Raw genomic sequence first — 84,473 nt, forward strand, 5'->3', positions numbered from 1 at the left:
GCCGCGCCGCAGCCGCGCATCGTGTCGGTCGGCCCCGGCGGCTTCCTGCGCCAGGGCCCCGGTGACCAGCAGGCACCGATCCCGCCGGCACCGCCGCGCCGTCTGGTGCCCGCCAAGCCGAGCGCCGAAATTGCCGGCAAGACCAGCCTGCTCGACCTGACCGAGCGGATCTGCAAGTGGCCGATGGGCCATCCGGGCGAGCCGGACTTCCATTTCTGCGGCGAAGCAGTGAACCCCGGCTTCCCCTATTGCGTGGAACATTGCGGCCGCGCCTATCAGGCACAGCTGCCGCGCGGCACGCGCCGCCCGCCCCCGCCGCTGCCCTTTGGCGGCCCGCGGGTTCGCTGAACAAACGAGACAAGGAAGGCCGCCCCACCGGGCGGCCTTTTCTTTTGCTCCTATTTGCCGACCAGTTGCGGATTTTCCGCCTTCCAGACCATCGCCGCATGGATGCGCCGTTCGACACTGGGATGGTCGTAGAACAGGATTTCCTCCAGCCGCGAGGGCGATGAGGCGCGATATTCGATCGTCTTGACCAGCGCCTTGGCAAGGCCATCGGGTTCATGCGCGACCTTGAGCGAGAAACGGTCGGCGGCATTCTCGTCATAGCGGCTGATGCTGTTCATCAGCGGCACCAGGAATACCCCGACCACCGCTGCGACCGCCCAGGCGACCGGCATATGCGCCGGATCGCTGATCGCGCTGCCCGCGCCGAACCAGCGCGCCGCGACCGGATAGAGCCGGTCGACCAGGAAGAAGAGCAGCATCGCCAGCAGGCTCATGCCGCCGGCCAGCCACAGCACATGATGTTCGGCATAATGGCCCATTTCATGGCCCACCACGCCCCGTACCTCGGCCAGGTCGGCGCCGCGCTTGAACATGGTGTCGCTCATCGCCACTCGCGCCGTGCCGAACAGGCCGGAGACATTGGCGGTATAGCGTTCCGACTGCTTCGACCCGTCATAAATATAAATTTTGTCGCCCGGCACGCCGGCACGATGGGCCAGTTCGACCACCGCATCGCGGGTCGGCCCGGCTGGCGCGGGGGTATATTTGTTGAACAGCGGTTCGATCGCCACCGGTGCGATGACGACCATCAGGATGATGCCCAGCACGACCACCAGCCCCGACCAGGCCCACCACCAGCGCGGCGTGCGGCGCATCAGCGCATAGATGGCGACCGCCAGCAGCGCCACCAACGGAATGCTGATCGCGCTCGACAATATATCCTCGCCCAGCCAGCCGCCGAAACCCTGGCTGGTCAGCCCATAGCTGCGCTCGCGTCCCCAATTGGCATAGACGGACCAGGGCAGTTCGATCGGCCAGTCGAGCAGGAAGAAGAGCAAGGCGGACAGGAACACCGCCAGATTGGGGCGCCGCACATGCACCCGCCGCCCCAGCCGCACCAGCAGGCCGCTGCGCCAGATCAGCGCCATGGCGACCAGTGTCACCAGCATGCCCCAAAGCAGCAGCCAATGCCCGCCCTGGGTATAGGCGATCGCCCGTTCATGCTGGGCCGGCGACAGCGTCGCGAGATAGGCGGCGGTCGCCGCATCGGGGTTGAAACCTGCCGGCATTTTCTCGACCTCCCGCCAAATCCTGTCGGCGGGAAGCTATGTCGGGCGCGGGATCAGGTAAAGATCACAAGAGGAAAGGGCCGGAGCATCGCCCCGGCCCTTTCATTGCGGCGGATCAGAAGCGGAAGCTGGCGGTCGCCATCAGGCTCTGATTGTCGAACTTGTCGCCACGGTTGATGCTGGTGCCGCCGGATGGCGTGATGATGAAGGGGTTGGTCGCGGGCGCGCTGCCCTGCCCCACATCGACGCGATAGTCGCCCGTGTTATAACGGGTCCAAAGATAGCGCGCGCCGATCGAGAAATTCTGCGCGACCTTGGCCTCGACACCGCCGCCCATGGTGTAGCCCCAGGCATCTTCCTTGCGATCATATTCGGTGAAGCTGTTGGCGGTGTTGCTGGTGTCGAAATGATTCTTCACCTTGGCATAGGCCAGACCGCCGGTGATATAGGGCATGACCCCGCCATCGGTGGTGTAGCCCAGCCGCGCGCGCAGATTGGCGTTCCAGCCGATCCGCCGGGTCATGGTATAGCTGGCGGGCGTGGTCGAATATTCGGTCACGCTGTCGCTGACATAGGCCTTGCCCGCTTCGCCCACGATGCCCGCCACGATATTGCCGAACTGCCGGTCATAGCCGACATGGCCCATCCAGCCGATCGCATCCTTGTCGCCATTGCAGCCGCTGGCCGACGTCGCGCCCCGTGCCGAACCGCCGCAGGTGCCGGGCGAAAAGGCATTGGCCCCGGCCGCCGTGGTGACGACATTGTCATAATTGCCGTCCCCGTCCGTGTCGAAGCGCAGATGCTCGCCGCCGTCACCCTTCGACCAGTTATAGCCGAAGGAGCCGCCGACATAGGGGCCGGTCCAGTCGACCTTACCGCTGTCCTGCTGCGCCAGCGCGGGGGTCGCCAGGGCGAGCGCCAGCGTGGCGCCGATCGGCGCAAAATGCTTGAATGTCATGAATTTCTCCAGCCTGACCTTGGGAATATACCCTGATGGAGGCAACGGCTCTGTCGGCCAATTTGTTGCAAAGCGCCTTGTAACAATTGATTGCTAGCGATCGCGTGCGCGCAGCGCTTGCGCCCGACGCCCGGCTGCCTATAGCTTGGCGGAATGTCCGAAGACCTGTTCGCCTCCGCCCAGTCCACCACCTCGCCGGGCTATGACGCCTCCACCATCGAAGTGCTCGAAGGGCTGGAGCCGGTCCGGCGCCGTCCGGGCATGTATATTGGCGGCATCGACGAGCGCGCCTTCCACCATCTCGCCTCCGAAGTGCTCGACAACAGCATGGACGAAGCCGTTGCCGGTCATGCCACCCGGATCGAGATCAGCCTGGAACCGGGCAACAAGCTGACCATCACCGACAATGGTCGCGGCATTCCGGTGGATGACCACCCGAAATTTCCCGGCAAGTCGGCGCTGGAAGTCATCCTCACCACGCTCCATTCGGGCGGCAAGTTCGAGGGCAAGGCCTATGCCACCTCGGGCGGCCTGCACGGCGTGGGCATCAGCGTCGTCAACGCCCTGTCGATCAGGACGGTGGTCGAGGTCGCGCGCAACAAGGAACTGTTCCGCCAGAGCTTCAGCCAGGGCCTGCCCACCAGCGGCCTGGAAAAGGTCGGCGCCGCCCCCAACCGGCGCGGCACGGCGGTCAGCTTCATCCCCGACAGCGAGATTTTCGGCGAGCAGAAGTTCAAGCCGGCCAAGCTCTATCGCCTCGCCCGGTCGAAGGCCTATCTGTTCGCCGGGGTCGAGATACGCTGGAAATGCGCGCCCGAACTGATCGGTGACGACACCCCGCCCGAAGCGGTATTCCAGTTCCCCGGCGGCCTGGCCGACCATCTGAAGGAGCAACTGGGCGACCGCGAATGCGCCACCACCCAATTCTTCTCGGGCAATCAGGATTTTCCGGGCGAAGCCGGCCGGGTCGAATGGGCGGTCGCCTGGCCGCTCTGGTCCGACGGCAGCTATAGCTGGTATTGCAACACCATCCCGACCCCCGATGGCGGCACCCATGAAAACGGCCTGCGCGCCGCGCTGGTGAAGGGCATCCGCGCCTTTGGCGAACTGGTGGGGCAGAAGAAGGCGAAGGACATCACCGCCGACGACATCATGACGTCATCGGAAATCATGCTGTCGGTCTTCATCCGCGATCCCCAGTTCCAGAGCCAGACCAAGGATCGCCTGACCAGCCCGGACGCCGCGCGCCTGGTCGAATATGCCGTGCGCGACCATTTCGACCATTTCCTGACCGACCATATGGACCGGGGCAAGGCGCTGCTCGCCTATGTCATCGACCGCATGGACGAGCGGCTGAAGCGCAAGCAGGAAAAGGAGGTCAAGCGCAAGACCGCCACCAGCGCGCGCAAGCTGCGCCTGCCCGGCAAGCTCACGGATTGTTCGAACGATGACCCGGAAGGTGCTGAAATCTTTCTGGTCGAAGGCGACTCGGCCGGCGGATCGGCCAAGCAGGCCCGCGACCGCAAGACGCAGGCGATCCTGCCCCTGCGCGGCAAGATCCTCAACGTCGCCTCAGCAAACACCGCCAAGATATTGGCAAACCAGGAAATTGCTGACATGATCCTGGCGCTGGGCTGCGGCACGCGCAAGGATTGCAACCCGGATAATCTGCGCTACGAACGCATCGTCATCATGACCGACGCCGATGTCGACGGCGCCCATATCGCCACCCTGCTGATGACCTTCTTCTTCCAGGAAATGCCCGAACTGGTGCGGCGCGGTCATCTCTATCTGGCGCAGCCGCCACTCTATCGCCTGACCGCCGGCGGCAAGAGCCTCTATGCGATGGACGATGCCCAGCGCGAGGCGATGCTGGCCAAGGAGTTCAAGGGCAAGAAGGTCGAGATCAGCCGCTTCAAGGGGCTGGGCGAAATGAACCCGATGCAGCTGCGCGAAACCACCATGGACCCCAAGACCCGCAGCCTGATCCGCATCACCCTGCCCGACGATATCGAGGACCGGCAGCAGGTACGCGATCTGGTAGAACGGCTGATGGGCACCAATCCGGCCCATCGCTTCGCCTTCATCCAGGAAAATGCGGCGGCGGTCGATGAGGAAGCGATTGACGCATGAGGCTGCTGGCGGCCGCGCTTGTCCTTATCGGGATGGCGCTGCTGCCGGGCCGCGCCATGGCTGATCCTGCCCCCGCTTTTCGCGCGCGCGCCACGCAACTGGTGACCATCCTCGCTGGCCCCGGCAACGAAGCCGACTTCTTCTCCCCCGTCTTCATCGACGCGATCCCGGTCGACCGCTGGCGCGCGCTCGCCGCCGACCTGCGCCGGCAGCATGGCCGTCCGATCGCGCTTGGCGCGCTCACCCAGCAAAGCGCAACCGCCGGGCAGATGGAGGTCCGCTACGAACGGGCGATCGTCGCCATCACGCTGGTGATCGCCCCCGACCCGCCCAACCGCGTCGTCGGCCTGCGCATCATCGGCAGCCGCCAGGCCGATGACAGCATGGCCGCGGTGCTGCGCGACATTGCTGCCCTGCCGGGTCGCAGCAGCTTCGCCATCGCCCGGCTAACCGATGCCGGTCCCGTCCTGCTCCAGTCGCACCATCCCGACCAGCCGCTGGCGACCGGCTCCTCCTTCAAGCTGACCGTGCTGGCCGAACTGGCGCGTGCGGTGCAGGCCGGCGAGCGGCGCTGGAGCGATGTCATCCCGCTCGGCCCGAAAAGCTTTTCCGGTCGGCTGATGGCATGGCCCGATCACGCGCCGATGACGCTGCACAGCCTGGCGACCGCGATGATCGCCGAAAGTGACAATAGCGCGTCGGACACGTTGCTGCTGGGCCTGGGCCGCGACAAGGTCGACGCCATGCGCCAGCGCTTCGGCATCACCGATCCCCGCAGCCTGCCGATGCTGACCACGGCCGAGGCCTTTGCCCTCAAGATGCCGGCCAATGCCGAATTGCGCCACCGCTATGAGGCCGGGACCATCGCCGATCGCCGCGCCCTGTTGCGGGATGCCGCCACCCGGCTGACCGCCGCTCATGTCGATGTCGGCACCGTGTCGGAAAATCCGGTGGCGATCGACACGCTCGAATGGTTCGCCAGCCCGCAGGAGGAAATCGCCCAGCTCGACTGGCTGCGCCGCACCGGTGGCGATGCCCTGTCGATCATGGCGGTCAATCCGGGCATCGCCCCCGCCAACGCGAAACGCTGGCGCTATTTCGGCTATAAGGGCGGCAGCGAACCCGGCGTCATTGCGATGAACTTCCTGGTGCAGGCGCAGGACGGCCAATATTACGCAGTCAGCGGCGCCTGGAATGATCCGGTCGCCCGCGTCGACGAAGGCCGCTTCGTCATGCTGATGACGCGCGCGCTCAACCTGCTCGCCGACTGATCCCCGGCCCGGCGCCTGTCCTACACGCGGCCGATCCTCTATACATGCCCGATAGGACATGAAAGGAGCGCGTAACAATCCATCACCAGTTGGACATTTAATGTCGAAATGTGCGGGAAATATGCGAAGTTAAGCGGACGAAATCCTATTTTCCCGGCCCCGCCGGGTCAGGTCGTGAGCGCCTCGACCAGCGCCTTGACCTTCTTCTGGCGCCATTGCGGCAACGGCGCGATCAGCCAGTAGCTGAGCATCGTCGGCAGGGCATCCCCCACCTTGCGCACCCGTCCATTCTCGATATCCGCCTGTGCCAGCAGCAGCGGCACGCTCGCCCGGCCAAAGCCGTTCGCCGCCGCCTCGATCGCCAGGCCCGCATCCGCGACCCGGATCGCGGCCGGCAGGTCGCCCGAGGGACAACCGGGCCACTCGATCCGCTGCTCCGGCCCACCCGCCGCCGCTTCCACGGTAACGAAGGCGGTTTCGCCGATCTTGATGCCCTCATGCTCGCCCGCGCCATCGGTCAGGCGCAGCGCCAGGTCCAGATTGGCCTCGGTAAAGTCCAGCGCCTCGTCGGCGGCGACCAATGAGAAGGTCAGGCCGGGCTGGCTCGCGGCATAGGCGGCCAGGCGCGGCTGCAGCCATTTGGCGGTGATGTCGCGCGGCGCCGCGATCGTCAGCGACGAACTGGACTGGCCCGCCTGCATCGCCCGCACCGCTTCCTCGAACTCCAGGAAACCGGCGCGTAGCGCTTCCAGCCCCGCCTCGGTCTCGGGCGTCAGTTCCAGCCCCTTGGGCGTGCGGCGGAACAGCACCACGCCCAGCATATCCTCCAGCGCGCGGATCTGCTGACCGACGGCCGCCGGCGTCACCGCCAGTTCGTCCGCCGCGCGGGTGAAGGACAGGTGACGCGCGGCGGCATCCAGCACGCGCAGGCCGTTGAGCGGCAAATGGGTCCGCTTCATTCGGCCACCGCCGGCGCGATCAGCGCGAAATGGGGAATGGTCACCTCGAACGTCTCGCCATCGGAACCGATCATCGTATAGGCGCCGCGCATCGACCCCGTCGCCGTGTTGAGCGGGCAGCCCGACACATAGTCATAGCTTTTGCCCGGTTGCACCACCGGCTGTTCCCCGATCACGCCTTCACCCTCCAATTCCTGCTGAATGCCCCGCCCATCGGTGATGATCCAGTGACGGCTCAGCAGTTGCACCGGCTGTTCGCCCTGATTTTCGATCCGGATATGATAGGCCCAGAACCAGCGCCCCCGGTCCGGCTCCGACTGTTCGGGCAGGAAAGTCACGGCGACATGGACGATGATGTCCCGCGTCGTCGCGTGCAGGGGGAACAATGCGTTCATATCTCCCGCATGCGCCTCCCTGCCCGGTTCCGTCAACGCCCTATCGTCTTGAGCGCCTGGTCGAAGTCCGCGATCACATCGTCGGGATCTTCCAGGCCGACGTTCAGCCGCAGCATATCCTCGGTGATGCCGACTTCCAGCCGCGCCTCTTCGGCCATGCCGAAATGGGTGGTCGATGCCGGATGGGTCATCAGCGAACGCGAATCGCCGATATTGTTGCTGATGTCGACCAGTTCCAGCGCGTTGAGCAGGCCATGCGCCTCAGCCCGGCCACCACCGGTGTAGATGGAAAAGATCGGCCCGGCCGCTTCCATCTGCCGCATCGCCAGCGCGTGCTGGGGATGGCTTTCCAGTCCCGGATAATTGACCTTGGGCAGGCGGGTTTCCAGGAACTGGGCTACCTTGAGCGCATTCTCGCTCTGGCGGCGAATGCGCAGGTCCAGCGTCTCCAGCCCCTTCAGCACCACCCAGGCATTGAACGCGCTGAGCGTCGGGCCGGTGTTGCGGTGGAAGGGCAGCAGCACATTGTCGATCCAGTCGCGGCTGCCGCAAATAGCGCCGGCCAGCACACGGCCCTGCCCGTCCATCATCTTGGTCGCGCTATAGGCGACGACATCGGCGCCGAACTCCATCGGCCGCTGCAGCGCGGGCGAGGCGAAGGCATTGTCGACAACGGTGGTGATGCCGCGTGCCTTGGCGATCGCGCAGACGGCGGCGATGTCGACCACGTCCATGGTCGGGTTGGCCGGCGTCTCGAAGAAGAAGACCTTGGTATTGGGCCGTGCCGCCGCTTCCCAGGCGGCAACGTCGCTGCCGTCGATCGTCGTCGTCACGATGCCGAACTTGGGCAGCAGCGTGTCGACCAGCCAGCGGCAGGAACCAAAGGCCGCCTTGGCCGCGACGACATGGTCGCCGGCCGACAGCTGGCACAGCAGGGCAGCGGTCATCGCCGCCATGCCGGTCGCGGTCGCGCGGCAGGCTTCGGCGCCTTCCAGCAGGGCGATGCGCTGCTCCAGCATCTCGACGGTCGGGTTCTGCAGCCGGCTATAGGTCATGCCCTGCTGTTCACCGGCGAAGCGCGCGGCGGCATCCTCGGCCCGGTCATAGCAATAGCCGCTGGACAGGAACAAGGCCTCGGACGTCTCGCCATATTCGGTGCGCGCGGTGCCGCCCCGGATGGCCAGCGTCGCCGGCTTCCAGTTCTTGGTGATCTCAGGGTTCTGACCGCTCTTCCGCTTCATATCGCCTTCCGCATATCCGTCGTGACGCGCGGCGTTTCGCCGCCCAATATCTGTGCCATCTGGCTCATGTCGCCATTACCGCCCGAGAGGATAACCGCAACCTTCTTGCCGCGCATCTGCTCCTTTTCCTGGATCAGCGCGGCCAGCGCCACCGCACCGGCGCCCTCGGCCAGATTATGGGTGTCCTGCCAGTAGATACGGATGGCATCCGCCACCTCGTCATCGGTGACGCCGACGAAGCGGTCGGCGCGCGGCCCGAAATAGTCGAGCGCGGCCTGGACCGGGGTGCAGACAGCAACGCCATCGGCAAAGGTATAGGCGGTCGGACTGGTCAATAGCTTGCCCGCCTCGAACGAGCGCTTGGCGGCATCGACATGGGCGGACACGACGCCGACGACCTTGGTCTTGAGGCCCAGCGCATCCCTTGCCGCAATCGTGGCGCACAGGCCCGATCCGCAACCGACGGGAACATAGACGGTGTCCAGGTCCGGCACAGCATCGAACAGTTCCAGCCCATAGCTGGCGACACCGCGCACCAGTTCCGCATGATAGGCCGGGACCATGAACAGCCCCTGCTCGGCGGCCAGGCGCACCGCCTCCGCCTTGGCACTGTCGAAATCATGGCCATGTTCGATCAGGGTGGCACCGAATGCCCGCATTGCGGCATTCTTCTCCAGCGCATTGCCATGGGGGACAACGATCGTCGCCTGGAGGCCGGCGGCGCGGGCCGCGCGCACCTGCGCCTGGCCATGATTGCCGCGGGTCGCGGTGATGATGCCCGTCACCTCGGGATGGGTGCGGCGCAACCAGTCGATATAGGTGATGGCCCCACGCACCTTGAAGGCGCCGGTCGGCGTGTGGTTCTCATGCTTGACCCAGGTTTCGACGCCGATCCGCCCGGCCAGCAACGGCCAGGCATATTGCGGGGTCGGCGGCACCTGGTCATGGACCATGGCGGCGGCGGCACGAAGGCTGGGCAGGGAAAAGTCGTCCATGCCGCTGCCTAGCTGGCGCGTGGAAGAGCCGACAGGACCGATATGCGCGAATTGGCCCCCTAGAGCCTGATCGTTTGAGGCGGAAGCGCCTTGCGCTTCCACCGATAGCGTGAATCAGGCTCTATTCTTGGATGCTAGACCTTGATTCACGCTTCAGGCAGATTCAGCCTGAAGCGATCAAGGTCTAGGCGGCCCTTCGCACCCTGCCCTCGATCAGTGGATGCAGATGCGCCTCTTCCCACTCCATATGGTCATAGAGGGAATCCTGCAGCGCCAGCGTCGCCCGCTTGTAATTGCCCCAGTCGGCCGCGATCTGGGCCGGGGTCCATTGCTTGATATGGTCGCTGTAACGCAGGAACAGGGCCACCATGGTACGGCCATGCTGATGCACGATCGGCTCGGCCTCCATCGCCAGCGGCCCCTGGCGCAAGCCCCGCGCCAGCATGTCCTCACGCCCCATATGGTCGCGGAACAACTGGGCGAAGCGGATGCGCCAGCGGGTCAGAAGTGCCATGTCGCGGACGTCATCGTCCATCATGCTGGCAAAATCCCGCATCATGCCCCGCAGGACATGATGGTCTTCAATCAGTTCAGTCGGCATTTGCGTCCCCATTCACCGCTCATATCGACCGGAAACGAAGAAACTTTACGTTCGCGTCATGCAAATGCGACGAACCGAAGCGGAATTAAAGCGCAGCGAGGACCGCGTCGCCCATCTCCACCGTGTTCATCGTGCCGCCCAGATCCGGCGAACGGGCGCCGTCGGCCAGCGCCTTGGCCACCGCCGCCTCGATCCGGTCGGCCGGCTCGGGCAGGTTCAGCGAGTAACGCAGCATCATCGCCGCCGACAGGATGGTCGCCAGCGGATTGGCCTTGCCCTGGCCGGCAATGTCGGGCGCAGACCCATGGATCGGTTCATAGAGGCCCTGGCCGCTGCCGTTGAGCGTCGCCGACGCCAGCATGCCGATCGAGCCCACGCACATGCTCGCCTGGTCCGACAGGATATCGCCGAACATGTTGCCGGTGACGATGACGTCGAACTGGCCGGGGTTGCGGACCAGCTGCATCGCGGCATTGTCGACATACATGTGGGTCAGGGCGACGTCGGGATATTCGGCCGACACCTCGATCACCACGTCGCGCCACAACTGGCTGGTTTCCAGCACATTGGCCTTGTCGACCGAGCAGAGCTTGCCACGACGCGCACGCGCCGCCTGGAAACCGGCATGGGCGATGCGGCGCACCTCGGCTTCATTGTACGACATGATGTCATAACCTTCGCGCAGGCCATCGGCGGTGGTGCGCATGCCCTTCTCGCCGAAATAGACGTCGCCATTGGTTTCGCGCACGATCAGCAGGTCGATCGAGCCGGCCACTTCGGGCTTCAGCGCGCTTTCATGCGCCAGTTCGGGGAAGACCTTGGCCGGGCGCAGGTTGGAGAAGAGGCCCAGCTCCTTGCGCAGGCCCAGGATCGCCTGTTCCGGACGCAGATGACGCTCCAGCGAGTCGCAGTCGGGATCACCGACCGCGCCGAACAGGATCGCGTCGGCGCGCTTGGCAATGTCCAGCGTCTCGGGCGGCAGCGGATGGCCGACCGCCTTATAGGCCGAACCGCCGACCAGACCCTCTTCATAGGTGAGTCCGTCGATCGCCAGCGCATCAAGCACGCGCTTCGCCTGCGCGACGATCTCGGGGCCGATACCATCTCCAGGGAACAGGGCGATCAACATGGGAAACCTCTTTCTAAATCTCTGCCGCCACGGTTCCGCGAAAGAAAATGGCCGCCGCTGCCCGACGGGCGAACGGAGAATGCGGAAACGGCGCGCCCGCCCTTGCAAAAACTGCGCGCGTTACGCAACCGCTCTTTTCAGCCGATCGACCAGTCTTTCGCGCGCGGCCAGCACATCGGCCCGCCTTTCGGTCAGCACGGACCGCTCCAGGAAGAAGCCGGTCAGGCGCAATCCATCCATGATCTGCGGCCAGTGGCCAGCCCCGCCTTGCAACAGGAAAGGCGGCAGCGGCAGCAGGCGCGCCTCATAGCCCTCCGCCCCCGCCCGGCTGACCGCCGCCGCGCTGCGCGGGCTGACAAAGGCCAGGTCGTCGGCGGTGCCGGTCGCGGCGCAGCGGCTCAGATCAAGGCCGAAGCCCAGTTCCGCCAGCAACAGCAATTCGTAGCGGACCAAAGCCGCCGCCCAGCCCCGCGCCGCCGGCGCCGCCTCGACCGCGCCAAGCACGCCGTCGAGCGCTTCATAAAGCGTCGGATAGGGCGTTCCTTCCGGCAGGGCCGCCGCCGTCAGCGCGCAGGCCCAGTCGATCGCTGCCGCCGGCAATGGCTCGCCCAGCAAGGGCGCGCGGCTATGCTCCAATTCGACGGTCAGGCTCGCGAGCTGATCTTCGGTACGGGCGCGGAACTCGGCCTTCACCGCATTGCCCGGCAGCAGCACCGGGCGTAGCGCCCGCGACCGCCCGCCGCGCACATAGCCCGCGACCAGCCCATGATCGGGCGTCAACAGCCGCGCGACCGCGCCATGTTCGCCATGGGCGCGCAGCGCGCAGACGATGCCGGATGTGATGAGGACGGGCATGGCGCCTTCCTATCGACGATCCGGCATCCGTGCCAAATCTAATGTTGCGGCTGCGCCTCGCCACGGGTGCGCCACAGCGACAGGCCGATGCCTGCACCCAATACCCCGGCCGTCACCAGCAGGGAAAAGGCCGGCGGGATCTTCTCCAGCCCCAGCGCATCGGCCAGGAAGATCTTGGCGCCGATGAAGATCAGCACCACCGACAGCGCATATTTGAGATAATGGAAGCGGTGAACCGCCGCCGCCAGCGCGAAATAGAGCGCACGCAGCCCCAGGATCGCGAAGATGTTGGAGGTATAGACCAGATAGGGATCGGTGGTGATGGCGAAGATCGCCGGCACGGAATCCACCGCGAAGATGACGTCGGCAATCTCGATCATCACCAGCGCCAGAAACAGCGGCGTCGCATGGAGCAGCGGCTTGCCGCCCGGTTCAGCCGGCTGGCGCACGAAGAAATGATCGCCCTCCACCCGGTCGGTCACGCGCATGTGACGGCGCAGGAAGCCGAGCAGCCGGTTCCCCTCCATCGTCTGTTCCTTGCCGACCGTCCACAACATGCGGATGCCGGTGAAGATCAGGATCGCCGCGAAGAAATAGAGCGCCCAGGAGACATTCTGGACCAGCGCCGCGCCCAGTCCGATCATGATCGCGCGCAGGACGATCACGCCGATGATGCCCCAGAACAGCACCTCATGCTGATAGCGGCGCGGCACATGGAAGAAGGAGAAGATCATCGCGATGACGAAGACATTGTCGAGCGCGAGCGATTTTTCGACGACGAAGCCGGTCAGATAGGCGACCGCCGCCTCCTGCCCCATCTGCCAGGTGATCCAACCGCCAAAGGCGAGGCCAATGGCGATGTAGAAGCCGGCCAGCTTCACGCTCTCGCGCACGCCGATCTCGCGCTGCTTGCGATGCAGCACGCCCAGATCCAGCGCCAGCAATGCGAGGATGATCGTCAGGAAGAGCGCCCACATCCAGATGGGCTTGTCGAGAAAGTCGGTCGTCAGGAAATCCATGATAGGTCCGTGCTGCGAATATGCAGGTCAAGCGGACGGCATGGCTCCCGGTTCCCTCAGCGGGAATATGTCGGAAAGCGGCAATCGAACAGCAATGATCAGTGGCCCGGCGCAGGTCAGGCTGCACCGGGCCATTGATGATCAGCCCGGCATCATCGTGCCGGTATCGATGAAGCGCTGGTGCCAGGCAAAGGCCTCGGCCGGCAGCATCGGCGACTGCAGGCCATAGCTGCCCTGCATCGCCCGCCTGAAATAATCCTTCAGCATCGGACGATAATCGGGATGGGCGCAATTGTTGATGATCAGTTCGGCCCGCTGGCGCGGCGCCAACCCGCGCAGGTCGGCCAACCCCTGCTCAGTGACGATCACCTGCACATCCTGGTTGATATGGTCGACATGGCTGGCATGCGGCACGATCGCCGAAATCTTGCCCTGCTTGGCGGTCGAGGGCGTCATGAAGATCGACAGATAGGCGTTGCGGGCAAAGTCGCCCGATCCACCGATGCCGTTCTGGATGCGCGATCCCATGACGTGGGTGGAGTTCACATTGCCGTAGATATCCGCCTCGATGAGGCCGTTCATGGCGATGCAGCCCAGGCGGCGAACCAGTTCGGGATGGTTGCTGATTTCCTGCGGGCGCAGGATCATCTTGTTGCGGAAGCGGGCCATGTCGGCATTGAGCCGCGCCGCCGCCTCGGGGCTGAGCGAGAAGGCGGTGGCGCTCGCCATGCGCAGCTTGCCGGATTCCAGCAGGTCGAGCATGCCGTCCTGAATGACCTCCGTATAGGAGACCATATTGTCGAACGGAGCGTCGATCAGGCCGGTCAGCACGGCATTGGCGATATTGCCGACGCCCGACTGGAGCGGCAGCAGCGACGCCGGGATGCGACCCATCTTCACTTCATGGCCGAGGAATTCGAGCAGATGGCCGGCAATCGCCCGCGCACTGTCATCGGGCGGGGTGAAGGGCGCGTTGCGATCGGGCGAGTCGGTTTCGACCACCGCCAGCACCTTGGCGGGATCGACCCGGCAATAGGGTTCGCCGATGCGATCGTCGGCGCGGGTCAGCGGGATCGGCACGCGGCTCGGCGGCAACGCCGTGCCGTAATAAATGTCGTGCATCCCTTCGAGCGCGGCATTCTGCCAGCTATTGACCTCCAGGATCACCCCCTTGGCGCGATCGAGCCAGGTCTTGTTGTTGCCGACCGAGGCGGACGGGATCAGCAGGCCGTCGGGAGTGATGCCGGTCACTTCGACCACGGCGACATCCAGTTCGCCCAAAAAGCCCTGCCACGCCATCGGGGCGACCTGGCTCAAATGCATGTCGAAATATTGCATCTCGCCGCGGTTGATCCGCTCGCGGGCGATCGGATCGCTATTATAGGGAAGACGAAATTCGACGCCGTCGGCCTTGGCGAGCGCACCGTCCAGTTCCGGCCCGGTCGACGCGCCGGTCCACACCTTCACCCGGAACGGATCACCAGCGGAATGGGCGGCGGTGATTCGATCGGCCAGCGCCAGAGGGACGGCCTTGGGATAACCCGAACCGGTGAAGCCGCTCATGCCCACGGTCATGCCGTCGGTAATCAGGGCAGCTGCGTCCTGCGCGCTGCGTCTTTTTGCCGCAAACCCTGCATGACCGATACGATCCGATGCCATCCTCTCGTCTCCATTAAATGTCTGACTGGCGTCCCTGCGCCGGCGCTTAGGTCTGGCTTTTCCGTTCTCCGCACAATAGGGATTCCCGGCACAATATCTGTGCAGGACATGTTCAAATGAGCGACCTGCTTCTTTCGATCCGCACCTTCATACGGCTATGCGAAAAGCCCAGTTTCACGCGCGTCGCTGCCGAGATGCATGCGAGCCACACCACCATAGCCCGCCGGCTCGATCAGGTGGAAGCCCATTTTGGTACCGTGCTGTTCCATCGCACCACGCGCCGGCTGGTCCCGACGCCGGAAGCCGACCAGTTGCTGGTCCATGCCCGCACTCTGGTCGACGCGCTGGAAGTGGCCGAACAGGAATTGCGCCCGGTCCAGGGCGATGTCAGCGGCACGGTGCGGATCGGCGTCACCACCGCGCTGGGCCTCTATTATCTGGGCCTGCTGAGCCTGTTGAGCGATCAGCATCCCGGCCTGCGGATCGACATGGCGATGACCGACTGGCAACGCGATCTGGTCCAGGACCGGCTCGATCTGGCGCTGCGCGTCGGCCCGGTCGGGGACGATATGCTGGTCGTGCATCGGCTCGGTGCCCTGCCCCGCATGTTGGTCGCCCATCCCGACTATGTCGCGCGCCATGGCCTGCCCGCCAGCGCGGACGATCTGCCGAGCCATCGCTGCATCGCCTATGGCTATGGCGACCTGCCGGCCAAATGGACCGTGGACGGCCGCGACCAGTTGATCAGCGGCCCGTTCCGCAGCGACAATAGCGAGGCGGTGCATCGCGCCGCGCTTGCCGGCCTCGGCATCGCGATGCTGCCCGCCGTGCGGGTGGCAGACGATCTGGAGGCGGGGCGCCTCATGCGCGTCCTCCCCGCCAGCCAGATCGACCCGATCGACATTTTGGCGGTGCATCCCGCGCTGAAACGCCTACCCGCCCGCGCCAGGCTGGTGCTCGATTTCCTGAAGGCGAATTTCCCCGGCGACCCGCCCCAGCGCTAAGCGGCGCGCAGTTCCTCCAGCACGTTACGCACCGTTTCCTGCAATTCCTGCGAACGACTGGACAAGGCCGTCGCCGCCGCGTCGGTTTCGCCCATGGCCGATTGCGCCTCCGCCAGCGCCAGGCTCAGCGCTTCGGCCTGGGACGCCGCTTCTGCGATATGGCGGGCCATCTCCTCGGTTGCCGCGGCGATCTCGCCGGTGGCGCGTATCTGTTCCGCCACATCATCGACGATGCCGGCGGTCGACCGGTCGATCGTGTCGGCCGATTGGGTCGCGACATCGATCGCGCCCGACACGCTGTCGGCCGCGCGCCGAATATCCTGCAGATAGATGTCGATCTGGCGGGTCGCCTCGGCCGTCTGCGCGGCCAGGCTCTTCATCTCCGACGCCACGACGGCAAAACCGCGCACCTCGCTGCCGCTACGCGCCGCCTCGATCCCGGCGTTAAGCGACAGAGTCCGGCTCTGCGCCGCGATCTGCGAAATCAGCGCGACGATCGAACTGGCAGAATCGACCGTCGCCGACAGCATGTCGACCTCCGGCGTCAGCGCACGGGTCGCCATGGCGCCGCGCAGCGCATTGTCGCGGGTGTGGCTGGCACTGCCGCCCACGCCATTGATCGAAATGGCCAGCTTTTCCGTGTCCTGCGCCACCGCGCGGACATCGCCATCGGCGCGGGCATGGGCCTTGCGCAATTCGGCCGAGCGCTGGGTGGTGCGATCGAGCAGATCGAACAGCCATTGCTTGCTGGCCGACAATTGCCCCGCCAGTTGGCCGAGGTCGCCGACCACCGCGCCCAGCCGCGCCTCCAGCGCATCGGCCACCAGCCGACGCCGCTCGCTTGCCTCTTCGGCCCGCCGCGCCGCCTCCTCGATCGCGCGCTGCCGGGTCGCAATCGTCTGCGCCCGTTCCAGTTCGGCCAGCGCGACCTCGGCCCGCTCCTTCGCCGCATCGGCTTCCTTGCGCAGCCCTTCGCTCCGCTGCCGCTCCTCGGTCTGCAGGCGGATGGTCTGGGTCAGCAGCGACACGATCCACCACAGCATCAGGGTCTGGATCACCACGATCAGCGCATGCACCAGCACCCGCGGCAGATCGCCCTCGCTGGCGAACACCCAGGCGGGATAGCTATAGTTGAGGGCCAGATGATGGAGCGCCGTCACGCCGGCCGCGAACAGCAACGCCCGCCGATCAAGCAGAACGATCTGCGCTGCCAGCGCCGCAAAGAAGCCCATATGCATGTCCATCTGCCAGCCATGGCCGCGCAGCAGGAAGACATAGAGCGCCGGGATCGCCACCGATGTCACCGCCAGCGTCATGCGCGCCGGCGCCGCAATGTCGCGCCGCCGCACCATGATGGTCGGAAGCAGCGCCAGCAGCGCAGCCGCCAGCGCGCCGACTTCCGCATCGGGTGCCTTCAGCCACCAGCCGATCAGCATCAGTGCCGGCACATTCAGCCAGAATAGCCACATCAGCATGCGCGCACCGGCCAAGCGGATGCTTTCCATCGGGCGTTCGACGTTCATGCCCGCCCTCCCTTGCTGGCGCAGAGAAAATCGGGCGCCGCCAGCAGCAACACGCCGCGCGCCAGCATCGGCCAGCCCAGCCGATCGCGATCGCCCCGCACCACCAATGCCCCATCGATCTGCCCCTGGCCGACCGGGATCGCGCCGACTGCAATCAACCCCGCCGCCAATCCATGGCCGCTCGCCGTTGTCAGGGGAATGGCGAGCATGTCGCCACGCGCCGGCGGCGCCAGAACACCCGCCATCATCAGAAAAGCGACTGTCGCCAATTGCGCAGCCGCAAGCCCCCACCTGTTCCCCACTCTTGTCTCCCCCGCCGATCGGCTGGGGAAACATCACCAACAATTGTTAACGCGATACTTATGAGCCAGCAAAAATCATTGCGTCATCGTCACATTTTTTCAGCCGTGGAAATAATCATAGACCTGCTGCGCCACCGCCTTCGACACGCCGGGTGCCCGTTGCAGATCCTCCAGCGCCGCATCGCGCACCGCCCGCGCCGTCCCGAAATGCATCAGAAGCGCCTTTTTCCGGGCCGGGCCGATGCCGGGCACCTCGTCGAGCGACGACACGGTGATCGCCTTGCTGCGCTTCGCCCGATGCGCGCCGATGGCAAAGCGATGCGCTTCATCGCGCAGGCGCTGCATGTAGAAGAGCAGCGGATGATTGATCGGGAAACTCACCTCCTGCCCATCCATCAGGTGGAAAACCTCGCGCCCGTCGCGGCCATGATGTGGCCCCTTGGCGATGCCGATCATGCAGACATCCTCGATGCCCATATCCTCCAGCATCGCCCGCGCCGCCGACAATTGCCCCTTGCCGCCGTCGATCAGCACAAGGTCCGGCCATTCGCCACCGTCGCGATCAGGGTCTTCGCGCGCCGCCCGGCCAAAGCGCCGCTCGAACATTTCGCGCATCATCGCGAAATCGTCGTTCGATATGTCCGGGTTCTTCATGTTGAACTTGCGATAGGCGTTCTTGCGGAAGCCCTCCGGCCCGGCGACCACCATCGCCCCCAGCGCATGGGCGCCCTGGATATGGCTGTTGTCGTAGATCTCGATCCGATCGGGCACGCCGTCCAACCCGAAAGCCTCGACCATCTCGTCCAATATCTTGGCCTGGGTCGTGGTCTCGGCCAGACGCCGGTCGAGCGCCTCCACCGCGTTGCGCTGCGCCTGCTTGATCAGCCGCGTGCGCTCGCCGCGCTGGGGCACCTCGATCCGAACCTTGCTGCCCAGCCTTTCGCTCAGCGCCAGCGCCATCAGCTCGCACTCGGCCGGTTCACGGTCAGTCAGGATCAGCTTGGGCGGCGGCACTTCCTCGTAGAATTGCGCCATGAAGCTTTCCAGCACCTCTTCGGTCGCCACATCATTGGTGTGGACCGGGAAGAAGCTGCGATGCCCCCAATTCTGGCCGCCGCGGATGAAGAAGGCCTGGATGCACATCGATCCGCCCTTCTCCGCCAATGCGAAGATGTCGGCGTCGCCCAGCCCTTCGGCGTTGATCGCCTGCGATCCCTGGATGAAGGTCAGCGCCTTCAGCCGGTCGCGGATCATCGCCGCCTGTTCGAAATCCAGCGCCTCGGCCGCTGCCTCCATCGCCGCGCCCAGCTTCTGCTGCACGGCGGTCGACTTGCCGCCCAGGAAATCCTGCGCATCCTGCACCAGTTCGGCATAGCCGGCCGTGTCGATGCGATCGACGCAGGGCGCCGAGCAGCGCTTGATCTGATACAGCAGGCAGGGCCGCGAGCGATTGGCGAAGAAGCTGTCGGTGCAGGACCGCAGCAGGAACAGCTTTTGCAGTGCGTTGATCGTCCGCGTCACCGATCCGGCGCTGGCGAAGGGGCCATAATAGCGCCCCTTATATTTGCGCGCGCCGCGATGCTTCTGCACGCGGGGAAAATCATGATCCTCGCGCAACAGGATGAAGGGGAAGCTTTTGTCGTCGCGCAGCAGGACATTATAGGGCGGGCGGTAGCGCTTGATGAGCTGCGCCTCCAGCAGCAGCGCTTCCGCTTCACTGTTGGTAGTGACGATGGTCATGCTGCGCGTCTGCGCCACCATGCGCCGCAGCCGGTTGGGCAGCCGGTCGACCTGGGTATAATTGGCGACCCGGTTCTTCAGCGCCCGCGCCTTGCCGACATAGAGGACATCGCCACGCGCATCCTGCATCCGGTAAACGCCGGGCCGGGTCGGCAAGGCCTTCAGCGTCGTGCGGATCGCCTCCACGCCCGCATCGATATCGGGCTGGCTGCCGGTGACGGTATAGGTCGCCTTGTCTTCGTTGAAACGGTCGGGGGATTGCGGCTGCGACATGGCCGCAGAGATAGCGGCACCGGCGCGGATCGCAATGGCGGTGTGGAACAAAGGGCGGCCAACACCGGCATTCATGATTGCCATTCATGGCTGTGTTGCCGAAAGCCGGCCTAATCAACAGCCTGTCGACTTCCTACATGGGACAGGCACAGGCCGTCCCACGGCCCGCGCCCATCCAAGAATAGCAGCGGAGGGGCATATGCCCTGCACACCGCGAACCTCAAGCAAAGGGACATCCCCATGGCCACTAAAGCCTATGGCGCCAACGCCGCCGACAAGCCGCTCGAAGCCCTCGACATCGAACGCCGCGCCGTCGGTCCGCATGATGTCGCGATCGATATCGCCTATTGCGGCGTCTGCCATTCGGACCTGCACCAGGTCCGGTCCGAATGGGACGGTACCCTCTATCCCTGCGTTCCCGGCCATGAGATCGTCGGGCATGTGACGGCCGTTGGTGATCATGTCAGCGCATTCAAGGTCGGCGACACGGTCGGCGTCGGCTGCATGGTCGACAGCTGTCAGGGCTGCGCCTCCTGCGACGAAGGGCTGGAGCAATATTGCGAGAACGGCTTTGTCGGCACCTATAATGGCAAGACCGATGATGCGCCGGGCCACACGCTGGGCGGCTATTCGCAGAATATCGTGGTGAAGGACAAGTTCGTCCTGAAGATCAGCCACCCGGCCGATCAGCTCGCTGCCGTGGCGCCGCTGCTGTGCGCGGGCATCACCACCTATTCGCCGCTGCGCCACTGGAAGGTCGGCCCCGGCCAGAAGGTCGGCATCGTCGGCATTGGCGGCCTGGGCCATATGGGCATCAAGCTGGCCCATGCCATGGGCGCCAAGGTGGTCGCCTTCACCACCTCGGAATCCAAGCGCCAGGACGCGCTGGACCTGGGCGCGGACGAAGTCGTCGTCTCGCGCAATGCCGAGGAAATGCAGGCCCATGCCAACAGCTTCGACTTCATCCTGAACACGGTCGCGGCCAGCCATAGCCTCGACGCCTTCACCACCCTGCTGAAGCGCGACGGGACGATGACGCTGGTCGGGGTGCCCGAGCATGCTCACCCCTCGCCCAATGTCGGCGCGCTGATCTTCAAGCGGCGTTCGATCGCCGGCTCGCTGATCGGCGGTATCGCCGAGACCCAGGAAATGCTCGATTTCTGCGCCGAAAAGGGCATCACTGCCGATATCGAGATGATCCGCATCCAGGATATCGAAGACGCCTATGCCCGCATGCAGAAGAGCGACGTCAAATATCGTTTCGTGATCGACAACGCCACGCTGGCCGCCTGATCGCCAGGCAAAGGGGCGAATGGCCAGGCGCCATTCGCCCCGACTGCGGGCCATGCCCGCCCCTTTCCGGGGGAAACCCCGATTGCTCCCGCTTTGCCGTCGCGGTCCAATCACCGGACGTTCAAGCGCCGAGGAGCCAGCCATGTCCGACCCCCTATCGTCCTGGAATGACGGACCTGCCAAGGCCGCAATCCTGGATTTCGTCGCCCGCGTGACAGGCTCGGGACCGGAGCATATCCCCGCCCCGCAGCGCATCGCCACCTTCGACAATGACGGCACGCTCTGGGCGGAACAGCCACTTCAGACCCAGTTCCTGTTCGGCCGCATGCTGCGCGCAAAGCTGATCGAACAGGAACCGGAACTCGCGCAGCAACAGCCTTTCAAGGCCTATGTCGAGCAGGACATGCCGGCCATGAAGGCGCTGGGGAAGCTAGGGCTGCTGGAGGTTGCCGCCCGTGAACATGCGGGTGCGACCGAAGAGGAATTTGACAGGATCGCACGCGACTGGCTCGCCACCGCACATCATCCCCTGCTCGACCGGCCCTTCACCCGGTGCGTCTATCGCCCGCAGATCGAATTGCTGGATTTCCTGCGCGCCCATGATTTCAAGACCTATATCGTCTCGGGCGGCGGGCTCGACCTGATGCGCGCCTTCGCCGAAGACGTCTATGGCATTCCGCCCGAACAGGTGATCGGCTCCAGCCTTCGCACCCGGTTCGAAATCGACGGTGATGGCGTCGCGCAACTTGTCAAGCTGCCCGAACTGTTTCGACGACCGCGAGGCGAAGGCGCAGAATATCGCCCTTCATATCGGCCGTCGCCCGATCCTGGCCTTCGGCAATTCGGACGGCGACCTCGCCATGCTCCGCTATGTGAAGACCGGATCAGGGCCACGGCTGGCGCTGCTGCTGCATCATGACGATGCCGCTCGGGAATTTGCCTATGATCGGGATTTCTTCCTGAGCCCCCTGGCCGAGGCGCTGGACAAGGCCCCGGATTATGGCCTGACCCTGGTCAGCATGAAGCAGGACTGGAACAGCATCTTCGTCTGATCCGCCGACCGCGCCACCTTGGAACAACCGGCCGTGGCACTCCGCACGCTGGCGCGCCTATGACCGCCTTATGGTCCATCTCCTTCCCTTCACCCCCGATCATTTCTCCACCCTGTCGGGCTGGTTTGGCAGCGACGCGGATGTCGTTCAGTGGGGTGGGCCTTTTGTCCATTTCCCGCTGTCCGGTGAGCAGATGACGGCAATGCTGGATGAAGGACGCAGCGATCCGCCCGCGCGCTTGTGCTGGATGGCCCAGGACGACGGTCAGCTTGTCGGCCATGTCCAGATCGCCTTCGACTGGCGCAACGGCAATGCCACGCTGGGCCGGGTCGCGATCGCGCCCGATGCGCGAGGCCGGGGTCTGGCGGTGCCGATGCTGCGCCTTGCGCTCGCCAGCGCCTTTGCCTTCGACGCCGTCGAGCGGCTGGAGCTCAATGTCTATGCCTGGAACCGGCCCGCCATCCGCAGCTATGAACGGCTCGGCTTCGTGACCGAAGGCGTCCGCCTGTCCTCCGTTCGGGTTGGCGATGCGCGATGGGATACCGCGATCATGCGAATGCTGCGATCCGAATGGACGCACAGCACGCCAGCCTGAACCCAAACAAAAAGGGCCGGCGCCTTTCGGTGCCGACCCTTTTGCTAATTCTGCCTGTTTTCGATCAGGCGACCGGGCCGAGACCCTTGATCGCATCATCGACCAGCGCCTTGTCCGCCTTGGCATCATGGCCTTCGGCAATCAGGGCGGCTGCAGCGCCGGTAGCGGCCTTCACCGCCTTGGCACGAATGTCTGCGAGAGCGCTGCGCTCAGCCGCACCGATCTTGTCTTCCGCCATCTTCTGGCGACGGGCGACCAGATCGGCAGCCTGCACCTTGGCATCGGACAGAAGCGTTTCGGCTTCATGCTCGGCCGACTTGCGCATGGCGTCGGCTTCACCAGCCGCAGCGGCCAGCTTGGCTTCATATTCGCCCTTGAGCGCTTCGGCTTCGGCACGAAGCTTCGATGCTTCGGCCAGCTGTTCCTTGATCTGGGCGATCCGGCCATCCAGCACACCGCCGATCAGGCTGGGCACCTTCTTGATCAGCAGGATGACGATGAACACCGCCATCGCCAGGCTGACCCAGGCGGTCGCGTCCATGCCGACCGCCTTGGGATCGGTATGCGGCGCGACGCCTTCATGCGCCACGGTGCCAACCGGCTCCATGCCTTCGGCGTGGATTGCCTGATTGAGGTGCGGGGCCTGCGCCTCGCTATGCTCTACTGCTGCCTCAGCCATGAGCCAGTGCCGCCTTTACTGCGTTGCGGGCCGCTTCGTCCGACGCTTCCACGCCGGAAATCCGGACGACCATGTCGCGCGCCGCATCGGCGGCGACGGTTTCAATCTGTGCCATGGCGGCATCCGTGGCGGTCTTGATCCGGGCTTCGGCAGCGCCGATCTTGTCCTGGATCTCCGCATCGGCGGCGGCCAGCTTCGCTTCTGAAGCCTTGGCGGCATCCGCCTTCGCCTTGGCCAGCGTCGCCTGGGCGGCGGTGCGGCTTTCGGCATCACGGACGCGATAGTCCGCTTCCGCTTCGTCGGCGCGGGCGAAGGCTGCCTTGGCAGCATCGAGATCACCCGAAATCTTCGCGTCGCGCGCGTCGGCCGTCGCCTGCACCTTGGGCACCATGCCGCGGCCGATGACGAAGAAGACGAAGCCGAACGTCAGCAGCAGCCAGAAGATCTGGGAAGCATAGGTATCGGCGATTTGCGCGATTTGAGGCATTTTTATCCGTCCGAAAAGGGGGCGGTCGTCAAGGGGCAGGCAGCCAGGCTGCCCGCCCCGTCGATCTTTAGGCCACGAAGACCAGGATCATGGCGATAACGAACGCCAGCAGACCCAGAAGTTCGGCGGCGGCGAAGCCGATGAACAGGCGACCCTGCTGGCCGTCAGCGGCACCCGGATTGCGCAGCGCGCCTTCGAGGAACGAGCTGAAGACGTTGCCCACACCGAGGGCGGCAATGCCCGCACCGATCGCGGCCAGGCCAGCACCGAGCAGCTTTGCGGCTTCTGCGTCCATGTTCTAAACTCCTTTTTCTTAACCAATTAAACGTTGAAGAATGTACGAAAACTCAGTGCAGGTTTTCGGCGTCGTTGATGTAGACCGAGGTCAGCAGCGCAAACACATAGGCCTGGATCACGGCGACCAGCACTTCGAGCGCGCTGATACCGACCATCAGCACGAAGCTGGCGGCACCGACGGTCAGACCGAAACCGGGGCCAGCATTCGAGCTGTTGATGACGAAGCCGGCCAGCACCTTGAGCAGCACGTGTCCGGCGGTCATCGCCACGAACAGTCGCAGGCCCAGGCTGAACGGACGCACCATGAACGAGATCAGCTCGATCGGGAAAATGACCGGGATCATCGGCAGGGGCGTGCCGTGCGGCACGAACAGGGAGAAGAAGTGCAGCCCATGCTTCCAGAAGCCAACGATCAGCACGATCGAGAAGCTCATGATCGCCAACACGCCGGTGGCGGTGAAATGGCTGGTGAAGGTGAAGGGGTGGACCCCGACCAGACCCAGCGGCAACAGACCCAGAAGGTTGGCCATCAGGATGAACATGAAGAGCGAGAAGACATAGGGAATGTACTTCTTGCCGCCTTCACCCACGTTCGAGATCAGCAGGTTCTTGATGAAGCCGGTGAAATATTCGACCGCCATCTGCCAACGACCGGGCACCAGTTCGCGCTTCATGCCGCCGATCACGAAGATCCACAGCACCACCGCAGCGGCGACCATATAGAGCGCGCTGTTGGTGAAGGCGATGTTGAAGCCGCCGATGGACAGGTGATCGGTACCGAACAGCGGTTCGATCGCAAACTGATGCATCGGATCGATTTTGCCGGATTCTGCCACTTGGACCCCTGTACCGTCTAATATTCGGACTAAGACAAAAGCGCCCCTATTGATCGGAACGCTTCGTCGTCGTCAATCTGATGATGTTCCTGAACGCCGCCACGATCCCGAGACCGAGGAAGACAAGCAGGAGCCATGGGGATGTGCCGAGCAGCCGGTCGAGAACCCAGCCGATCAACGCACCACCGACAAGACCACCGATCAGCTCTGCGAGAACCCTGTTGCCCAGACGCGAACCATCGTCCGCCTGCTGCACCTTCGTCCCCTGTCTGACCTGCTCGGCATGTTCCGCCTGCGCAATTCTCGCTTCCAGTGAAGCGATCCGCGCATCTTCCCCCGCCGGGTCCTGCCCGGATTCACCCGCAACCATTGCCAATCCTTCCATCAGGCTGAAACCCAATGGCAGGCGGCATGGCGCTTGCGGCTGCACCCGTCAAGGCGCGGCCCGTTTAGAAAGGGGATGACGGATAGTCAACTATACTTGGGCAGGAGATTATCCTGCCCAGACGAACTGGCGGTCAAAGTCCGCCAGCCACGCGCATTTTACTGGCCTGCGGTGGCGCAATAGGCCGGCAAAGAGATCGCCCCGGCGCCCTTGGTCTGCCAGGCACCACCGCCGACGCGATAGACCTGCCCCGGCTTCACCCGGCTGCTGAGCGTCTGGCAACCGGTTGCGGCCGCCACATCCTGCACCGTCACGCCGCGCTTGCCGGCCAGATCGGTATAGACGGCGCGACGCTTGATGTTGATCGATTCGACCTCGGCCCGCACATCCGCGCCCACCGTGCCGGCGATACCCAGATAGCCATCGGCCTGCTCGCCCACCGTGCCGGCAGCGATCGCGGCGGCCGCACCACCCTGGGCCTGCGCGGTGCCGGCCAGAACCAGGCCGCCCAGCACAGCGGCGGCCAGCATGAACTTGCGTGTCATTGCGGGAACAACTCCGGGTTATTGTTGATCAGATCCTTGGCGTCCTTCTCCAGACGGACGACGACCTCCTGCTGGACCTTCACGTTCAGATTGATCTCGATCGGCTTGTCCGGGGCCTTGACCTGGATGCATCCTCCAAGGGCCGAAGCTGCCAGACCGGCCATCATGATTGCTGCTATCTTCATTTCGGCTCCGTATTTGACACAGTCTCGCTTGCCGCAGGCTGAACCGCAAGACCAGATTGCAGATCGGCCGCGCTTTGTGCGCGCATCTTCTGCTGGGCATCCTCGCCAATCTGGTCGCGGATCACCTGCGACGGGTCGACATAGGATTGGGCGGATTTCATCAGGCCGCGGAAGGGCGCGGAAATCCGCACGTTGAAGATGAAGGGCAGGCCGACGAAGCTTTTCGCTATCCCCTGCGGCGCACCGCCCAATTGACCTCGGTTGACGCCGTTGAACACCACATTGGTGACCATCTCGCCATCCAGCGCGCCATCCATCAGGATGGTGAGGCATTTATATTGCAGATCCTTCAGCGCATCGAAGGCGACCTTGCCCATAACTCCGACTTGCTCGTTCGACACCGGCCCCACATAGGACAGCACGCCTGACTGGCGCGTTGGGTCGCAGGGGATGCTAGGCAGCACGCCCTCGGGCATGATCAGCGGTGCCATGCCCTGCTGCCGCGCGACCAGCACGCCGCCGGCAACCCGCCCGCCCTGCGCATTGAAGATCAGCGGCATGATGCCGTCGAACGTGCCGGTCGCCGACACATTTTTCAGGTCCATCGCCTGGATGAAGGCACCAGCGTCGAGGCCGATGACCCGGAAGGTCAGATAGCGATCGACATCGGCACCAAAGTCCATGGTCGTGGACAGAAGCACCAGTTCACCGCCCGAAAAGGGGAAACCACCGCCCTCGATATGCAACTTCTGGCCGGCACCCAAGCGATAGCGCACCGTGCCATTGCGCGCCTCGACGCCCGGATTGACCAGCGCGATTCGCGCCTCCTGCCCGGTCGGCGTCACCATATTGAGCAAGTCGGAAAAATGGATCTCGCCCGACAGCCCCTCGACCGGGCCGAATGCCGCCGCCAGATCCAGCCGTTCGGTCCGGAAGACGCCATCGCTGCTGACATCGGACCCGGTCCAGCGGATATGCCCCTCGCCAGTCACGCGGCCGGCGACATTGGCGATCACGCCGAGCGTCAACGGCGTCAGTTCCTCCGGCTGCAATCCCGGCCCGAAGCCCAGGTCCGGCACGGTCAGGTCGGCATGCCCCTTCCCGCTGCCCAGGTCGTGCGCAATATCGGCGCGCGCCACCGTGGCACCCTTGCCCGGCACCTGCAGCGTGCCGGTCGCGGTGATTCGGCCATCCTTCATCGCCAGGGCAAAGTCAGGCACGAACAGCGGGTTGAAGCGGACCGAAGGCTGCGCATCGCGCACCTGCATCGCCGCCTTGAGCGACAGCGCCCCCTTAGCAAAGGCCCAGTCGCCCGCCCCCTGCTCGACAATCAGCGGCACGGTGCCGATCCGTCCACCCGCGCCCTTGATGTCGCCGGCAAAGCCTTCCTTCGTCGCCGCACCGGTGACGCTCGTCGCAGACAGGCGCACCGGCGCATCCTCCGGGCCGATGGCAAAGTCTGCATTGCCCAGGGTGAAGCCGGTCTGGCCCAATATCAGCCGGGCATTGTCCGCCTTTAGGCCCATCGGGCTGTCGCCGCTTCGCCCGTTCAGCGCGACATTGCGAAGCTCCGCACCGCCCTTCATGCCGCCCGGCCCCATGGCGAAAAGCGCCGAATTGGGTAGTGGGCAGAGCGTCTGCCGGGTCTGCCCCAGCGCGAAGCTGCCATAGCGCGCTTCCAGCAAGGTCAGTGGCGCGCAATGTTCGTTGATCGCGATCGCGCCATTAGACGCCAGCCGGCCATCGATCGGCAGGCCAAGACCGCGAACAGCCCCATCGGGCAGCGGCCCATCCAGCCGCAACGCGGTCGTGAAGCGCGTGTCGCCCTTCGGCCCGGCAACGAATCGGACAGGCTCGAACGCCAGCCGGGCGCCGTCGGCCGTATAGGGATCGATGAACAGCTGCCCGCCAAAACCGCCGCCGGCGCGGCGGGCCAGTCGGAGCGCCGCCTTGGGCAAGCCGCCGCCCTGCGACGTGATCGCGCCGTCCAGCGCCCAATCGATCGCCGCGCCGCCCTTGCCCGGCCAGGCCAGCGTCACCCGGCCGTCCCGCGCCACAGCCACCTGCGCGCCGCTGCGCGCTGCAAATTCGGTATCGGTCAGCACCAGACTGCCTGCATCGCCCTTCTGCGCCAGCGCCACCCGCGCCCGCAGCAGATTATCCGCGCCGGCCCGCCGTGCCGCATCCGCCAATCGCAGGGCCAGCGGCGCCACCGGCGTGCCGGCCGTCGACGTGCGCAAAGCCGCCAGCGGATCGCGCCCGGCCATCCGCCCGTTCCGCGCGGTCAGATCGCCGCTGAAGGTCGCATCACCGCCGCGCAGCGTCCAGTCACCGGCCAGTTCGGTTGGCCCCGCCAGCACCCCGGCACCGAAAAAGGCGCGTGCGCCGATCCGCGCACGCCCGGCCATGGCCTTGGCCGTACCGTCGAACTCGATCCGACCGACCGGGGCCGCCAGCAGCATGCCCTGCGCCTTGAGCGCCTCGCCCGCCAGCTTGGCCGATCCGTTCCAGCGGTCGAGCCTCTGGCCCAGCCACAGATCGATGTCGGCCGTCGGCGCAGCCATCGCCATGTCCGCGCAGGCGAGCGCATCGCCCTTGATCGGCCCGCGCAGATGCGGCCGGCCGTCCACCATCGCCACGTCCAGCCAGGCGCTCGCCTTGGCCACGCCACAGCCGGCCATCCGTGCCCTGGGCATGGCGGCGGCCAGCTTGCCGCGGAAACCCGATTTCAGATTGCCATTGCCATCGATCTGCAGGCCGACTGCCCCCGCGTCGGTATCCAGCCGCAACCGCGCGTCGCGCAGATGAAGCAGCAGGTCAGGCATGGCAAAGGGCGCAGTCGAATCGGGATCGCGAAACTTGTCCAGTTCGCCCAGCGTCAGCACGCCGTCGCGATAGGCGCCGCGCATCCGCACGCCACCGGCGCGAACCGCTGCCACCTGCGGCGTCACGCCGGAAAAGGCGATGTCGACCTCCACCCAACGAGCGGTCAGGTCCGGCCGCGCCGGATCGCCCAGCACGACATTCTCGATCCGCTGGGTGCGCAGGCCCACCTGCGTCAGGTCATAATTGGCCTGGACCCCGCGCCGGTTCAGTTCGCGGTTGACGAAATTCTCGGCGATCGGCGCGCGCTGCGTCCACAGCGCGACCAGCACCAGGCCGAGCGAACCCGTCCCGACACCCAGCCAGCGCAGCCAGCCCCGGCGAATTTCGGCTTCGCCGTTCTCGTCTTCCATCTGCCTGGCCAACCCCGACTTTCGCTCGCACTTCAGGTCCGTAACGCATCCATAACGTCCGACCCATTGGAAATATCCACCCCAGAAATAGCCTTGCCCACGAAATCCGCAAAGCCTAGCCTTCATTCGCCGGGGAATGGGGGATCGCCAGCATGACCGAAAAGGACGAACGCGCGAGCCAGGATGGTGCCGGTCATCGCGCCCGCCTGCGCCAGCGCCTGGCCGAAGGCGGCGACGGGCTGCTCGACCATGAACTGATCGAATATCTGCTCGCCCTTGCCATCCCCCGCCGCGACACCAAGCCGCTGGCTCGGCTGCTGCTGCGCGAATTTGGCGGGATCGGCGGATTGATGGCGGCCGACTGGCAGGCGATCGCACGGGTGCCCGGCATGGGCGATACCAGCGTCGCCGCGATCAAGATCGTCCAGGCCACCGCACTGCGAATGCTGCGCAACGATGTGGCGGAACGACCGGTGCTGGGCAGTTGGCAGGCACTGCTCGACTATCTGCGCGCGGACATGGCCTATCTCCATGTCGAACGCGTGCGGGTGCTGCATCTCAACAGATAAAAAAGTGTTGCGCGGATAAAGGACCGTTACTGCGTTTTCGCCGATTCGCGCCCAACGCCTTGATCCCGAACAACCCTTTCCACGCGACCGTTACGCCCATCGATGCTATCGTTCCGTCGTAAGGAGACCTCGGGTGGACGATCACCTCAAAGCAGCAGCGCAGGCGGCGGCGATGACGAATTCGCAACTGATCGCGGCGCGCAATCGGATTGTGGACATCGACAATCTGACCAGCCAGCAACAGGCGGTGATCGACGAGATCAAGCTCCGCGCAATCGACGAGATCAAGATCAAGCTCCGCGCAATCGACGAGATCAAGCTCCGCGCGATCGACGCCTGATGCGCAGCGGCCCCGACATTGCGCTGACCATCGAGGCGTTCGTCCTGGCCGTGATGACGTTTGTCGCCGCGATCAGCGGGATCGTCCGACTGATCGACTGACCGCGCAACCAATCGACGAGAACGGTCGTTTCATCCCGCCCCACCCAACCAGAGAGACAAGCATTGCGCCGCCCCGACACCGATCCAACGACCCGCACGACATCGTTTTTCGAAATCGACGGTGTGCTGGCGCTGGGCATCCTGTGCGGGGCGCTGTTCGCCGCCCTGGTGGGCTTGATGCGATAGGCGTGGAACCGATGCAGGGCAGCGACCGTTGGACGGTCTCCCCGATATTGCGAAACCACCCTACCCCGCCAGCTTCGGCGGGGTATTTTTTTGAGGGCGAACGTTTGAAACTCGACGACCACCAATACGACCGCGACCGATCGTCGTTGGTCCTCAAGGTCCAGGCGATCTTCCTGGCCGCCATTATGATCGGATCGTCGGCCGCCGGTCTTTACAGCCTGCTCTAAAAACCCGCGTCAGGCTGGCCCCTGGCGCCAAGCGATCCCATTGCGGTCGCACCAAGCTGCATATGTGGTCGAACTGCCAGGGCTGATCTTGAGCCGGGGGTTCTGGAACCACATCTCGATCGTCCAATCGGGATGCTGGTCGCGAACGGCGAGAACCTTCCTTCGGTCCTCTGCGAGAAAACGACCCTTCGCCTCGATTATCCGCTTTCCCGCAACATCGACGAAATCGGGCAAATAGGTGTGATGGATGACGTATGGCAGCTTGATCGCTTCGTGCGCGAATTCGGCCGGGACGAGCGCGGCGCAACGGGCTTCGAATTTCGACCGGTAGCGCGGGGCGTTAGGCTTCATTCGTCGAAACCTTGGCGCCCGCTGAATTCACCACCGGTGCCAGCGCAATCGCCTTTGGCGCCCCGGTCGGCCATCGCATCGAAACGCACCGGCCGCGTTCGATCCAGGTTTCCCTGACTGCGTTGCCCTGGTTTCCACCCAACACGCGGAACAGCCGACCGTCAGCGGAGACCCCGGTCAGAAACGCGACGTGACCGCCCCCAGGACGCTGGAACCGAACGATGGCGCCGAGATACGGTTTGCTGACCGCTTCGCCAAAAGCGTCCCACGACGATGCCCGGACGGCGATTTTCGGCGGCTTGAAACCAGCGTGGGAAACGACGTGCGCGGCAAAGGTGCCGCACCAGGCGGTTTCATCGTCGCGGACATCGATGCCGAGAATTTTGGGACCAAGCGCTTTGATCCACGACATGATCGTGGGCGAATGCTTGGGGCCGACGATTTCTCGGACACCTATCTGTGTGCGGGCATAGGTGAGCCAGGACGGCTCGAAAGGATCACATAACCCTTATTTATCGACCATTTTGATAGCGACCAGATGCGCACGCTTGGTCATCATGCTCGTGTTTATGCTGATTGACCCTACCGCTCAGCCCGCTAGGCTGCTGACGATCCCGGCCACAAACACCCCCTAATATTCCCCCCGAATATGGTGGGCCGGGATCAACCTACTTGGGGGCCAGATTCAGACGGTCTGTAAGCGACCAGAAATTGCCATTGACCGATCGCGACAGTTACATCGACATCCGGAATTCCCGATAGGTGCTCGTTAACATTCCTTCACTGGAGCGACGGCCATGAAGAGACTGAATGCGTTGGTTATTGTGACTATGCTGGCATCTTCCACAGTCGTTGTCGGCGGTGTGACGAATAAAGCTGTAACCAGTATTGTAGCCAGTCTGGACTTAACAAGTTTTCCAAATTCTACTGGGCCACAGCGCGCTTCAGGAAAGAAAACATTCTCGGACTACGGATTCAACGTAATCGAAAAGGATATGCGTAGTGCGCATCTGGAAAAGGGTTCGCACGAATGGGAAATGTCATTCGATGTGTTATCGAGAGCAGATCACCAAATGACAATTTGTTTCCGAGATCGCGCGAGAAACGGTGGAAGCTATAACACTGTGTCCGCTCTTTCATTGTCGAAATCATCCGAAGGGATGTGGATTGCAAGACAGTTGAAGGGAGGGGTGCCTGACTGCCGGAACGACCCCGAGGATTGAGAAGCACGGTGGCCTCGCTATTTTAGGCAGCCTTGCTTAGGATCGGAACGTGCGCTCTCCACCTTCTTGGACATCATCGTGATGCAGTCACGCGCATAGGCGAAAGCTGCGACGAAACCGGCGTCATCGCGATCTGAAAACCAAAATATCCAGCGATACCAATCGCGATGCCGACAGCGATTTTCATGAAGCTACCGGCTTCGATCCACCCCCGTGCCTTCCCTTCGATGGCGGTGCGCCACGTCTTGAGGTCGGCTAGATCAGCCTCGACGATGCGATAGCCGGGGATCATGGCGGCACGGTCGGCCTCGATCGTGCGAACAGCGCCCTCCACCGATGACAGCCGACTTTCGTGCGCGTCCTGGCGCTGGACGATGGCTGAAAGGGTCGCCTGGATGCTATCCACTTTCCCTTCCAGCCGCCCAAGGATCAGGCTGGTGTCATCCACCGTTTGCCAGGCCGTCCATAATCGCGACGATGATCGAACCAATCGCGCCACCGCCGACGACACGGATGATATTCGTTACGATCACGGATCGAATAGGCGGCAGGTGCCATAGCCAGATGGCCGCAGCGCCGATCTTCCCGCCCACGCTCTTCAGACGGTCGATCATGCGGGCGATACCGGGAGCGTCGGCGTGAAGGTGCCAGCCGCCGACAGCGGCTCTTCACCGTCCCAACCCCGGCGAACGTTTTCCAGGGCGACCCGGCGCGTCTCAAGCTGCATGCGAACGCCTGCGATGCTGGAAAGAGCCTGACCCATAACCTGGGCGGTCGGATAGTCCTGCTCCAACGTCGCGCCCCGGGCGCTGGCCCGGAGGGCGTCGATGTCGGCGATCAGCGCTTCAAGCGCCTGGATCGAATATGCGTTGACCTCGCGAAGGGTCGTCTCTGCTGTCATTGTAACCATGTGATATTTATCATTCGACGCAGACGACGCTGACCCGCTGGCTTGTGTTGTTGCCGGTAGACAGGTTTCGCACGATGTCGGCGCTGAACGTCCGGGCAGCGGTCGAGCGTTCGTCATCGACGTGGGTGAAACTGCTGCTGTGACTATAGGTCCAGGTGATCCGGCCACCACTATCGCCGATTGTGGGGCGCACACCGTCCAACGAGACGATCTTCGAACCGCCGCCCTGGCTGGCGACCAGGCCGCCATTCTTGCGAAGGTTCAGGACGATTTCGGCCGCCGACATGGTTTCCGTCTTCGATCCCTGATGGGTCAAACCACCGTCGCCCGACCCTGTCGAACCAAACGCCGCCAGCGCAGCGTCGTATTGCTGCCGCCCCTGCGTCGTGGCCGCGTAAGTCGAGGTCACATCATAGCTATAGACCCACGCGGTGTTGACGGTGACCTGGCCGCCATTGCTCCCGAACGCGCCGGTCGTCGTCGAAGCGTTGGCCGCCGTAGCGCTCGACGCGCCGCTGTTTCGAAGCGTGCCAGCCAACAAGGCGCCGCCGAAATACGCGGTGCCATCGACGCGCAAATATTCTTTCGCGTTGCCCTCGTTGCAATTGTTCAGGTCGGTGAAATATGGACCAGTCCAGCGCATGAAGCGGTTGCCGCTGCCAAACGCCCCGCCCCAAATGGACATCCAGGAAGACCCGTCGGTCACGATCCACAGACCGTTTCGATACTCGGTGCGCGGACCACCGCCCGGCCGGACGATCTGGAAACGATCGGCGTTGATCGTCATCGCCCCGGTCTGGCCATTGTTGGCCATTTCCCAACCGCTGACGTAACCGTTCACATCAAGCTGGACAGCGGCACGGGCCAGCGCCTGATTGGCTTTTCCATCGACGTTGGTGACGGTTTCGCTGATCGTCGTGACCGCCGCCTCGTTCGAGTAAGCGGTCATTTGACCGCCCTGTTCCAGCTTGATCTGACGCCAGCCCAGGATGTTCGCCGAGGAGCCGGGAGACTTATACGCAACGACCCGCGCGCGGACATATACCGCGCCACCGGGCGCAGCCGTAGTCAGTCGGTGGGCCAGTCGCCCCGCGCCGCTCGTGCTGTAGTCATGCCCGGCCTGATAAGCGGTGCCAGATGGGTTCGAAATGACATTCTGGCCAGCGTCGAGAAACACCATTTCCGTGTAACAGTGGCCGCTACCGCTATTCAGCAAATACAAGCTATCGGCGGACAGCGTGTAGAGTGATCCGGCGAAAATCGGGACGTTCTCGCTCTCAAAATAGCAATATTCACCCGACCAGTCGCCCGCACGATCCGTGATCTGACCCCACCCGCCAGATACGTGCGGATTCCAGCCACCATGGGTGGCCGACCAATAGTTCATCCCAAGCTGGAAACCGCCATTTCGGAGCAAGTTCGGGCTGCCGGACTGGACGACCGTGGTAAGGTTCGCGAGCGTGCTGTTGGTCGTCGCGATAGCGGTCGAATTCTGGGTGATGCTGGCTTGCTGCGCCGCCACGGTGGTCGAACCGTTCCCCGCCGCATATGGGCTGGGACCGGCCGCTTCAGCGTAGGTCTGACGAAGCATCGGGCGACACAACCAGCCCCAGCTATCGATGTAGCCAGCGCCTTGCTGTGTTCCATCTTTAACGAAAACGAGGTGTGCGCGCGCAGCATTGACTGGCGACTGGACCTTATTCCAGCAGCGCTTCCAGTTATTGATGTCGCGACCGCCCGAGAAGTCGGCGGTGTTGGTATTCAGATTGTAGTCCGACTTGATACCGTTGCCAGCGGCGTCTTTCCAATCGACGCGCACGTAGGCGTTGCACCGGTGGGCCGCGATATAGCCGCTAAATTCATACCAGGTGCTTGACGTGACCGAGATTTCATCGGTGTGCCACTGCGACCAGAGGTTAGGATCAGAGCCATTCTGATGAATTGCAATGGTATGCTCGTTGGTTGGACGCCAATCGTCACCACCGCCGTCACGCACCCATTCGAAAGACGCCCCACCGCTTGGCGCATATTGGTTCCACCCCGCCGTGCCAGCGGCAAATGACGTTTCCGGGATAAGGTTGCCGCCGCCCGTCGAGTAGGTCGCGACCAAGCTGACCGTATTGGCAACGGAAGCCGCGTCGCGATTTGCGTCTGCCGCCGATCCTTGAGCCGCTCGCGCCGCCGCCTGGCTGTCGCCATTCGCGGCTTCAGCGCGATCCGCCGAACCCGACGACGCATTAGCCGAATTCCCGCTTTTTCCTGCTTCGATCTGCGCGTTGCTATAGGCCGAGGAAGCCGCGTCCGCGCTATCCCTTGATGCCTTTTCCGACGTGATGTCTTCGATCGTCAGACCGGTCATGTGCCAAAGGCCGTTCGGTGCGGCGCCGGTCGTGACGAATTCGAAAATCGGTTTCCAGAACGGCCGCCAGGCGTCGGTGACCGTGAATTCGGCACCGAATTCGGTAAAGCCAGGCGAATTGATCGCGACGTTGTTGACGGTGCCAGCGGGCGCCGCTTCGCTGGAATATCCTACGGCAGACGCGTCCCAGTTATTGTTGTCGGTGCCGAGCGCCCAAAGGCCGACAATCTCACAATTCGTGGCATTGCTGTAAAACCAGCCACGCACGCGATATCGACGACCGACGCTTTTCGGGATCGACTCTTTGAAGGAAATTCGATTGTAGCGGCCGCCACGACCACCGGCCTGCGCGGTGATATAGGGCTGCGGCCAGCCCGAACCAGGCCCGTAATCGAACTGGAAACCTGTGCTGTCGTCACCAAGATAGACATAGGCCTTCTGACCAACTGGGCCGACATAGTTCGGGAAGCTGTTGGCGAAGACTTTATCGGCGCCCTCCGCAGCGGTGGTCGCGCGAACTTCACTGGACTGCGTTGTGCTGGCGTGCTGGCCAGCTTCGTCCGCCTTCGCCGTCGCTACTGCCGCGTTGTCGGCGGACGCCTGGGCGCTTTCCTTCGACGCATTTTCACTGGTAATGTCTTCGATGCGGATCGACCGCCAGTTGAGGCCATGGCCCGACGCACCCTGTGGGCCATCGCTGACCAACACCGCGCGCGCAGATTTGATGTTTGCGGGAAGAGCGAGTTCGAAGGCGAAAGGCGTATACCACAAGCCAGCATTCGCCACGCCCTGGATATACCACTCGTTGCCGCCAGCGTTGTTGACGCAGTGGATGCCGATTTGGGCCTGATAGCTGCCCCACGCCTGGACTTCGCCCGACACACGGAAGCGCCGGTTCGACCAGTTTCCGGCGATCGGTTCGCCATCGTAGCTATCCCGGTCGTTCTGGCTCAGGATATACTGACCGATGTCGTTGGCGTAATAGACGCCGGTCGCACCGGTCCAATCGCCCTTACCGGATGACGCGTCGAATTCACCACGGCTGACAATGTTGCCGGTGGCACGGTTCTGGGCCGTCTTCGCAGCAGAAGCAGAAATTCCGGCCTGCTGGGTGGCAGTGGACAGCGCTTGATTGACGTTGCTTTCGGACGTGGCGGTTTGGTTGCGGAAACCTTCGGCGTCAGCCCTGGCGGTTTCCGCCCGGACACGGTTCTGCTCGACCGCACCAGCTTTTTGCGAAACGTCAGTCTGGATCGCCGCGACTTCGCGTTCGCTTTCCGCCGCAGCGTCTGCGTGGCCTTTGGCGATGATTTCGCCAGTGACATCGCGCATTTCGAGCGATTTCAGGCGGAAGACACCTTGTCGATCGATACGGAAGAGCGGGCGGCCCCAGACGAAGCCAGCGTCGAGAAGCGCGTTCGCCGACAGGTCCATCGTATGGACGGCCCAGCCGCTACCCCAACCCGCCTGGTTCGGGGCGATTGTGCAATTATATCCGCCCATGCCGCTGGCGCTTTCGTCACCCTTCACCGCCGCCAAATAGAGCGCGCCGTTAACCGGTGTTTCGTCAGCCTGCTGACCGACCAGCTTCCAGGTGATCGTGACGCGATAGGTATGGTCGCGGATCAGGAGATCGCGTCCCTTGGAGGTAATGTGCGGCGAAAAATGCGGGTTGTTGGCGACCTGGAGGACGCGGCCAGTGCTGGCGTCACTGTAGGGCGTGAAGCGGCCATCGTCGGCGAGCGAACCACTGGCACCGACCCATTCGGCCGACCAATTCGTGATGTCGCCGAAATCGGCGGGCATCATCGACTGAACTGCCGTGCTGGCGCTCAAGCGCGCGTTTTCGGAAGTGACGGCGCTGCGTTGAGCGTCATTTGCGAAGGTGGCCGCGTTGGTTTCGTGCTGGCCTGCTGCGCTGGCCGACTGTCCCGACTGATAGCGGGAAATGGCCGCCAGACGATCGGATTCGGCCGCCCGCGCTGCTGCCCCTTCTGCCGTGTTCGCGGCTTCGCTGGTCTGGTCACGATAGCCCCGCGCCTGGCCATTTGCGGTCTGCGCGTCCGTGCGGGCGATAATGACTTCGTCGCGGATCGCACCGGTCTGGTTCAGGATGTTGGCGGCGTCGTCGCGGACCTTTTCGGTCAGGGCGAGCGTGGCCTGAGAATTCTGGTCCGCCGCCTGGGCGTTCGCTTCATGCTGGGCGGCCGCATCGGCGTTCGCCTTCGACGATACGGTGTTGCCATAAGTGGCCTGGAGGTCGGCCGCCGTTGACTTCGCCGTCGCGACATCCGCATCAAGCTGGGCAAGCTGCTGGGTCAGGACAGAAGTCTGGCTGACGGCCGAATTCGCGGTTTCCTGCGCCTGCTGCGCCTGGTCGATTGCGGTGGTGGCGTTTTCGCGCGCCTGGCCATCGACGATCTCGATCGCAGCCGATACGACATCAGCGCCGACCCATTCGCTGTAAACGCCGGTGTCCATACGATAGCGGGCACGCACGGCAAGATCGACGCCGCCGACATTCGACCCGAACCGGAAAACACCGGACACGGGATCGTGGATCGCGGCCTGTTCGGTCCAAGCGATGGCGCCGGTCGGTCGGCTCTCAATCTGGATGCCGACGATGCGCGCGGACGGTGCGGGAAGCCAAGTGACCTCGACTTCCGATACCTGCTGGCCGCCAGCCCCTTCGATGACCGAACTGCTAACCGTGAGATTTTCCGGCGCAATGGTGTCGCGCGGATTATAGCCGTCTGGACGGATCGTCGCGGGCAGCGCTTTCTCTTCGCGGTCCCAGGCATAGACTTCACTGGACTCTTCGCGGAGCGCCATGGTGAAGAGAAGATCGTGGGTCTCGACCTGCTCGATCACGCGGAACAGTTTCCGGTTCCAGCCACGCTCGGGTAGCGACATGGTGATCAGCGAACCGACCTGAACGCGGAACGCTTTCGGGCCAAAGGTCGCGCTGAAGACACCAGGCGTCTTGGCCTCGCGGAGCAGCCATTGCTTCGCGATACGCTGGCAAGTCTCTGCGCGGGTGACCAGACCAAGATCGAGGGACAGGGTGCGCGGGATCGCGTCGGGTAGCGGATCGGTTTCGACCACACCCCAATCGACCAACTGATAGAGCGAGGACGGATCGGCGAAGCGACCGCGCACGATGTTGTGCAATTCGCGGGTCGGCGGCGCCGGTTTCCACAGATACGGGGATGCCGATCCGGCTGCGGCGACCAGGTCGTTCGCGTCGAAATCGACCTTGGGGCCGAGCGTATCGTCGTAGCCGCCGACAAGCTGATAGACGCCGGACGTATCGACCAGCTTGCACGAACCCATGGCGGCCGACAGGCCATTGATGACGGTTTCGTGCGGGTCACCGGTCGAAAAGGTGCCATCGCTGGTGTAGCGCTGAACCGTGGCGCCAGACTGGGTCAGGACGCGCTCTTCGCAAAGGTTGGCGTAGGTTCGGAAATTGTCGAAGTCGATGCGATGGGCCGGGATGCCCATGCCCCACACCAGCTTGTTATTGATCCGGTAACCGAGCAGATAGGTCAGCAGCGCCAGCGCGGGATTGCGGCCGATTTCGACCGCGCCTTCCCGGAATGTCCAGGTCGCCTGGTCCGCGATGCGGTGGGAACCGCTGCCCCCATTCGTGCTGTCGCGGCGGGGATCGTAAAGCGGGCAACCCTCGACGATCGTGGTGTAACGAGATGGGATGCCGCTGGGCCAAACCTTCGAATCCAGCTTGTATCGGGTCGCGAGGTAGGCACAGCCGGTGAAGGTCGATTGCGGGGTCCAATATTTCCCCGATCCCCAGGAAAATCCGTTTCCGGGCTTGCCTTCGAGACAGGTCTGGACGGCCAGAATGCCACCATCGTGGGTATCAACGATCGACCCGTTCGCCCAAGTTCTGGTCTCTTCGAGATACCATTCTTTGACCGCATTGATCCGATGGCTGGCGAGCGCGATGATCTGCGCGTAACCGTCCTTTTTCGAACCGGCACGGTCGAACGTTTCTGCAAAGCGCACGTCCGAACCCGCCGCCGTGGTGCCAAAGACGATCTTTCGCGGGGCGGACGGGACGACGCTGGTGTGAAGACGATCGACCAGCGACTGCGACATTGAAGGCGCCTTGCGCAGCACCGACGCGGCCGCAGCCATGCCGAGGCTGACGCCAAGGCCGACCAGCGACGACGTGATGGTGGCGAGCGTGGCCGCCGTGACGGTCGCGCCGAAAATGCCCGATGCGCCGATGGCCGCAGCGATCTGCGGGGCAAAGACGACGATCGCCACCGCAACGGCGACGACCAGGACGGTCGTTACTACTTTGCCCAAGTTTCGCCCTCCGACGCTTCGAAGGGCACGCTGAAGGCGTATTTCAGACTAGCGGTCGGGACCGGGATCAGCCCGACCTGGCCAGGGCCTTCCCCGACAAAATAGCTGTAGGGGCCGACGCAGACTCCACAGGACAGGTCCGCGTTCATGACGATGTCGCCACGCTGCGCGAGATGGATCGACTTGGATTTTCCAAGCCAGGAGGTGACCGTCCGAAGGAGCGTCCCAGCGCCGAATTCGCGCAGCGCTTCGGCCGCGCCGGTCTTGGTGTCGTATCGTCCGCGAAAGGCTTCGCCGGGATCGAACCCGGTCATCGCCCGGATACAATCGGCGGCAAACAGGGCGCAGTCGTGACGACCCCATCGAAAGGGTTCGTCGTTTACGCGGTCGAGGTAGGTGCGGAGGCGATCTTCCCAATCGCCATATCTGTGGGACGCAAGCTGCATCCCATATTTAGCTTAACCGCGTGCCGCCTTAACGCTGCTGCCAATTGTTGATCGTTGACTGGACCGCCGCCCAGCCCGTCGGGGCCAATTTCATCAGATCGTCGCCGTTCGCGATTGCCGCCACATAGTCCTGCGAGCGATCGTTCGGGTCGAATTTTGGCTGGTCGAGATAGGTGCCCTGGGTGGCGTTGCTGATCATGCCAGCGTGCCCCTCGATCGACAGTTTGAACGTCCGCGACAGTCCGTCACCGCTGACTTCGACCGTGTCCATCGTGCCCGATCGAATTCGACGAAAGACCCAATGCGGTTCGGCGATCAGGCCAGGCTGGATCAAAAGCGCGCGCCAAATCGTGGCCGTTCGCCCCTGATATTCGGTCGGCTCGACCGCCGCCGCTTCAAGCGCGAGGGGCACCGAAGACGGCAGGCCCAGCGCGATTTCAAGCGCTTCGGAGCCGCTATACGAAAAGCTGTTGTCACCAATATCGACGATCACGCCGTTTTCGAGCGGGTGAAAGGTCTGATCGTTCAAGAGGCTGTCAGCCCAACCGGTCACCTTGATCGAATGGCCGCCAGTCCAGGCGCAAACCGTGCCGCTTTTGAAATCCAGGCGTGCCAACAGAGCCGTCGTAATGCCTGCTTCCGCAAGGGCAGCAGTGATTTCGGGCGTGGTGCCGGGTCTCATGCGCCCACCGCCTCCACAGCGGTCAGTGTGCCGAATTCGGCCAAGTTTCCGCGCTGCCCGCCAGGCGTCAGCGTATAGGTCTGGCCTTCGCTCGAATTCAGCCGAAACAGACCGCTGGGCCGGAAAAATTCGACATCGGTATCGACCGCAAAGGTCTGGCGAAGGGCGGGTTCGAACTGAACCAGGCACCGGCCATTGGCATCGGCGTTTGATGGCGCGTCGGTGATTTCAAACAGTTGCGACCCGATGCTGAAAAGCTGGCCGATCCGAAGCTGGCTGGCCTGTCCCGCCACCCATCCGCCCATCACGACGGCGGACAGATAGGCGTAGGCGGTTTCGGCGACCTTCCGGCCCGTCAGCGTCGAAGTGACGGTTTGGCGAGGGAAATAACGAAAATGACCGACCTGACCGCGCAGGCTATTGAGCCAGGCGCGCAGGCGTTCGGCCACAGCCTGGCGCATCGGCGACCAGGTCCAGGTCAGCGTCCACTGGCTGGCGGTGTTGATCGTCTGCTGGATCAGCGTGAAATTCGACGCGATAGCGGACTGGCGACGATTGACCGCCAGGCGCTCTGAATTCGGGGTGACGGCGGGAAAGGACAACGGATAGGTCGGCATCCATTATTTAGGCGGATGCCGTTCGTCACATCGTCGGCCGCTGGAACCGGCCCAGCGTTCGATCACTCGCCTGTTTCGACAAGAGCGGCGCCGCCTGGGCGATCCCTTCGTAGACCATGGCGCGCACCATCGCGGGGTCGTTGCTGGTGATGTTGCCAATCGTGACGGCGGGACCGGCCTGGCCCGCGCCGCGTATGCTTCGGAGAGCGTGATTCGGGACCGTGTTGGCTGTATTCCCAACATTGACAATTTCCGGGCCGCGTTCGCCGACCACATAGGTGCCAGCGCGGGTCAGGCCACCATTGGCGCGCGCGCCGATTTTGAGAGCCGCGCCGCCCAGCACGATATCGCTGCCACCGCCACCCGCGAGGCTGGTGCCAATCGACCCTAGCACTGATCCAAACAGCGATCCCAGCGGCTTCAAAATCGCTTGCTGGAGGGCGATGTCGATCAGTTTGTCGATGATCCGGTCACCGACCGCTTCGAACGCATCGCCCAGATTTCCGGCACCCCGGATCGCTTCGCGCAGACCGTCGTTGAAGCTACCAAGACCTTCCGCCGCCGCGCTGCCGAGCGCATCCTGGATTTCCCCGACAGTGCGGGGGATGCCGTCGAGATACTGACCCAGTGGCCCCATTGTATCGCGGTTGACCGCTGCCGTGTCGTTGGCCTGGAGACGATCCAGCACGCCAAGGCGAGCCTCTGCGATGGCCCGTTCGGCGGCGGTGGACTGTTTCGACGCAAGGATCGCGTCGATCGAAAGCCGCTCTTGCTGATACTGGAGATCGACCAGACGCAGACTGATGGCGCGACGGTCAGCGGACGATCGCGCGAGTGCCATTTCCGACCCCAAAATGTCGCGGCTATTATCGAGATAAGAGTGCTGAACATCGAGTGCCTGGCGCGCAAGTTCTTCGTTTTCGCGCAGGTTGATCTCGTCGGCCCGCGTGTATTCGATCCGGTCTTCGAGTGCTTTGAGCGCATCGCCCTGCGCGGCGGTATATTTGCCGTCAGCCACATCCTGGTCGATCGCTGCCTTTCGGCGATCTGTCTCGATCGCCAGGATTTCACGCTGGGTCGCCGACTGTTCGACGATATCGGACAGCAGCGCCTGTTTCGCCGACAGCAGTTCCATATCGCCGGAAGCTATGTCAGCGGTGAAGCGGGCAGACTGTTCGGCTGCGATTTCAGCGGCGGTCTTGCCGGTCGATTTCTTCCCGCCGCCAGCAATGGGTGGGAGTGTGCCACCACCGCCCCCGCCGTTCCCACCGGCGAGCAGTTTGGCCGCAGCCTCTTCCTCTGCCGTCATTCGCGCCAGGCGGGCGTCGATGGCTTTGATCCGGGCTTCGTTCTTCTTCCATTGTGGCGATCCCTTGCCGATCGCGTCGGCGTCGATGCCGACCGCAGCAAGGAGCGGATTCTTTCCGGTGTTTTGGGCGACTAGCGACGCGCGTTCGTCGGTCAACGTTTTGCGTTCGCCGCGACTATTGTATCCCAGCACGGCGCCACCGATGCCGCCCGCGACTGCGCCGCCGACCATTCCGGGCAAGCCGCCCACAAGCCCGCCACCAATGCCACCAGCCAGCGCGCCCATAATCGCCATGGCCGCTGTCGGATTTTGGCTCCAGAACTGCGCCATGGCGGTCGCGATCTTGACCACCTGGTCGGCGAGGTTTCCGATGGCGTCGGCGTTCTGGACGATCGCGGATGCGAACCGTGCGTCGAGGGTCATCTTCAAGGTATCCAAGCGATCGTTGATCTGACCAGCGTTGCGCAACAGGTCATCACCCAGCACGATGCCAAGATCGGCCGCCTTGTCGGCGAATTCGTCGAAGCCCTTCGCCCCTTCACCCATCAGCGCGGTCAGCGTTCCGGCGCTTTTGCCAAAAACCTGCAACGCCGCCGCATTCCGCTGCGAAACGGTCGGCAGCTTGCTGATACCTTCGATGGTTTCGCGCAGCGCGGTGTCGAAATCGCTAGACGTGACGCCAAGGCCTTTGAAGACTTCGCCCATCGCCTTGCCGCCAGATTGTGCGGTGCCAAGATTTTTCGCGAATTTCTCCAGCGCACCGTCGGCGGAAGCGAAGTCGGAGCCGGTCATTTGGGCCGCGTAGCGTAATTCCTGGATTGATTTGGTGGTCGCGCCGGTTCGATCCGCGAGGTCAACGATCGAATCGGCGTAGTCAAAAGCGGCTTGCGCGGCGGCCATAAAAGCATCGACCGACATCACTGCCAGAAGGCCGCCGACCGCTTTCTTCGCGCCATCCATGGCCGCAGATATTGCTTTGTTGGTGGCGGCCGATTGTTCAGCCGCCTTCTTCATACCACTGATGAACTGGGCGCTCTCCAGCGCCATTTTTACGTAAAGTGAGCCGATGTCTGCCATCGATTATTTAGGTCGATGGCGCCTTCTGAGCGGCGATCCGGGCTTCGAAATAGGCTTCGATCGCGTCGTCGAGCGGCGGCCGTGCCAAGTCGCGCAGGTGCGCGGACCATTGGGGATCACGGTCCAGCCAGTGAATTTCGGCTGTGCCGTTCAGCGCCTTATATTGCAGGGCGAGCACATTGCGGAAGCGGTCGTCTTCGACCGGCGTGCCAAATGGTTCGACATCGTGGAACGCGGCCCATTCGTGGAATTCGTCCATCGACATGGTCGCTGACAGTTCCTCGACCGTCCGGCCCATTTGAAGAGCCAGGCGGAAGAGAAACCGCCGATTAGGGTTCAGTCTGAACTTTTTTTTAGCGCAGCCTGGTCCGGCACCGTGTTGATCTGCCGGATCGCGATCAGGATCGATTGCAGCGATGTATAGGACAGCGCGCGAATGCGGTCATGATCGGCCAGGTCGAACAGGCGAGCGCCGGTGTCATCGACGCAGCTATGGATGATCTCCAGGACAGCGGCGTCGAACCGCTTCACCTCGACAAGGCCTTCCCGGTCTTCTTCGTCGAGTGCCTGGTCACGCTGGTAAAGTTCGACCGCATGGTCGTTTTCAGTCGCGGCATCCATCAGTTCGACACGGTCGATCAGGCTGTAGGCGCGGACCATGACCGAGCCGCCCCACTCTGGAATCTCGACCTCAATGGTGGCGGGGGCGGCCGCAAAGATCGCCCCCTTGGAAAGGATCGCCATGTTAGGCGGCGGTGCCCTTCACGACCAGGCCGCTGATCTCCAGCGTGACCGTGCCAGTGATCACCGCGTCCACGCCACCGCTCTTTTCGAACGACAGCACAGCGGCGGAAAAGGCGAAGACCGTTCCCGACCGGAGCGTGATGACGAATTCGGAAAGTTCGCCCGACAGACGCGCTTCTTCGAGCGCGATCTGGCCAGGGTCGCTCGGCATATAATTAAGCGAAAGGCTGACCTGACCTTCGTCGGCCAGACCGATCATCTTTTCTTTCGCGTCACTGTCGAGATCGGTCACGTCGATGACGGAAGCGGACCCACCGCCCAGACCGGAAAATTGGGTCAGACCCTTGATCTGGACCTTGGTCGAACCGTCGGTGATTTCAATTTTCGTTTTGCGGCTATGAACTGCGCCAGATGCCATTTTGTATTTGCGTCTCCGTATGATTTTCGACGCAAAGGCGCGCCGGACGCAATTATTTAGCCAACGGCGCGCATTGACCTGTCGATCAGAGGTTCGCGTGAAGACGGAACGTCAGCATCGTGCGAAACAGGCTGGTATCGGTGGTCTCGTCGATCATGTCGGTCTCGCCGATCCAGGTCACCGATTGGACCGTGTCGTCGTCCCATTCGATCATGCGGTCGCGGATGTCGGCGGCCAGTTCCTTCGCGACCAGGTAGGCGGGATCGTAAACGTCGATCTGGAACGTCAGCCAGCCTTCGCCGGTCCAACCGGACAGGTCATCGCTAGGGTCGGTCCCAATCCGATTGTAGACGACACACGGGGTCGAATAGTCGAGCGGAGCGGCGCCGGGATACATATGCGGAGCAACGTCCGCGAGATGGGCGACAAGCTGGGCCTCGATCATACGCCCGCCTTGTCCAGCCGACGGGCCAGGACGGTTTTGATACGATCGACGGCATCTTCGCTCGCGAGCGCAAAGCCAGTGCGGAAAAACGGGTTCGGGGCATTATGGATGCTGCCAAATTCAACAAACGAAGCGTGATACGCGTCCTTTCCGATCACGATCGCGTTGATGACCCGACCAGCTTCCGCCCTGACTTTCCGCACCTTGACGTTGTTGATGATCTTGCTGTGCTTTTCTTGGACGACCTTGCCACTTTTTCGAGTGCGGTTGCGGATCGACCCTTCCGCGTGCGGGCCGATCGGAACGCCATCCTTGATCTTTTTCTGGATAACGACCGCACCGGCACGGTTGGCCGATTGGCCGACCTTGGTCGCGATGTCGTTCGACAGCGATTTCATGCGGGTATCGAGCGCGGCGAACCCGGTCGTGGTCACGGTGACGGTCATTGCGCCACCCCCTCGACCGTGACGACCAGCGTGGTGCGACGATCCGGTTCGTCGATTGCGGTGATGGCGTAGGTTTGGCCGTCCACTCGAATTCTGTGCGCGACCGTCAGGCCGGGCCTGTAACGGATCAGATAGCGGCCCGCTGGAACGGCCTGGCGACCGGCACCGCGCGCGATGTCCGACGTGCGCAGTTCCAGACGCTGGCCGTAGACGGTCGCGGCAACGGTCCAGGTTGATCGTTCCTGGCCGACCGCGTCGCGAACCTTCGTTTGAACCATGATTTCGATGCGGCGATCCAGCGCCCCGGCGTCGATCCGCATGGTCAGATGACGATCCGGCGAAAGGGCTGGCAAAGCGCGGCGACCGTGCGAAGCGTGGCGTCGTCGATAGCGTGGCGGCTATCGTAGGCCGCACCAACGTAAACGGCGATGGCGTGACGAAGGCTTGCGGGGACCATCTCTTCGGTCGTCCAACCAGCCGTCACCCGGACGGTTACCGGACCACGGTCAGCCGGAAGCACTTCGACGAAGACCAGATCGCCGTGGACGCTGGCTTCGACGATGTCGATGTCGGTGATCGGGTCACCGGCCTGGTCAAAAAGGGCGACCGCTGTGGAATTGCTGATGGTGATGACGTGGCAACCAGGCCCGTGAAGGACCGTCTCGTAATCGGCGGACACGACGATCTGGCCGGTCAGGGCCTGGACGTGGTCCACGGCAGAACCGAGCAGTAGATCAAGGGTGGCCTGATCGACATCGGGATCGAGGCGTAGCCATTCGCGTAACTGGTCGGCGGAAACGGCAGGGAATGCGGGGGCGGAAATTCTCTTCACGCCAGTATTTATCTTGGCACGAAAAAGGGCCGGGTTTCCCCGGCCCCTCTGTTGGGTCCGATCGTCGAAGCCGATTAGGCCGCGATCTTCAGAATCTTGACCGCGTCGGTGTCGGTCGGCGTGCCGCCCACGCGGGCGCGGGTCTGATAGGCCACATACGGTGCAAAGGCGTAGGGGTTATACTGCATCGAAATGCCGACCCGATCCGCGATGGTATAGCCGCGACGGAAGTCGCCGAACATGATCGGGGTAGCGCCCGCCGCGATGTTGGGCATGTCCTCCATTTCGACGACTTCATAGCCCATGAAACGACCCGGCTGACCAGCTTCGAGGCCGTCCTGCCACAGATAGCGGCCGGTCGAATCCTTGAACGACATCAGGGTGCCGATGGTGTCGCGGTTGGCGATCCACTTGGCGTTTGCGCGGAATTCGGCCTTGAGGCTGTAAACCAGCTTACGCAGCGGATCGACGCTCGTCAGGTTCGACGCTGCGCCGCTGGTGACGTGCTGAAGCGTGCCGAATGCGCGGGTGTTGTCGGCGGTCGCAGCGGTGGCAACGGTCAGGATGCCCTTGGGCTGGTTGATGCCGGTGCCGTTGAGGAACGCGGCGCCCTCCATCTGGGCGAACTTGATCGCGACCTGGTTCACCAGGAAACCTTCGATATCGTAGGCCGAATCCTCCAGGAGGGTCGGCGTGACGAACGGCGAAGCATACTGTTCGCCAAACGACGGTGTCAGTTCGATGATCTTGGGGGCGGAAGTTTCGGGACGTGCGTCCTTTTCGCCAACCCAGACAGCATCGGCGCCAGTGGTGGCGAACGGAATGCGGTAGTCAGGGGTGGAAACGGTGACGACTTCGGCAACGCTGCGGAATGGCGAGATTTCCTGCACGCGGGCGCGGATGCTTGCGGCCATCTGCTTGGGGATGGTCACGCCGCCTTCGTCGGTGCCAGTCGCGGACATGGCCTTGAATTCGGCCTGGTTGCCACGCAGGAAGGCGTTAAACGCCGACTTGAGTTCGGGATTTTCTGCGCCGTCGATGGTCGGTCGGTTGCCCGCCTTTTCGAGAGCCTTCATTTTGCCTTCGATGTCGTCGAAGCGCGAGGTAACAGCAGTAGCGAGAGTGTTGATCTCGTCGAGGATTTTATCGGCCATGGTTCTCCAGGTTTTTCACAGCAAGGGTTAGGTTACGCACGGCCTCAATTCGTGCCGTCAAATTATATTTAGCTTCGCCTTCGATCTCTTCGTCGGACAGTGCATCGGCTTCATCTTCCGACACTGCGTCGTCCGATGACTTATCATCGCCTTCGACACTTTCTTCGTCATCGGTCTGATCATCGACCTCGGACTTTTCTTCGTCGGCTTCAGTTACGATATCGTCGATTAGGTCTTTCGCTTCGCCGAACAGTTCGGCCAGGCGTTCGAGCGACTTGCGCTGCAATTTCATGTTTTCTTCATTCTCCAGGTTTTGGGATTTCACATCATCGACGCGGGCAAGATCATTGGCCGGAAAGGTTACCAGGCTGACTTCGATCAGCTTGACGGCGGTGATGACGCGGACAGTCTTGCCCTCGCGCTTTTCGATCTCGGACGCGGTGACGAAGTAACCGATCGAAAGGCCGGTAACGGCGCCCGCCTTGGCGATCGTGTAGGCATCGCGACCGGCGACGGTGTCGAGGAACCGGCCCGCCATTTTCAGGCCATGTTCGTCTTCAAAAAGGTCGGTCCACACGCCGATCGGCATCGCCATCGCGTCGTGATTCCACAGCATCACCGGCATGGTGCCAGCGGCTTTGTGCTCGGCGATCGACGCCGCAAAAGCGCCGGGGGCGATGATATCGTCGTAGGAATCGACGTTGCCGAAAACCGCGCCGTATCCGCTGAATTCGCGGACAGACGTGTCATCGGTCGGTGGCGCGAACTTTACTTCGCGCAGTGCCAGGGCCTTTCTCTGCATACTAATATTTATGCTGCGGCGGCTTGGGCGTGATCGGGGCCGAACAGGTTCGCGGCGGGTGTCAGCTTGTCGGCCGACGGATCGTCCGAACGGTCGAACCCTTCCATTTCGCGGGCTTCGTTGCGGGTGATGATCCCGGCCGCGATGCCAGCGTTATAATAGGTCATCCGCTCGACGGCGGTTCCGCGCAAAAAGTCACGGTTGTCGAGCGAGATTGTGTAACCGGCACCGCGCTCTGCCGCCGTCAGCAGGTGGACGGACGCAGACTGAACAAATCGGGTGTGCCAATGGGCGTCGGTGTCCTGATCATGCGCGATATGCGCCTGCTCGACGCTGGCATAGGACTGTGATCCGCCGCTCTGGAACACTTTAGTGGGCGACACGCGGAAGAACCGGCAAATCTCTTCGATCTGGTAACGCCGCGCCTCGATCATCTGGGCATCGGTCGCGGTGGCCGACATCGGCGTATAAGCGAGGTCGGCGGGAAGAAAGGCGGTCTTGTGCTGCTTTCCTGGGCCGGAATAGGCGCGCGACCATGCCTCGCGAAGCTGTCGGACCTGGTCGTCGGTCATCGGCGTCTTGGCGCTGATCAGACCGGACAATTTGCCGCCGTTGATGAATAGATCGCTGGCGAATTTCTCGGCGTGACGCGCGAGGCCGATAGCCTGACGCGCAGTGTTGACCGCCGACATGCCTTCGTATGATCGCCAGGCCGGACCCTTCAAATGCCAGATTTGGTCGGCGGGGACTTCCCGTCCATACAAGAAATAGCGGACAGGCGCGCCGATCACCGACGGATCGACCAGCACGGTCACCGAACCGGGGTCCATCGGCAGCAATTCGAGAATTTCATTTGTCGCACGGCTGCGGTTGACCCATACGAAGGCATTGCCATTTAGGGCCAGGTGGAGGCCGATCTGCTCGCGAAATTCGTATGAAGTCTGCCGGTCGTTCGGCGCCAAGTGAAGCAACCGATACAGCGGATGGCGGGTCGCCAGCTTCTTGCCGCGAACGTCCATCTGATGAAGATAGCAAGGCGGTAATGCGAGGCCCTCCGCAATGACGCGCGCGCAGGCAAAGACGGCCGAAATCGCAATCGCGGACGTGCCGAATTCCTGCTCGTCGCGTAGTTGTCGCTCGATTGTTTCGGGCGAATGAACCGGGACGGTGGTCGTGGTGGCGGACTTGGTAGCGAACGACTGCTCGACCGGCATCGTCCGAAAAATGTCGAGGAAACCCATCGACTATTTAGTCAGTCCCAGAATTCCAAGGCGATGTCGGCGCGTGCCGGTGGCGGTTCGACGGACGCGGCTGCGTAAGCCATGATGGTCGCCACCATGGCGTCGATCTTGAGGTGATCCTGGCCGCTGGGTTTGACCGGAATACGGGTCACGCCCCTGGTCGAGGCGCAGATATTGGCGGCGCACCAATCCAGCACCGCATTTCCGGGATGGACCACCAGGCCGTTTTTCAGGTCCGCCTCGAAATCGTCCATCGCCATCGTCCAGGCGCCTCTGTTGTTCGCCTGCCAAATCATCGTTGGCACACCGGCCGCCTCGTAACGCTGGCGCACCGCCTCCCCCTGCCACTGATCGAAGACAGCCACGCGCACGTCGAAATGCTGACGCAGCCATTCCAGGCGCTCTTCAGCTTCGGCGAACGATGACGCACTACCAGGCGTTTGGATAAGATCGCCGCGCTCGACCCATTCCGCATAGGCCGATGAATTGGGGCTATTGGCGACCGCGCCTTCGGGGGCCATACACCAAGGGAAGATCGCAAGGCGCCCATCGTCGAGCGGGACGGCCGCGTTGATGCTGGTCAAATCCTGCTTCGTCGAAAGGTCGGCCGCGAGGAACGCGGGACGCCCCGCAAGCGCCATGATGTCGAGCGTCGGGTCGGCTGCGTTCGCCCAATCGTTTTGATTTAACCATCCGGCCGCCGATGCCACCCATTCGTTCAGGTGTTTGGTGCGTGCCGCCGCTGCCTTTGCCGGGGACTGAAGCGCCTCGTTCAGCTTGTCGCGCAGGAATTCCTCCGACAGCGACGCCCCGATCGCGGGGTTCGCCTTGATCCAGCTACCGAAATCTCGCCAGTCGTCGTCGGCGTCGATCGTCCAGATGGCTGCGAACAGCTTGTCATCGATCGAACCGCCGCGCAGCACAGCCTCGGCGGCAAGCTGTTCAGTGCGACACACGCCCGCCAGATTGGTGCCAGCGGTCGAAATGACGAGAAGTAGGGGCTGACGACGCGCGCCCATGCCGGTTCGGAACGCCTGAATTTGCGTGTCGTCGATAGCCTGGTGAAGTTCATCACAAATGGCGAGATGCGGTGACGATCCGTCCTTCGTGCGGGCAATGACGGGGACGAACGATTGGCCGGTCGTTTCACAAAAGACCGATTTCGCCATGACTTCGACACCGAACGTATCGAGGAAATGGGGTGACAATTCGGCCATGCGCTTAGCGGGGGTGAAGACCTCGTTCGCCTGGGCAAGATTGCTCGCACCACAATAGCCTTCGGCGCCCGGCTCGCCATCGGCAAATGTCATGTAAAGCGCGATAGCGGCGGCGATTAGCGACTTTCCGCTTTTGCGGGGTAGCAGGATGAACGCGGATCGGAACCGGCGAAGGCCGTCCGCCTTGCGGACCCAGCCGAAAATATTGGCGATGATCCAGACCTGGAACGGCTCCAACCGGATCGGCTGACCGGCCCATTGCCCCTTGATATGGACCAGCGCTTCAACGAACGCACAGGCGTGGTTGATATATTTGGCCGAGAACGTGATGTCGGTGCGGTTGAAGTCATCGAGCATCCGCTGGCACGCGGCGCGGATTTGCCAACAGGCAGGCACCTTGCCAGCGACGACGCGCTTGGCGTAATCGACTGCGGTCCAAGCGTAAGAATTTCGGGGATATCGCACCCGATATTTATGAAAGTCCGCCGCATGCCAAATGCAGATGCCACTAAATCAGAAGCCCAATCCGACCCGACCGCTCCAGAGGACACTTTTTCGATCGATAGATACAACCTGCCAAAAGACTTTCCGACGCATCGACATGACGCAATCTTTTGGGAAGAGCTTGGTCGCGTAGTGGGAACTTTCGGGTTCCTGGAAGAAACATTGACGCGGGCGATATTCGCCCTGACCGCAACCCGAGAATACGACGACACCGAAATCGAGGCTGCGTTGGAAAAATGGCCTGGCGTGCTGGAAAAGGCCGTCACCGATGCCTTGGGTGCGCAGATCGCAACCTTTGATCGAGCCGTTCGGGATCACACGTCCACAGCTTCTGAAACACACGAGGAACTTGTGGGCAAACTCCGTGACGCTGCTGAACTTCGGAACGCCGTATGCCATGGTTCCTGGCGACTACCGGACGATGAAGGGCGCTCTATCCCGTTCTACATCGACCGCAAAAGGCGCCGCTTTGACACTCCAGTTGACGTGGATTTCCTTCGACAAACTCGGCAGGAAATTATTCATCTCGTTGCCGACGTGATCGATACGGTAACGCGTCTTGGATGGCAGTTCCCTGGATCAGCCGGACCAGGGAAGGTGGTCTGGGAAAAGTCTAACGCGCGCGAACGCTAAACGGACTCGTCTTCGCGGGTTCCCGTGCCGCGATCCTGGCGAGGCGCGACTTGGCACCAGCTATCCCCAAGAGTTCTGCCTGCTTCCGAAGCTCCGACCGAAAGGCGGCGTTGACCGGCTCTTGCGCGCGGACAGAAGCGACGAAGACCGCCATGGTCTCGCAATAGAGGGCGACGGCGCTGCTATCGACGGCGGTCGCACCCGTCGCGGCAATACGCTCGATGTCGGCCGCCCACACTTCACGAGCGCCAGGCGAGAGCCATTCCGGCATGACCGGCACGTCGCGAACTAGGTCGGGCGTGATGCTGACGACGTTGTTATCGACGCTTTTCTTGCGGGTGCCAGCTAGCTTTTTGCGGGCTGGATCGGAGAGTTTCTTGCCGGGAGCCATATGCGGATATTTATCCTGTTGACGCGCGCTCCGTTTAAGCTATTTCTGCCGTATCGTTTTCGTTATCATACGGAGTCGTTGTGAAACAGTTCAAGACAATGGAATCATATCTGAATGCGTTGGCGCTCAACCCGTCGCTGGCCATCCTGACATATCAGATGGTGGCGGACGGCGTCGGCCTGACACGGGCTGCTATCGCGCGACAAGTCAAGAATGGCGCCTTGGAGGGCGTGTCGATCGACGGTTCAAACTACGTCCTGGCGGAATCCGTAATCCGCAAAAATAAGGAACATGCGAACGAAGTCGCAATCATTAAGGCTGCGTTGGAAGATTTCGCGAGGCGCGGCGAGACCACTACCTACGAACCGGTGATGGCGTTGACAGGTCGAACGCACACGAACCCGAACGATCGCGGAATGATCGGCAAAATTCTAGGCGCAATTTCGCGTGATACTATGGATAAGCACGGCTTCTTGCTGTCGGCCTTGGTGTTTAATAAAACCCAGAAAGCTCCGACTGGATCGTTCTTCGGCCTTGCGGAAGAAATCGATGAAGAGAATTATCAAGAGTGGGATTCAGCGGAGGAATATCTCCACGATCAGCTTCGGAAAATCTTCGATCACTATCGCCGACCCTAAATTTTAATTCGGACGCGTGAAAAAAAGCCTGGGCTGCGGTAGTCCCAATATATGGTATATTATGATTTTACCCGCCCACTATATGGGGCGATTGTGCTGCCGGATCGTTGGTCGTCACCGCGATCCGACAGCACGGGAGCAACGCCTCTATTTATCGTTCGAGCCTCGACAGCCCGCTAAATATCTGCCTCCTCGACCGGTTTCACACGCAGGCAAACCATTATGCGCATACCATTTTCAGCGGCATTCGGCGCCGCGACGCTGATCGGCACCATCGGCTATACGATCGCCGACAACGTCATCAACGTCGGCCCGGTCCAGGCTGCTTTCGGCGACCTGGCCGGACCCTTCATCATCGTGCTGGTCGCGTTCTTCCTCGTTCCGTCGTTGGCGTTGCTGGGACGGTCACGGATCGCGCGGGGATGGCTGTCGCTGGCGGTCCTGGCCGGGGCTGCTTTTCTTGTTTGGGCGGCGCAGTTCTTTTACGCCGACGACGTGATCCGCGAATTTCCGATCGCCATGATGATCACGCAAATCGCTGGCGTCATCGCGCTGTGGTTTCCGGGGGCCGACGACTGGTTCAACCGTCGGGACGAAGCCTGCCGCGCTTGATCCAGTCCGCCAGTTCGAGGTCAGCCATGATATCGCGGATATCAAAGCCACGGCGCAGGAACCGCGCCTCGACCTTCCCCTTGCTGTCGTTGCAAGGCGCACACGCTGGGGCCAGGTTCCCCGCGTCATTGCCACCACCAAGGGCCAGCGCCACGACGTGATCGACCACCCGCGCAGGCGTGATGCGACCGTCGTGTCGGCAGTATCGGCACAGCGGCTCCTGGGCCAATATGCGGGCACACAGGCGCCGATACGCGCTCGAATGATCACGCAGATGGGGCGATCCACCGAAGCGCTGGGCGGGCTTCTTTCGGCCAAATATCGCGGGTATTTCGGGCATCACGTATTTAACGCAATGCGGTTGGACGGCCCCAACCGCTGAACGACGCGACCGGGGTAACGATCGCGCCTGCGGGACCGCCCGACTTCCTACTATGCCTCGGACATCTTCGAGTCAAAAAATTGGCCCGACCAGGGAGACGATCGGGCCACTATTATTTGCCGCTGCTGAATTCGGAACGCCGGGAAAATGGCGATCTCTTGTTCGACATGAATTACGCCACAAATGCGAAGATAGCGTTAACCGTCGCGGAAAAAGAAACGGCCCACCCGACAGTTCGGATGGGCCGAGTTTATTTGAAGACTTGTTACAGCCTTCGGGTCGCGATCGAAACATGCGCCGTTCCGGGATAGTTGGCAAGCGCATTAATCTAACGTTCATTTTCTGAACGTCCCAATTTAGGCCGGTTGCGCGATCCGCTCGATCATCTTCGCGACGCCGGTCGGGTCGGCAGCGATCATCTGCAACAGGACGCGGGCAGGCTGATCCGGGGCACGGCGGTTCTGCTCCCACCCCTTCACCGTCGGCAGCGGAAGATGATAGACCTCTGCAAACCTGGCCTGGGACAGCTTCGTCACCGCACGGACGGCCTTCACGTCAACCGGTTCGTGGACCACGTATCCTTCGCGCTTGCCCGCGTAATAATCCTTCACATCGTTCAGGCCGGACATGATCCCGGCGAAATCTTCGTCATCCACGATCATTCTCCTTTCTTAATCTCTTTCGCCGCAGCCCTGGCTTTCTTCTTCTGGTCGTCCGTCAAATTGTCCTGCTTGGACTTCGACAGGACGGTGATCAAAAAGACCGGTTCGTCAGCGTTCTGGTAATAGGTGATCACACGGTAACCTCCGCTCTTCCCTTTTCCTTCGCGCGGCACCCGAACCTTGCGAACCCCGCCGCCGCCTTCGATGATGTCGCCGATTGTCGGGTTCGCGGCAATGTGATCGACGATAGCCGTGCGCTCGTCATCGGTGATGCCTGCCGCTTTGGCAGCGTTGATATAGGTTGGAGTTTCGACGACCGTCTGCATGCCATCCCTCTACGCCAATGACGCCCAGGAGGCAAACTGAAAATGGGCGTCAATGACGCCTAGTCGATAATGCAATTGGAGCAGATGGATCGGCGCTACCCCGTCGCTGCGCCGGTGGTTCCGGCCATCGCTTGCTTCATCCGCCCTTTATTTAGCCTGTCCGCGCACCATCCGCGCACCAACGTCGTCGATGGCGGAACTCGGCAGGATCGGCACAGTCAGGCGGTCGCGGACGGACTGGTCACGGAAAGTCATGTAGCGAAGCTGGTAACCAGGAAGCGGCCGGGCCAGCCCCATTTTGCACCAAGTCGTGCGGGTTCGATATTCGTGCGGAACGTCTAGATCGGCGCATAGCTGTCGAACGGTCTCGCCGGACCAATGGGCCTCCAGGGTCATGGCTGCATATCGACGGCCGACTGTCGGGAACTCGTAGATGGTCCGGTTCGGCCTGATCTGTGTCAGATCGAAGCCCGCTGCCTGATAAATCGTGCCGTGGCCCGACTGCGTCCCGTCGCTATATGACAGCAACCATTCAATCTGCGGATAGTGGGCGAAGATCAGCCGACGCGCCATCGCAAGACATCGGCTTTCCGCATTTTTTGGCAGCACGTCGTCGAAGGCCATACGCGCCAGTTCCAACATCCCAGACCATGGCGTTTCGCGCACCAGCGGCAATACCTTGCTCTTGTCCATCGGCGGCCCGAACGACATCACACCATGGCACTGGTCACCAATGAACGCGCCCAGGTGAAGCTGGGCGTTCCTGGTGTAGGTGCCGGAATAGTGGAGACGCTGGATCAACGGATTTGCGTCCCGGCTGGCGATCGGCATCAACCGGATATCTTTAGCGCTGATGGTCATTTTGTGGGGCGCGGGCCGTCCGGCAGGATCGGCCATTCTATGGGAGTGATCATCAGCCTATTTACTCTCGCGCGCTGCCCAGGACTGCCGGAGCCCGGCGCGCTGAAAGTCAGCTATAGTGCTGATTCGCTTGACCTTTCTGATACCGTTTATAAGAAGCCACTTAATTTTCTTAAGTTTCTTACAGACTTGACGCAGTTAGGAGACGCATAAACGTGATAATGTCTTTTGAGGATATTCGAGCAGCCTCAGCGCAACTGCTTGCCACCGAAAAGCGAACAGCAGAAACTGTCCAAGAGACAACTCCTGACGTAATAACGGCCGACATAATTAATTTCGCACAACGCTTGGGATCGGAACCGCCTCGGTTTCTTCCCGTCATAGACGATCCTTACGGTTGCTATGGCTGGTGCAGCGACGGCGTAGATGCAAAAGTCCGGGTAGCCGGAGGATCGCCTGTATTTGGTTGGACGATTTGGGAATGGCCGGAAGCATTGCTCACAGCCGAATTTCACAGTGTATGGAAATCTCCAACCAACGATCTCTTCGACATTACCCCAAAACCAAAAGGCGAAGATCGCATCATCTTCGTTCCTGATCCGAGTTACCCGCAGAACTTTAATTTCGACAATCGACCACGTAACCAGCGCATGCGTATCTGGGCTGACATTGACAAAGGCAAGGAAGCTCAAGTCCTTCTGACGCAGTTGTCGCAGAGCCAACACGCGTATGAAAGCCGCAGAGCAGAACGGGCTGGAGTTTCGCTAACAAAGTGGCTGGAACGGAAGGTTCCAAGCGATCCCATTGCCGCCGCCATTGACGAAGTCATCGCGGCAAGCGACGTTTTCGAGGCGCACTATGACTCTTTAGGCGTCGGCGGCAGCCAAATTCGGGCCGATGCTCGACTCCTTGCCCTTATGAAGAGAAAGGAATTGGCGCTTGCCGGGTTTAAGGCGCTCTGGGCGTCTCGATAGAGATTAAATCCACCATGGGCAGCCTTGCAGCCTCGACTATCGATGATGGTCGGGGCCATTTTCGTTTCAGGCCGCCATTTTCCTGTTCGATCGACGGACTTCGATCATCTCCGCGACGACCGCATCCCAATCGATCAGCGGGATCGGGAGATGATTGCCGACCGCAGGGCGACAAATGCTGTTCAGCTTGGATTCCAGCGCATTCGGAGTCAGGATGGTCATCCACTCTGCGATGTTGCAAAGGGTGCGGGCGGACAGCAATTCGATTTCATTGATATGGGTGGTGAACCAGGACAGCGCTCGTGCAGTCGTCGCAGCGCTGATCGTCCGACCTCTCGGCGTCCAACGCAGCATGTCGGTCGAAAGCGCAAGGTAGCATGCGTATTCGTAGTTCGCGAGACGGTCGAAGCTGATGGTCACAGGTGGCACCCGGTTGAACAACGCTTCGATATGGGGGCGCAGTTTTTTGTCCCAAACTGTCAAATCATGAAGCGGCGCGTTCGTCGCGATGATCAGCGGCGCGGTCACCCGAACATTATCGTAGAGGCCGGTTCCCCGTCGATCGGTCGCGATTTTGAGAATATTGAGGCACTTGTCGCTTCGGAAAATCGTGTCGGCTTCTTCCATAATGACCGGACGATTTCCCTTCGCGGTCTTCAGAGCGGCAAGCAATTCGCGGGAATTGGCAGGATTGGCGAAGACAGGCTCCAGGCCTTTCTCCTGCCACACTTTGATGGCGGTCTTCGTGATCACCGTCTTGCCGATGCCGCCCGGCCCGCTCAACCAGGCGACCGGCCAATCACCAGCGACGACCAGCCCGACACTTTCGCGGGCAAGGCGGAATCCTGCGGCGACCGCATTTCGTTCGGGCACAGTCATCCAATCGGCAAAATTCATGCGTTTGCTTCCTTCAAAAATTATAAAAATGGCGCGCCATTATTGGGCATTGACCGGGGTCAAGTTCAGTCGGTGATTACGTCACCAACGATCGACGATCTGCCAGGCGGACTGGCGCGGATCATGATGTGCGCCGCGACACATATGGACCGGGGTCCGATAGTGTCCCCCAGGCGTCGAGGGGAAGGAAATGGGCGAACCGGGGTTCGATCATCCATCAAAGGGTGGCCACCGCGTTTGACCCGGCCGTAATAGGGAAGACCGATGGACCTGAATACGCGAATTCAATCGTGCAAGGGCTGACACGATTGAAAGTGATGGTTAGACGGCCGTCGAACCAGATCGACCAGGGCCACCGATGGGCAGCGCACAAGAAGAATCGAGTTACGCGAAACAGAAGGCGAAGCTGCATTTTGCGATGACGATGATGACCCACATTCGTCAGGCGCGTCGAGAGATACGCACTGCTGGTGCGCGGGATAGTGATAGCGCCGTCGCGCGGTGGCTCACCGATTATAACGTTCGCCATCCTGGAAGCCCGATCAAGACTGCTCGCGGGAAGACCAAGTGGACAGCGCAGCAGGTCAATGACGTTTGCACTCCGGAGCCGACGGCGCGAGCCATGTCGGACTATCTTCAGAAAGCGGCAGACGACGCAGCCAAAGGATACGAACACGTATCACGACTCGCCGGGATCGTGCCGGACTCGGCCGATATAGAACGACTGCGGAATAAGCATCGCTTAGGTCAGGACGAAATGCTGGAGGTCGGGACCAAGCTGGGTAGGATTCTGCGACTGGAGGAACGGCCAGGCGATTTGCCTTGATCGGCACCGGCGCTGACCTGCTGAATTAATTTGTGCGTATACCACTTTCGATTTTGACTTTTGAATTGAAAGATGTATACGGGAACAATCCCGGAGATTTTTCTCCAAAATCAATGATTTCTGTTGCGCGATCGATTCGGCGACGCTAGAGGCGTCTCCGTCAGCGCAATTCCGCGCCTTCGACATACAGAAAGCGCCACGCCATGATCATCCGACCTTCCGGCTAACCAGCCATCCCCATCACCGTCCCCGAAACCTGCGCGGCAGGCGACGGGCGGACTCTGACTTTTTGACCTACACCAACTCGCCAGACGTTCTGGCGGGGAAAAGGAAATATTGCCGAATGAACAAGATGCGTGAAATTCTGAACACCCTGAAAACCCGAGGGATTTGGCCTTGGGCAAACCCGAAACAGCCCACACAACCGGCGAAAAAGACTCGTAAGGGAGAATCGTAATATGACCACTTTTGCATATGGCGAGATTGCAGCCGCAGTGCTGCGCGATGCACTCGCCAAGCTCCCGCGAAACAAATCTCTCCGGGGTGATGTTGATTGGGATTACACGAACGGTAGCTGGCGCCATTGTTCATACGCCACAGGCAAAGAAGCTTTGCAGCGCGGGGGCGAGCAGTATGGCCTCCGATTGAACCGGGTCGGTGCCAACATGCTTGTGTATGACCCCGAAGATTTGGCCGCAGCAAAGAAGCGCATGCATAAGCACGTGATCACGCACGGTGATCCCCGCAGCCCGCAAATGAAATTCTTCGTTCATAATCCTTCCCGCGAAGTGGTTCGCCGCGTCCTGGAAATGGACCCGGAAACGGCGGGCATCACGATGGGTTTCAACGGCACGATCGGCTCCGCTTGCTTCATCGTGAAACCCACTTGGCTCGATGACACCGCTCTCTCGACGATGATGGCAACCAGAGCGCACAGTGGCCGAAATTATCGCACGCACTGCATGGATTCTTGTTTCGATCGGCTGAACGCAAAAACGGTAGAAAGCCGCACGTCTAAAGCCGCCTAACCAGGCCGCCCTTCGGGTCGCACCGAACCTTTCCAACATCGTCGAAATCCACATGCCGGGGCGCGCGGGGCGCTCCGGTCGTCGGGGGAGCCATATCTAATGAACAGCACGACAAAGACCATCATCGGCGAAATTCACGCCATCGCCGCCTCAATCTTCCGGGGCCGGGTGGACGGACACCGTCACCTGGACGGCGCTTCGGTGACCATCGCGGAAAAAGATGCGATCACCGTCGAGACGATCAGCCACCCTTCGTTCAACGTCACGCACGTCCACATCGGCCCGCACGCCGCCACGCGCATGTTTACCGGCGATCACCTGGCGTTCATCGCCTGGTCGGTCCTGTTGGACGCCAATGCGTCGGACGATCCGCCCCACCATTGGTTCGACCTGGTCAAATTTCCGACGGCCTATCTGGCGCTTCGGCCCAACATGCTGGCGGGAGTGGCGACCAATGGTTGAATACGAACTTCCCGCCTGCCTCCGTGTGCGCGGTGGATGTCGAAGCGCGCCAGGTGGCGAGATCGTGACGATCAAGGCGCGTCTCAAGGACCATGTCGCCGCGTGGCTCGCCGAGAACGTCACCGGCCGCTGGGAGGCACACGTCGGAACCCGACCGACGATCGTCTTCGACGACTTCGCCGACGCTGCCCTCTTCAAACTTCGGTGGCTTTGACGATCCGCGCCGACGATGTCCCCGGCGCTAGTATCGCCCCCGGCTTCGCCGGGTCAAAATAAGGGTCAGGGGGCGTCGAGGGGGCCGAAAGGCAGGATATCGGGTTGTTCCCGTCGAAGACGGGGATCGACCCGACCCGTGACCGACGCGCAGCGCTGGGCGCGCCGCATCATGTTCGTGCGAATGATCCCGGCCCGCCCAGGCGGGCAATCATCCGTCTGCCAGGTAATCCGTAATTTCGAAATTCGCGAAGCCAGATGACTTGGTGATTTCGACATGCCGGATCATCCGCATTTTCATCCGCGAAGACGCTGGTGCGTTCGAACGCCAAATGATCGGGCGCCGTGATCGCGAGCGACCACGCCACCGGCGTCTTCATCGAGACCTAGCGGCCTCGATTTCGACGCATTGAGATAAATATAGATGGACCTGCCAAACTGGTATACACTTCGCATTGTTCATTCATTCGAAGAAATATGTCCTTTTTTATTCTTAATATACTAAGGATTTTTGGGGACAAATACTAGCGCGAAGGGACACTTGAATATTAATATTTTGAAAGGAAACATGACAACAATTTTCTATTCTGCCGAGCGCTGCGCCGCTGGCAAATCCCACGCACAGCGCGACCGCATCGTTACCACACCGGGCCTCTACCTCCTTGCTGTCGATCGCCGCGAGATGATCGGCGAAGCCGTCCGCAAGCTCCGCGAGCAGGCCGTCCAGGCAGGCACCAGCCCCGTCATCCGCGAAGTCTATAGCCGTGACCAGAACCACCCCGACGGTTCCGCGTCCGTCCGGGTCGATATCGAAGCGCTGCCGACCACCTACACGACCGGCCACATTGTCGTCGTGACGACGCACGAAGCCCTGCGGTTATCGGACCTGTCGAAATTCGAGGGGTGGGCCTGCTGCATCGACGAAGCGCCGAACGCGTTTTTCCGCGAAGAACTGGTCACCCATGCCCTGGGCAGCGCCTGGTTCGCGGCACGATACGAACTGATCCCTGCGGACGATGGTCGTCCATACGCGCAAGTGCGCGCCTATTCTGACGCGCCCGCCGCCGCCGACGTGGCCAGCGACACCATCATGCGATCGCTGGACCTTTTCCACCGTCGCGTCGTGTCTGGTCGGACACCGGTTTATGTCGATCTTCGGGGCTGGTCGGAAATGGACAATCGCAAGCGCGCCTGGACCTGGCATAGCCTGTGGCTCCCCACTGAACTCGAAGCGTTCGACCGGGTCGAGATCGTCGCGAATGCGTTTGACGAGAGCGTCACCGCACTTATCTGGCGCAATCGTTGCCCGCGCGTCGGGTTCGTCCCCCTGCCGCCGCTGTCGGCCGCTGCGTTTGCCCATCGCGACCTGACGATCCGCTATTTCGCCGAGGCCCATGGCGCGACCGGCTACCTGTTCGACAGCACGGACGGAAAGGCCCGCCTTGGGTCGATCGGCAAGTGGATGCGCCAGACCGATGACCAAGGGCGACACCTCAACGTCGATCCTGTGAACCACATCTGGACCGCCAATCTGCGCCAAGCCGAAAAGCTGGGTGCCATGCCGGGCCAGCACCTTTCCCCGCGCCAGGCCGGAACGGACAAATTCGGCGCGCTGACGATGGCAACGATGATCTATTCCGCCAAGCCCGCGCCTTCGGAAATCGCCATCCTCGAAACGTTGGGCGTCTCGCCCGCCCAGGTCGTCAAGGCACGCGAGACGGAAGACCTTGTCCAATTCGCAAACCGGATCGGCCGCCGCGCCAACGACGATCGCCCCCTGACCATCACTGTTTACGACCGTGTCCAGGCCGAAGCACTCCAGGCCTACTTCGACAGCGTCGGTCATTTCCGCACGAACCTCGTCCTGGTCGATTTGGGCTTCGCTACCGCCGAAGCGAAGCGGGCCGGACGACCGTCGAAGCCGAAGCGCACACCCGAGGAAGAGCGAGAACATCAGCGCGAGAAAAAGGCCCGGCAGCGGGCAGAAGCGAAGGCGAAAAGAGCCGCCTGACGAAACAAAAATGCCCCGGACCATCGCGATCCGGGGCAAGTCGTAGCTTGAAAAGAAACAGTCTTAAAGACATTCCCCTTATATCACTTCTTATGATTAAGTCCAAATATAACCATTCGTTCGCGATGATAAATAAAAGTATCAATCATTTTGGTGCTTTTAATTATGATTACCGTTACTGCATTCGGCCAGGAAAGCCAGCCGAGCACTTCCGTCGAGACCTTCCTCCCAATCCCTGGCTTCCCCGGCTATAGCGTCAGCGAATTCGGAACCGTGAAGGGGCTGCGTTCGACTGAAATGTCGCCCGCCGACAATGGCACCGGCTATCTCCAGGTCATCCTTTACCGTGATGGAAAGCCGCACCGGCAATACGTCCATCGCCTCGTCTTGATGGCGCACATCGGTCTTCCACCTTCGCCGACCCACCAGGCCGCACATTGGCCGAACGCTGATCGCAGCGACAATCGCTTGGCAAATCTTCGCTGGGCCACGCCCCGCGAAAATGCCGCCGACAAGCGTCGCGCCGCCAACACCCCGACCACCCCGACCACCCCGACCACCCTGCATTGAGAGTTCCACACCCGTGATCACATTCGACCTTTCCGCCCTGCTCGACTTTCCCGCTATCGTTACCGAATTCGCCGAGGACTTCTGCGCCGACTATGACATCGATGATGTCGGTGGTTTCATCGCCCGCGCTTCGAAGCGCGTCGGCGCCGACCTCGATGCCGCCATTTACGCCACCGTCCAGGTCATCGACGGCCGCTTGGTTCTTCAAGCGTCACCGCATCGTCGGGCGCTCGGCCACTTCGTCCAGGTCCATCAGGACATGATCGCGGAGGGCGCAGCATGACCATCGACCGAACCATCACCCACCGGCTGGTCACAATCGAGACCAAGCTCGACCGCGTCGAAACCAAGCTGGACCGGTTGCTCGACATGCTCGACCCGGACGGTCCCGACCAGCAGGCGATGCACCACGATCTGGAAAGCATCCTGTCGTCGATCGGCCAGGCCGTGCTGACCCCTGCGGCCAGGGAGGTGAAGGGATGACCGACCGTGCCGAAACCCTTCGCAGCCGCATCGACCGCCTTCGTGTCGAACGCACGGAGGCCGAAGCCACCCTGACCGCTATCGTGATCGCGCTGTCGGTCACGATAGGCGAACTGTTCGAACTGCTCGACAGCGACGAATATCTTCTTGCGTCCGATCCCGGCGAACGACGCTCTTTCGAAGCTGCCATCGCGAGCCTTAACGCTGGTCGCGGGATCGAAGTCCACCTGGACGACCTGTGACCGATTACACCGACCTCGATGTTGTCGTTCTGGTCGAGACGATCTCCGAAGACTGGGCCACCCCGACCGGGACCGTCAAGCGAACCGTCCCGGCCGGAACCGTCGGCACGATCGTCTCCGTCTATGGTGACGGATCGCTGGAGGTGGAATTTCCGACGACGACCGTGCGGGTGACGGCTGGCCAGATACGGCCGGTCGATCAAGAATCGACAGTTGTCTTCGCTGCCCGTTCCGCCTGACTGTTTAGCGATCGACCGACCGTATCTGCGTCCTTCCCACTCGCAAGCAGCATCATACGCGAGAGTGGATTGGTCGGGTCATTGCGATAGTCGTCGATGTGATCCCGGACGCGAACGACGTTACCAGCCCCGTCGAACCAAAGGACAGTGTGAAGACCTACCAGCGTCATGATGATCCGCCGCTCGTATTTTCCCCCGCTCACTTTCTTCCGCGCGAACACGATACGCTCCACAAGACCTTGGACGGCAGTGCGGACCAAGCGACGCGCCTGCTGGCGTTCATCCTCGTCGTCACTGTCCATAGCTTCGCGGACCTCTTTCACCCGCTTGAGGTGATCTTCGTCGCTAACCTTCCCGCGTGCCAGTTCCAGTTCAGTTTCTGCTGCTGCAAGAGCCTGATCGAGACCCGCCAATTCCGCTTCGCGCGCGTCAAGGCGCCCGCCCAAATTCGCGCTTCCCGACCCCGCCTCGATCAGATCGAGCAAATTGTTGACCTTCGCCTGGGCCTGCTCGCGCTCTTTTCGAAGGTCCGCGACCCGCGCAAGCAGCGGGGCAGTTTCCTCGACCTTGCTGAAATGCGTGTCATCCAAAGACAAGTGGAGCATTTGCTCCAACGCGGCCGCCTCGAAAATATCATAACGATATTGCAACCTATTGACGCAGGTGCCGCTGCGGGCGCCCCGGCAGAGAAAATAGTAATATTTCCTCCCCCGACCATTTCCGTTGACGACCTTTTCCATCGCGCCATTGCATTCGGCACAGACCGTCCGACCAGCAAACAAATTTCGCGCTTCGGCCGCAGACCTTCCACCAGTTCCCCTCCGCGCTATCTTTGCAGCCCGCGCGCGCTCAACAAGATCGGCTGAAACAATCCGTGGATAGTAGCCCAGAATGATCTCGTCTCGATCCTCGCCGACAGCTTTACGATGGTATTCACCCTCAACCATGTGGGTGGTCAGGATGTCGCGAACGTAACCGATTTTCCATTCGCTCTTTTCTGACTTCCAACCTCTCGTCCACGCAGGCACCATCTGATTGAGCCGCTGGCAAATCGACGCGTAGCCCAAGCCACTCGCTGACCATTCGTATATCTGCTCCACGACAGCCGCCCGCTCAGGATTGGGCGCCCACTTCCCATTTATGTCGATAAGCCAGGCAGGACCGCGCGGAGAGTATATTTCGCCCCGCTGCGCTTTCTCGATCTGGTTTGCGTTCACCTTGGCGCGCATGTCGGATTTGCGCTGAGACTCCGCGTTGGATCGCTGCGCTTCCAGAAGATACTGGATCAGATCGACGATGTTCTCGCCAGACAGACTATTTTCATCGAAAATCTTATTGAGATTGGCGACGGCAACGCGGATGCCAGCTTCCGTCACCTCTTCGATCCATCGCCGCGCCTTGCGAACATTTTCGCGGGAAAGTCTGTCCAAGTTTTCGATGACTAAGATCGAACCCGGAACGATTTCACCGGCATCGATACGAGCCTTGAATTCGCCCAAGCCGCCCGATCTGAGATGGTCTCCTTTCCAAGCTGATCGGCCCCTATCTTCTATCGGGCCGCCTGGCGCTAACGTCCAACCGTTCGCTTTCACCATTGCGAGTGTGACCTCGTCCTGACGCTCGATCGACGAGCCTCTGTCCTGCGACTTGGTGGAAAAGCGGTGGTAGCGATATGCCAGGGTCGTCATCGAGTTTTCCTGAAATCTGTCCTGCTATGATCCCGTCTCTACCGCCGAAGCATTTCCGCGCAACATGTTTTCATCTCAACAGCCGCAACATGCTGATCCGCGACGAGAATATGGGTGACGGATCGATCGACCAGGCGGCCATATATACGCGCGAGGTTATCAAGCGGGCCATGGAACTGGGATCAGCAGCCCTGATCCTGGTGCACAATCATCCATCGGGCGATCCATCCCCCAGCAAGCAGGATATCGAGATCACCCGCCAGATTGTCGAGGCCGGCAAGCGGCTGGGGATCAGCGTCCACGACCATATCATCATCGGTGCGCAGGGGCATAGCAGCCTGCGCGCGCAGGGACTATTATAGCGTCAGGCGCCCTCGATCAGTTCGGACGGCCAGCCGATGCGCACCAGCAGTCCATCCGGACCGTTGATCCCGACCTCATACAGCCCCCATTCGCGATGGCGCAAAATGCCGCCTGGCCGGATGACCAGATCATCGACCAGCGCCGCGATCGCCGCCACATCGGGCGTGCGCAGATAGACGCCAAAGGGATTATGCGCCGGCACATCCCAGGGCGGCGCGCCCGCCTGGGTCAGATGCACCTCGCACCCCCATCCCTCCATGATATGATAATGGTGATCGCCGCCGATCCGCACGAAGCCCAGCCTTTCCCAGAAGGCCAGGGCAATGGCGACGTCATTGCTGGGCACGATCGCAAAAGCGCCAACACCTGGAATTGCCGTCATGGCCAATCTCTCCCCTTGCCCCGTCCCGATCACATAACAAAAAGGCCCCCGCCATGCCTGCGCGTGACGGGGGCCTTTTCAATCTAAGTGGCGCCGTTCAGCCGCCAAAACCGAAATTCAGGAATTCGGGCACCGGACCGTTCCAGCCATCGTCCGGACCATCATCGGGTTCCTGACGGCGGCTATGCGGCGCTGGGCGTGCAGCCGGCGCATCGCGGCGGTCGTCACGACGATCATCCCGCTTGTCGTTGCGCCGGTCATCCTTGCGCTCGGGCTTGCGACGCGCGTCGCGGCCGCCGGGCCGCTCATTGTGGCGCTCCTCGCGATCGGCCTTGCGCGGCTCTTCCTTCGCGCGCGGCGCAGGCGCAGCCGCGACCGGCGTTTCGACATAGTCGATCTTGGTGCCGATCAGCTTCTGGATATTGTCGATCGCCTCGGCATCCTCGGCCGCGACGAAGGTATAGGCAACGCCCTTGGCCCCCGCGCGACCGGTACGGCCGATGCGGTGGACATAGTCATCGGGATGCCAGGGCGCGTCGAAATTGAAGACGTGGCTGACGCCCTTGATGTCGAGGCCGCGGGCCGCGACGTCCGACGCCACCAGGATGTTCACGCTGCCATCGCGGAACCGCTCCAGTTCGGCGATACGCGATGCCTGGTCGATATCACCATGAATCTCGCCCGACTTGAAGCCGTGACGCTGCAGGCTCTTGTTCAGTTCGCGCACCGTGGTCTTGCGGTTGCAGAAGATCACCGCGCTCTGCACCTCTTCTGCTTCCAGCATCGCGCGCAGCGCTTCACGCTTCTTGCGCGAATCAACCTTCACCAGCCGCTGGGTGATGTTGGTCGATGCCGTTGCCGGGCGCGCCACCTCGATCGACTTGGGATTGTCCAGGAAACGATCGGCCAGCTTCTTGATGACCGGCGGCATGGTGGCAGAGAAGAGAAGTGTCTGGCGCTGCGCCGGCAGCTTGGTGCAGATTTCCTCGATATCCGGGATGAAGCCCATGTCGAGCATGCGGTCGGCTTCGTCGATCACCAGCATGTTGCAGCCGTTGAGCAGGATCTTGCCGCGCTGGAACAGGTCCATCAGGCGGCCCGGCGTCGCGATCAGGACGTCGACGCCCTTTTCCAGCGCCTTGATCTGGTCGCCCATCTGCACGCCGCCAATCAGCAGCGCCATGGAGAGCTTGTGATATTTGCCGTACTTCTCGAAATTCTCGGCCACCTGGGCGGCGAGTTCGCGGGTCGGCTCCAGGATCAGACTGCGTGGCATCAGCGCACGGGCGCGGCCATGCGCCAGGATGTCGATCATCGGCAGCACGAAGCTGGCGGTCTTGCCCGTGCCCGTCTGCGCGATGCCGATGATGTCCTTCATCATCAGCACCGGCGGGATCGCCTGCGCCTGGATCGGCGTGGGCGTGTCGTAACCCGCCTCGGTTACGGCCTTGAGCAATTCGTCGGAGAGGCCGAGATCGGCAAAAGTCATTCAAATGTCCGGGACAGGAGGTTGGCCGTCCTGCGCGTCCGCACGACGGAAATCGCGCGCGACTTGCGAAAATATCGCCATCTTGTCAAGGAAATCGCGCAATATGCTGGCCAAACCAGCCGTTTTTCTGCCGATCAATCCTCGGCGTCCGCTTCCACAAGCCGCCTGAAGCTGTCGATCCCGCAACTCGCGCCACTGCGGGCCTGCAACTCGTCCCGCCCCGAACAGAGCGATCCATCCTCGTCCGGCTCGACATAGAAGCCCGAATAGAAGCTGGCGGAATCACATCCCCGCTCCAGCCGCGCGCGGTAGCGATGCTTGTCCGCCAGGATCAGGTCGACCCCGTTGGACACCACGATGCTGGCCCCGCGAATCGATCGCAGCGCCACACAGCGCGGCCCCTTCTTCTCTTCCCAGCGCTCGTCACTCTTGGGCACGACTCGCGTCGGCGCCCGCCCCTTGGCCATCGGAACACGAATGATCACGCGCTGCTCAATCGTCAGTTGCGCCCATTGCACCGGGTCGGCAGCAGGCGCTGCAAGCAGCATCAGGATGGTATGAACCAAGCGGAACCCCTTTTGGGAGTGGCAAGCTATCGGCCAACGGTTGAACCGTCGATGAATTCCGGGGCATAGCATGTCCCATGACAGAACAAGCCATAATCGCACAGGATGCCATCGATCGCTTCGTCGCCCTGCTCGGCCCCAAGGGCGTCATTACCGATGCCGACGATATCGCCCCCTGGGTCAGCGACTGGCGCGGCCGCTATCATGGAAAGGCCCGCGCGATCCTGTCCCCTGCCTCGACGCGCGAAGTGGCCGACTGCGTGGCGCTGGCAGCGGAACTTGGCATCGCCCTCGTCCCCCAGGGCGGCAACACGTCGATGGTCGGCGGCGCGACACCGCCGGCCGACGGATCGGCGCTGATCCTGTCGCTGCGCCGCATGAACCAGATCCGCAACCTGTCGGCCGACGACAATCTGGCGGTGTGCGAGGCCGGGGTCATCCTTTCCAACCTGCACGACGCCGCCGAAGCGGCCGGCCGTCGCTTTCCGCTCAGCCTGGGCGCCAAGGGATCAGCCACGATCGGCGGCCTCGTCTCGACCAATGCCGGCGGCACCCAGGTGCTGCGCCACGGCACGATGCGCGCGCTGGTCGAGGGGATCGAGGCTGTGCTGCCTGATGGCAGCATCTTCGACGGGCTGGACGCGCTCAAGAAGGATAATCGCGGCTATGACATCAAGCAGTTGCTGATTGGCGCGGAAGGCACGCTGGGCGTCATCACCGCGGCCGCCCTGCGGCTGGTGCCCGCCATCGCCGCCCGCGCGGTTGGCTGGGTCGGCGTGCAGACACCCGCCGATGCCCTCGCCCTGCTGCGCCTGGTCGAAGGCGAACTGGGTGACAGCGTCGAGGGGTTCGAGGTGATTGCCGACGATGGCCTTGGCCATGTCCTGTCCCATATTCCCGGCACGCGCTGCCCGATCGAGACCCGCACGCCCTGGCATGTGCTGATCGAGGTCGACCATGGCGACATGCGCGAGCCCGGCCCGACCGAGCGGCTGGAAGGCGCGCTCGGCCTGGCGCTGGAACGCGGCATCGCGATCGACGCCGCCATTGCCGCCAGCGAATCCCAGGCAGAGGCCTTCTGGCGCATCCGCGAATCCCTGTCGGAATCCGAAAAGGCGCAGGGGCCCGCGCTGCAATATGACATCAGCGTGCCGGTGCCGCGCATGCCGGCCTTCATGCTGGAGGCTGCCGCCGCCGCCGAAGCAGCCTTCCCCGGCACGACCGCCTCTTCCTTCGGTCATCTGGGCGATGGCAATGTCCATTTCCATGTCCGCGCGCCCAGGGGCACCAGCGACGGTCCGGCCTGGATCGCGGCGCAGGGCCAGGCGATCAACGCCTTCGTCCATGACGCGGTGGTCGCCGCGGGCGGTTCCATCTCGGCCGAGCATGGCATTGGCCAGATGAAGCGCGCCGAACTCGGACGCCTCGCCAGCCCGGCCCGCATCCATGCCCTGCGCGCGATAAAGACAGCCTTCGATCCGGGCGGCATCATGAACCCCGACAAGCTCATCCCTCGCCCCGACGAGGGTTGAGCGCAGCATATCCACAAAGCGATTGCCTAGCGGGATAGCTCCGATTATCCCGTCACACCCATATTCGGATCAGCGACGCAAGCCTTGCGCGCTTTCTAACAGGACGGAACAACATCATGGCCAGCGCGCCCGCGAACAGCCTTCCCATCTTCTACAACGACCTGATCCCACTCAGCACCGTCGATCATGCCGATTATCGCACCCAGCCGGTCGATGCCGCTCCGTTCCTGGTAACCCAGCACGCCGTGCCGCTAACCATCGACGAATTCGTCTCGGCCCAGCGTTTCGTGCCCATCATCTTCTCGGCGGGCCAGGATTCGGTGCCGCTCGCGCTGATGGGCCTCAACGAAGGCGTGAACGTCTTCGTCGATGACGAAGGCAAGCTGCGCGGCCCGGCCTATATCCCGGCCTATGTCCGCCGTTACCCCTGGATGCTGGCCAAGCTGCGTCCCGACAGCGACGAACTCTCGCTCTGCTTTGATCCGACCAGCAAGGCGATCGGCACCGAAGGCGACGGCCCGGTCCTGTTCGAAAATGGCCAGCCGACCGACGTGACCAAGGGCATCCTGAAGTTCTGCGAGGATTTCGAGCAGGCCGCCGCCCGCACCGGCCAGTTCATGAAGGATCTGGCCGAGATGGACCTGCTGATGGACGGCGAAGTCGCGATCCAGACCCCGAACAACGAACAGCCCTTCGTCTATCGCGGCTTCCGCATGGTGAACGAGGAAAAGCTGCGCGACCTGCGCGGTGACCAGCTGCGCAAGATCAACCAGAACGGCCTGCTGCCGCTGATTCACGCCCATCTCTTCTCGCTGCAGCTGATGCGCGAGATCTTTGAAGGCCAGGTCAGCCAGGGCAAGGGCCCGATCGCTGTACCGGCCGCACCGGTGCCAGCAGACGCCTAAAGTCCGATTAACTCCGTTAATCGCAAATATATCGGGACAGGGCGGGGCTTGCTCTTGAAAGCAGCCGCGCCCTGCCCTATTTCTATTGCATGCGATGCGCCTGCCCCCCTTTCGGGCGCGTCGTATAGGGCGCCTCCCCCTTGGAGGCGTCTCCTCCCTGAACCTGGCCACCCCGTGCATCGCATGGGGTGGTTTTTTATGGGCTGCAGTCAGCGTAGGTCGCCGGAAATTTTCGCTGCTTTCGCTTGACGCCATCGCCAGCCCTGCCTAAAGGCACGCCCCTGCCTGTCGCCCATGCGACATACGGCCCCTTCGTCTAGCGGTTAGGACGCGGCCCTCTCACGGCTGAAACACGGGTTCGATTCCCGTAGGGGTCACCAGATTCGATCATATCTGACGAACAACAGATATGCCGACGCACTGGCGATCGCATTTCTCTGCGGGCAGCCGCCCTACATCCCTAGCTCGCTCAACCCCGGATGATCGTCAGGCCGGCGCCCCTGCGTCCAGTGGAATTTCCGGTCGGCCGCGCTGATCGGTGCATCATTGATGCAGGCGAACCGCCGCTGCATCAGGCCGCTCGCGTCAAACTCCCAATTCTCGTTGCCATAGGAACGGAACCAGTTGCCGCTGTCGTCATGCCATTCATAGGCGAAGCGCACCGCGATGCGGTTGTCGGCAAAGGCCCATAATTCCTTGATCAGCCGATAATCCAGTTCGCGCTGCCATTTGCGCGTCAGGAAGGCGATGATCGCGGAGCGGCCATTGACGAACTCCGCCCGGTTCCGCCACTGGCTGAGCGGCGTATAGGCCATGGCCACCCTGGCCGGATCGCGGCTGTTCCAACCATCCTCGGCCAGGCGCACCTTCTGTGTCGCGCTCTCCAGGGTGAAGGGTGGCAGCGGCGGTCTCACATTGTCCATCATGCGTCTCCCATCTTTGCAAGGCGATTCTGCAACGCCCTATTTTCAGCTTCCAGTTGCGCCAGCCGCTCATGCAGCGGCCGGACCGCCTGTTCGATCTCGCGCTCGGTGAAGCGCGGCGTGATATGCTGCGGGCAATTCCAGTCGAACGCCTCCAGCCGCAGCCGGAAGATACGTTCTGCCCGCGCCTTGTAATCCTTGTCCATGACGAGGTCGGTGAGCGCCGGATCGGCATCGAGCGCCAGCTTCTCGACATGGACATAGATTTTCAGCCGGGCGCGGCGGGGATAGTCCATCAGGATCAGGCAAGCCCGGTCGTTTGCGGCCAGGTTGCCGGTGCTGATATATTGGCGGTTGCCGCGATAGTCGGCAAAGGCCAGCGTCCGGTCGTCGATCAGCTTGAGGAAGCCGGCCGGGCCACCGCGATGCTGGACATAGGGCCAGCCATCCTCCGACACGGTGGCCATGTAGAAACTGTCGCGGGCCGCCAGGAAATGGGCTTCATTGTCGGTGAAGCGGTCAAAAGCGCGATTGCCGCTGAACGCCGCCCAATGGGCGTCCGCGCCCATCTCCGCCTGCGCCGCGCGGACGCTCGGCGTCGTGGCGATATCCAGAAAACCGTAGGACATGGTCCGTCTCCCATCATCCGTCCGTTGCGGGGCCATGCATCACCATGGCCCCGCCGGGGGTTCAGCGCGCCGCGACCTTGCGATCGAGGAAGTCGCGGATCAGCGGCGCCATTTCATCCAGCTTGTCTTCCAGGGCGAAATGGCCGGTATCGAGAATATGCATCTCCGCGTCGGGCAGGTCACGCTTGTAGGGATGCGCGCCGGGTTCGGGGAAGATCTTGTCGTTCTTGCCCCAGACAATCAGCGTCGGCGGCTTGCGTTCGCGGAAGAAGGCCTGGAATGCCGGGTAGAGCGGCACATTGGTGCGATAATCGTAGAACAGGTCGAGCTGGATATCCTTGTTGCCCGGCCGGTCGAGCAAGGCCTGGTCCTGCACCCAATTGTCGGGGCTGATCCGCGACAGGTCGCGCACGCCATCGGTATATTGGAACTTGGTGGCGTCGAGGCCGACGAGCCAGGCCTGCGCCTCGCGATCCTTGGCCGATCCGCTCTGCCAATAGGTCCTGATCGGATCTCAGAAGGCGCCCAGCCCTTCCTCATAGGCATTGCCATTCTGGACGATGAGGCCGCTGACCCGCTCGGGATTCTTGAGGGCGAGGCGGTAGCCGACCGGGGCGCCATAATCCATGACATACATGGCGTAGCGCCGGGCGCCGATCTTGCCCATCAGCGTGTCGACCATGTCGGCATAATGGGCGAAGCTGTAGGTGAACTGGCGATGGTCGGGCGCGTCGCTCTGGCCAAAGCCCGGATAGTCCGGCGCGATCACATGATAGCGGTCGGCGAGGAGCGGGATCAGGTTGCGGAACATGTGCGACGATGTCGGGAAGCCGTGGAGCAGCAGCACCACCGGGCCGTCGGCGGGGCCGGCTTCGCGATAGAACATCTTGACGCCATCGATCGTGGCGCTGCGATAATGGACCGTGGCGGCCGCGGCCTGCGTGGCGACGGCGCTCGCGGGCGCGGCGATCGCCTCGGCCGAGGCAGCGATGCCGGCGGTCGCCAGCAGCATCGAAATGACCAGTTTCTTCATCATGTCCACCACCCTGTTGGGGTCGCTGAGCAAGGGCTTCAGCTTCTGGAGACAGAGATAATCCTTGTCGTCATTCCTGATAATTTGGGAAAGCTGGAAGTCATTATTCCTTATGATGGAATAATGGTCATGTCTGCTGGAACAGAGGATTGGCCCGCAGCCGATCGACCGCCAGATCGACGAAGCTGCGCACCTTGGCCGCCGCCCGCCGCCCTTCGGCGTGGATGACATGGATCGGCAGCGGCTTTTCCATCTGCTCGTCCAGAACCGTGACCAGCCGCCCGGCCGCCAGTGCCGGCTCGACCTGATAGGACAGCACGCGGGTCAGCCCCCAGCCCTGCTCGGCAGCGGCGATCGCCGCTTCATTGGTATTGCAGAAAAGTTGGGGGTGGACGGTGACGCTGCTCCGGCCCTCCGGCCCGAAATGCCATTCGGGGGAGGCCCATGCCTCGGTCGGGCCGATGATGCGATGATGGACAAGGTCGGCCGGGGTCCGGGGCATGACATGCTGCTCGAAATAAGCCGGCGCGCCACAGATGACCCGCCGCACCGTCCCGACCCGAATGGCGCTGAGGCCCGAATCCGGCAGATGCCCGATCCGGATGGCGACATCGATGCCTTCCTCGACGATATTGACCAGCCGGTCGACGAACAGGCTGCGCCCGGTCACCGCCGGAAAGCGATCCAGATAGTCGAGCAGGATCGGCAGCACATACATCTGGCCGAAGATTACCGATCCCGTGACGATCAGCGTGCCGGTGGGATTGCCATGGGCGCCCGCCGCCGCCGCGTCCGCATCCGCCATGTCGGCCAATATCCGCCGGCAATCGTCCAGATAGCCGCGTCCTGCCTCGGTCAACTTCACCGATCGCGTGGTCCGCGTTAGAAGGCGCACGCCGATCTCATCCTCCAGCGCGGAAATCGCCCGCGTGACCGCCGGCGGGCTCAGATGCAATTGCCGCGCGGCTTCGGCAAAACCGCCTGTTTCCGCCACGCGAACGAATATCTTCATGGCTTGCCAACGGTCCAAAGCATTCCCCTCGATCATCGCTGCGGCCGAAAAGGATGCGCAGAACCCCATGCGCCGGTCAATCAGCAGGACTGACGCACAAGGTCCGTTTCGGGCGCAACAGAAACGATTATCTCATGGACCTCCCCCCCCTTCATCATGACGCCTCAGGGTCGCCCCCGATGGAAATGCACAAGGATCACGGATATCACCGCGCAACGATAACCAGGGGGACATGACGTGCCGATCGACTACCGCAATATGGTTCGCCACGGTCGCCTGTTTTGCGCCTTGCTGCTGCTCCCCTATCCCGCTCTCGCCCAGGGCGATCGCGCCACATCCCCTCCCGAATTTGCTCGCCGTGCCGACAATCTGAAGCCGGGCCAATGGGTCTGGGCGCCACAGGTATCGCCGACCGGGCCGCTGCTCGTCTATGTCGATCTCTCGCGCCAGATCGCGACCGTCTATCGCAATGGCGTGCGCATCGCCGTGTCCACCATCTCCTCGGGCAAGGAAGGCCATGCAACGCCCACCGGCGTCTTCACCATCCTGCAGAAGGACAAGGACCATCGGTCCAGCACCTATAATAACGCGCCCATGCCTTATCAGCAGCGCCTGACCTGGGACGGCGTCGCGCTCCATGCCGGCGGCCTGCCGGGCTATCCCGAAAGCCATGGCTGCATCCACCTGCCCTATAAATTCTCGCAGGAACTCTTCGCCATCACCAGCCTGGGTGCGACCGTGGTGGTTCAGGGCAATGCTGCCACCCATATGCGCACCAGCCAGGCGAGCCTCTTGTCACCGATCAACGACAAGGGCGAGCAGGTCGAATATCGCCCGCTCAAGGGCGAGGAATATCGCTGGCAACCCGAACTGGCGACCAGCGGCCCGCTGACCATCATCGTCTCGAAGAAGGAGCAGCGGATCGTCGTGCTGCGCAACGGCACGGAAATCGGCCGCAGCGTCGCCGAGATCAAGGAGGGCGATCCCGGCTCCCATGTCATCACCCTCACCATGGGGAAGGATGGGAAGACCCACTGGCTCTATGTCGGCCTGCCGGGCCATGAAAATGATGTCGAGAATGTCGTGGACGAAGCGGTGCTGAACCGGGTGCGCCTGCCGCGCGGCTTCTACGACAAGATCCGCAGCCAGTTGAAGCCGGGCACCACCATCCTAGTCACCGACTCCAGCGTCGGCGCCTCGACCGGCGAGAAACTCACGATCATGGACGCGGTCGCGCCCCAGCCCTGACCACCCATCAAGCATCGCCACGGCGGAGCCCTCTATGCTTGCGGGCACCCATCCCCATGCGCACAAGCTGTCGGAAAGAGCAGCATGCCACAGGAAAGGATGAGGATAATGCCCCGCTTCACCGCCGAAACCGCCATTGCCGCGCTGGAGATCGAGCAACTGGTGATCGACTGGGGCTATGATCTCGACCTCAACGGCGGCATGAACGTCGCGCCGCTCTGCACCGACGATTGCCATTATCTGGTCGGCGGCACGCTGCATCAGGGCCATGGCCCCATCACCGCCTTCTACACCGCCCGCAACGAGCGCGTCGCCACCCAGCAAAAGGATGGCGTCCGCACCCAGCGGCACACCATCACCAACATGCGCATTCAATTCCCGGCCGCCGACCATGGCAGCGCGCAGTTCATGCTGGTCAATTATTCGGGTGAGGGCAAGGCGCCGATCCTGAACCTGGTCGGCCCGACCATCGTCGCCGATTGCCGCATGGAATTCCGCCGGGATGCGGACGGCGAATGGCGCATCTCGCTGTTCGACAGCACGCCGATGTTCATCGGCAATGATCCGTTCCTCAACGCCGCCGTCGTCCGGAAATAGGGCAGTTCGCCGCCGGGCAGGGCTGACATGGAAATGCCGAACCCGGCGCACAATGTTACAGACATCGCCGCAATCTGAAATCGCCGGGCAAAATCACACGCAGACACTTCGCCTGACCAGCGTCAGACGCGGAGTGCAGCGTGATACAACAGCCGATCAATTTCCCGGCCCGGACCGAAAAGGCAGACAGGAAGACGCAGTCGATCTGCTTCTTCTTCAACGCGCAGATCCATCATCTTCTGCACGCCATGCCGCTGGCACTGGAATTGTCGCATGATCCGCGCTTTCGCGTCGATATCATCGCGGCCGGCGCCGATCATATTGCGCTGGCCCGCGACCTGGCGGCCCGTCATGGCGGCGGCCGGCTGAACTTCATCCATCTCGACAATATCTGGCTGCGCAGCCTGTCCCATCTGTCGGGCCATGCCAGCCCGCCCAAGCTCGCCACCCTGCTCGCTGCACGCCGCCGTCTCGCCCGCTATGACGCGATCGTCGTGCCCGAACGCACCTCGCTGCTGCTGCGCCGTCTCGGGCTGGCGGACAGCCGCTTCATCCACACCTGTCATGGCGCAGGCGACCGCGCGGTCGGCTATGATCCGCGCATCGCGCTGTTCGACTTCGTCCTGCTGGCGGGCGAGAAGCAGCGCCGCCGGATGCTGGCACAGGGCCTGATCCGCGAGGATCATTACGCCATTGCCGGCTATGGCAAGTTCGACCTGACCCAGGGTCAGCGCCCGGCCAGCCCCTTTACCGACAGTCGCCCGATCATCCTCTACAACCCGCATTTCTCGCCGCGCCTCTCCTCCTGGCAGGCGATGGGCATGGATGTGCTGCGCCAGTTCGCGGCCGATGATCGCTTTAATCTGATCGTCGCGCCCCATGTCCGCCTGTTCGACAATCGCCGCAAGCGCGCTGCGGCTGAGCGCATGCTGGCTGAATTTGCCGCCCTGCCGCATATCCATGTCGACCTCGGCAGCCGGGCAAGCGTCGACATGAGCTATGTCCAGCTTGCCGCCGCCTATATCGGCGACGTGTCGAGCCAGATCTACGAATTCATCGCCACGCCGCGCCCCTGCCTGTTCCTCAACGGCCATCGCGCACAGTGGCGCGAGGATCCCAACTATGCCCATTGGCATTATGGCCCAGTCCATGAATCCGCCGATCGCATCCCGGACAAGGTCGCCGCCGCCATAGCCGCCCACGGCATGTATGACGCCGCCCAACGACGCGGCCTGTCCGATACCTTCACCAGCGGCGGCGCGCCCGCCTCGGCGCGCGCGGCAAGGGCGGTCGCGGATTATCTGACGCGCGGCGCACCAGCAGCGAGACCCGTTCCGACACCCTATCCGCTGCGGGAGGCGCTGCGCCATGGCTGATGCCGATCGCCGCCTCTGGCTCGTCGCCCGCGTCCATGCGCCTGATGAAGGCGGGGTCCAGACCTATGTGGCCGAAACCGCCCGCGCCTATGCCGCGCTGGGCTGGCGCGTCACCCTGTTCGCCAAATCCTCGGCTGGCCCGCGCCGGGTCAGCAGCGACGGCGTCGAACTGATCGATGTCGGCCCGGCCTCGCGCCTGCGGGTCTATGGCCGGCTGTTCCGCGCCATGGCCGGCGCCTGGCTGCGCGGCGAGCGCCCACAAGCGATCCATGCCTGCACCTGGCGTGCGGCCCTGCCTGCCCTCGCCTTTCCCCGCCCCCTCATCGTGACGATCCATGGCCGGGAAGTCGGTCGCCCGGCCGGCGGCGCCTTCGCCCTGCTGCGGCTGGTGCTGCGCCGCGCCCGGCGCATCGTCGCGGTCAGCGCCGTCACCCGCGACCTGCTGGTGCAGCGCCTGCCCGATCTCGCCGCGCGCACCATCGTCGCCTGGAACGGGGTGCGCATGCCGGCCGACCGCCCCACCACCGAGTTCCAAAATGGCGACGCGCCGGCTCAGATACTGACCGTCTGCCGCCTCGTCGCGCGCAAGAATATTCCGGCCGCGATCGACGCCGCAGCCGCCTGCCTGCGCGAGGAGGCCTCACTGCGCTACACCATCGTCGGCCGCGGGGTGGACGGCATCCGCATCCAACAGACCGTGCGCCGCCACCAGTTGGAGGATCATGTCCGCCTGGCCGGCTATGTCTCCGACGCGGAACTGGCCGAGCAATATCGCGATGCTGACATCTTCCTCCACCCCCAGATCGCGCTGGAGGATGGCGCCGAGGTGGAAGGCTTCGGCCTCAGCGTCGCCGATGCCATGGCACAGGGGCTGGCCTGCATCGTCGGCGCGGATGGCGGCCCGGCCGAACTGGTCCGCGACGGCGTCACCGGCCTGGTCGTCGACGGCAATTCCCCCAGCGCATTGCGCGCGGCGCTCGCGCTGCTGGCGCGCGATCCCGCGCTCTGCCGCCGGCTGGGCGATCAGGCGCGGATCTGGGCCGCGAACAACCTGTCGTGGGAACGGCATTGCCGCCTGATCCTGCATGAACTGCCGCCCCGTCGGCCCGCCCCGTCTCGCAGCACGCCCGCACTGACCGAAGGAGGATAGGATGCGCAACTACAGGGGCCCCATCATCCATATCGGCTATCACAAGACCGGCACCACCTGGTTCCAGGATATTTTCTATCCCGCCGTCCGCAATCGTCGCTACCTGCCCCGCGCTGTCGCGCGGGCCGCCTTTCTGGAAGCCGGCGCGCTGCATTTCGAGCCTGACCATGCCCGCCACAGACTGGGCCAGGACCGCGACGACATCATCCTGTGCGAGGAAAATCTGAGCGGCGGGCTGCATAATGGCGGGCTGGCCGGCAATCTTTCCAAGGATGTCGCCGGCCGCATCCACGATACGCTGCCCGGCGCGCAGATCGTCATCTTCGTGCGCGATCCCTGCTCGGCCATCGCGTCCGCCTATCTCCAATATGTGAAGGGCGGCGGCACTTTCGGCATCCATCGCTACCTGTTCGGCCGCGACCGGCTCGGCCCGGTGGCGCCGGAGCGGGACGAGGCGCCCGGCTTCCGCCGCGAGCATTTCGACTATGCCCGGCTGATCGCTCATTATGACCGGCTGTTCGGCGCGGACAATGTCCATGTCTTCCGCTATGAGGATTTTCGCGCCGATCCACGCGGTTTCGCCGCCACCTATGCCGCCCGTTTCGGGCTGGATATCACCCTCGACCGGCTGGACTGGGGCACACGCAACCCCTCCCCCGGCCGGCTGCTGCTCTGGGCCTTTCGCGCAGCCAATCTCTTCACCCGGCGCGCCGTCGCGGACAAGGACTGCCTGCTCCATCTGCCCGGCTGGTATGGGTTCAGCCGCAAGCTGCTCCGCCGCGCCAATGCCTCGGGCCGCTTCGGTCGCCCGCTGCGCATGCGCGACATATTGGACGAAGGCGCCATCGCCCATTTCAACGACTATTACCGGCATGGCGAGGCTGCCATTGCCGACCGACTGGAACAACAGACATGCCGCGACGCGAAATCACGCGACGGGATGGCCGCAACGGCGCCGTCCTATGCTCGATCATGCAGAACAGCCACATCCTCCTTGCCGACGATGACGCAGCACTGCTGACGTCGCTGTCGGACTATTTCGGCCGCTATGGCTTCGACGTCGACACCGCCGCCAATCTCGCCGACATGCGCCGCCTTTCGGAAGTGGGTCATTATGACCTGTTGATCGCCGAACCGATGATGCCGGGTCAGCATACAGCCGGCCTGCTGCGCGAATTCGCGTTCGAGCGGCGCATTCCGGTCATCATCCACAGCCGCGCCAGCAGCGACATTGATCGCATCCTGGGCCTGGAAATGGGCGCGGAAGATTATCTGACAAAGCCCTGCAACGCCCGCGAACTGCTCGCCCGCGCCAATGCGGCCCTGCGCGCCCGTCGCCGCCAGGCCGATGCCGGCACCATGGCTACGGCACCGCGCGACAATAGCTGGGTCGCCTTCCAGGGCTGGCGCTTCGACCTTACCACCCGCCAGTTGTTCGATCCGAGCGGCGGCACCATCTCGCTGTCGGAGGGCGAATATCAGTTGCTGCGCGTCTTCGTGGCCAATGCGCGCCAGGTGCTCAACCGCCACCAGTTGCTCGATCAGGTCTATGGCGCGTCGAGCGACCATTATGACCGCGCCATCGATGTCCAGCTGTGCCGTCTGCGTCGCAAATTGTCGGCTGGCGGCCTCAAGGGACAGACGATCCGCACCGTGCGCAACGAAGGCTATATCTTCGTCCACCCCGTCACGGCTGGCAACGCCGCCAACTAATCATAATAAAAATCAGATCCATTACCCCGCATATGAAAATATGCGGGGATTTTTTCGTCACAAATCAAATATAATTACAACATTTCATAAATCATGAAATTCCGTGAAACATACGCAACATTTCACAACATAATAAAAACTATCGTCATATCTGTTTTTTATTGGCAACAGCTTTGTTAAACCTTTGTGAAACACGGCAAATCGCGTTGACGCACTTCGTCGCACGCATACAAATCTCTCCATCGGCTCGCGTCACCCCAAGGACAAAACCAACAGGGCGCGGACCGGGATAGAATATCCCAAGGGAGATTATTTTCATGCCGTCTCACATCATGCGGCGCCTTTCGGCGTCGACCATCCTGCTCGGCCTGGCGACCCCGGCCTTCGCGCAGACCAGCGCGGCGGATGATGGCGCGACCAGCGACACCATCGTCGTCACCGGCTCGCGCATCGCCCGCCCCGACCTGCAACAGGCATCGCCGATCGCGATCGTCAGCGCGCAGGAGTTGAAGCTCAGCGGCAAGGTCAACGTCGAATCGATCATCAATGACCTGCCCCAGCTGATCCCCAGCACGACGGCGGCATCCAATAATCCGGGCGGCGGCGTGTCGACGGCCGACCTGCGCGGCCTGGGTGCCAACCGCACCCTGGTGCTGGTCGATGGGCGTCGCTACGTCTCCTATGACTCCAACCAGATCGTCGATCTCAACACCGTTCCGGCGGGCTTGATCGACCATGTCGAGGTCGTGTCGGGCGGCCGTTCCGCCGTCTATGGTTCGGACGCGATCGCCGGCGTCATCAACTTCGTGACCAAGCGCGACTTTTCTGGCGTGGAAGCAAACGCCAATTATCGCATCAACCAGGCCGGCGACGGCGGCACTTTCAACACCAACCTGCTGATGGGTGGCAATTTCGCCGACGGTCGCGGCAACGCCACCTTCTATATCGATTACACAAAGCGCGACGCCGTGCAGCAGTCGGCCCGCAGCTACACCAAGCAGGCCTATACCGATGACGGCGATGGCGGCCTGGCCGCCGGCGGCTCGGGCTCGATCCCCGGCACCCGCTTCGCCCTGTCCGGCACCCAGTATAAGTTCAATCAGGACGGCAGCTATTCGGCCTATGACTCGTCCACCGACGCCTATAATTATGCGCCGGACAATTATCTGCAGGTGCCCCAGAAGCGCATTCTGCTGAGCGCCCAGACCCATTATGACGTCAACGATCACCTGATCGTCTATGCCGAGGGTCAGTTCATCAACAACCGGGTGAAGAACCGCCTGGCGTCCACGCCGTTCACCGGCTCGGTCTCGCTCGACGTCGACTCCTCCTTGCTTTCGCCGGAATCCCAGGCGCTGCTGTCGGCAGCGGACACCGATGGCGATGGCTATGCCACCGCCGCCATCTATCGCCGCCTCAACGAGGTCGGCGCCCGCATCTCCAATGTCGACAACACCGCCTATCGCACCCTGATCGGTGCCAAGGGCCAGATTGCCGGCGACTGGAACTATGACGGCTATTACAGCTATTCGCGCACCAAGCAGGTCGAGACCCAGACCGGCAACGTATCGCGCAGCCGCGTGGAGCAGGCGCTCAAGACCACCTATGACAGCGACGGCAACCTGGTCTGTTCGGACACCAGCAATGGCTGCGTCCCGCTGAACATCTTCGGCGAAGGCAATATCAGCAGCGAAGCCGCCGCCTTCATCTCGATCCCGGTCAAGAATGTCAGCACCGTGACCGAACAGGTCGCCAGCTTCGCCGTCACCAACGGCAATCTGTTCGACCTGGGCGCCGGCCCGGCCGGTATCGCCTTCGGTGCGGAATATCGCTCCGAACATGGCAGCTATGATCCGGACTATGCCCTGTCCTCGGGCGACGTCGTCGGCTTCAACGCCGGTGAAGGCCTGTCGGGCGGCTATAATGTGAAGGAGTTGTTCGCCGAAATCGACGTGCCGCTGCTCGCCGACCTGCCGCTGGTCCACAAGCTCGACTTCAACGGCGCCTATCGCTTCTCGCATTACTCGACCGCAGCCAAGAATGTCGGCACCTTCTCGGCCGGCCTCATCTACGCGCCGATCAAGGACGTCACCTTCCGCGGCCAGTACAGCCGGGCGGTGCGTGCGCCGACCGTCGCGGATCTCTATTCGGGGCAGTCGCAGGACTTCCCGACTGCGAACGATCCCTGCTCGACCGAGGACGCGACCACCAATGCCAGCCTGGCGGCCAGCTGCGTCGCGACCGGCGTTCCGTCGAGCGCGCTCGGCACCGACATCAACGGTGGCAGCTCGCAGATCGATTCGATCACCGGCGGCAACCCGAACCTGCGTGAGGAAAAGTCGGACACCTGGACCGCGGGCGTCGTGCTCCAGCCCAGCTTCCTGCCGCGCTTCAGCCTGACGGTCGATTATTACCATATCAAGATCGACAATTATATCTCGACGCCGGGCACCGCGAACATCATCAAGGCCTGCTATGGCGATCAGTCCAATGGCTGGACGCCCTATGACAGCAGCTATTGCTCGCTGCTGCCGCGCAACGAGAACAGCTATGCGATCGAGGGCGCGGAAAATCTCCTGTCCAACACCGGTGGTCTCAAGACCGAGGGCGTGGACTTCGAGATGAACTACAGCCTGCCGCTCAACTTCGGCGTGTTCGGCGCCAAGACCGGCAAGCTCAGCTTCCGCGTCGCAGGCACCCGCCTGATCCGTTACGACCTGAACCCGGTCGCGGCGATCCCGGAACTGAACCAGAGCTGCGCCGGCCGCTTCGGCGTCTATTGCGGCGATCCCTATTCCAAGCTGCGGCTCAACAACCGCATCACCTGGAGCAGCGGTCCGATCACCCTGGGCCTGACCCATCGCTATCTGTCGAGCGTCCGCGACGACGACGATACGACCACCTATAGCGTCGAGAAGATCAAGGCCTACAACCTGTTCGACCTCGGCCTTCAGGTGCAGGCGACGGAAACCTTCGGCTGGTCGCTGGGCATGAACAACATGTTCAACAAGAAGCCGCCGATCATGGGCGACAACCAGCAGCAGTCGAACACCTATCCGTCGACCTACGACGTATACGGCCGCGCCTTCTTCGTGAACGCCTCGGTCAAGTTCTGATCATATTGCCGGACGGGCCTCCTCGCCTGTCCGGCACCTGCACCACAAAAAAAGCGGCCGCCCTTTCGGACGGCCGCTTTTTCCTTTGATCGACCGGCGCCTCAGCGTGGCGGATTGACCACCACATATTGCACCGACGATCCGACATATTGCGGCTGATACCAGCTGTTGCCGCACTGCGAATAGCTGATGCCATTGACCACCACGGTCGAACAATCCGGCGGAATGCTGCGCACGATCGATCCGATCGCCGCCGCCGTCAGCGTCACCGCGGCCGCGGTCGCCACCGGATGCCAGTGATCGTCCCAATCATCATCCCACCGGTCATGGCGATGATGATCATAATGGTCGTAGCGGTCCGGACCGCCACCATGATGTCCACCGCCATGATCAACATTCACATGGACATTGTTGACCGTGTTGTGATGCCGGTTGTGATTGACATTGTTGACCGATCCGCCGCGAACGCCCGGCCGCCCGCCGGGATGGGAATTGCCCGGCCGTGCCGCATGGCCGCCGCCCGAGGGCCGCGCCGGTCGTGCGCG

Annotated in this window: 91 protein-coding genes, 1 tRNA gene and 4 pseudogenes; 38 read left to right on the forward strand and 58 right to left on the reverse strand. The window is 62.5% G+C overall.

Annotation, left to right across the window (positions count from 1 at the left end; genetic code table 11):
- Window positions 1-348, forward strand: a 348-nt coding sequence (locus tag A0U87_RS09530) for a GcrA family cell cycle regulator (protein WP_240700537.1), incomplete at its 5' end; no start/stop codon positions are given.
- A 50-nt stretch (window positions 349-398) separates the two neighbouring features.
- Here the strand turns inward: A0U87_RS09530 and A0U87_RS09535 are convergent.
- Together A0U87_RS09535 and A0U87_RS09540 are read right to left on the reverse strand one after the other, a co-directional pair.
- Window positions 399-1,577: a M48 family metalloprotease gene (locus A0U87_RS09535; protein ID WP_048937899.1), complete on the reverse strand. Its 1,179-nt coding sequence runs from the start codon at window positions 1,575-1,577 to the stop codon at window positions 399-401.
- A gap of 115 nt (window positions 1,578-1,692) precedes the next feature.
- Window positions 1,693-2,535, reverse strand: a complete 843-nt coding sequence (locus A0U87_RS09540) for an outer membrane beta-barrel protein (RefSeq protein ID WP_048937900.1) — start codon at window positions 2,533-2,535, stop codon at window positions 1,693-1,695.
- A 153-nt stretch (window positions 2,536-2,688) separates the two neighbouring features.
- Between A0U87_RS09540 and parE the strand changes: the two genes are divergently transcribed.
- Together parE and A0U87_RS09550 are read left to right on the forward strand one after the other, a co-directional pair.
- The gene (parE, locus tag A0U87_RS09545) at window positions 2,689-4,668 is read left to right on the forward strand and encodes a DNA topoisomerase IV subunit B (RefSeq protein WP_048937901.1); all 1,980 of its coding nucleotides are present in this window, start codon (window positions 2,689-2,691) and stop codon (window positions 4,666-4,668) included.
- A complete protein-coding gene (locus A0U87_RS09550; RefSeq protein ID WP_048937902.1) occupies window positions 4,665-5,939 on the forward strand; it encodes a serine hydrolase in 1,275 nt (424 codons plus the stop codon). The genes parE and A0U87_RS09550 overlap by 4 nt, the downstream gene beginning before the upstream one ends.
- A 167-nt stretch (window positions 5,940-6,106) precedes the next feature.
- On the opposite strand, the gene A0U87_RS09555 is transcribed toward A0U87_RS09550, so the two are convergent.
- The 9 genes from A0U87_RS09555 to A0U87_RS09595 all read right to left on the reverse strand — a co-directional run bounded on the left by A0U87_RS09555 (window position 6,107) and on the right by A0U87_RS09595 (window position 14,792).
- Window positions 6,107-6,898, reverse strand: a complete 792-nt coding sequence (locus tag A0U87_RS09555; protein WP_048937903.1) for a LysR family transcriptional regulator — start codon at window positions 6,896-6,898, stop codon at window positions 6,107-6,109.
- Complete coding sequence (apaG, locus tag A0U87_RS09560) at window positions 6,895-7,293, reverse strand: Co2+/Mg2+ efflux protein ApaG (protein ID WP_004207375.1); 399 nt, start codon at window positions 7,291-7,293, stop codon at window positions 6,895-6,897. The genes A0U87_RS09555 and apaG overlap by 4 nt, the downstream gene beginning before the upstream one ends.
- Before the next feature lie 32 nt (window positions 7,294-7,325).
- Window positions 7,326-8,534 carry an aminotransferase class I/II-fold pyridoxal phosphate-dependent enzyme gene (locus A0U87_RS09565; RefSeq protein ID WP_048937904.1) on the reverse strand — a complete coding sequence of 403 codons (1,209 nt, stop codon included), beginning with the start codon at window positions 8,532-8,534 and terminating at the stop codon, window positions 7,326-7,328.
- Window positions 8,531-9,529, reverse strand: a complete 999-nt coding sequence (locus A0U87_RS09570) for a threonine dehydratase (RefSeq protein ID WP_048937905.1) — start codon at window positions 9,527-9,529, stop codon at window positions 8,531-8,533. The genes A0U87_RS09565 and A0U87_RS09570 overlap by 4 nt, the downstream gene beginning before the upstream one ends.
- 184 nt (window positions 9,530-9,713) lie before the next feature.
- Complete coding sequence (locus A0U87_RS09575) at window positions 9,714-10,130, reverse strand: hypothetical protein (RefSeq protein ID WP_048937906.1); 417 nt, start codon at window positions 10,128-10,130, stop codon at window positions 9,714-9,716.
- A gap of 85 nt (window positions 10,131-10,215) precedes the next feature.
- Window positions 10,216-11,259, reverse strand: coding sequence for a 3-isopropylmalate dehydrogenase (leuB, locus tag A0U87_RS09580; RefSeq protein ID WP_017502837.1), 1,044 nt, complete (start codon window positions 11,257-11,259; stop codon window positions 10,216-10,218).
- A 120-nt stretch (window positions 11,260-11,379) separates the two neighbouring features.
- Entirely contained in the window at window positions 11,380-12,114 is a 735-nt protein-coding gene (gene recO, locus A0U87_RS09585) for a DNA repair protein RecO (protein ID WP_048937907.1), read from the reverse strand.
- 38 nt (window positions 12,115-12,152) lie between these two features.
- Complete coding sequence (locus A0U87_RS09590; protein ID WP_048937908.1) at window positions 12,153-13,133, reverse strand: TerC family protein; 981 nt, start codon at window positions 13,131-13,133, stop codon at window positions 12,153-12,155.
- A gap of 141 nt (window positions 13,134-13,274) precedes the next feature.
- Entirely contained in the window at window positions 13,275-14,792 is a 1,518-nt protein-coding gene (locus tag A0U87_RS09595; RefSeq protein ID WP_048937909.1) for an acetyl-CoA hydrolase/transferase family protein, read from the reverse strand.
- A 116-nt stretch (window positions 14,793-14,908) separates the two neighbouring features.
- Between A0U87_RS09595 and A0U87_RS09600 the strand changes: the two genes are divergently transcribed.
- Window positions 14,909-15,796 carry a LysR substrate-binding domain-containing protein gene (locus A0U87_RS09600; RefSeq protein ID WP_010337723.1) on the forward strand — a complete coding sequence of 296 codons (888 nt, stop codon included), beginning with the start codon at window positions 14,909-14,911 and terminating at the stop codon, window positions 15,794-15,796.
- Here A0U87_RS09600 and A0U87_RS09605 read toward each other — a convergent pair.
- The 3 genes from A0U87_RS09605 to uvrC all read right to left on the reverse strand — a co-directional run bounded on the left by A0U87_RS09605 (window position 15,793) and on the right by uvrC (window position 19,634).
- Complete coding sequence (locus A0U87_RS09605; RefSeq protein ID WP_137405460.1) at window positions 15,793-17,319, reverse strand: methyl-accepting chemotaxis protein; 1,527 nt, start codon at window positions 17,317-17,319, stop codon at window positions 15,793-15,795. The genes A0U87_RS09600 and A0U87_RS09605 overlap by 4 nt on opposite strands.
- A complete protein-coding gene (locus A0U87_RS09610) occupies window positions 17,316-17,567 on the reverse strand; it encodes a hypothetical protein (protein ID WP_048937911.1) in 252 nt (83 codons plus the stop codon). The genes A0U87_RS09605 and A0U87_RS09610 overlap by 4 nt, the downstream gene beginning before the upstream one ends.
- Window positions 17,568-17,720: 153 nt before the next feature.
- Window positions 17,721-19,634, reverse strand: coding sequence for an excinuclease ABC subunit UvrC (gene uvrC, locus A0U87_RS09615; protein WP_137405499.1), 1,914 nt, complete (start codon window positions 19,632-19,634; stop codon window positions 17,721-17,723).
- 240 nt (window positions 19,635-19,874) lie between these two features.
- Here uvrC and A0U87_RS09620 point away from each other — a divergent pair, with 240 nt between their 5' ends.
- The 4 genes from A0U87_RS09620 (at window position 19,875) to A0U87_RS09630 (ending at window position 22,574) form a co-directional block, all read left to right on the forward strand.
- Window positions 19,875-20,927, forward strand: coding sequence for an NAD(P)-dependent alcohol dehydrogenase (locus A0U87_RS09620; RefSeq protein ID WP_048937912.1), 1,053 nt, complete (start codon window positions 19,875-19,877; stop codon window positions 20,925-20,927).
- 142 nt (window positions 20,928-21,069) lie between these two features.
- Window positions 21,070-21,846, forward strand: coding sequence for an HAD family hydrolase (locus tag A0U87_RS09625; protein WP_234415579.1), 777 nt, complete (start codon window positions 21,070-21,072; stop codon window positions 21,844-21,846).
- The gene (locus A0U87_RS26720; RefSeq protein WP_234415580.1) at window positions 21,788-21,979 is read left to right on the forward strand and encodes a hypothetical protein; all 192 of its coding nucleotides are present in this window, start codon (window positions 21,788-21,790) and stop codon (window positions 21,977-21,979) included. The genes A0U87_RS09625 and A0U87_RS26720 overlap by 59 nt, the downstream gene beginning before the upstream one ends.
- A 70-nt stretch (window positions 21,980-22,049) precedes the next feature.
- On the forward strand, window positions 22,050-22,574 hold the full coding sequence (locus A0U87_RS09630) for a GNAT family protein (RefSeq protein ID WP_048937913.1): 525 nt from the start codon (window positions 22,050-22,052) through the stop codon (window positions 22,572-22,574).
- A 64-nt stretch (window positions 22,575-22,638) separates the two neighbouring features.
- Here A0U87_RS09630 and A0U87_RS09635 read toward each other — a convergent pair whose 3' ends face one another.
- The 8 genes from A0U87_RS09635 to A0U87_RS09670 all read right to left on the reverse strand — a co-directional run bounded on the left by A0U87_RS09635 (window position 22,639) and on the right by A0U87_RS09670 (window position 29,224).
- Window positions 22,639-23,253: an ATP synthase subunit B gene (locus tag A0U87_RS09635; protein WP_004207390.1), complete on the reverse strand. Its 615-nt coding sequence runs from the start codon at window positions 23,251-23,253 to the stop codon at window positions 22,639-22,641.
- Complete coding sequence (locus A0U87_RS09640; protein WP_004207391.1) at window positions 23,246-23,740, reverse strand: hypothetical protein; 495 nt, start codon at window positions 23,738-23,740, stop codon at window positions 23,246-23,248. The genes A0U87_RS09635 and A0U87_RS09640 overlap by 8 nt, the downstream gene beginning before the upstream one ends.
- 67 nt (window positions 23,741-23,807) lie before the next feature.
- Window positions 23,808-24,035, reverse strand: coding sequence for a F0F1 ATP synthase subunit C (locus tag A0U87_RS09645; protein WP_004207392.1), 228 nt, complete (start codon window positions 24,033-24,035; stop codon window positions 23,808-23,810).
- Between the two features lie 52 nt (window positions 24,036-24,087).
- Window positions 24,088-24,873 carry a F0F1 ATP synthase subunit A gene (locus tag A0U87_RS09650; RefSeq protein WP_017503282.1) on the reverse strand — a complete coding sequence of 262 codons (786 nt, stop codon included), beginning with the start codon at window positions 24,871-24,873 and terminating at the stop codon, window positions 24,088-24,090.
- Between the two features lie 46 nt (window positions 24,874-24,919).
- Window positions 24,920-25,243, reverse strand: coding sequence for an AtpZ/AtpI family protein (locus tag A0U87_RS09655; protein WP_004207394.1), 324 nt, complete (start codon window positions 25,241-25,243; stop codon window positions 24,920-24,922).
- A gap of 173 nt (window positions 25,244-25,416) precedes the next feature.
- Window positions 25,417-25,803, reverse strand: a complete 387-nt coding sequence (locus A0U87_RS09660; protein WP_010337715.1) for a YdbL family protein — start codon at window positions 25,801-25,803, stop codon at window positions 25,417-25,419.
- Complete coding sequence (locus A0U87_RS09665) at window positions 25,800-25,988, reverse strand: YnbE family lipoprotein (protein WP_004207396.1); 189 nt, start codon at window positions 25,986-25,988, stop codon at window positions 25,800-25,802. Before A0U87_RS09665 ends, A0U87_RS09660 begins: the two co-directional genes overlap by 4 nt.
- Entirely contained in the window at window positions 25,985-29,224 is a 3,240-nt protein-coding gene (locus A0U87_RS09670) for a YdbH domain-containing protein (protein ID WP_137405461.1), read from the reverse strand. The genes A0U87_RS09665 and A0U87_RS09670 overlap by 4 nt, the downstream gene beginning before the upstream one ends.
- A 152-nt stretch (window positions 29,225-29,376) precedes the next feature.
- Here A0U87_RS09670 and A0U87_RS09675 point away from each other — a divergent pair.
- The 4 genes and pseudogenes from A0U87_RS09675 to A0U87_RS09685 form a co-directional block, all read left to right on the forward strand.
- A pseudogene (locus tag A0U87_RS09675) lies at window positions 29,377-29,787 on the forward strand (hypothetical protein); the annotation flags it as partial.
- Between the two features lie 139 nt (window positions 29,788-29,926).
- Window positions 29,927-30,133, forward strand: coding sequence for a hypothetical protein (locus A0U87_RS09680; protein ID WP_137405462.1), 207 nt, complete (start codon window positions 29,927-29,929; stop codon window positions 30,131-30,133).
- A gap of 164 nt (window positions 30,134-30,297) precedes the next feature.
- On the forward strand, window positions 30,298-30,420 hold the full coding sequence (locus A0U87_RS27020) for a hypothetical protein (protein ID WP_276609692.1): 123 nt from the start codon (window positions 30,298-30,300) through the stop codon (window positions 30,418-30,420).
- 11 nt (window positions 30,421-30,431) lie between these two features.
- Entirely contained in the window at window positions 30,432-30,647 is a 216-nt protein-coding gene (locus tag A0U87_RS09685) for a hypothetical protein (RefSeq protein ID WP_137405463.1), read from the forward strand.
- 340 nt (window positions 30,648-30,987) lie between these two features.
- Here the strand turns inward: A0U87_RS09685 and A0U87_RS09695 are convergent.
- Window positions 30,988-31,470 (reverse strand): annotated as a pseudogene (locus tag A0U87_RS09695) (TIGR02594 family protein); the annotation flags it as partial.
- 325 nt (window positions 31,471-31,795) lie between these two features.
- On the opposite strand from A0U87_RS09695, the gene A0U87_RS09700 reads away from it, so the two are divergent.
- Window positions 31,796-32,221: a pesticin immunity protein gene (locus tag A0U87_RS09700; protein ID WP_137405466.1), complete on the forward strand. Its 426-nt coding sequence runs from the start codon at window positions 31,796-31,798 to the stop codon at window positions 32,219-32,221.
- Between the two features lie 73 nt (window positions 32,222-32,294).
- Here A0U87_RS09700 and A0U87_RS09705 read toward each other — a convergent pair whose 3' ends face one another.
- From A0U87_RS09705 to A0U87_RS09790, 19 genes are all read right to left on the reverse strand, one after another.
- Window positions 32,295-32,669: a hypothetical protein gene (locus tag A0U87_RS09705; protein ID WP_137405467.1), complete on the reverse strand. Its 375-nt coding sequence runs from the start codon at window positions 32,667-32,669 to the stop codon at window positions 32,295-32,297.
- Window positions 32,662-32,835: a hypothetical protein gene (locus A0U87_RS26165; RefSeq protein ID WP_170978381.1), complete on the reverse strand. Its 174-nt coding sequence runs from the start codon at window positions 32,833-32,835 to the stop codon at window positions 32,662-32,664. The genes A0U87_RS09705 and A0U87_RS26165 overlap by 8 nt, the downstream gene beginning before the upstream one ends.
- Window positions 32,832-33,122 (reverse strand): hypothetical protein, encoded by a 291-nt coding sequence (locus A0U87_RS09710; RefSeq protein ID WP_137405468.1) that lies wholly within the window; start codon window positions 33,120-33,122, stop codon window positions 32,832-32,834. Before A0U87_RS09710 ends, A0U87_RS26165 begins: the two co-directional genes overlap by 4 nt.
- Window positions 33,123-33,141: 19 nt before the next feature.
- Window positions 33,142-39,822 carry a hypothetical protein gene (locus A0U87_RS09715; protein WP_137405469.1) on the reverse strand — a complete coding sequence of 2,227 codons (6,681 nt, stop codon included), beginning with the start codon at window positions 39,820-39,822 and terminating at the stop codon, window positions 33,142-33,144.
- Entirely contained in the window at window positions 39,810-40,136 is a 327-nt protein-coding gene (locus tag A0U87_RS09720; protein WP_240700538.1) for a hypothetical protein, read from the reverse strand. The genes A0U87_RS09715 and A0U87_RS09720 overlap by 13 nt, the downstream gene beginning before the upstream one ends.
- Before the next feature lie 160 nt (window positions 40,137-40,296).
- Complete coding sequence (locus tag A0U87_RS09725; RefSeq protein ID WP_137405470.1) at window positions 40,297-40,950, reverse strand: hypothetical protein; 654 nt, start codon at window positions 40,948-40,950, stop codon at window positions 40,297-40,299.
- Window positions 40,947-41,567: a hypothetical protein gene (locus A0U87_RS09730; protein WP_206366589.1), complete on the reverse strand. Its 621-nt coding sequence runs from the start codon at window positions 41,565-41,567 to the stop codon at window positions 40,947-40,949. Before A0U87_RS09730 ends, A0U87_RS09725 begins: the two co-directional genes overlap by 4 nt.
- Window positions 41,568-41,592: 25 nt before the next feature.
- On the reverse strand, window positions 41,593-43,953 hold the full coding sequence (locus A0U87_RS09735) for a hypothetical protein (protein ID WP_206366590.1): 2,361 nt from the start codon (window positions 43,951-43,953) through the stop codon (window positions 41,593-41,595).
- 7 nt (window positions 43,954-43,960) lie between these two features.
- Window positions 43,961-44,251, reverse strand: coding sequence for a hypothetical protein (locus tag A0U87_RS09740; RefSeq protein ID WP_137405472.1), 291 nt, complete (start codon window positions 44,249-44,251; stop codon window positions 43,961-43,963).
- Window positions 44,252-44,289: 38 nt separating this feature from the next.
- Window positions 44,290-44,697: a hypothetical protein gene (locus A0U87_RS09745; protein ID WP_137405473.1), complete on the reverse strand. Its 408-nt coding sequence runs from the start codon at window positions 44,695-44,697 to the stop codon at window positions 44,290-44,292.
- A 1-nt stretch (window position 44,698) separates the two neighbouring features.
- Window positions 44,699-45,115, reverse strand: coding sequence for a phage tail tube protein (locus A0U87_RS09750; protein ID WP_137405474.1), 417 nt, complete (start codon window positions 45,113-45,115; stop codon window positions 44,699-44,701).
- Window positions 45,116-45,200: 85 nt separating this feature from the next.
- Window positions 45,201-45,560, reverse strand: a complete 360-nt coding sequence (locus A0U87_RS09755; protein ID WP_206366591.1) for a DUF3168 domain-containing protein — start codon at window positions 45,558-45,560, stop codon at window positions 45,201-45,203.
- Entirely contained in the window at window positions 45,557-46,006 is a 450-nt protein-coding gene (locus A0U87_RS09760; RefSeq protein WP_137405475.1) for an HK97-gp10 family putative phage morphogenesis protein, read from the reverse strand. Before A0U87_RS09760 ends, A0U87_RS09755 begins: the two co-directional genes overlap by 4 nt.
- Complete coding sequence (locus tag A0U87_RS09765) at window positions 46,003-46,326, reverse strand: phage head closure protein (protein WP_017501280.1); 324 nt, start codon at window positions 46,324-46,326, stop codon at window positions 46,003-46,005. The genes A0U87_RS09760 and A0U87_RS09765 overlap by 4 nt, the downstream gene beginning before the upstream one ends.
- Before the next feature lie 2 nt (window positions 46,327-46,328).
- Window positions 46,329-46,838, reverse strand: coding sequence for a hypothetical protein (locus A0U87_RS09770; RefSeq protein WP_206366592.1), 510 nt, complete (start codon window positions 46,836-46,838; stop codon window positions 46,329-46,331).
- Between the two features lie 74 nt (window positions 46,839-46,912).
- Window positions 46,913-47,992 carry a phage major capsid protein gene (locus A0U87_RS09775; protein WP_137405476.1) on the reverse strand — a complete coding sequence of 360 codons (1,080 nt, stop codon included), beginning with the start codon at window positions 47,990-47,992 and terminating at the stop codon, window positions 46,913-46,915.
- Window positions 47,982-48,794, reverse strand: a complete 813-nt coding sequence (locus tag A0U87_RS09780; protein WP_137405477.1) for an HK97 family phage prohead protease — start codon at window positions 48,792-48,794, stop codon at window positions 47,982-47,984. The genes A0U87_RS09775 and A0U87_RS09780 overlap by 11 nt, the downstream gene beginning before the upstream one ends.
- An 8-nt stretch (window positions 48,795-48,802) precedes the next feature.
- Complete coding sequence (locus A0U87_RS09785; protein ID WP_137405478.1) at window positions 48,803-50,035, reverse strand: phage portal protein; 1,233 nt, start codon at window positions 50,033-50,035, stop codon at window positions 48,803-48,805.
- Between the two features lie 11 nt (window positions 50,036-50,046).
- Entirely contained in the window at window positions 50,047-51,609 is a 1,563-nt protein-coding gene (locus A0U87_RS09790) for a terminase TerL endonuclease subunit (RefSeq protein ID WP_137405479.1), read from the reverse strand.
- On the opposite strand from A0U87_RS09790, the gene A0U87_RS26725 reads away from it, so the two are divergent.
- The gene (locus A0U87_RS26725) at window positions 51,553-52,389 is read left to right on the forward strand and encodes a hypothetical protein (protein ID WP_240700539.1); all 837 of its coding nucleotides are present in this window, start codon (window positions 51,553-51,555) and stop codon (window positions 52,387-52,389) included. The genes A0U87_RS09790 and A0U87_RS26725 overlap by 57 nt on opposite strands.
- Here the strand turns inward: A0U87_RS26725 and A0U87_RS09800 are convergent.
- The gene (locus tag A0U87_RS09800) at window positions 52,370-52,780 is read right to left on the reverse strand and encodes a hypothetical protein (protein WP_137405480.1); all 411 of its coding nucleotides are present in this window, start codon (window positions 52,778-52,780) and stop codon (window positions 52,370-52,372) included. The two genes, A0U87_RS26725 and A0U87_RS09800, sit on opposite strands and share 20 nt — an antisense overlap.
- 80 nt (window positions 52,781-52,860) lie before the next feature.
- On the opposite strand from A0U87_RS09800, the gene A0U87_RS09805 reads away from it, so the two are divergent.
- Window positions 52,861-53,418 carry a hypothetical protein gene (locus A0U87_RS09805; RefSeq protein ID WP_137405481.1) on the forward strand — a complete coding sequence of 186 codons (558 nt, stop codon included), beginning with the start codon at window positions 52,861-52,863 and terminating at the stop codon, window positions 53,416-53,418.
- A 222-nt stretch (window positions 53,419-53,640) separates the two neighbouring features.
- Window positions 53,641-54,030, forward strand: coding sequence for a hypothetical protein (locus A0U87_RS09810; protein WP_137405482.1), 390 nt, complete (start codon window positions 53,641-53,643; stop codon window positions 54,028-54,030).
- Here A0U87_RS09810 and A0U87_RS09815 read toward each other — a convergent pair.
- The 4 genes from A0U87_RS09815 to A0U87_RS09830 form a co-directional block, all read right to left on the reverse strand.
- Window positions 53,999-54,370: an HNH endonuclease signature motif containing protein gene (locus tag A0U87_RS09815; RefSeq protein WP_137405483.1), complete on the reverse strand. Its 372-nt coding sequence runs from the start codon at window positions 54,368-54,370 to the stop codon at window positions 53,999-54,001. The two genes, A0U87_RS09810 and A0U87_RS09815, sit on opposite strands and share 32 nt — an antisense overlap.
- A 398-nt stretch (window positions 54,371-54,768) precedes the next feature.
- The gene (locus tag A0U87_RS09820) at window positions 54,769-55,068 is read right to left on the reverse strand and encodes a transcriptional regulator (RefSeq protein ID WP_206366593.1); all 300 of its coding nucleotides are present in this window, start codon (window positions 55,066-55,068) and stop codon (window positions 54,769-54,771) included.
- Between the two features lie 2 nt (window positions 55,069-55,070).
- Entirely contained in the window at window positions 55,071-55,400 is a 330-nt protein-coding gene (locus tag A0U87_RS09825) for a type II toxin-antitoxin system RelE/ParE family toxin (RefSeq protein ID WP_137405484.1), read from the reverse strand.
- A gap of 147 nt (window positions 55,401-55,547) precedes the next feature.
- A complete protein-coding gene (locus A0U87_RS09830; RefSeq protein WP_206366594.1) occupies window positions 55,548-56,297 on the reverse strand; it encodes a hypothetical protein in 750 nt (249 codons plus the stop codon).
- Between the two features lie 185 nt (window positions 56,298-56,482).
- Here A0U87_RS09830 and A0U87_RS09835 point away from each other — a divergent pair, with 185 nt between their 5' ends.
- Window positions 56,483-57,235 (forward strand): hypothetical protein, encoded by a 753-nt coding sequence (locus tag A0U87_RS09835; protein ID WP_137405485.1) that lies wholly within the window; start codon window positions 56,483-56,485, stop codon window positions 57,233-57,235.
- 66 nt (window positions 57,236-57,301) lie between these two features.
- On the opposite strand, the gene A0U87_RS09840 is transcribed toward A0U87_RS09835, so the two are convergent.
- A complete protein-coding gene (locus A0U87_RS09840) occupies window positions 57,302-58,132 on the reverse strand; it encodes a hypothetical protein (protein ID WP_137405486.1) in 831 nt (276 codons plus the stop codon).
- A gap of 358 nt (window positions 58,133-58,490) precedes the next feature.
- Here A0U87_RS09840 and A0U87_RS09845 point away from each other — a divergent pair, with 358 nt between their 5' ends.
- The 4 genes from A0U87_RS09845 to A0U87_RS26170 all read left to right on the forward strand — a co-directional run bounded on the left by A0U87_RS09845 (window position 58,491) and on the right by A0U87_RS26170 (window position 60,662).
- Window positions 58,491-58,958, forward strand: coding sequence for a hypothetical protein (locus A0U87_RS09845; protein WP_137405487.1), 468 nt, complete (start codon window positions 58,491-58,493; stop codon window positions 58,956-58,958).
- 458 nt (window positions 58,959-59,416) lie between these two features.
- Window positions 59,417-59,986 (forward strand): hypothetical protein, encoded by a 570-nt coding sequence (locus tag A0U87_RS09850; protein ID WP_137405488.1) that lies wholly within the window; start codon window positions 59,417-59,419, stop codon window positions 59,984-59,986.
- A gap of 99 nt (window positions 59,987-60,085) precedes the next feature.
- A complete protein-coding gene (locus A0U87_RS09855) occupies window positions 60,086-60,448 on the forward strand; it encodes a hypothetical protein (RefSeq protein ID WP_137405489.1) in 363 nt (120 codons plus the stop codon).
- 64 nt (window positions 60,449-60,512) lie between these two features.
- Window positions 60,513-60,662 carry a hypothetical protein gene (locus A0U87_RS26170; RefSeq protein ID WP_170978382.1) on the forward strand — a complete coding sequence of 50 codons (150 nt, stop codon included), beginning with the start codon at window positions 60,513-60,515 and terminating at the stop codon, window positions 60,660-60,662.
- A gap of 169 nt (window positions 60,663-60,831) precedes the next feature.
- On the opposite strand, the gene A0U87_RS09860 is transcribed toward A0U87_RS26170, so the two are convergent.
- Window positions 60,832-61,041, reverse strand: coding sequence for a hypothetical protein (locus A0U87_RS09860; RefSeq protein ID WP_137405490.1), 210 nt, complete (start codon window positions 61,039-61,041; stop codon window positions 60,832-60,834).
- A 161-nt stretch (window positions 61,042-61,202) separates the two neighbouring features.
- Between A0U87_RS09860 and A0U87_RS09865 the strand changes: the two genes are divergently transcribed.
- The 6 genes from A0U87_RS09865 (at window position 61,203) to A0U87_RS09890 (ending at window position 64,206) form a co-directional block, all read left to right on the forward strand.
- A complete protein-coding gene (locus tag A0U87_RS09865) occupies window positions 61,203-62,672 on the forward strand; it encodes a hypothetical protein (protein WP_170978383.1) in 1,470 nt (489 codons plus the stop codon).
- 153 nt (window positions 62,673-62,825) lie between these two features.
- Entirely contained in the window at window positions 62,826-63,242 is a 417-nt protein-coding gene (locus tag A0U87_RS09870) for an HNH endonuclease (RefSeq protein WP_240700541.1), read from the forward strand.
- A 13-nt stretch (window positions 63,243-63,255) separates the two neighbouring features.
- A complete protein-coding gene (locus tag A0U87_RS09875; protein ID WP_137405493.1) occupies window positions 63,256-63,525 on the forward strand; it encodes a hypothetical protein in 270 nt (89 codons plus the stop codon).
- The gene (locus A0U87_RS09880) at window positions 63,522-63,725 is read left to right on the forward strand and encodes a hypothetical protein (RefSeq protein ID WP_137405494.1); all 204 of its coding nucleotides are present in this window, start codon (window positions 63,522-63,524) and stop codon (window positions 63,723-63,725) included. The genes A0U87_RS09875 and A0U87_RS09880 overlap by 4 nt, the downstream gene beginning before the upstream one ends.
- Entirely contained in the window at window positions 63,722-63,967 is a 246-nt protein-coding gene (locus A0U87_RS09885; protein WP_137405495.1) for a hypothetical protein, read from the forward strand. The genes A0U87_RS09880 and A0U87_RS09885 overlap by 4 nt, the downstream gene beginning before the upstream one ends.
- Entirely contained in the window at window positions 63,964-64,206 is a 243-nt protein-coding gene (locus tag A0U87_RS09890) for a hypothetical protein (RefSeq protein ID WP_137405496.1), read from the forward strand. Before A0U87_RS09885 ends, A0U87_RS09890 begins: the two co-directional genes overlap by 4 nt.
- Here A0U87_RS09890 and A0U87_RS09895 read toward each other — a convergent pair.
- On the reverse strand, window positions 64,167-65,894 hold the full coding sequence (locus A0U87_RS09895; protein WP_137405497.1) for a recombinase family protein: 1,728 nt from the start codon (window positions 65,892-65,894) through the stop codon (window positions 64,167-64,169). The two genes, A0U87_RS09890 and A0U87_RS09895, sit on opposite strands and share 40 nt — an antisense overlap.
- 71 nt (window positions 65,895-65,965) lie before the next feature.
- Here A0U87_RS09895 and A0U87_RS09900 point away from each other — a divergent pair.
- A pseudogene (locus tag A0U87_RS09900) lies at window positions 65,966-66,256 on the forward strand (JAB domain-containing protein); the annotation flags it as partial.
- 2 nt (window positions 66,257-66,258) lie between these two features.
- On the opposite strand, the gene A0U87_RS09905 reads toward A0U87_RS09900, so the two are convergent.
- The 3 genes from A0U87_RS09905 to A0U87_RS09915 all read right to left on the reverse strand — a co-directional run bounded on the left by A0U87_RS09905 (window position 66,259) and on the right by A0U87_RS09915 (window position 68,694).
- Window positions 66,259-66,639 carry a VOC family protein gene (locus A0U87_RS09905; RefSeq protein ID WP_048937916.1) on the reverse strand — a complete coding sequence of 127 codons (381 nt, stop codon included), beginning with the start codon at window positions 66,637-66,639 and terminating at the stop codon, window positions 66,259-66,261.
- A 97-nt stretch (window positions 66,640-66,736) separates the two neighbouring features.
- Complete coding sequence (locus A0U87_RS09910; protein ID WP_048937917.1) at window positions 66,737-68,128, reverse strand: DEAD/DEAH box helicase; 1,392 nt, start codon at window positions 68,126-68,128, stop codon at window positions 66,737-66,739.
- 134 nt (window positions 68,129-68,262) lie between these two features.
- On the reverse strand, window positions 68,263-68,694 hold the full coding sequence (locus tag A0U87_RS09915; RefSeq protein WP_004207401.1) for a hypothetical protein: 432 nt from the start codon (window positions 68,692-68,694) through the stop codon (window positions 68,263-68,265).
- Window positions 68,695-68,771: 77 nt separating this feature from the next.
- Between A0U87_RS09915 and A0U87_RS09920 the strand changes: the two genes are divergently transcribed.
- The 3 genes from A0U87_RS09920 (at window position 68,772) to A0U87_RS09930 (ending at window position 71,511) form a co-directional block, all read left to right on the forward strand.
- Window positions 68,772-70,226 (forward strand): FAD-binding oxidoreductase, encoded by a 1,455-nt coding sequence (locus A0U87_RS09920; RefSeq protein WP_048937918.1) that lies wholly within the window; start codon window positions 68,772-68,774, stop codon window positions 70,224-70,226.
- Window positions 70,227-70,342: 116 nt separating this feature from the next.
- Window positions 70,343-71,131 (forward strand): SapC family protein, encoded by a 789-nt coding sequence (locus tag A0U87_RS09925; protein WP_004207403.1) that lies wholly within the window; start codon window positions 70,343-70,345, stop codon window positions 71,129-71,131.
- A gap of 305 nt (window positions 71,132-71,436) precedes the next feature.
- Window positions 71,437-71,511: transfer RNA gene (locus A0U87_RS09930), tRNA-Glu, on the forward strand.
- Window positions 71,512-71,583: 72 nt separating this feature from the next.
- Here the strand turns inward: A0U87_RS09930 and A0U87_RS09935 are convergent.
- From A0U87_RS09935 to A0U87_RS09950, 4 genes and pseudogenes are all read right to left on the reverse strand, one after another.
- Window positions 71,584-72,054, reverse strand: coding sequence for a nuclear transport factor 2 family protein (locus A0U87_RS09935; RefSeq protein ID WP_048938651.1), 471 nt, complete (start codon window positions 72,052-72,054; stop codon window positions 71,584-71,586).
- Window positions 72,054-72,683, reverse strand: coding sequence for a pyridoxamine 5'-phosphate oxidase family protein (locus A0U87_RS09940; protein WP_048938624.1), 630 nt, complete (start codon window positions 72,681-72,683; stop codon window positions 72,054-72,056). Before A0U87_RS09940 ends, A0U87_RS09935 begins: the two co-directional genes overlap by 1 nt.
- Window positions 72,684-72,744: 61 nt before the next feature.
- Window positions 72,745-73,719 (reverse strand): annotated as a pseudogene (locus A0U87_RS09945) (alpha/beta hydrolase).
- A gap of 124 nt (window positions 73,720-73,843) precedes the next feature.
- Window positions 73,844-74,728: a LysR family transcriptional regulator gene (locus A0U87_RS09950; RefSeq protein ID WP_234415585.1), complete on the reverse strand. Its 885-nt coding sequence runs from the start codon at window positions 74,726-74,728 to the stop codon at window positions 73,844-73,846.
- A 237-nt stretch (window positions 74,729-74,965) separates the two neighbouring features.
- Between A0U87_RS09950 and A0U87_RS09955 the strand changes: the two genes are divergently transcribed.
- The 7 genes from A0U87_RS09955 to A0U87_RS09985 all read left to right on the forward strand — a co-directional run bounded on the left by A0U87_RS09955 (window position 74,966) and on the right by A0U87_RS09985 (window position 83,928).
- Window positions 74,966-75,976 carry a L,D-transpeptidase gene (locus A0U87_RS09955; protein ID WP_080993650.1) on the forward strand — a complete coding sequence of 337 codons (1,011 nt, stop codon included), beginning with the start codon at window positions 74,966-74,968 and terminating at the stop codon, window positions 75,974-75,976.
- Between the two features lie 108 nt (window positions 75,977-76,084).
- Window positions 76,085-76,573, forward strand: coding sequence for a nuclear transport factor 2 family protein (locus tag A0U87_RS09960; RefSeq protein WP_017502601.1), 489 nt, complete (start codon window positions 76,085-76,087; stop codon window positions 76,571-76,573).
- Between the two features lie 140 nt (window positions 76,574-76,713).
- Window positions 76,714-77,949: a hypothetical protein gene (locus A0U87_RS09965; RefSeq protein ID WP_048938623.1), complete on the forward strand. Its 1,236-nt coding sequence runs from the start codon at window positions 76,714-76,716 to the stop codon at window positions 77,947-77,949.
- Window positions 77,942-79,099, forward strand: coding sequence for a glycosyltransferase family 4 protein (locus A0U87_RS09970; protein WP_048938622.1), 1,158 nt, complete (start codon window positions 77,942-77,944; stop codon window positions 79,097-79,099). The genes A0U87_RS09965 and A0U87_RS09970 overlap by 8 nt, the downstream gene beginning before the upstream one ends.
- Window position 79,100: 1 nt before the next feature.
- Window positions 79,101-80,120: a sulfotransferase gene (locus A0U87_RS09975; RefSeq protein WP_048938621.1), complete on the forward strand. Its 1,020-nt coding sequence runs from the start codon at window positions 79,101-79,103 to the stop codon at window positions 80,118-80,120.
- Window positions 80,072-80,812, forward strand: a complete 741-nt coding sequence (locus A0U87_RS09980; protein WP_048938620.1) for a response regulator transcription factor — start codon at window positions 80,072-80,074, stop codon at window positions 80,810-80,812. Before A0U87_RS09975 ends, A0U87_RS09980 begins: the two co-directional genes overlap by 49 nt.
- A 317-nt stretch (window positions 80,813-81,129) precedes the next feature.
- The gene (locus tag A0U87_RS09985) at window positions 81,130-83,928 is read left to right on the forward strand and encodes a TonB-dependent receptor (protein WP_048938619.1); all 2,799 of its coding nucleotides are present in this window, start codon (window positions 81,130-81,132) and stop codon (window positions 83,926-83,928) included.
- A 101-nt stretch (window positions 83,929-84,029) separates the two neighbouring features.
- On the opposite strand, the gene A0U87_RS09990 is transcribed toward A0U87_RS09985, so the two are convergent.
- Window positions 84,030-84,473, reverse strand: a 444-nt coding sequence (locus A0U87_RS09990; RefSeq protein ID WP_137405498.1) for a hypothetical protein, incomplete at its 5' end; no start/stop codon positions are given.

The sequence above is a fragment of the Sphingobium sp. MP9-4 genome (assembly GCF_005281675.1).
Lineage (GTDB): Bacteria > Pseudomonadota > Alphaproteobacteria > Sphingomonadales > Sphingomonadaceae > Sphingobium > Sphingobium yanoikuyae.

Bases quoted from the DNA above. Each gene is read 5' to 3' on its own strand.
- A0U87_RS09910 (WP_048937917.1), bottom strand. From the start codon at position 68,128: ATGACTTTTGCCGATCTCGGCCTCTCCGACGAATTGCTCAAGGCCGTA.
- A0U87_RS09720 (WP_240700538.1), bottom strand. From the start codon at position 40,136: ATGACCGGGTTCGATCCCGGCGAAGCCTTTCGCGGACGATACGACACC.
- A0U87_RS09815 (WP_137405483.1), bottom strand. From the start codon at position 54,370: ATGCCCGAAATACCCGCGATATTTGGCCGAAAGAAGCCCGCCCAGCGC.
- A0U87_RS09550 (WP_048937902.1), top strand. From the start codon at position 4,665: ATGAGGCTGCTGGCGGCCGCGCTTGTCCTTATCGGGATGGCGCTGCTG.
- A0U87_RS09920 (WP_048937918.1), top strand. From the start codon at position 68,772: ATGACAGAACAAGCCATAATCGCACAGGATGCCATCGATCGCTTCGTC.
- A0U87_RS09635 (WP_004207390.1), bottom strand. From the start codon at position 23,253: ATGGCTGAGGCAGCAGTAGAGCATAGCGAGGCGCAGGCCCCGCACCTC.
- A0U87_RS09905 (WP_048937916.1), bottom strand. From the start codon at position 66,639: ATGACGGCAATTCCAGGTGTTGGCGCTTTTGCGATCGTGCCCAGCAAT.
- A0U87_RS09750 (WP_137405474.1), bottom strand. From the start codon at position 45,115: ATGGCATCTGGCGCAGTTCATAGCCGCAAAACGAAAATTGAAATCACC.
- A0U87_RS09590 (WP_048937908.1), bottom strand. From the start codon at position 13,133: ATGGATTTCCTGACGACCGACTTTCTCGACAAGCCCATCTGGATGTGG.
- A0U87_RS09660 (WP_010337715.1), bottom strand. From the start codon at position 25,803: ATGACACGCAAGTTCATGCTGGCCGCCGCTGTGCTGGGCGGCCTGGTT.
- A0U87_RS09630 (WP_048937913.1), top strand. From the start codon at position 22,050: ATGGTCCATCTCCTTCCCTTCACCCCCGATCATTTCTCCACCCTGTCG.
- A0U87_RS26165 (WP_170978381.1), bottom strand. From the start codon at position 32,835: ATGATCGACCGTCTGAAGAGCGTGGGCGGGAAGATCGGCGCTGCGGCC.
- A0U87_RS09975 (WP_048938621.1), top strand. From the start codon at position 79,101: ATGCGCAACTACAGGGGCCCCATCATCCATATCGGCTATCACAAGACC.
- A0U87_RS09685 (WP_137405463.1), top strand. From the start codon at position 30,432: ATGCAGGGCAGCGACCGTTGGACGGTCTCCCCGATATTGCGAAACCAC.
- A0U87_RS09555 (WP_048937903.1), bottom strand. From the start codon at position 6,898: ATGAAGCGGACCCATTTGCCGCTCAACGGCCTGCGCGTGCTGGATGCC.
- A0U87_RS09540 (WP_048937900.1), bottom strand. From the start codon at position 2,535: ATGACATTCAAGCATTTTGCGCCGATCGGCGCCACGCTGGCGCTCGCC.
- A0U87_RS09925 (WP_004207403.1), top strand. From the start codon at position 70,343: ATGGCCAGCGCGCCCGCGAACAGCCTTCCCATCTTCTACAACGACCTG.
- A0U87_RS09620 (WP_048937912.1), top strand. From the start codon at position 19,875: ATGGCCACTAAAGCCTATGGCGCCAACGCCGCCGACAAGCCGCTCGAA.
- A0U87_RS09850 (WP_137405488.1), top strand. From the start codon at position 59,417: ATGACCACTTTTGCATATGGCGAGATTGCAGCCGCAGTGCTGCGCGAT.
- A0U87_RS09700 (WP_137405466.1), top strand. From the start codon at position 31,796: ATGAAGAGACTGAATGCGTTGGTTATTGTGACTATGCTGGCATCTTCC.
- uvrC (WP_137405499.1), bottom strand. From the start codon at position 19,634: ATGTCGCAGCCGCAATCCCCCGACCGTTTCAACGAAGACAAGGCGACC.
- A0U87_RS09565 (WP_048937904.1), bottom strand. From the start codon at position 8,534: ATGAAGCGGAAGAGCGGTCAGAACCCTGAGATCACCAAGAACTGGAAG.
- A0U87_RS09895 (WP_137405497.1), bottom strand. From the start codon at position 65,894: ATGACGACCCTGGCATATCGCTACCACCGCTTTTCCACCAAGTCGCAG.
- A0U87_RS09880 (WP_137405494.1), top strand. From the start codon at position 63,522: ATGACCATCGACCGAACCATCACCCACCGGCTGGTCACAATCGAGACC.
- A0U87_RS09765 (WP_017501280.1), bottom strand. From the start codon at position 46,326: ATGCGGATCGACGCCGGGGCGCTGGATCGCCGCATCGAAATCATGGTT.
- A0U87_RS09645 (WP_004207392.1), bottom strand. From the start codon at position 24,035: ATGGACGCAGAAGCCGCAAAGCTGCTCGGTGCTGGCCTGGCCGCGATC.
- A0U87_RS09985 (WP_048938619.1), top strand. From the start codon at position 81,130: ATGCCGTCTCACATCATGCGGCGCCTTTCGGCGTCGACCATCCTGCTC.
- A0U87_RS09610 (WP_048937911.1), bottom strand. From the start codon at position 17,567: ATGATGGCGGGTGTTCTGGCGCCGCCGGCGCGTGGCGACATGCTCGCC.
- A0U87_RS09760 (WP_137405475.1), bottom strand. From the start codon at position 46,006: ATGACCGTCACCGTGACCACGACCGGGTTCGCCGCGCTCGATACCCGC.
- A0U87_RS09665 (WP_004207396.1), bottom strand. From the start codon at position 25,988: ATGAAGATAGCAGCAATCATGATGGCCGGTCTGGCAGCTTCGGCCCTT.
- A0U87_RS09595 (WP_048937909.1), bottom strand. From the start codon at position 14,792: ATGGCATCGGATCGTATCGGTCATGCAGGGTTTGCGGCAAAAAGACGC.
- A0U87_RS09790 (WP_137405479.1), bottom strand. From the start codon at position 51,609: ATGCTCGATGACTTCAACCGCACCGACATCACGTTCTCGGCCAAATAT.
- A0U87_RS09835 (WP_137405485.1), top strand. From the start codon at position 56,483: ATGTCTTTTGAGGATATTCGAGCAGCCTCAGCGCAACTGCTTGCCACC.
- A0U87_RS09840 (WP_137405486.1), bottom strand. From the start codon at position 58,132: ATGAATTTTGCCGATTGGATGACTGTGCCCGAACGAAATGCGGTCGCC.
- A0U87_RS09785 (WP_137405478.1), bottom strand. From the start codon at position 50,035: ATGGGTTTCCTCGACATTTTTCGGACGATGCCGGTCGAGCAGTCGTTC.
- A0U87_RS09735 (WP_206366590.1), bottom strand. From the start codon at position 43,953: ATGGCAGACATCGGCTCACTTTACGTAAAAATGGCGCTGGAGAGCGCC.
- A0U87_RS09970 (WP_048938622.1), top strand. From the start codon at position 77,942: ATGGCTGATGCCGATCGCCGCCTCTGGCTCGTCGCCCGCGTCCATGCG.
- A0U87_RS09570 (WP_048937905.1), bottom strand. From the start codon at position 9,529: ATGGACGACTTTTCCCTGCCCAGCCTTCGTGCCGCCGCCGCCATGGTC.
- A0U87_RS09885 (WP_137405495.1), top strand. From the start codon at position 63,722: ATGACCGACCGTGCCGAAACCCTTCGCAGCCGCATCGACCGCCTTCGT.
- A0U87_RS09600 (WP_010337723.1), top strand. From the start codon at position 14,909: ATGAGCGACCTGCTTCTTTCGATCCGCACCTTCATACGGCTATGCGAA.
- apaG (WP_004207375.1), bottom strand. From the start codon at position 7,293: ATGAACGCATTGTTCCCCCTGCACGCGACGACGCGGGACATCATCGTC.
- A0U87_RS09640 (WP_004207391.1), bottom strand. From the start codon at position 23,740: ATGCCTCAAATCGCGCAAATCGCCGATACCTATGCTTCCCAGATCTTC.
- A0U87_RS09935 (WP_048938651.1), bottom strand. From the start codon at position 72,054: ATGGACAATGTGAGACCGCCGCTGCCACCCTTCACCCTGGAGAGCGCG.
- A0U87_RS09940 (WP_048938624.1), bottom strand. From the start codon at position 72,683: ATGTCCTACGGTTTTCTGGATATCGCCACGACGCCGAGCGTCCGCGCG.
- A0U87_RS09725 (WP_137405470.1), bottom strand. From the start codon at position 40,950: ATGAGACCCGGCACCACGCCCGAAATCACTGCTGCCCTTGCGGAAGCA.
- A0U87_RS09745 (WP_137405473.1), bottom strand. From the start codon at position 44,697: ATGGCGATCCTTTCCAAGGGGGCGATCTTTGCGGCCGCCCCCGCCACC.
- A0U87_RS09670 (WP_137405461.1), bottom strand. From the start codon at position 29,224: ATGGAAGACGAGAACGGCGAAGCCGAAATTCGCCGGGGCTGGCTGCGC.
- leuB (WP_017502837.1), bottom strand. From the start codon at position 11,259: ATGTTGATCGCCCTGTTCCCTGGAGATGGTATCGGCCCCGAGATCGTC.
- A0U87_RS09535 (WP_048937899.1), bottom strand. From the start codon at position 1,577: ATGCCGGCAGGTTTCAACCCCGATGCGGCGACCGCCGCCTATCTCGCG.
- A0U87_RS09625 (WP_234415579.1), top strand. From the start codon at position 21,070: ATGTCCGACCCCCTATCGTCCTGGAATGACGGACCTGCCAAGGCCGCA.
- parE (WP_048937901.1), top strand. From the start codon at position 2,689: ATGTCCGAAGACCTGTTCGCCTCCGCCCAGTCCACCACCTCGCCGGGC.
- A0U87_RS09730 (WP_206366589.1), bottom strand. From the start codon at position 41,567: ATGCCGACCTATCCGTTGTCCTTTCCCGCCGTCACCCCGAATTCAGAG.
- A0U87_RS09950 (WP_234415585.1), bottom strand. From the start codon at position 74,728: ATGAAGATATTCGTTCGCGTGGCGGAAACAGGCGGTTTTGCCGAAGCC.
- A0U87_RS09825 (WP_137405484.1), bottom strand. From the start codon at position 55,400: ATGCAGACGGTCGTCGAAACTCCAACCTATATCAACGCTGCCAAAGCG.
- A0U87_RS09810 (WP_137405482.1), top strand. From the start codon at position 53,641: ATGCGCATACCATTTTCAGCGGCATTCGGCGCCGCGACGCTGATCGGC.
- A0U87_RS09605 (WP_137405460.1), bottom strand. From the start codon at position 17,319: ATGAACGTCGAACGCCCGATGGAAAGCATCCGCTTGGCCGGTGCGCGC.
- A0U87_RS09710 (WP_137405468.1), bottom strand. From the start codon at position 33,122: ATGACAGCAGAGACGACCCTTCGCGAGGTCAACGCATATTCGATCCAG.
- A0U87_RS09980 (WP_048938620.1), top strand. From the start codon at position 80,072: ATGCAGAACAGCCACATCCTCCTTGCCGACGATGACGCAGCACTGCTG.
- A0U87_RS09960 (WP_017502601.1), top strand. From the start codon at position 76,085: ATGCCCCGCTTCACCGCCGAAACCGCCATTGCCGCGCTGGAGATCGAG.
- A0U87_RS09655 (WP_004207394.1), bottom strand. From the start codon at position 25,243: ATGGTTGCGGGTGAATCCGGGCAGGACCCGGCGGGGGAAGATGCGCGG.
- A0U87_RS09800 (WP_137405480.1), bottom strand. From the start codon at position 52,780: ATGGCTCCCGGCAAGAAACTCTCCGATCCAGCCCGCAAAAAGCTAGCT.
- A0U87_RS09740 (WP_137405472.1), bottom strand. From the start codon at position 44,251: ATGGGCCGGACGGTCGAGGAACTGTCAGCGACCATGTCGATGGACGAA.
- A0U87_RS09860 (WP_137405490.1), bottom strand. From the start codon at position 61,041: ATGAAGACGCCGGTGGCGTGGTCGCTCGCGATCACGGCGCCCGATCAT.
- recO (WP_048937907.1), bottom strand. From the start codon at position 12,114: ATGCCCGTCCTCATCACATCCGGCATCGTCTGCGCGCTGCGCGCCCAT.
- A0U87_RS09830 (WP_206366594.1), bottom strand. From the start codon at position 56,297: ATGGCCGATCCTGCCGGACGGCCCGCGCCCCACAAAATGACCATCAGC.
- A0U87_RS09575 (WP_048937906.1), bottom strand. From the start codon at position 10,130: ATGCCGACTGAACTGATTGAAGACCATCATGTCCTGCGGGGCATGATG.
- A0U87_RS09855 (WP_137405489.1), top strand. From the start codon at position 60,086: ATGAACAGCACGACAAAGACCATCATCGGCGAAATTCACGCCATCGCC.
- A0U87_RS26720 (WP_234415580.1), top strand. From the start codon at position 21,788: ATGCTCCGCTATGTGAAGACCGGATCAGGGCCACGGCTGGCGCTGCTG.
- A0U87_RS09845 (WP_137405487.1), top strand. From the start codon at position 58,491: ATGGGCAGCGCACAAGAAGAATCGAGTTACGCGAAACAGAAGGCGAAG.
- A0U87_RS09780 (WP_137405477.1), bottom strand. From the start codon at position 48,794: ATGCAGAGAAAGGCCCTGGCACTGCGCGAAGTAAAGTTCGCGCCACCG.
- A0U87_RS09755 (WP_206366591.1), bottom strand. From the start codon at position 45,560: ATGATCGAGGCCCAGCTTGTCGCCCATCTCGCGGACGTTGCTCCGCAT.
- A0U87_RS09775 (WP_137405476.1), bottom strand. From the start codon at position 47,992: ATGGCCGATAAAATCCTCGACGAGATCAACACTCTCGCTACTGCTGTT.